The organism is Pseudomonas sp. AM8 (assembly GCF_036346475.1).
Classification (GTDB): domain Bacteria; phylum Pseudomonadota; class Gammaproteobacteria; order Pseudomonadales; family Pseudomonadaceae; genus Aquipseudomonas; species Aquipseudomonas marginalis.
On sequence record NZ_JAOTNX010000009.1, the window covers coordinates 57,672 to 173,014 of the forward strand.

The following is a 115,343-nucleotide window of genomic DNA, read 5'->3' on the forward strand; positions in this document are numbered from 1 at the left end:
TGAACGTTGGAACCACCGGTTTCAACGCCGATCTCACGCAATACCGCCAAAGAGGCGTTACGCATGATCTGGTATTCCTTGTCCGTCAGGGTCTGCGCCGGAGCAACGGTGATCGAGTCACCGGTGTGCACACCCATCGGGTCGAAGTTTTCGATGGAGCAGACGATGATGCAATTGTCCTTTTTGTCGCGGACAACCTCCATCTCATACTCTTTCCAGCCAATCAGGGATTCGTCGATCAGCAGCTCTTTGGTCGGAGACAGGTCCAGGCCACGGGCGCAGATTTCTTCGAACTCTTCACGGTTGTAGGCAATACCACCACCGGTGCCGCCCATGGTGAAGGACGGACGGATAATGCACGGGAAGCCCAGCTTTTCGAGAACTGCGTTGGCCTCCTCCATACTATGGGCGATACCGGAGCGCGGGCAGTCAAGGCCGATGGACTTCATGGCCTTGTCGAAGCGCGAACGGTCTTCAGCCTTGTCGATGGTGTCGGCGTTGGCGCCGATCATCTCTACGCCGAATTTTTCCAGGACGCCTTCGCGCTCCAGGTCCAGGGCGCAGTTCAATGCAGTCTGGCCGCCCATGGTCGGCAGCAGTGCGTCCGGACGCTCTTTCTCGATGATCTTGGCAACCGTCTGCCACTTGATCGGCTCGATGTAGGTAGCGTCGGCCATGTCCGGATCGGTCATGATGGTGGCCGGGTTGGAGTTCACCAGGATGACGCGGTAACCCTCTTCGCGCAGGGCTTTACAGGCCTGGGCGCCGGAGTAGTCGAATTCGCAGGCCTGGCCGATAACGATCGGGCCAGCGCCGAGAATCAGGATGCTTTTTATGTCTGTACGTTTTGGCATGGGTTTGTCACTCAAATCCGCAGGTCAGTCGGCAAGCCGTCTTGAACAATCTTCGAAGAGCCTGCAGGGGCCACCAAGGTAGGGGCCGCCCGCAGGCCGCTCAGTCAGCGTCGCTTGGCCATCTCATTGATGAAACGGTCGAACAGCGGTGCTACGTCGTTCGGGCCCGGGCTTGCTTCAGGGTGGCCCTGGAAGCTGAACGCGCTCTTGTCAGTACGCTCGATACCCTGCAGGGAACCGTCGAACAACGACTTGTGAATCGCGCGGACATTGCTCGGCAAGGTCGCTTCATCCACCGCAAAACCGTGGTTCTGGCTGGTGATCATCACAACGCCGGTGTCCAGGTCCTGCACAGGGTGGTTGGCGCCGTGATGACCATGACCCATTTTCAGGGTCTTGGCACCGGAGGCCAGCGCCAGCAGCTGGTGACCGAGGCAGATGCCAAATACCGGAATCTCGGTTTCCAACACTTCCTTGATGGCCTGGATGGCGTAGTCACAAGGCTCCGGATCACCCGGGCCGTTGGACAGGAACACGCCGTCAGGTTGCAGGGCCAGCACGTCGCTGGCAGGCGTTTGCGCCGGCACCACGGTCACGCGGCACCCACGCTCGACCAGCATACGCAGGATGTTGTACTTGACGCCGTAGTCGTATGCGACCACGTGATACGGCAGGTCAGCCGCTTCGATAGTCTCGTGGCTGTCGGTCTTCAAGTCCCAGACAGTGGAGCGCCACTCGTACTGCTCCTTGGTGCTGACGACTTTCGCCAGGTCCATGCCTTTCAGGCCTGGGAAGCCTTGCGCTGCAGCAATCGCCGCTGCTTCGGAAATATTGTCACCGACCATGATGCAGCCATTCTGCGAGCCCTTTTCACGCAGGATGCGCGTCAGGCGGCGCGTATCGATACCGGCGATCGCCACAACGTTGTTGGCTTTCAGGTAATCGGACAGCGACATCGTGTTACGCCAGTTGCTCGCAACCAGTGGCAGATCACGAATGACCAGACCCGCCGACCAGACACGATCAGACTCAACGTCTTCCGGCGTAGTACCGGTGTTGCCGATGTGCGGATAGGTCAGGGTAACGATCTGTTGGGCGTAGGAAGGATCGGTAAGGATTTCCTGATAGCCGGTCATGGCGGTGTTAAACACCACCTCTCCAACGGTTTGACCGTCGGCTCCAATGGCTTCGCCGCGAAAAATGCTGCCATCAGCAAGGGCGAGTATGGCTGGCTTAGTCAAGAAGACCTCCCGTAAATAAAGCCTGAAAGGGCGATCGCAGGTTGTAAAAAAGCGGAGTGACGTATGGACACGTCACCCCGCTTCTTCACTGAATTATTCTGCGCGCTTTTAGTGGACACACTAAAGCTGTAGCTTACAGAAAAAGGCTTTTTTGGTCCACCGCTAATGAGCCTTAAAGGCAGGAGAATGCGACGGGACGTCGCTTAGCGGGTAAAAACGGGGCCTTAGGATAATCCCGAGGCCCGGTTTTAGCTACTGCTTAGTGCAGATCCAACACATCGCGCATATCGTACAGACCAGCCTCGCGACCTTCCAACCAGAGCGCAGCACGCACCGCGCCCTTGGCGAATGTCATGCGGCTCGAAGCCTTGTGGGTAATTTCCAGGCGCTCACCCTCGGTAGCAAACAATACCGTGTGGTCGCCCACCACATCACCGCCACGGACGGTCGCAAAACCAATGGTGTCACGCGCACGCGCACCGGTATGCCCTTCGCGACCGTAAACCGCCACCTTGGACAGATCACGCCCCAGCGCATCAGCAATAGCCTCACCCATGCGCAGCGCGGTACCCGACGGCGCATCGATCTTGTGACGGTGATGCGTCTCGATAATCTCGATATCCGCCTCATCCCCCAACACCCGCGCCGCCATGTCCAGCAACTTGAGCGACAGGTTCACGCCGACACTGAAGTTGGCAGCGAAGACGACGGGAATATCCTTGCCCGCCTCCTCCAACAACTGCTTCTGCTGCGCAGTCAAACCCGTGGTACCAATCACCATCGCCTTGCCCGCCTTGCGGCAGAACGCGAGGTTTTTCAGCATCACCTCCGGCAGGGTGAAGTCGATCAGCACATCGAATTCGTCAGCCACCTGCTCCAGGCTGCCTGACAATGAGACACCGATACGCCCCAGCGAAGCCAACTCACCCGCATCCGCACCGATCAACGTGCTACCGGGACGAACAATCGCCGCGGTCAGCCCAGAGGCCGGGGAGCGCTGCTGCACCGCCTCGACCAGCGTCTTGCCCATGCGCCCGGCAGCGCCCATTACGGCTATACGTCGCATACTCACTTCCTTACAGGTCGCCGAAGAAGCGCTTCACGCCTTCGAAAAATCCAGTGGTTTTCGGCGAATGCGTGTCATCGCCCTCCAGCGAACTGCGGAATTCCTCAAGCAATTCACGCTGACGGCGCCCCAGGTTGACCGGAGTCTCCACGGCCACACGACACATCAAGTCGCCAGCACCACCACCGCGCACCGGCGCTACGCCCTTGCCACGAATACGGAACTGCTTGCCGGTCTGCGTACCTTCAGGGATCTTGAGCTTGACCCGACCGTCCAGGGTCGGAATCTCCAATTCGCCCCCCAGGGCTGCATCGACAAAACTGATCGGCACTTCACAGAACAGGTGCTTGCCGTCGCGTTGGAAGATCGAGTGCTCGCGCACATTGATCACCACGTACAGGTCGCCCGTCGGACCGCCCTGGGTACCGGCCTCACCCTCACCCGACAGACGAATACGGTCTCCGGTATCCACACCCGCCGGCACTTTTACCGCCAGGGTCTTGTACTCTTCGACGCGACCTTCGCCGTGGCAGGAATCGCACGGATCGGAAATGATCTTGCCCTGCCCATGGCAACGCGGACAGGTCTGCTGCACCGAGAAGAAACCCTGCTGCATACGCACCTGGCCGATACCGCCGCACGTCGGGCAAGTAATCGGCGCGGAGCCTTTCTTGGCACCCGAACCATCACACGGCTTGCAGTTAACCAGCGTCGGCACGCGGATATTAACGCTGGTGCCACGCACGGCTTCTTCCAGGTTCAACTCCAGGGTGTAGCGCAAGTCGCTGCCACGCTGGGCACCGCCACGCTGACCACCACGGCCACCGCCGAAGAAGTCACTGAATACATCGCCGAAAATATCGGAGAAGTTCTGACCGCCAAAACCGGCACCGCCGCCACCCATGCTCGGATCGACACCGGCATGTCCATACTGGTCGTAGGCAGCACGCTTGTTGGGATCAGACAAACATTCGTAGGCCTCGTTGGCCTCTTTGAACATATCTTCGGATTCTTTGCTATCCGGATTACGGTCCGGGTGGTGCTTCATTGCCAGGCGACGGTAAGCCTTTTTCAGGTCCGCCTCGCTGGAGCCGCGCTCCACACCCAATACTTCGTAATAGTCACGCTTTGCCATAAGTCTTTGCACTCTTAAGGACGTTCAGCCAGACCCTCCTGAGCCTGGCTAAACTCGTTGAGCCCCAATACAGGCCCGGACCCAACTCACGTCAATTCAACGATCCTGGTCATTACTACTTTTTAGCCAGGGACCCGGCCAAAAACGCGGTATTTATTGCTCGGAAAGCAGGAGCATCCCCGATCACACCGCCAACATCCGAACGCTGTCGCATGCTGTAAAAATTCACATACCCCAGACACGCCAACGCGGGAGCAAGCTCCCGCGCGGCGACATCCTACCAGTCACCGCTTGATAGCGGTCAACCGGGCGACCAACTTACTTCTTGTCTGTAACTTCTTCGAACTCGGCATCGACAACATCATCTTTAGCTTCAGGCTCTGCCTTTTGAGCAGCACCGTCAGCTGGCTGAGCCTGTTCGGCGTACATTTTTTGAGCCACTGGCGCGGAGACTTTCGACAATTCTTCAACCTTGGCTTCAATGGCAGCCTTGTCGTCGCCTTTGACAGCGGCTTCCAGGGCAACTACAGCAGCTTCGATCGCAGCCTTCTCTTCAGCGGTCACTTTCTCGCCAGCATCAGCGATCATTTTGCGTGTCGAGTGAACCAGTGCGTCGCCCTGGTTGCGGGCACCTGCCAGCTCTTCGAACTTCTTGTCAGCTTCAGCATTGGTTTCAGCATCACGGATCATCTGTTGAATTTCTTCATCAGAAAGACCGGAGTTGGCCTTGATGGTGATCTTCTGCTCTTTGCCGGTAGCCTTGTCTTTCGCACCTACGTGCAGAATGCCGTTGGCGTCGATATCAAAGGTCACTTCGATTTGTGGCACGCCACGTGGTGCTGGTGGAATCTCAGCCAGGTCGAACTTGCCCAGGGACTTGTTCTGAGCAGCCTGCTTACGCTCACCTTGCAGCACGTGAATGGTCACAGCACCCTGGTTATCATCAGCCGTCGAGAACACCTGGGATTTCTTGGTAGGAATCGTGGTGTTTTTCTCGATCAGCGCAGTCATCACGCCACCCATGGTTTCGATACCCAGGGTCAGCGGGCTTACGTCCAGCAGCAACACGTCTTTCACGTCACCGGCCAATACCGCGCCCTGGATGGCAGCACCCATGGCGACCGCTTCGTCCGGGTTCACATCTTTACGTGCTTCTTTGCCGAAGAACTCGGTAACCAACTTCTGAACCAGTGGCATACGGGTCTGACCGCCTACCAGGATCACGTCGTTGATCGCACCAACATCAATACCGGAGTCTTTCAGCGCAATGCGGCATGGCTCGATGGTGCGTTGAACCAGGTCTTCGACCAGCGCTTCCAACTTGGCGCGAGAGATCTTCACGTTCAAGTGCTTAGGACCGGTGGCGTCTGCAGTGATGTACGGCAGGTTAACGTCGGTCGACTGAGCGGAAGACAGCTCGATCTTGGCTTTCTCAGCAGCTTCTTTCAGGCGCTGCATCGCCAGAGGGTCACCCTTGAGGTTCATGCCGCTTTCTTTCTTGAATTCGTCAACGAGGTAGTCGATCAGACGAATGTCAAAGTCCTCACCACCCAGGAAGGTGTCGCCGTTGGTGGCCAACACTTCGAACTGGTGCTCGCCGTCTACTTCAGCGATCTCGATCACGGAAACGTCGAACGTACCGCCACCCAGGTCATAAACGATCACGGTATGATCGCCCTTGGCCTTGTCCATACCGTAAGCCAGAGCAGCTGCGGTCGGTTCGTTGATGATACGTTTTACATCCAGGCCCGCGATGCGGCCGGCGTCTTTGGTCGCCTGGCGCTGGCTGTCGTTGAAATAGGCTGGAACGGTGATCACCGCCTCAGTCACTGTCTCACCCAGGTAATCTTCGGCAGTCTTCTTCATCTTCTTCAAGATTTCAGCCGAGATTTGCGGTGGCGACATTTTCTGGCCATTTACTTCAACCCAGGCGTCACCGTTGTCAGCCTTGGCGATCTTGTAAGGGACCATTTTGATGTCTTTCTGTACGACTTCTTCGTCGAACTTACGACCGATCAGGCGCTTCACCGCGTACAGGGTGTTATGCGGGTTGGTCACAGCCTGGCGCTTGGCCGACTGGCCAACCAGGATTTCACCATCGTTGGCGTAAGCGATGATCGACGGCGTGGTACGCGCGCCTTCGGCGTTTTCGATTACTTTTGCAACGCCGTTTTCCAACACGGAGACGCAGGAGTTGGTGGTCCCCAGGTCAATACCGATAATTTTGCCCATGATTTACTCTCCCGAAACTTGAATTTGGTTGCCGCAGCAGTGGTGGCTAACTGCGGTAGCACTTAAACGCTTGACTTATAAATGGGGGCCTTGCGGCGGATTTCAAGCCTGCTCATCAATAGAAGGTGCAACAGGTGCAGGAGCCTTGCTCACTACCACCATTGCAGGGCGCAACAGGCGACCGTTGAGCTGATAGCCCTTCTGGAACACTTTCAACACACTGTTGGGTTCGAGGTCGTGGCTTTCTTGCATGGCCATGGCCTGGTGAAGCTCAGCGCTGAACGGTTCGCCGCCTTGCGGATCAATGGCTTCCAGCTGATAACGCTTCAGGGTGTCCTGAAACATTTTCAGGGTCAGTTCGATCCCTTCGCGCATCGGGCGGATGTTTTCGTCATCCGGGTTGGACAACTCGAGGCCACGCTCCAGGCTGTCAATAATTGGCAGCAGGTCGCCCGCGAACTTTTCCAGCCCGAACTTGTGAGCTTTTTCTACGTCCTGCTCGGCACGGCGGCGGACGTTCTGCAGATCGGCGGCAACACGCAAAGACTGATCCTGCGCAGCGGCCAACTGCTCTTCGAGCACTTGCACACGAGTTGCCAGTTCATCACCGACAGCCGAATTGGCGTCCGGAGTTTGCGTATCCTGCGTCTGTTCGTCAGCCATAGATTTCTCCTTTCAAAATCATGCGCGAACTCAACTCGCGCTTCTGTTCCGGTATATGGGGCCACAATTTCCAGGTTCAAGGGTGCAGGCTCTACCAAAAGTCTTTCGCCTGCCCCAGATCAACTTCAACCCGATCATTCTCCTTTGCACTATAAAACCCGGGCGACCGAGCAAATTGAGCTAAGCATCAGGATTGTCAGCCCAGAACAAAACACTGTATAAATAACCAGACCTAAAGCCTGGGAGCGGCCGTCATGCTCGTGCACCTGTCTGTACACAACTACGCCATCGTTGAACATCTGGATCTCGAACTGGATCGCGGGATGAGCGTAATCACAGGCGAAACCGGCGCCGGCAAGTCAATCATGCTCGACGCCCTGGGCCTGACCCTGGGCGACCGCGCCGACAGTGGCGTGGTGCGCCCCGGCGCGGATAAGGCCGACATTCTGGCCACCTTCGACCTCGCGGACATCCCCGAAGCCGAAGCCTGGCTGGTCGAGCGCGACCTTAATAACGACGGTCCGTGCATCCTGCGCCGAGTCATCACCGCCGAGGGCCGCTCGCGCGGCTATATCAATGGAACCCCCTGCCCCCTTGGCGACCTGAAGGCCCTGGGTGAACTGCTGATTGACATCCATAGCCAGCATGAACACCAATCCCTGCTCAAAACCGACACCCACCGCCGCCTGCTTGACGAGTACGCTGGCGCCACCGACCTTGCCCGACAGGTACAACTGGCCGCCCAGCGCTGGCGCCAGACCCGACAGGAGCTGGAGCGACTGTCCAATTCCGGTGACGAGCAACGCGCTCGCCATCAATTGCTCAGCTATCAGCTTGAAGAGCTGGAAAGCCTGGGTCTTGGCGAAACCGAGCTGGAACAACTGGAACAGGAACACAAGAACCTCACCAACGCCGAAACCCTGCTGTCTATCTGCCGCCAGGTGGTGGAGCAATGCAGCGAGAGCGATTCCGGCAATGTGCTCAATGCGCTCACGGCCAGCCTCAACCGACTGTCCAGTGTTAACAGCGCCTCAAGCTCACTGAATGAAGCCACCACCCTGCTGACCAGTGCGCAAATCCAGGTAGAAGAAGCCGTCGGCGAACTCAATCGCTTTCTTGATCATTTCGACGCCGACCCGGCGCGGCTGCAGGAAATAGAAGAGCGCCTGGACACCATCTATACGCTGGCGCGCAAACATCGAATCCAGCCCACCGAAGTGGCAACCATGCAGCAGAAGCTGCTGGATGAAATCGAGACCCTGAACGCGAATGACGAATCCATTGAGCGACTGGGCGAAGAGCTCGGCTCTTTTGCCCGCCACTATCAGGAGAAGGCCCGCGAACTGAGCGATCTGCGCCAACAGGCCGCCACCAGCCTGGCTGGCGCCGTCGAGCAGGAAATTCAGCGCCTGGGCATGCCGGGCGGGCGCTTTACCATCGAGTTGCGCACCAACGCCAGCAATGAACTGCAGCCCTACGGCCTGGAGCAGGTAGAACTACTGGTCAGCGCCAACCCGGGGCAACCGCTCAAGGCACTGGCAAAGGTGGCGTCTGGTGGTGAGCTGTCGCGAATCAGCCTGGCGATCCAAGTGATTACCGCGCAAACCTCACGGGTACCGACACTGGTGTTCGATGAAGTAGACGTAGGTATCGGTGGCCCCACGGCGGAAATTGTGGGTCAGTTACTGCGCCGCCTGGGGGATCGCGGCCAGGTGCTGACCGTTACTCACTTGCCACAAGTGGCGGCTCAAGGACATCAGCACTTGTTTGTGCACAAGGTGAGAGACAGCGAAGCGACACACACAGCGGTATCCAAGCTGAACAAGTCGGAGCGCGTGGAAGAAGTGGCGCGGATGCTCGGAGGGATCGACCTGACCAAAGAATCTTTGGCACACGCGAAGAAAATGGTCGTAGCCGCCAAGGCCTGAGCCGAGCTTTTCCTTATTATAGAAAGCACGAAGGCGACCCCAGGGTCGCCTTCGATCGTTTCGCAGAGCAATTCTGCGTCGCTTTTTACTTTTTCTTACGGATGTACAACACAAGATTGTGGTCGACCAAATCGAAACCATGCTCCTCAGCAATTTCGTGCTGGAGCTTTTCGATTGCCGGGCTGGTGAACTCGATAACCTCATTGGTATCCAGGTCAACCATGTGGTCGTGATGACCACCGTCAGCCAATTCGAACACTGCATGACCGCCGTCGAAATTATGACGAACCACCAGCCCTGCGGCTTCAAACTGGGTCAGTACACGGTAAACCGTGGCCAGGCCGACGTCCTCGTTAGACTCCATCAGCGCCTTGTAAACATCCTCGGCACTCATGTGGCGCTGCTCAGCAGAATCGAGCATTTGTAGAATCTTGACTCGTGGCAGAGTCACTTTAAGACCGGCTTTGCGTAGTTCGCTATTTTCAACCATGGTTAGCTTTCTCGCGGATGCTGCTTCGCAGCTTCTCTTAATACGGGTATGATCGGCGTTTACGTTGTCCCAGCCAAGATAGTGGAAGTCGCCCACCGATGCAAAACACCAAGCTCTTGCTAACCAGTTTCACCTTTGTGGGACTGCTCGCACTCGCCGGTTGTTCATTCCCCGGGGTTTACAAAATCGACATCCAGCAGGGCAATGTCGTCACGCAGGACATGATAGACCAGTTACGCCCGGGAATGACCCGACGGCAAGTACGGTTTATTATGGGCAACCCCCTGCTGACTGACACTTTCCACGCCGATCGCTGGGATTATCTCTATAGCCTGCAGCCTGGTGGCGGTGAACGCCAACAGGAGCGCGTCAGCGTCATTTTCAATGGCAATGACCAGCTTGTCAGCCTGTCGGGTGACTTCATGCCAGGCGTAAGCCGTGATCAAGCGCTGCTCGGCAACGATAACGGCACCAACGTGACTGCACCTGTGCAGGAAAGCGAGAAGCCGAAGTCCGAAGTACCAGCCAAGCCAGGCTCCTTGCTCGACAAGATCCAGAAAGACGTCGACGGGGTCGAAACGGTCCCTGTCCCGACGCCTCAGCCTCTGGACACCAGCCCGCAGTAACATTGCGGCGCATATAAAAAGCCCGGCATGCCGGGCTTTTTGTTGCCTGTCATTCAACCAGCTTATGGATGCTGCCGCTTCGCCAACGCCGCCCTGGCGGCACGCAGCCTGCGCACTTCTTTAGGGTCCACAAGCAAGGGCCGATAGATTTCAATGCGATCGCCCGATTGCACGGGACGCACCTCAGCATCCGTGACGACCTTACCGAATACCCCCAAGGGGCAAGCAGCCAGATCCAGTTCAGGAAACTGCATAGCCATCCCTGACAATTGCACTGCTGCACGCAGACTGGTTCCCGAAGCCACCGTCAGCGCCAGCAGAACCTGGCGATCCTCGGCGGCATAAACCACCTCGATCTCAACCATGCAATTGCTTGGCTCGCTGGCAGAATGCATCCACCAGGGTATTGGCCGCCTGATTGAACAACGGCCCCAATGTCGCCCGCACAATCGGCCCAGCGTAATCAAACGACAAATCCAGGCTGATCTTGCAGGCCTTGTCGGTAAGCGCCTTGAAAACCCATACACCATGTAGCTGGGTAAACGGCCCTTCCTGCAAATTCATTTCAATGGACTTGCCCGGCACCAGCGCATTCCGCGTAACAAAGTGCTGACTGAGCCCGCCTTTCGCCACCCCAACACTGGCAACCATATGTTCATCACTGCTTTCCAGCACCTCGGCAGTTGAGCACCAAGGCAGGAATTCCGGGTAACGCGCCACGTCGTTGACCAGGTCATAGAGCGCCTGCGCCGGATAGGGCAGCAGGGCCGAACGTTGAATATGCGTCGTCATGTGTGCGTGATTTCCACAGCTGAGCGGCAAACATCGCGAAACAACAGTCCGATCCGCGAAAGAAAAAAACCAAAGAACTGCCGGTATTGTCCGGGATTCGACCAACACGCTCAAGCACGCAGGTTGACCGTAGCCGACACGCTCGCAACTCCCTATAATGCCGCCCCTATGGCTAAACAAAAGAAACACCCCACAGGGACCATCGCGCAAAATAAAAAAGCGCGACACGATTACTTCATCGAACATCGGTTCGAGGCTGGTCTGGTCCTGGCCGGCTGGGAAGTAAAGAGTCTGCGTGCCAGCAAGTTGCAACTGGTCGACAGCTACGTATTGCTCAAGGATGGCGAGGCATGGCTGCTCGGCAGTCATATCACCCCGCTGACAACCGCGAGCACCCACGTGATTGCCGACCCGGTGCGCACGCGCAAACTATTGCTCAATGCCCGCGAACTGGAAAAGCTCGCCGCAGCCGTACAGCAGAAAGGCTATGCCTGTATCTGCCTGTCCTGGTATTGGAGCAAGCACCTGGTCAAGTGCGAGATCGCACTGGGCAAGGGCAAGAAGGAATACGATAAGCGTGATACTGAGCGCGAACGCGATTCCAACCGCGAACTGCATCGCGCCGTGCGCAACAAGGGCAAGGAAGAGTAACCCTTGTAACGATGTAGCCTCGGGACTTCCCCCCGGCTACATCCCCTTACGCCGCTCCGCACGCGCCACGCGCTGAACCTCCTGACGTACTTCCTCCAACACTTCCTGCACGTACTCCAGGTGACGCGTCGAGACTTCTCGCGCCTGCTCGGCCCGGCCCTCGATAATCGCCAGGTACAGTTCCCGGTGCTGACTGATCAGCATGTCGCGCGTCTCCGTACGTTGCTGATACATGCCGCCAATATTGGTCACCACGTTACGCTTGAGCAGGTCGAACAAGCCGCGAATAGTGTGCAGCAACACCGCGTTATGGCTGGCCTCCGCGATGGCCAGGTGGAACTGTGCATCCGCAGCCCCCTCCTCGACCCGACTCACTTCATCAACGCGGGCATAGCAATCCTGCAACGCCTCGAATGCAGCGGTCAGCCGCTCACGGTCGACCTCAGTAGCTCGCAATGCTGCGTAATAAGCACAGGACGCTTCAAGGGTCTGACGAAACTCCAGCAGGTCACGCTGGGCCTCGGGATTGTTTTCCAACAGGTGCAGCAACGGATCGCTGAACGTCGAGCCCAGTGACTCGGCAACATAATTGCCCCCACCCTGACGGCTCACCAACAAGCCCTTGGCCGCCAGCTTCTGAATCGCCTCCCTCAACGAAGGACGCGACACACCAAACTGTTCAGCCAAAGCGCGCTCGGCCGGCAAACGCTCACCCGACTTCAACGTGCCCTCAAGGATCATCCCCTCAAGCTGCTCGACTATATCGTCAGACAAACGGCGCTGACGCACCTGATCAAACCCCATAACTCACTCCCCACCATCCCGACCACTCGCCGGGGCCTCTATTCTGGCCTATCGCCGCCCTTCCAGCACCTATCAGAACCGCTTCGATTCACCCGATCAAACCACCTCGCCTGCCGGGCTACGACCAAAGTTTCGCGAGCGGCAAATTGACACATCCCGCGAAGACTTTTAACCTAGCCTCCAGCGATTGTAAATTGGTATTACCAATTATCCAAGTCGACTATGAAGTGCCTGACCAACAACAATTAGGGGCCACCCCATATGCAAACCTGGCAACAGCTCTACAGCCCGCTCGGCAGCCTCGGCCTGTCCGCACTGGCCGCCGTTATTCCGATCGTGTTTTTCTTCCTGGCTCTGGCCGTGTTTCGCCTCAAAGGCCACGTGGCCGGCAGCATCACGCTGGCGTTGTCGATACTGGTAGCGATCTTTGCCTTCCACATGCCAGTGGACATGGCGCTGGCCGCCGCTGGCTACGGTTTTGCCTATGGCCTGTGGCCTATTGCCTGGATCATTGTCGCGGCGGTGTTTCTCTACAAACTCACCGTCAAGAGCGGCCAGTTCGAGATCATCCGCAGCTCTGTCCTGTCGATCACCGATGACCAGCGCCTGCAGGTGCTGTTGATCGGCTTCTGCTTCGGCGCATTCCTGGAAGGTGCTGCCGGTTTCGGCGCCCCCGTGGCGATTACCGCCGCACTGCTGGTAGGCCTGGGCTTCAATCCGCTGTACGCGGCCGGCCTGTGCCTGATTGCCAACACCGCACCCGTCGCCTTCGGCGCCTTGGGAATTCCGATCATCGTTGCCGGGCAAGTGACCGGAATCGATGCATTCAAGATCGGCGCCATGACTGGCCGCCAACTGCCGCTGCTGTCGCTGTTCGTGCCGTTCTGGCTGGTCTTCATGATGGACGGCCTGCGCGGCGTTCGCGAAACCTGGCCAGCTGCGCTGGTCGCGGGCCTGAGCTTTGCCATCACCCAATACTTCACGTCCAACTTCATCGGCCCGGAACTGCCGGATATCACCTCGGCCCTGGCCAGCCTGATCTCTCTGACCCTGTTCCTGAAAGTATGGCAACCCAAACGCACTGCGGGCGCGCAGATTGCCGGCGCCACTTCCGACGCAGCGATTACCGCCAGCGCCGGCGGCTTCGGCCTGCCGCGCAGCACCGTCGCCTCACCTTACAGCCAGGGGCAGATCTTCAAGGCGTGGTCACCGTTCCTGATCCTCACCGTGCTGGTCACCATCTGGACCCTCAAACCGTTCAAGGCGATGTTCGCCGCAGGCGGCTCGATGTACAGCTGGGTATTCAACTTCGCGATCCCGCACCTGGATCAAATGGTGATCAAGGTTGCACCCATCGTGACCAACCCGACTGCGATCCCAGCGATATTCAAGCTGGACCCGATTTCAGCGACCGGTACCGCTATTTTCTTCTCGGCACTGATCTCGATGCTAGTCCTGAAGATCAATATCAAGATTGGTCTTACCACTTTAAAAGAGACCTTCTACGAGTTGCGGTGGCCGATCCTGTCTATCGGCATGGTGCTGGCATTCGCCTTTGTCACCAATTACTCCGGCATGTCTTCGACCATGGCGCTGGTATTGGCTGGCACTGGTGCAGCCTTCCCGTTCTTCTCGCCGTTCCTAGGCTGGCTGGGGGTTTTCCTGACAGGCTCCGACACATCGTCCAACGCCCTGTTCAGCTCGTTGCAAGCCACCACGGCGCACCAGATCGGCGTCAACGACACGCTTCTGGTCGTTGCAAACACCAGCGGCGGCGTGACCGGCAAAATGATTTCGCCGCAATCGATCGCCGTGGCTTGCGCCGCTACCGGACTGGTGGGTAAAGAATCCGACCTGTTCCGCTTCACCCTCAAGCACAGCCTGTTCTTCGCCACGATCGTCGGGCTGATCACCCTGGCCCAGGCTTACTGGTTTACCGGCATGCTGGTGCACTAAAGCCGTAGCAATAGGGTCATAACCGACGCCAGGCTATAACTTCGGCGTCGGCTTTGCGCAATCGTGTCAATACGGCGCCCGGGGGGTGCTGATCCTGGAGGACCAATGAGTCTGCCTGCCGCTTTCCTTGCTGACGTCGCACAGCTGATCCCACAAGATCGACGTTTCGACGATCCACTTTCCACCCTCGCATTCGGCACCGACGCCAGCTTTTACCGATTGGTCCCACAACTGGTGATCCGCGTCGAATCGGAAGACGAAGTGGTGGCGCTGCTGCAACTGGCCCAGCGTGAACGTGTGCCGGTAACCTTCCGCGCAGCCGGCACCAGCCTGTCCGGGCAAGCGATAAGCGACTCGGTACTGATCGTGCTGGGGGACAATTGGAACGGCCGTGAGATTCGCGGGCAAGGCACTCAGATCCGCCTGCAACCCGGCGTGATCGGCGCACAGGCCAACGCCTGGCTGGCGCCATTCGGGCGCAAGATCGGCCCAGACCCGGCGTCGATCAATGCCTGCAAGATCGGCGGAATCGTCGCCAACAACGCCAGTGGCATGTGCTGCGGTACGGCGCAGAACACCTACCACACCCTGGCCGGAATTCGTCTGGTCCTGGCCGATGGCAGCCGCCTCGATACAGAAGACGCAAGCAGCGTTACGGCGTTTCGTGAACAGCACGGCGCACTGCTCGAGCGCCTGGCCACACTCGGCCGTGAAACGCGGGCAAACGCTGAATTGGCAGCAAAAATCCGCCACAAATACCGTCTGAAAAATACCACCGGCCTGTCACTCAACGCCCTGGTGGATTTTGATGAACCACTGGATATCCTCAGCCATTTATTGGTGGGCTCCGAGGGAACCCTAGGGTTTATCAGCGCAGTCACCTACGACACCGTGATCGACCACCCGAACAAGGCGTCGGCGTTGATCGTGTTTCCGGATGTGGAGACCTGCTGCAACGCAGTCACCATCCTGAAAACCCAACCGGTGTCGGCTGTCGAGTTGCTGGACCGACGCAGCATGCGCTCGGTGCAGAACAAACCGGGCATGCCCGCATTCGTACAGCACTTGTCAGAAAGTGCCTGCGCCCTGCTGATTGAATCCCGCGCCGCATCGCCGTCATTGCTGCACGAACAATTGGCGCTGATCATGGCGTCGCTGGCCGTTTTCCCGGTGGAGAAACAGGTCGACTTCACCGAAGACCCCGTGGAAAACGCCCGCCTGTGGGCCATCCGCAAGGACACCTTCCCCGCCGTAGGTGCTGTACGCAAAACCGGCACCACGGTGATCATCGAAGACGTCACCTTCCCGGTCGAGCAACTGGCCATTGGCGTGAACCGCTTGATCGAACTGTTCGACAAACATCACTACGACGAAGCCATCCTTTTCGGACATGCCCTGGAAGGCAATCTGCACTTTGTGTTCACCCAAGGCTTCAACAGCGCGGATGAAGTCACACGCTATCAAGCGTTCATGGATGACGTCGCGCAATTGGTGGCCGTGGAGTTCGGCGGTTCGCTGAAAGCCGAACACGGCACCGGCCGCAATATGGCACCGTTCGTGGAGCTGGAATGGGGCAGCGACGCCTATCAATTGATGTGGCAACTCAAACGCCTGCTCGACCCCAACGGCATTCTCAATCCTGATGTGGTGCTCAGCGAAGATCCGCAGATTCACCTCAAGCACCTCAAGCCGCTGCCTGCGGCCGACGAGCTTGTGGATAAGTGCATTGAGTGCGGTTTCTGTGAACCGGTATGCCCATCGAAGGGCCTGACGTTGAGCCCGCGCCAGCGCATCGTGATCTGGCGAGATATACAGGCGAAAAAACGCGCCGGCGTCGACACTACCGAATTGGAAGCGGCCTACCACTACCAGGGCATCGACACGTGCGCCGCCACCGGCCTATGCGCCCAGCGCTGCCCGGTAGGAATCAATACCGGCGACCTGGTGAAAAAACTGCGAAGCCGTGACGCCGACCGTACGAAAACCGCCGAATGGCTGGCCACCCATTTCGCCACGGCACTGCAAGGTGCGCGCTTTACCCTGCATGTAGCCAATGGTGCACGCATGCTGCTGGGAGCGCCTCGCCTGGCGAAGCTGTCGGCCACCATGACCAAGTTGTCCAAGGGACAGATTCCGCAGTGGACCAACGCCATGCCACAACCGGAAAAAGCCATTCGCTTCAGCCCGGCGGTGACGGATGAGCGGCCACGGGTGGTCTACCTGGCGGCCTGCGTCTCACGCGCCATGGGCCCGGCGGCCGGTGATAAAGAGCAGATGTCGTTGTACGAAAAAACCCAGGGCCTGCTGGAAAAAGCCGGTTACCAGGTCGTGTTTCCCGACAACCAGGACAACCTGTGCTGCGGCCAGCCTTTCGCTTCCAAAGGCTACGCCGAACAGGCAGAACACAAACGCCAGGAACTGATCGGCGCCCTGCTCCATGCCAGCCGCGGCGGCCTGGACCCGATCTATTGCGACACCAGCCCCTGCACCCTGCGCCTGGTGCAAGACCTCGGCGAAACGCGCCTGGACCTTTACGACCCCGTACGTTTCATCCGCACGCACCTGATGGACCGTCTCGACTTCACACCGCAGGAGGCACCGATCGCCGTACACGTCACCTGCAGCACCCAACACCTGGGAGAAAGCCAGGCCCTGATCGACCTGGCCCGTCGCTGTGCCAAAACCGTGGTGATCCCGGAAGGCATCCACTGCTGCGGGTTTGCCGGCGACAAAGGTTTCACCACGCCGGAACTCAACGCCCACTCGCTGCGCTCCCTCAAGGATGCAGTGCAGCACTGCAGTGAAGGCATCTCCACCAGCCGCACCTGCGAGATCGGCCTGAGCCAGCATGGCGGCATCGACTATCACGGGTTGGTGTACCTCGTGGATCGCGTGACCCAGGCCCGCGCCCATTGATCCCGCAAAAAAAACAGAACCCCTGCGCGCTGGCGTAGTCATCTGCATAGGCCTCGACGCACGAGGCCCATCAGTGATGTCGCTGGCAGCCCATGAACGCCAGCAGCGTCGAGCCTTTTTTGCGCAAGGAGATACCCTATGAAGCGTTCCGCTCTTGCTGGCTTGTTCATTACCGCTGCGATGTTGGCCTCCCCTGCTTTCGCTGCTGGCGAGCCCGACCTGTGCAAGATCAACCTGGACAAAATCAACAACGGTAAAGCGCTGCTCGCCACCGACACCAGTGGCAAAAGCGGCGAAATCGACACAGCCGTCTCCCAGGCCAAGGCTGCCCACGCCGCCGGTGACGACAAGAAGTGCATCGAAATCACCTCCAAGGCCCTGCAAGACCTGCAGAACCTGGACAAAGGCGGTCAATAAGCGCAGGGCCAACCTTCGGGTTGGCCTTCCGTGACCGTTTGGCGTACACTGCACAGGCTTGTCACTCACTATGAAACAACGAGTTACAAGCACGGGGCCGTTTAGGATTCGACGCCGGTCGCGAAACTTTAGGTGCATGCCGAGTTGGTAACAGAACTCGTAAATCCACTGTTGCAACTACTTATAGTTGCCAATGACGAAAACTACGGCCAGGAATTCGCTATCGCTGCGTAAGCAGCCTTAGACCTGAGCTTCTGGTACCTTCGGGTCCAGCAATCACCAGGGGATGTCTGTAAACCCAAAGTGATTGTCATATAGAACAGAATCGCCGTGCAGTACGTTGTGGACGAAGCGGCTAAAACTTACACAACTCGCCCAAAGCACCCTGCCCTTCGGGTCGCTGAGGGTTAACTTAATAGAAACGGCTACGCATGTAGTACCGACAGCGGAGTACTGGCGGACGGGGGTTCAAATCCCCCCGGCTCCACCACTTCATCATCTAAAGACGTCCACGGACGTCTTTTTTTGTGCCTGAAATCCAGTAAATACGGGAATTTCAGCGCTTATGGGGGCTTTGCAGGGTTTCTGAGTTCCAGGCGCTTTGGTATCCCAGGTGGTATCCCGGACTGCCAAATGCTATTTTCAGGATACCAAAACGGTGCTGGAGGTAGCCCCCATGCCTACTAACGCAACCCGCCTCTCCGATCGCCAGCTCAAGGCAGTCAAGGCAACTGGTAAAGACTTCGTCCTCAGCGACGGCGATGGCTTACAGCTTCGAGTACGCGCGAGCGGCTCAATGATGTGGAATTTCAATTACCGCGAGCCCCTGACCAGAAGCCGTATCAATATGGCGCTTGGTCCATACCCCGACCTTTCGCTAGCCAACGCCCGAAAGAAAGCCGCAGAGGCGCGTGAGCTGCTCGCTTTAGGCACTGATCCCAAAACCCAGCGTGATGAGGTAAGGCAAGCCAAACTTGCTGAGCGTGAACACACTTTCGAGAAGGTGGCCACGGCCTGGTTCGAGTTGAAGAAAGACTCCGTAACCAAAGCCTACGCCGAAGACATTTGGAGATCGCTGACGCTTCATGTTTTCCCAAGCATGAAAACAACGCCGCTCTCTCAAATCACTGCTCCGATGGTTATCAAGATTCTTCGTCCAATCGAGGCCAAAGGGAGCCTCGAAACCGTGAAACGATTGAGCCAACGACTCAACGAGATCATGACCTACGGGGTCAACTCCGGGCTGATATTCGCGAACCCCCTCAATGGAATTCGGGCGGTGTTCAAGAGACCCAAGAAAGAGAACATGGCTGCGCTACCACCTGAGGAGCTTCCCGAGCTCATGATGGAAATCGCGAACGCCAGCATCAAGCGCACGACCCGCTGCCTGATCGAATGGCAACTGCACACGATGACCCGCCCTGCCGAAGCAGCCACCACACGATGGGCAGATATCGACTTCGACAAGCGCATTTGGACCATTCCGCCAGAGCGCATGAAAAAGCGTCGGCCGCACACAATCCCTCTTACCGATCAGGCACTTTCGTTACTGGAGACGCTCAAGCAACTCAGCGGTAACAGAGAGTACGTGTTCCCCTCAGATAGAAATCCCCGCACCCATGCCAATAGCCAGACCGCCAACATGGCGTTGAAGCGCATGGGCTTTCAGGACCGTCTAGTCAGCCACGGCTTGCGCTCGATGGCGAGCACCATCCTGAATGAGCATGGCTGGGATCCGGAGCTGATCGAGGTCGCACTGGCGCATGTAGACAAGGACGAAGTTCGTAGCGCCTACAACCGGACGGATTACATCGAACGCCGGCGTCCGATGATGGCTTGGTGGAGTGAACATATCCAGAAGGCGGCAACCGGCAGCCTGTCGGCATCGGCCATCAATCAAACCAGAGATCGCAACGTCGTACCGATTCGCTGAACCTCCAAAAGGTACGCGCCACCGGCTACGACCCGTGTCGTGTAGCAGAGCGAAAGGAGTGACGACAGTTGCCAGATCTCTGGTATGCCAGCGCTTTTTCAGCCAAGCCCCTGAGTATGGGAAGGCTCCGCATTCCCATACTCAGGGGCTCACGCTTAAAGGTCTATCAGGCAACCACGACTTTTGCCTTTCTACGGCGGATCAACCCTGCTGTTAACTCATAGTAGTAGATGGTAGCTGGAGCTGAGCATCGCAAATAGTGCTCCAGAAACCATCTCACGTGCTTTTCTCTCCAGGACCAGGGAGTCGCGCAACCCCAGCGCTCACGAATCACCTCGTGCATCCTTTCTGCTTGCCTGATGTGCCGCTGCTGCGTGGCATGTGCACCTTTGAGCACGGGACGCAAAAACAACGCTATGTCGAACTCGACCGTCATCGCCGACCTCCGATGTAGGCACTCACCACATCGATGCGGTTATGTCCCAGTTCGTGGCTGATCTGCTGTCGTGCACGCTGATCAAGCTCCCGATCTTCTCGATGAACACGACCGCCATTGACGGGTGCAGGGAAGCCCGTCAGTTGTTCATAGCGCTCACAGGCGTAAGCTGCCCGCAGTTCATGGAAGCCTTTCAAACCTCGTTCATGCAGGAGGTCGCGTGCCGGCCGCACGACCTTTTGTATGAAGTCTTTGTAGCTTTCATCGGGCGCCAACAAATTTCTACTGCCACTGGGTGACGCCTCGCAAGCTATATCCAGGGCGCCGCGGACTTGATCCGTGACCGTAATCCAGCGTGGTGCGGACGCGCCGGATCGGCCGCCCTTAGTGCCGTCTTGGATATTGATCTTCCCCAGTCGCTGAGCCTCTCGTTGCAGTCGGGGCAGATCGGCCAGGATCGCTTCGCGCAGTCGCATACCGGTCTCCCGGGCAAGGAGCACAATGGCACTCACCCTCTCCTGCTGACGTTCTGACAGCACTTGCGCAATCAGCCTGACCTGCACACGGTCTTGGCCTTGTGGAGGTTCACTACGAACGCCTGAGCGCTGCAAGCCCAGCGCCTTGCTTGGACTCGGGATTTTGACGTACTGATCACCGCGCAGCGCAGCCATTGTTCGGTTCACGCTGGACAGTCGGTTCTGCGCGGTGGCAATGCCGACGTTGCCCTGATCAACCTGCTCCCGCACGTGGACGGCGTACCGCATGAGGATCTCGCGGTCTATCTGGCGCGCGTCGTTGACCCTCGGTCCTTCATCGGATCGACACCAATGCACGAATGCCTGCCAGCGATCGCTATGGGCTTTGACGGTAGCAAAATGGCCGTCGCCAAACAGATCTTTCAAGGCTTGCGGTCCGGCATAGCTGAGCTGGCGACCAAAGCCGAAATTGCGCCCCGCTCGCTTACCGACCCTAGCCATTTTTCTGTTCCTGATCGACTGCCGCGATATCTTGCAAAAGGGCTCGCCAGTGCGCACTTACAATCGCGAACTGAGCCCAATCAGTCGGGCGAAAACACAGCGTGTTGTCGGTGACGTAAAGATGCGCACCCTCCTCTTTCAACCATTGAATAATGGCTGTCGTCGAGGTGATAGTTTTATGGGTGGTGGCGACACTGGCGACAGCGGCGACAACCCTTGTCCTGCCTAGGTTTGAGCGTGGCGACAAAGTGGCGACAGTAGCGACGACAAATCGCGCTTTGGGCTCCTTTTGACGCTGAGCCAGATGGTTACGCAGCGCTTCATCAAGATTAAACATGGCGCACCTCGAAGGTGTGGCCATCGGTGATCAACCACTGATGATCAATCAACTCGACCAGCAGCTTGGCGGCATAACGACTGCTCTTGCGGGCAAAGCGGGGACCGTTGCGATTCAATTCACGAATACTGAAACGCTTCCAATCTTTGACCTGTAGCCATCGCAGCAGGCGGTCCGCCTCCTCTTTTACTCGACACACTGGCTCCTGCTCAGTCAGGCGCTGGATCTCGGTGAGGTAGTAGCCGACTAGAGCCGAGGCCCGTTGGATATGGTCGACCTCCACGACGCTGCTCTCCTCCACAACTGCAAGAATGCCGGCGACGCGCAGGAGGTTATCGGCGGCCTTTGATCCGCTGGGCCGTACGCTGGCCAGCTCGCCAAACTCCCCTAGCTGAGCTTCGATAGCATCATGCAAATCAATCCAGCGACGACGTGCCAGCGGACTGAGGCTCAGCTCTGACAGCTGCAAGGCTCCGTCAGCGGATAGTAACCAAGGCTGATAAAACAGAGCCGAAAGGCGGTGATGATAGCGCTTGAGGGCGGCGTCTTTAGACAAGTCGACAGCCTGGTAGTTACGTTGCCCGGCTAGACTGGTGGGCCAGGTCATCAAGCAGCGCCCTAGAATGCCTTGCCCCTGCAGCAATGGGTCACTGATTAACTGCATGGCTAGATACGGTTGCAGCATCAGGTGCAGGCTTAAGCGTCGATCGTAAGCTCGCAAGCTTTCACCCGCCATAGACCGCGCGCGATCTATCGGACTGCCGTCCCAGAGTGACGACAAGGTCGTGACCGCTTTCAAACGGTTGTCCCGACTCATGGTGCTGCTGCCAAGGAATTGTCCGCCCTCGTCACAGAACAGCCCCATGCTCGGCAAGTCATGGCAGAGCCCCTTGACCAGGGCCTCGATCGTCGGGTCTGTGGTGATCAACCGAGGGGCCGAAGGCTCCGCCTCGAGCGGTACGCTGTTTTTGGGAGAGGGATCGGCAGGCTTGATACGCTGCGCCTGCCGCTGTGCGGCATGGTACAGGGCGAGTTGTTCGCGGTAGCGCTTCCACTGTTCACGCTCCCATTGCCGTGCCGGCAGCAATGCACATCGGTCTGCCGCGGTCTTGCGATCACCGGACGCAGCCACCGTGATCAGGTACAGCGACAGGGGATAATTTCTCCCGTCGAGCTGTAAGCCCGCATGACCTTGAGTGGCCAGCGCCGAGGTAGCCAACACTGATTGCGCGGCCAATGCCTGGGGCACGCCGATGACCTCGGCCATTCGCTCTACCGCAGGCCCAAGAATCCCACCCAGTGCCTGCACCGGATAAGGCGGGGCCACGGGATTCGACTCAATCAGCGGTCGAGGTGGTCGTGGCAGTTCAAGCTTCGGATCTAACTGCTGCATGGGCCCTCTCCTCGTTCATAGTTGGTTGTCCTCACGTAGTCCCGCCACGGCTGTTGAGTGTTATCAGGGATCAAGGCCCCTGCGGCCTGTGAGGTGTTCACTGACGTGAAACGAACGGCTCCTTACGACCGGGAGCAAGGGCATGACCCCATGAATCTGGCCTCCTTAGACGCATCCGAAGATGCGGGCGGGTGGAGGCTGTGCCGACTGACGAGTTCGGCACCTGGAGATCCTGAGTGAGAGAAGGCAACAACATCGACACCTGGGGCATGCCTGACTGTCAGTCAGGTGCAGCCTTTCCATAGGCTGCGGCACCGGTGCCTGTGTCGTTGCGGATGGCGACGAATCGGATTTTTCAGGCCGATTGTCACGAGGAGAGTTGCGGCAATGCCTTGTACGACGTGGCTTGCAGCAGTGGTATGAGCGCCCGTCTCTTTCCAGGAGAAAGAGACGGGCATGGATTGGCGCAGCGAATGCGTCGAGAGGTGAGGTTGCTGCAGCGCAGCGAGGAAGGTCCATCGTCTGCCGCAATGGACAGACAAGTCGAGTAGGCATCCATCACTCTAGAGGAGTGACCGTGCGAGCCGCCGGACGCTAATCGCACTTGGGGAAGAACCACCAACAAGTGGCGTAGCCTTGAAGGTTCTGACTACCTGGGCTGGTGCTGTCAACGACAGCGGTCCATGCGCCAATTTTTATACTCACTCGAAAAGACGGTCAAGCGGCACGGCCAAAGTGCTCAAAAAGTGGCGACTGTCGCCACTTTTGTCGCCACGCTGCAGAGCACGTCCGACAAGGGTTGTCGCCGCTGTCGCCGCTGTCGCCACCTCTCTAGCCCTAGCCCTACGACAAACTCGGCTCTGCCGCTGAATTGCATTGCGCTCGTTAGATATCGTGGGCAATCACTTGGGTAAAAGAAGGCGTGGCCCTAAAAACTTGAAATGGGAGGGCGGAACCAGGTGGCTTCGAGAAAAAGCGAGTGAACCGTCCGATCGGCGCGATCAAAGATCGCTGGATCGGAGGGTTTGGCGGCAAAAGCAAAGTCTCAAATGTCAATTAAAGACTCAGTCATCAAAGCTGGTCGATTGGGAAGGCACCGCCTCACGCCGCATGAGCAGCGTTTGCTGCAATCGAAGCAGAAAACCTGCTTCAAATGCTTCTTGGAGATCACCTGGACGATGGCGTTTTCGGTTCTAAGACAGCGCCCACCATAACGGTAATGATGAGCCTTCAAGCCAAGTCTCTGCGCAACGAACCCCCTCCTTTATTACCGGAGCGAACTCATCGCCCCACGGGGGGCTGGATCGCAGGTGAGCCTTCAGCGGATGGGACAGAGACATACTCATGGATCTGTTGATGAACGCTTGAGCTGGGATGCCAATCAAACTCCGGAACGCCTTGTCGTACAACACAGCGGCGTCATCCAACAGATCTACTGCCAACTCAACGTCTTGCGGAAAATGAAGCAGAATACTCTGAGCTCCATTAAATCGAAGAGTGGCAGCCTGCCGTAGTTTAATCGCGGCACCTTCAGGGCTAAGCGATTCAGTGTCGATAGTATTGGGTTGGGGGAGGCCGATTAGAAGCGACAGGTCAAACATCGCGGAATCCTCCGAGATAGTTCGCAGCGTGAACTATACGGCCGGGGTGGCGCACGAGCTTAAAAGGTGGGCATGCCATTCTCCTTATCTCCTCGGACAAGTAAAACTGCCAACAACCGTTGTCACGCGTTTGGGTGACAAACAGCGTCCGAGGGTACCGGCCAGGCGTAAGCCTGCCCCGCACGATCCGCCATAGAAAAGCAGCAGCTAAGCCTGTGTAAGCACTTCGGATTCCAGTGCCTCTAGAGCTTAAGGTGCCGTTGGACATTGATATATTGCAGGAAGCAGCGTCATCGCTGATGCCGAACCTCATCAACTGCGACGATGATTTCTTAGAAATGCAATCGACTGTGGGAACAGCTAGCCTACTCCCACTTTCGTTCTGCATTGGCTCCTACATGCGCATCCCGCCATCCATCTCCAGAATCCTACCGGTGTAGTAGTCGTTCTCGAAAATGTAAGCCGCCGAATGAGCAATTTCATCCGGCTTGCCCATGCGCTTCAGTGGGATTCCCGACGTCATTTTCTCTAGAGCGTCCGGCTTCATGCCTAGGGTCATCTCGGTTTCGATAAAGCCCGGCGCAATACCCGCCACTCGAATGCCGAAGCGCGCCAGTTCCTTGGCCCAGGTTACGGTCGCTGCGGCGACACCGGCCTTGGCGGCGGAGTAGTTGGTCTGGCCGACGTTGCCGGCACGGGAAATCGACGAGATATTGATGATTGCACCGCTGCTTTTCAGCTCGATCATTTTTGCCGCGACTTCCCGGGTGCACAGGAATACTCCGGTCAGGTTGACATCGATAACCGCCTGCCACTGGGCCAGACTCATCTTGGTCATTTCGCCATCCTTCACCTTGAGCAGCAATCCATCGCGCAGGATGCCGGCATTGTTGATCAAGCCATGGATCGCGCCGAAGTCTTCGGCCACCTGAGTGACCATGTCCGTCACTTGCTCTTCATTGGCGACGTTGCACAGATAAGCTCGAGCCTCGACACCTTTTGCCGCGCAAGCAGCGACAGCGTCGTCGAGCTTTTCCTTGTTGAGGTCGACAAGCGCCAGTTTCGCCCCCTTCTCGGCCAGATACTCGGCCATTGAGCGGCCCAATCCTTGGCAACCCCCGGTGATAATGATGACTTTGTCGTTGAGTTGCATTCGCATGCCCCGATAGCAGGTCAAAGTGAAGGATTTTTAGAGAATCTCTATATGCACCCACTGCACCCGGCTGCACAGGAGAACTACCACATGGAAAAGCGGATACTTTTCACGCACGCTGATCCGTCTTTCGACAGGTTCTGTTCACAGCGCCATAAATTGGATTTAAAAATGGTCTACAACGACCGAGTGCGTCGCCAAGGGATCCTTGGAGTGCTGGAAAAAACACTCCAAGGCGATACCTTTTTTCCGTCTGGCTGATCACTCCGCTATTACTGCGGCTGGAGTTCGACGTTAGGTATCGCAATCCTTGCTATACATTGACTGCCGGAATATTCGCCGCAGACTCTTCCAAGATCAGCTTGTCCAACGCACGGCGCGCGCGAACTGCCGCCGCATCCCCGGGCAACAGGACTGGCTTAAGCGACCAGAAATCTGCTTCGCCCATGTTGACTTGTTGCGCCTCGAGCATTGGTAGATCTTCTTTGCTGAACGGTTCGGTCAGCCCGTCTAGTTGTGCTTGTGCAAACACCTGTCCTTCTTCTCCCATTTCCAAGGGGGCTTGAGTGGAATACCAGTAGTGCGTAGTAGAGTCTGTCTCAGGTGTAAAAAACTGAGGGAAATATGACTCCCGACCCTCTGCTCGCGGTTGCCCCGTGGGCGTTGCGCCGACAAAAATCAGCATGTTAGCCGGTGCATTCCACCGCACATCGATCCAACGATCAACGACCGTGCCGTGCTTAACCCCCAGCGCTGTATAGACAAAATCAGGCAATATTTCCGCAGATGTCTGGCGAAAAGACCAGATGGTATTACCTTCCTCTTCGACACTGGTCGCCGCCTTGCTCACGCTTTCACTGCCGAGCGAACCTGGATGTAAGAACTCGATATGTGACAGATCCAGAATGTTATCCGACTCCAGGACATAGTTAGCTTGGGCGTACAAGTAACCCTTAGCAACAGCATAGCGGGATGGATCTTGACAGCTAAAATCAGGAATCAAGGCCTCGTCAGCTTTCGCTATATCGCCCATCCAAATCCAAATCATGCTGTATTTTTCGACGACCGGGTATCGTTTAACAACGGCGGCTCGAGGGATTTTACCGTCCCCGTGCGGATTGTGAGTACACCCACCAGTGCCATCGAATTTGAGTCCATGGTAAGCGCACTGTACTTCTGATCCGCTTAACTTACCTTTGGATAGTGGAACGAATCGATGCGGGCAGCGATCATAGATCGCCTGGATTTGACCGGTCTCGTCACGAAAAAAAAGAATTGGTTCATTCAAGAGCGTCCTGGTAAATAGCGCCCCTGAATTAATCTCAGTATTCCATGCTGCGACGTACCATGTATTTCTCAAATAATTCATATCCACTGTCCTTTTATATTTGTTAGTAGGAGCAGGCCATATCATGTGCTCAAGATACATTCCAAGCCAGCACAGGTGGCCTTATGACGCATGCAGCAGTTAAGCTCACAGGCTACAACCTGATAAATCTTAGAGATCTAAAACCAAAACTGGGCTTTTCGACCTAGAACAACAGGGAGTGAACTGATTGTTTTTCGCACGCTCTTCTTTTGTCAAAAACATATCTCTGTGATCGGGCTCGCCTTCAAGTACGCGGGTTAAGCACGTCCCGCAGACGCCCTGTTCGCACGAAAGAGGAATATTGATCCCTGCCTCAAGAAGCACCTCAGCCACTGTACTTTCCGCAGGTACAACGAAAGATTGACCGCTGCTGGCGAGGCGTATTTCGAATGTATTAGCTTGCGAAGGTTTTTGAAGGGGAGCCGCAAAGTATTCACGATGAAGACTTTCCTCTGGCCACCCGAGCGCCCTTGCCTCACTTAATACAAATTCTAGAAACCCCGTAGGCCCGCAGACATATAAATGATCTCCCACAACATAACGGCCTAATACTGACTTGGAGTTGAGTTTTTCACCTTCGTCGTCGTAATAGCACGTAACCGCCTCTGCAAAATCAGACGCCTGGATCCGATCTACGAATGCAGCTCGGGATCGCGAACGACTACAATAGTGCATCTCAAATGAAGACCCTAGCTTGTTTAACCGTTGCGCCATGCACAGAATAGGAGTGACGCCAATTCCGCCCGCAAAGAGCAAGGAGCGTTTAGCGTCAGGTGTGAGAGGAAATAAATTTCGGGGCTCGCTTATGATTACGCGCGTGCCCTCATGAAGGAGCTCGTGCATCGCGCGCGAACCTCCTCGAGAAGATGGATCCAGCAAGACAGCGATCTCATATTGAAGCGTGTCCTCTGGACTGCTGTGTATCGAATACTGCCTAACCAGGCCGTTAGGTAGCTGCACATCTATGTGCGCTCCAGCAGAAAATTCAGGTAGAGATGCTCCATCCGCTCGGATTAGGTGGAAGGAGAATATGTCATCAGCTGCAAGAATTTTTTTTGTGACGATAGCTTCAATCATGATCTTACAACCTCGTAACATTTCTTGTTTTTTTAGCCTACAAACATACATAGGTGAGCCGCCCCATACGTTCGCTCAGCTCTCGAATGGGCGCACCTCACTGAGCTGCAGTGGGTCGGAGTCAGTGGTGGATGTGCAACACGCGACGTCGATCCCAGCACGAACTCCTAGGCGACCACTCTGCCCGCTGCCCATGCTCTGCACGAGTTCATCTCATGAACCATAGGCGTCCGTTGAACAAACTTTTCATTTCCCGCCTCTCCTCCATGATTGGTTTCACAAAAACGCACCTCGATGAGGGCTAATAAAAGTTGGAGGATTCCATGTTCATTTATTCCGCACGTTCCGTCTCGTTTACCCTCCCGCCCCCCGTGGACGTCACGTCCAAAAGTTGGCCTGTCGGCGATTTTGCCTCGCTCTAGAGCTCATCCTTTTTCGACTCCGAAAAGGGCAGCACCCGGTTCACTAGACTAATGCTGAGGATTAAGCATGGCAATTGTTGGAATTGAATCTCTTGTTTACGGCGTTGATGACGTCGCTCTTTGCACGCAGTATTTGAAAGATTTTGGGCTATCGCTGAAGCAAGGCGATACAACAGAGTCAGTATTTGAGCTCAAAGAAGGCTCAAAGGTGGTAGTTAGACTAATGGATGACTATCGGATGCCCAATACGAGCCAAGTCGGCATCGGAGTTCGAGAAGTTATCTGGGGAGTTGATTCTGAATTAGCTCTTGATGTGCTGATCCAGAACCTGAAGCAGGATCGGGAGGTGCTCATCAGTGAAGATGGTGTAGCTCGTTTCCTTACAGATGGCGGACTCGCCTTTGGCCTTAGGCTCTTTACAAAAAAACCTGTAGTGAGCGCCCCGCCTCTTACCAACGCACCTGGATATGTTCAGCGCCTCAACACGCCCCGCCCTTGGCGCACGCATGCAGCTCCCAAAACTATTAATCATGTAGTTTTCGCGATGCCCAACTTTCTCCAAGAGACCGCTTTTTTTCAAGAGCGTCTTGGATTCAAGTTATCTGATTATCAGCACGACGTAGGCGTCTACCTGCGCGCAGACGGCACCAACAACCATCATTCATTGCTCGCAATAAATGCCTCTGGGCCTCTGCCTGGCATGGATGGAAAACTGCGCTTCCATCACGCTAACTTTGGGGTGTCTGACATTGATGAGTTGATGGTGGGGGTTAATAACATGGAACGCGCCGGGTGGCCTAAGTCGCATTTTGGACTTGGACGGCATCGCGTCGACTCTGCACTGTTCTATTACTTGCCGTGCCCCGCAGGCGGGGAAATCGAGTACGGGACAGACTCCGACTATGTTGACGACACTTGGGTGCCCCGAGAATGGCCAGTTCCACTTTTCGCTTATTCCCACTGGGTACAAGAAATCCCACCGTTCCTGGCGCAAGCACCAGAGTGGGATGTTCGTTACCTCACCGATGGGAAGATTCCGACGGCTCAGTAATTAGCTTCAGTAAATAATATTAGTTTCAGCAAACAATAATTCCAAAATATTGCAGGTGGCTAAAGTGGCAATTCGCAAGGTCTTGATTATTGGAGGTGGCATCGGAGGTCTAACCGCCGCTATCGCACTTCATCGAAAAGGGATTGAAGCCGATGTAATCGAGCGCGATCCAAGTTGGTCTGTTTACGGTGTCGGAATAATTCAACCTTCGAATGTTCTGCGTGCTCTATGCGATATCGGATTGGGCGATGCTTGCGTGCGAGATGGCCGTGGCTTTAAGGGATGGCGTTTCTGCGACGCCCAAGGCAATCAACTAGGTGAAGGTTGTGGGCATAACGTGCTCGGTTCCGATTACCCCCCAATCAACGGAATCCGTCGACCGGCACTGCATAACATTTTGACTGAGACCACCCTGGGGCAAGGAACCTCGGTTCGTTTGGGTGTCACGCTCTCCTCCTGGAAAGAAGATGCTGATGGTATCGATGCCGTATTCAGTGACGGTACTGAAGGGCGATACGACCTCATCGTCGGTGCGGACGGTGCCTTTTCGCAGCTGCGCCATCAGCTGTTCGGCGATGTTGTAAAGCCGCACTTCACAGGCCAAGGCGTGTGGCGCCATAACTTTGAGCGTCCTCGTGATCTGGACTGGGGAATGATTTTCTTTGGGGCTAAGAGCAAAGCCGGTCTTGTGCCACTTTCAGAAACGCTCATGTACCTATTCGTTGCCACGCCAGAACCAGGTAATCCAAGGCATCCAACAGATCAGTTGCATACCCTTCTTAAGGAGAGGCTCTCTGAATACGGCGGAATTGTGAAGCAGTTGAGCGAACAGATTGTGGACGCGAAGGATGTGGTCTATCGGCCAATGGAAGTGGTCATGCTCCCAGAACCTTGGCACAAGGGTCGAGTCGTCCTAATTGGTGATTCTGCTCACTCGAGTACCCCGCACCTTGCGGAGGGTGCAGGGATGGCCATCGAGGATTCAGTCCTACTCGCTGAGATGTTAGCCGCTAACACTGGCAGCCTAGGATCGGCATTAACTTCGTTCGAACAGCGCCGGATGCCCAGAGCAAAGCTCGTTTACGACGTAAGTGTACGGTTGGGTGAATGGGAAATGGCTCAGTGGGAAGGAAGGCCTCACGGTGATGCCGGTGCGTTAATGAACAGTACCTATACCACGTTGATGCAACCCATCTAACTGCGCAATTAGTTAACACTAATATTGGATAACGACAATGAGCAAGGTCATTATTACGTGTGCGATCACCGGTTCGGCTCACGTGCCGAGTATGTCTCGCTATCTACCTCTAACTCCTGACGACATTGCTGCCCAAGCGATTGAAGCTGCTGAAGCGGGCGCAGCAATCTTGCATCTGCACGCTCGTGACCCTCGAGATGGCCGGCCCACCTCAGCCCCCGAAGTCTTTGACCAGTTTGTGCCTCGCATAGCGCAGGCAACTGATGCAGTGATAAACATAACTACAGGTGGAAGTGTGCACATGTCGCTTGAAGAGCGACTTGCCTATGCTTTGCAGATCAAGCCGGAATTATGTTCCCTGAACATGGGGTCAATGAACTTCTCGCTTCATCCACTTGCGCGAAAGATCACGGACTATCGTTTCGAGTGGGAGAAACCCTATCTAGAGGCTTTCGAAGATACGATCTTCCGGAATACGTTCAAAGATATAAAAAACATTATGTTGAAGTTGGGTGAGGAATGCGGCACCCGGTTTGAATTCGAATGCTACGACATTGGCCACCTATACAGTCTCGCGTTTTTCGTTGAGGAAGGTCTCATTAAACCTCCGCTCTTCATCCAGTCAATTTATGGCGTACTCGGGGGCATGGGCCCTGACCCGGAAAATCTTTCGATGATGCGCACTACAGCTGACAGGTTATTCGGACGTGCGAATTATCAATTTTCAGTCCTTGGGGCAGGACGGCATCAGATGCCTCTTGCTGCCGTGTCAGCAGTCATGGGCGGTAATGTTCGCGTAGGTCTCGAAGACAGCGTGTATTTGGCCAAAGGCGAACTTGCAGTCAGCAATGCAGACCAGGTGCGCAAAGTACGCCGCATCCTTGATGAACTGTCTCTTGAGGTGGCAACACCCGACGAAGCACGGACGATTCTCAACCTGAAAGGCCGCGCCGCAGTCAATTTGTGAGGAACAGAAAATGATCGAATATTTCCCAACTAATTATGTATGGAACCTGTCCGTTAACCTTGCGTTAGCGACAGGTGGAAATTACGGTGAAATAGACGACGTTTGTCGTCCATTGGTTGAGCCGTCCCAACGTTCGGACGATAGTGGCGCCGAGGCTTTCTTCCACGCCTGGAGTAGCCTCGGTGATCGCCTGTACTCACTAGCAGAGGCTGACCTGGCTGCTGGGCGAAAACTTAGCGCCGGTGCGAAATTGGAGCGTGCTGCAGTTTATTACATGACTGCCGAGCGAGTGACACACCCGACTTTCGAGCCACGAAAGCCTGTCTACAAAAAGGGGCTGGCATGCTTTGTACAGCACACTGAGCTGTCCGAGGCCAACTGCCGGCGGGTAGATATTCCCTACAACGGTACCACGCTTGCCGGGCTGTTTGTGGCGGCAAAGGGTGGCAATGCGAAGGCACCCTGTATTGTTCTAGCCAACGGCCTGGATAGTTTCAAAGAGATGATCTATGGCAGTGGTATTCAAAGCGCACTCGCTGATCGCGGCATTTCAAGCATTTCTGTGGATCAACCGGGTACCGGAGAGGCCTTGCGCTTGAACAGCTTGACTGCCCTGATTGAGTCCGAAGTTTGGGCCGGTGCGGTGATCGACTATCTGGAACAGCGCGACGACGTGGACAGCGACAACATAGGCATGTGCGCCTGGTCGCTGGGCGGTTACTACGCACCGCGTGCGGTGGCAATGGAGAAACGATTCAAGCTATGTGTCGCTTGGGGCGCGAACTTCAATTGGGGTGAATTGCAGAAACGTCGCCTTGCTCGTGAGGGTGACATTCCTGTTCCACATTACTGGGATCATGTCCAGTGGGTATGGGGTACAAATGACGTCAGCGAATTCATCTCCTTTGCTGAGGGCATTACCTTGGCCCCAGTCATCGATAAGATTACGGTGCCCTTCCTGATCACTCATGGTGATGCTGATCGTCAGATTCCCCGCGAATATGCTCATCAGCAATATGATGGAGCGGTTAACAGCCCCAAGCGTGAGCTTAAATTTTTCACCCGTGATGAAGGGGGAATTGAACATGTAAGCGCAGACAACATGACGAATGTCCGCGACTTTATTGCCGACTGGATTGCTGAAACCTTCGCGGAGCTGGGTGTGAGCGGAGTTAGGACGTGAGCGCGCTCAAGAATCCACTGCAGGGTTGGATACTCGACAGATCGGACATCAGTTACGTTGGACACGATCTATGTCGCCCCGAATGCATTCTCGCCGAGCGTGACGGCACACTGTGGAGTGCGGACGCTCGGGGAGGTGTAATGCGCATCGGGCCCGACGGCGCCCAGCATTTGATCGTTCAGCACCAAAGTGCTCACTTCGACCTAGCCGCTGACGCTCGTTCTAGTCTTCTTACTGGAACGTTGCCCAACGGGCTCGCTTTCGCTAGGAACGGGGATTTTCTAATCGCCAATTTTGGGACTGACGCATTGGAGGTCATGACTCGAGATGGGCGTTCGCGATTGCTGCATGACAGTATTGACGGACGCCCAATTGGAAAAGTCAACTACGTGCTTAGAGACTCCAAAGATCGGATTTGGCTGACGATCTCCACTCGTACTAACCCTTGGAGCGACGCGATTCGCAATGATCTCGCAGATGGATACATTGCGTTAATAGATGACCGTGGATTGCGGATCGTTGCTGAAGGTTTTGCCTTTACCAACGAAATTCGCCTTGATGCGAATGAAGAGTATCTCTACGTCGCCGAGACTACCGCAAATCACGTCTCCCGGTTGAAAGTTGGAGCTGACGGAGAGCTTTCGGGTCGGGAGGTATTTGGCCCGAGTAATCTGGGACAAGGTGTCATTGACGGTATTGCTTTCGACTCACACGGGAATCTATGGGGAGCAATGTGCTTCTCCGACAGAATAATTGCAATTACTCCGGAAGGTGAACTAACGACTATCTTCGATGACGGTAAAGGGCCTGCGCTCGATAAATTTGAGCGCGAGTTTCACTCGGGAAAAGCTGTCTCCTTTGAAACTTTGGCTGCGTGCGGCGGAATCGTTTCTCCTTGGATGGCAAGTATCACATTCGGAGGCCCCGATCTAAAAACCGTTTACGTCGGCAGTCTGAAGGGCACGACCATACCTAGTTTTCAATCACCCGTAGCAGGCTTACCAATGATTCATTGGCGCTGATATGACCTAATGCACTGTATAGGTGTGGAATGCTGCGGCACTAGATGGAGCATTTAATTAAGTGCCCCATCTGCGGCAATCTTGACACGCACCCGTCCTCAGGTGTTAGACGGCCCTGAGCTCGCTTAATTGCTTGTAAACACAAATACAACCTCACACAAACATCAAAAATAAAAATAAAGGTGATTCCTATGGTTAAGCCAATTTTACCGTTTTGCTTTCCTGTAGCTTGTACGCTCATGATGCTTAGTCAAAATTTCGCATCCGCAACCGAAAATGGCCAGCAGCGATACCCGATAGGAATTAACACGGTTCTAAACGGGATTATGCCGGAGCCTGGGAAGACACAGTTCTATAACTATAGCCTCTACTACTCCGCTGATAAATTGGCGGATAAGAATGGCAACGAAGCACTCCCAAAATTCAGTGCAGACGTAGTCGTTGACGCCATGCGAGTGGTGCATACGTGGGATGTTGATGCGGGGCCATTTCAGTTGGCATCCGGATTAGTGGTTCCGCTGATCTACAATAAGGTCGAGCTTCCATTTGGTAGAGATTCAACCAGTGGCGTGGGCGACATAGTCCTTTCCGGTTTATACCTTGGTTACCGAAATATAGATGCAAGTTTTTACTCGTTCTTAGCGCTGGATTTTACTCTTCCAACTGGCAGATATTCCGATGAGCGCATCGCTAATGTTGGAGCAAATACATATGGATTTGCACCGAGTTTAAATGCGACTTGGTTTCCGACACCGAAAACAGAGCTTTCTGCCACTGTAGGGTACGAAATCAACTCTCCAAACCATGATACAAATTACCATTCAGGTAACATCGCTTTTGCAGAATGGATTGTAGGTTACTCAGTTTTACCGAACCTACAGCTTGGCGTGCAGGGCTACGCCTTGCAGCAGATCACTGATGACAAATCAGGATCAGTAGAGATTGATGACGGCTACCGTGGTAAGGCCTTCGCGATTGGCCCACAGGTTCGATACAATTTCACTGCCAATTCAGGGATCGCTGTCAAATGGCAACATGAATTCGATGTACGCAATCGACCTGAGGGCGACCGGCTTTGGGTTCAGTTTTCGTTTCCTTTATAGGAGCTCAGGGCCAATAAAGCACGCTACAGGCAAGCTGAATTGGCCCTGGCTGCCCTGCCTGCAGACCGCCTATACCGTCATGTTTTTGACAGGCGCGCTTTGAAGATCTCTTGCGTTACGTCCAGGTTGAAGTAAATTCAGGGAATAAACTGTCCTGAGGTCTGCTCCGTCAAATGCGCCTGAATAAATTCGATTTGAACAATATCGTCTGCCTTGACGCGTTGTTGGCTGAGAAAAGCATTACGCGTGCAGCTGATCGACTATTTTTAAGCCGCCCTGCAATGAGCAACGCATTAGCGCGTCTTCGTGAATATTTCAATGACGAGATTCTGACGCAGGTTGGGAAAACGATGGTTTTGACACCGTTTGCTCAATCGTTACAAGTCCCTGTACGAGATCTGCTTTTACGGATGCAGGCTATAACATCTGCGTCGCCCTCCAACATTGACCTTGCCACCGTTGATCGCCGTCTTTCAGTCACCTGCTCCGACTACGTTGCGTCGATATTCATCCCGCTGGTTCTCGCGCATATATACAAGCGTGCACCAGGTATCGCGTTCGATATCCGTCCATTTTCGGGTCGTTTTTTAGAGGAAATCGAAAGCGGAGAGGTTGATTTTCTGATCACATCCGACACTGTGATCAGCGATGAGCATCCCTCGGAGAGACTCTTCACTGACACTTTTTCTTGCGTCATCTGGGATGAAAATAAGAAATTTGGTGACTCTATTAGATTGGAGGAATATCTAGGCTTGGGCCATGTGGTGGCCCAATGGGGATTGGGACGTGTGAAGGCTTTAGACGAGCACTTCCTGAGAGAACATAACCTGAACCGACGCATCGAGACCTGGGTTTCAACCTTCACACAAATACCTCAGTGTGTTGTTGGTACAGACCGGGTTGGCACATTGCCTACCCGATTAGCACGTTGGGCAGCCCAACGCTGGCCGCTTCGTATCTTCGAATGTCCAGTCCCTATCCCTCCCCTTGTCGAAATGATGCAGTGGCACGCATATCAGCAGTCGGATCCAGTTCAAACTTGGGTTCGAGAGCAATTCAGGCATATAGGTAGCGTGCTTACCACTCAGGATGGTAATTGATATCGTCCTTTTGAATTGCGATCAAGATAGGCTATCGGGTGTGGCAGATTGTGGTTGCGGGTCAAACGCTTTGGCCAGTTCGACTGCAAGCTACGGGCCATGGCATTGCTATCTCGGGAGGTAGTCCAATTGGTATTCCAGTTAACATTCGTTACGAATATTTATGAAAATAATCAAAAGCATAAGAGACCGATTCAGATTACCCCGGCTCTAAAGACATCCACGGACGTCTTTTTTATGCCTGAAATCCAGCAAACACAAAGTTTTGATGACCGCTTTGCGCTTTCTCGCGCTTTTTGAGTTCCAGACGCTTTGGTATTCCAATGGTATTCCCGGCTGCCCAGCACCAGTCTTGGGAAAGCCCCCCTGCCCTTGTGAAGACGACGTTCTCCGAATTTATCTCCAGCAGAGGCGCAACCGGGATACAGCGCTAAACAAGGTACAGACGCAATTCACTCTGATGCAGGAGCTCTGCGCAACATCAACATTGCAATAAAAACCGCACCGACTACCCCCACCGAGATCATCAGCCCATGCTCGCTGACATAGGACACTGTGGCGCCCGTGGCAATGGGACCCAATACGCTACCCAAGGTGTAGAACATCGCAATCGCCGTCATGGCAGTGGACATTTGATGTTCGCCCACTCGGTCTCCCGCCTCGATCACTGCCAGGGTGTTCATGCCGCCAATGGCGCCGCCCCAGAGGAACACGGTAATCGTCGCCAACCAAGGGAGCGGCTGGCTGAACGGAATAGCCAGGGTGCCCAGCAACAGTATCAAGCCGCAGACTAATTGACCGACCTTGTAGGAACTGCGGTCGGCCATCCAGCCGATCGGCAGTTGCAGGACGGTGCCTCCAATGCCGAACACCGATATCAGCAGGGTGGCGGCGGTCAATAGATAACCGGTCGAGAGGCTGTAGCCGGCAAGGAATGATACGGATGAGGTTTCCGAAAAGCCTGCGATAAACGCGCCACACAGCGCCGTGGGGATGACGCTGAATAACTTGCCATGGCGTTTTTCCGCCGGTGTTTGCGGTCGCGTATCGTAGCCCTTGAGGGTTAAGGCCAGCGCGCCGGATAACAACACGATCACGGCACAGGCGTAGTAAGGCGCGGTACTCCCGACGCCGAATACCACCAACAGCAGCGGGCCAACAGCAATACCCAGGCCCATCAAGGTCTCATGTATGCCGATCGCCCGGCCGCGCTCGTCTTTCGAGGCGACCGCGAGGATCCACGTATCGCAGGCAATCCAGCGCAGGATCAAGCCAATACCGAGTACGAAGTTCAGCGAAAAAATCAGTACCAAATGGGTAGTCAAGGTCATACCGATCAGCGCGGCAATCGTCAGCGCTGCGCTGAGGATATTCGTCTTGACGAGCCCCAAATGGGCCAGCAAGCGCGGAACCCATTTGTAGAGCAGCAGGATCGCCAACCACGAGGCACTGACAATCACCCCGATCTTTGCCGGCTCGACCCCATGCTGATCCAGCGAAAGCGACAGCAGCGGAGTGACGGTACCTATCTGCACGATCTGTGACAGGGCCGAGAGCGTGTTTATCTTGGTGAGCGCAAACCAGCGTTGTTTGTCGGTGTACTCAATACCGGTATTTTCCATTCGTGACCGACCTTGGCTAGACAGCGCTAAAGTGTTCGAACAACCACGGGCAGAGCTCACCTTCGGGCTTGTGGAACAGCGCACTGATGGTGTCCAGAGGCGTCCAGTCGGCCTGGATGCCTTAGAGACTTTCGAGGAAGGGTAGAGCAATTTCCAGCACCCGACGATGATCCATCTGTTCCGGCTCGACTATCCCGCGGTGAAGCATGTATTACGCACCGCCCCCCCGAGCCCCTGCTGATTCAAGCAAGCGAAACCCTCGCCTCACTCAACGCCATGACCACCGACCTGGCCTTCGAGCTCGAAGGTGCCAACCGTCACAAGCTACTGGCCACCTAACAATTGATCGTGCCAGGTGAACTGATGGTCGAACGAGTGCTGGTACTCACCCAAGACGCGCGCGCATTCCAGTAACAAGAAAGGCCGAGTCGCATTCAGCGTCTCGGCCTTTTGTTGTCATACATCCACCCTGCTATTTTCCAATCTTAATCATTATCAACTCCCAATCCAGCAAGTTAGCCAACTAACTATTTTAAAACATCCGCCTGAATAGCTAATCATCCGCGCCGATATTGCTTTAACGATAAACCCGTCGATTATTTTTATTTCACATATATTTTACATTCCCCCACATATGCTAATGTCATTAAGACATCAACGCTGTTCCAACCAGAATCAAGGGGTGTGTATGGCAGGTGTAATGGCATCCGTTAACAGCCGTACACAACTGGTGGGTCAGAACAGGCTGGAATTATTGCTATTCCGCTTCAACGACCAACAGCTGTACGGAATCAACGTCTTTAAAGTTCGGGAAGTTATCCGCTGCCCCAAGTTATCTCTACTACCAAAGTCTAATAACAACATTTGTGGCGTTGCCAATATACGCGGCACTTGCATTCCCATTCTAGACCTCGCGATGGCAACGGGGCTGCCCGGGATCACGGATAAAGAAAGCGCCTTTATTATACTTACGGAGTACAACAACCGCGTTCAGGGTTTTCTGGTATATGCGGTTGAACACATCGTCAATTTGAACTGGGAAGACATTCATCCGCCCCCCAAGGGCAGCGGCGACAACAATTACCTGACGGCCGTTACCCGTGCCGATGATCGTCTGGTCGAAATCATCGACGTGGAAAAGGTGCTGACGGAAATCTCGCCCTCGTCCGAGGAAATATCCGTCGGCGTGGTGGATGACGCGGTCACCCAACAGGCCAGGCATCTGCGTGTGCTGACCGTGGACGACTCGATGGTGGCGCGTAAACAGGTGACCCGCTGTCTGGAGACGGTAGGCGTCGAGGTGGTCGCCTTGAACGATGGGCGCCAGGCGCTGGATTACCTTCGGGCCATGCTCGAGGAGGGGCGCAACCCGCACGAGGAGTTCCTGATGATGATTTCGGACATCGAAATGCCGGAAATGGACGGTTATACCCTGACCGCCGAAATCCGCAGCGACCCGCGCATGGCCAAGTTGCATATCGTACTGCACACCTCCCTGTCGGGCGGTTTCAACCAGGCCATGGTCAAGAAAGTCGGGGCCGATGATTTCCTGGCAAAGTTTCGCCCGGATGACCTGGCAGGCCGCGTAGTCGCGCGTATCAAGGCCGCGAGCCCGATCTGAAAGGCAAGACAACACTGCTCAAGCCAGGGAGGCTGATGAGACACGTATAAGAAGAACATCAACAGAGGGCATACCATGTTGAAGTGCAATGAACTCAATCTGCAGGCGCCTGACGGCGAGGCAAAGCCCTTCTGGCGGGACGGTGCACCCTCAGAGGGGCCGTGCGCCCTGGGCTGCGGCGCTCCGCCAGCCACCCAGCCCCCAACAGCTGCTCCGGTCATCGCCGTCGTCCCCACCTCCATGCAGGACGAGTTGGTCGCTGCACAGGAAATCTGTAGCCGCGCCAAGACCGCCGTTGTCGAAATGTTCGGCCATGCCCGCATGGGCCGGGCCCTGGAGCTTGAAGACGTCAGTGCACTGGTGGACGACATTTCGAGCTCGATCGCCCGCCATCCCAACGCCTTTATCAGCCTGGCACGCCTGAAAAGCATCGACGACTACACCTACATGCATTCGGTCGCCGTGTGTGCGTTGATGATTGCCCTGGGCAATCAATTGGGCCTGTCCTCCGCACTGATTCGTCGGGTCGGGATGGCCGGGTTGCTGCACGACATCGGCAAAATGGCCATACCAGGTGCCATCCTCAACAAGCCTGGCCGGTTGAGCAGTGACGAATTGCAGTTGGTGCGCACCCATCCACTGGAGGGGGAGAAAACCCTGCTGGCGGCCTCGCAGATGTGCGAAATGGTCGTGGATGTGTGCCTGCATCACCACGAAAAGTTCGACGGTACCGGCTACCCCCATCAATTGGCGGGTGACCAGATAAGCCTGATGGCCCGGATGGCGGCGGTATGCGATGTCTACGATGCAATCACCTCGGACCGTTCCTACAACCAGGGCTGGGACCCCGCCGTCGCCATCCAGCAAATGTCCACATGGGACGGACACTTTGATGACGAGGTATTTCGTGCGTTTTTGAAGTCCGTGGGTATTTACCCGATCGGTTCTATCGTTCAATTGAAAAGTGGCAGTATCGGCGTAGTCATAGAACAACATCCTGATTCTTTATTGACGCCAAAAATAAAAGTGTTTTTCCTGCCCGTTCTGAATATCCATGTAACGCCGAAAATAATAGACCTGAGTGATCCCGCACAACCCGACCGGATTGTCGCGAGGGTGCCGCACCAGCGTTACGGTTTTAAAAACACCGACCGTTTATGGCTCGATGAAGAGACGCCCAAAGAGCACTAAGCAACACCCAGCGCTGTACCGCATGTATATGCCTAAGCAGCCAATGATAAAACACTATGCCTTGTGCAAAGAAAGTACCGGAATGTCGACATTCGATGATGTTGGCGACTATTAGCCTGGGCAGGAAATATCATGAAATTCAACTCATTGCAGACTCGAATTTGCTTCACCGCCGGACTCTGCCTGTTTATCTCATGTGCGAGTTTGGTGTCATATGGCTTGTACTCCTCGAACGCCAATCAGGCCTATGTAGGCACGGAAGTTTCAACCCTGATTGAAAGCGCCACCGTCCGCGAAGTGCAAAACCTGGCTGAGTCGCGTGCCAATGCCATCCAGGCAAAACTGCAGAACGCCTTGGACTCGGCACGCACAATGGCCAATACCCTGGGAGCAAGTAAAAGTGCCCAGAGCCCGCTGAGCCTGGGCCGCGAGCAGATCAATACGATGCTGCTCAGCGTGCTCAAGGACAACCCCGACTTCAACGGCACGTATTCATGCTGGGAGCCGGACGCGCTGGACGGCCAGGACCAAGCCTTTCGTATCAATGAAGGCGGTAACAACCCGTTGACGGGCCGCTTCACGCCTTACTGGACACGCAGTTCAGACGGCCATATCGCCGTGCAACCGCTGGTTGAGTACGATTCCGATGCCCGCCACCCCAATGGTGTGCTGAAGGGCGGCTGGTATTCCGGCCCGCGGGACACCCAGAAAGAAAGCGTGCTGGACCCACTTCCCTACGTGGTGCAAGGCAAAAATGTGTGGTTGACCACGCTGTCGGTACCTATCACCGCCAATGGCAAGTTCTACGGCGTGGTCGGTGCAGACTTCGACATTTCGTTTATCCAGAAACTCAGCGAGCAAATGTCCGCCGACCTGTATGGCGGCAAAGGCTCCGTGTCGATCCTGAGCAATCAAGGGTTGGTGGTGGCCGACAGTAAACGCCCGGACCTCATTGGCCAGTCATTGAAAGCGTTGTTGCCCGGCTCTTGGGAGAACGTGTTGAGCAATGTACAGAAGGGTCAGGGAGACAGCCGGTTCAACCCGGATTCCCAGGAAATCGAAGTGCAGATGCCGATCAACCTGGGCCGCACCGGCAAGCCCTGGGCGATCGTGATCCATCTGCCCAAGGCGGTGGTCATGAGCCAGGCCATTGCCCTGGAGCAGGAACTGCAGTCACGCGGCGTCAAGAGCAGCATCTGGCAGGTCTCGGTCGGCGTGGGTATCTCCTTGCTGGCATTGCTGGCGCTGTGGTTCGCCACGGCGAAAATCGTCGGTCCGATTCGTGAAGCCGCCGCCCTGGCCGCCAACATCAGCCTGGGTGATTTCTCGCGTCGGCTGGTGCAAAAATCTGAAGATGAAGTGGGCCAGTTGTCCTTTGCCTTGAACGATATGTCGGAAAGCCTGCAACGCCAGGTGCGCGTGGCCGAGCGAATTTCCGAAGGGGACCTGGATCTGGAAGTGCGCCTGTCCTCGCCCAATGACACCCTGGGCAAGTCGTTGGAAAAAATGGTCGGCAACCTGAACACCTTGATTTCCCAGGTGCAGGCCAGCGCCACGCAAATCACCGGCAGTTCCGCGCAGGTCACCGAGTTGAGCCAGTCGCTGTCCGACGGCGCGTCCAATTCTGCCTCGTCCATCACTGAAATCAGTGCGGTGATGACCCAGATGGCAGCGCAAACCACCGACAACGCCGCCAATGCGAAAAAGGCCGACGAGCAATCCCAGGCTTCCCGCGCCGACGCCGGGGAAAGTGACAAGTTGATGAGTGAATTGATCGCCGCCATGGCGGAAATCGACAACTCGGGCAAAGACATCACGGCCATTATCACCACCATCGACAACATCGCCGCTCAAACCAATCTGCTGGCGCTGAACGCGGCCATCGAGGCCGCCCGTGCCGGCGAACTGGGCCGTGGCTTTGCGGTGGTCGCCGATGAGGTCAGGAGCCTCGCCGCCCGCAGCGCCGAAGCCGCCCAGCAAACCGCCGCGCTGATTGCCGATTCTTCGACCAAAACGCAACGCGGCATGGTCATCGCCGGCCGCACAGCCGACTCGTTGAGAAATATCGTCACCGGCACCAGCACGGTTTCCAGCCTGGTGTCGCTGATCTACCAAGCCTCCAGCGAACAGGCTTCCGGTCTGCAACAGGCGAGTATCGGCCTTGAGCAGATCGACGAAGTCACCCAGCAGAATCAGGCAAACTCCCAGCAATGCGCGGTGGCGGCCAAGAACCTGTCGGAACGGGCCAGCTCCATGCAACAGGGCTTGAGCCGGTTCAAAGTCAAAGCCTCGTAATGCCTCACGCGAAGCCAGGGGGACGTCAACCTCCTGGCCCAGCGACATAAAACCACTCCCATTCATGAAATATTAAGAATCGTCTCCCTATACTCACCGATTGCGAGCCGTTCCCCCGAACGGCCGCCTGCCTCGGTAGCCAGACTCCATGACGCGCCCCGCTCCCCTGCTGCTCCTGCTTGCTGCTCTGTTGTTCTTCTTTGCCCTGGGAAACCACGAACTGCAAGGCTCCACCGAGGCCCGCGTCGCGGGGATCGCCATGGCCATGCACCTGGACAATGACTGGGTCGTGCCGCAACTGTTTCGTGAACCCTTCCTGGAAAAACCGCCCCTGAGCCTGTGGCTGGACGCCGGAGCGATTCGCCTGTTCGGCGGCACGCCTGGGGCGGTCCGCCTGGCCTCGGCATTTGCCGGTCTGTTCAGCGTGATGCTGTTCTATGGAATGCTGCGCAGGTTCGGGCGCCCGAAAACATTGGCCTTCAGTGCGGCGCTGATCCTGGCGACCATGGCCAGCTACTGGAGCAATGTGCGTGGCGTGGGGGAAGACTCACTGCTCAGCCTCGGCGTGACCACCGCGCTGCTGGCGTTCTACCAGGCGATGCGGCCTGAGTCCGAGCGCCAAGGCTCGACGACCTGGGCCTGGGCGCTGTTTACCGCCGGCATGGTGATCGCCACCTTGAGCAAAGGCGTACTGGGCCTGGCGATGCCGGGCATCGTGATTTTCGTGTACCTGGCCAGCACCAGCCTGATGGACAAGCGCCTGCGCCTCGCCGACTGGCTCAAGCCGGCGCTGTTCACCCTGTTGGCATTGGTGCCGCTGATGATCTGGTTGTGCTTCCTGTTCCAGCGCGGCGGGATGCAGGCCGTGGGCGAAGTACTGTGGACCAACAGCGTCGGGCGCTTCAGCGGCTCGTTCGTAGAGGCCGGGCATTACGAGCCGTTCTACTACTACATCGCCAAGCTGCCCGAGGCCTTCCTGCCGTGGAACATCCTGGTGTACCTGGGCCTGTGGCATTTCCGTAAAAGCCTGGTGCGTAACCGCTATCGCCTGTTTTTCAGCATATGGCTGGTGGCGCAGTTCACCCTGCTGACGTTGGCCTCAAGCAAGCGCACGGTTTACTTGATGGCCCTGACACCGGCCGCCGCCGTACTGGCCGCCGAATACGCCCGGGTGTTGCTGGAATGGCTCAAGGACCACAAGCCGGCGCTGTACCGCTACCACCGGCATGTGATCGGCGGCGTCTTCAGCCTGCTCATCGCCTGCTATCTGGTGACCGCATTCTGGTTCGCGCCAAAAGCTGACGCGCGCCAGTCATTCGTACCGGTGATCAGTCAGGTCCAGGCACTGCAGGCGCAAGGCAAGGAAGTCGCGCTGTTCCAGCCCAACGAGCGGATCGCGGGGGCCGGCGTGTTCTATATGAAGAGTTACCTGAGGATCCTGCAGACGGAACCCGAACTGCACAGCTACCTTGCGGCCCAGCCCGGCAACGTTGCGCTGCTGGACCATACCAACGACTTGACCACCAAGGTCACGGTGATCAAGGAGATGGCCATCAACCGCCAGCCCTACTACTTCATCGAGCAGTAAGGCCAGCGCGGGGCATCAGTGCTTGGTGACCTTGTCCAGGTAACCCATGGCGAACGCCGAGATCACGAAGGTCATGTGAATGATCACGTACCACATCAGGTGTTGCGGATCGACGTTCTTGGCGTCCATGAAGATGCGCAGCAAGTGGATGGAGGAAATCGCCACGATGGAGGCCGCTACTTTCATCTTCAGCGACGAAGAGTCCATGGTGCCCAGCCAGTTGAGCTTTTCCTTGTTTTCATCGATGTCCAGCTGCGAGACGAAGTTCTCGTAGCCGGAAATCATCACCATCACCAGCAAGCCGCCGACCAGGGCCATGTCGATCAACGACAGCAGCACCAGGATCAGCTCGGACTCGGCCATCGAGAACACGCTCGGCAGCAGGTGAATCACTTCCTGGAAGAATTTCAGCGCCAGCGCCAGCAACCCGAGGGACAGGCCGAAATAGATAGGCGCCAGCAGCCAGCGCGAGGCGTACATAGCATTTTCGATAAAGCGTTCCATTGGATCTCACACAGCATGGCTAGAAATGGCGGCGAGTATACCAGCCGCTATAAGACACCTGTAACCACGAGAAAACTGACCTGGGCGGCATCTGTAAGAGAATTTTTCTGCTAGTGTCGAGCCCAATAACTCGGCTCGATGACGTCGGACAGGAAAAAACTCAGATGATGGATGTGCGATCCCCTTTGGCCAGCGTTGGCCTGTGCGCCGCCTTGTTGCTGGCCGGCGGCTGTTCCCCAAGCGATGAGCAGAAACAGGCCACCCTCGAAGAGAAAACCGCGAAGTTCGAGCAGTCCCTCGACAGCATCCAGGATCCGAAACTGCGCGACGCCATTGCCGACCTCGGCGGCTCGCTGCTGCTGCTGGAACGGGCGCGGGTCAAGCTCGCCACCAAGCCCATCGAGGCCGAATACGGCGAGGACAGCCTCGCGCTGCTCAAGCACTACCCCACGCCGCAAGGGCTGGTGGACACCTACATCAATGGCTTGTTCGTACTGCGCAAAGCCTCACATTCCGACTACCTGACCGATCTGCAGCCGGTCTTCCCGTTCAACTTCAATGTGCCGGACCAGTTCCCCTTCCCCCACGGCCTGGAATGGCAGTCCGTCACCTTGAGCAACAACAAGGTCGTGCCGTTCCAGCCGGAATGGTCCGAAACCGATCCCGGTATCCAGTTGAGCCCCAGCAGCTCCAACCTGACCAACCCGGATGACCTGACGGTCACCTACCCGTTTATCGATGGCATCGAGACGGAAAACAAAAGCCAGCCGCAACCCGTTCGCCTCAAAGGCGCAGTGGAAGTGATCGCACCGGGCAAAGTGCTGACCTTCGACTTGTCGAAAAAGGACGTGGGCCACAAACGCACCGAAGGCAATATCACCGTCAACCTGCTGCTCCTGGAGAAGAACTACGCCGAAATCGAACTGACCAACAGCCAACCACTGGCCCCCGAAGTGGGTGACGAATCGCCTAACCCCTTGCTGGTACAGGCGCGGGACGGCACCGGGCAATTCCTCACACGCTCGGGTTCGATCAACGAAAGCAGCGCGCAAGTCGAGTTCTACCAGAAGCAGTTGGCCGAGATGCAAAAACAGAAGGCCTGGTCCGATGGGTTTGAAAAGCAACTGGTCGATGAGCAGAAAGCCTTCGAACACAAGCAGAGCAGCCATTACGCCAAGGTCTATTTCAATGGCCTGATCGACACCCTGCAGATCAATGTGCTGGATTTCTCCACGGCCACGGTCACCCGCAAGGACCTCGACCTGCCGGTCCTGCGCTTCGACAAGAACAGCCTGGAAAAAACCGTACAAGCCTTGCCCATGCCGGTCACCGTGTACGACGACAGCGCCGCCAGCTGGCTCAAGGACGCCTCGTTGACCGAGGAACAACTGAAAAACAGCGTCACCATCAGCCAGTCCGTCGAAGACGCCAGCGCCGCCCATATCGTGTTCGACCACCCATTCACCTTCAATGACGACCTGGTGGGCAGCGAGCGCAACAGCAGCGAATCACCGGTGACGTTCTTCACTGCCGATGAGAAAGGTGAACGCGGCGAGCCCATCGAATTGCCGACCGAGGCGTATGAATTGAACCCGGCCCGCGGCACCCTCACCTACGACCTCAACCTGTTCCCGGAAAACCCGGCGTTTGTGGTGGGTTCGATCCCGCTGTTCCTGGCGACTATCGAGAAAGGCGACATCGATGCGGCCAAGCTGCCCAAGGGGTTGTCGCTCAAAGACAACGCACTGATCGTCGACCAAAAGGAGTTCCCGGCCGACAGCTGGCGCTTCTATGCCAAGGACGCCAGCGGCAACTACCTCAAGGAAATCCTCGGCGTCAGCCATCGCGCCGAGGAATACGGCACGGCCTTGTTTGACGTGCATTACTTCTACGGCCAGCCGACGGCACTGGAAAGCTACCAGCGCACCGACCTGAGTACCGTGCAATACGGCTTTGAGGTCAAGCTGGACAAACCCGAGAGCAAATAACCGCGCCTACAGCGCCAGTTGCTCATGGCTGCCATTGAGCTGCCGCAGATGGGCCTGCATGTGCAGGCACCAGATCTGCGGGTCACCCGCCAGCTCATAGCCGTGCAGGGTCAGGCTGTCGACGATCGATTGCAGCATGCTTTCTGCCACGAAGGGCCCATGAAACGGGCCCTGGGACTTGATTGTGGAAGGCTGCTCACCCGTCATTCCGGCGGCAAACAACAAGGTCCACATTCCGTTATCCCCCGCGAGCGGGCGAACGGAGCATTCGATTCGGGTAACCAGGCCGAAGCACTGGCGGGTAAGGCAAAGGTTGCGCGGCATGGCGGCGACCCTCGGTAGATCGGTGTTCAGCCTCAACCTATGGCGAGGCTGTTTCTATCCAGCGACTCCTGTGGATATCCCTACGCTCAGAATAGAATAAAACCACGACAAACCAAGGCTGTAGGGACCAACGGGCGTTGGCCCCTCAGAAGGACGTCAATTTAGTGACGCAACCAGATCCAAATGTGGGAGGGGGCTTGCTCCCGATGCAGTGTGCCAGTCGACATCTACATGACTGACCTATCGCAATCGGGAGCAAGCCCCCTCCCACATGTTTGATCCGGCCTGGCCTCAGAACTCAGGTGGGCTTGGCTTCGGCCAGCGCCTGCTGCGCCAGCTCCTTCTCCGCTTCCTTCAGGTCTTCCTCGCTGATCATCTCGGCAATCGCGCGCAAGCGCTCGACCACGCGGGCATTGACCGTGCCTTCCGGGAACTGCCCCTCGGCGTCCGGCTCACCGGCATCCTCGCCCACCAGCAGGCTCAATGCCTCGTCGGCCTGCCGCACCGCATAGATGTGGAATTGCCCGGCGCGCACGGCCTGCAACACCTTCTCATCCAGCATCAACGTGGCCACGTTGGCCTGGGGAATGATCGCCCCTTGCTCGCCGGTCAGACCGCGGGCTTCGCACAGGCGGAAGAAGCCTTCGATCTTCTCGTTGACCCCGCCCACGGCCTGCACTTCACCAAACTGGTTGATCGAACCGGTGATCGCAAAGCACTGCTTGAGCGGCGTCTTCGACAAGGCCGAGATCAACGTGCAGGCCTCGCCCAGGGACGCGCTGTCACCGTCCACGTAACCGTAGGACTGTTCCAGCGCGATACTCGCCGAGATCGCCAGCGGAAATTCCTGGGCATAGCGGCTGCCCAGGTAACCGGTGAGAATCATCACGCCTTTGGAGTGAATCGGCTGCCCGAGGTTAACTTCACGCTCGATGTCGACGATTCCGCTGCCGCCCGGGTACACCGTGGCGGAAATCCGCGCCGGCACACCGAACGCCGAGTCGCCGACCTCCAGCACCGTCAGCCCGTTGCACTTGCCGACCGCCGCGCCGGCGGTGTCGATCAGGATCACCCCGGCGAGCATATCGTCGAGAATCCGCGCCGACACACGCCCGGTGCGCGTGGCCTTGGCCTTCAGCGCGCGCTCGATATGGCCGGCATCGGTCATCTCATCGCCCGCCAGGTGCCGGATAAAGTCCGCTTCGCTGACCAGCTGGAACAAATCCCCAATACGCGCCGACAAACGGCCCTGGTGCTCCGCCAGCCGTGCGCTGTAGGTGGCCAGCCGCGCCACCGCGTCCGAAGTCAGCGGCGCCATGCCTTCTTCCGAAGTGCGGGTCTTGAGCAACTGGGCGAACTGCTCCAGGCTCTCGTCCACCATCGGAATATCTTCGTCGAAATCCACCAGCACCCGGAACATCTCCTGGAAGTCCGGATCGGCGTCCTGCAGCGCGTAATACAACTGGCGCGAACCGATGATGATGACCTTGACCTGCAATGGGATCATCTGCGGGTTAAGGGTCACGGTGGCCAGGCGGCCCAGTTCGCCCAGGGGCGATTCCATCTTCAGCTTGCGCGACTGCAAGGAACGCTTGAGGGCGTCCCACACAAACGGCTCGCTGAGCATCTTCTCGGCTTCAAGAATCAGGAACCCGCCGTTGGCACGGTGCAAAGCGCCCGGGCGCAACTGGCGATAGGTGGTGTACAGCGCGCCCTGGTCGGTGCTGTATTCGATACGGCCGAACAGGTTGTCGTAGGTCGGGTGCGGTTCAAACACCACCGGCGCGCCACCGTTGACCGGATGGCCCACCACCAGGCTCGGGCAGTATTGCTCTTCGAGCAGCTTGCGGGCCTGGGCGTCGGTCTTGGCGTCGTCCACCAGTTGCTCGACCACGGTTTTCAGCAGGTACACCTGCATGGCCTGCAGGTAACCGCAGACACCGGCGTTCTCCGCGTACTTTTCCGACAGCGGTGCGAGCAAAGGCTGCAAGGCCAGGGTGATGGTTTCTTCGTTGAACTGACGCAGTTGGTTATTGGACTCGCGCTTCCACTGGGGCAGGCTGGCCAACTCCTCGTTGAGGCGTTCTTCCAGCTCGGAAATATCCGTGTGGAAACGCTCGCGATCCACTTCCGGCAGCTGGGAGAACTCGGCCTCATCCAGGGCCTTGCCGTCGAGCATCGGGGTGAAGGCGATGTTGGAACTGTCGCGGTACAGCGCCACGTCCTTTTCCAGGGCCAGGCGCTCGATCACGTCCAGGGCCTTGTCATAGCGCTGGTTGAAAGCGCGGTCGATGGCACTCTTGCGCTGTTGATAAGTCGGGTGTTCGAACACCGCCGGGAAGGTCGCGACGAGGTTGTCGACCAGGCCATTGATATCGGCAATGAACGCCGCCGCACCGCCGCCTGGCAATTCCAGGGCGCGGGGTTCGCGAGGCTCGTCAAAATTATTCACATAGACCCAGTCCGCCGGGGTCTGCAGGCGCTTGCCCTCGGCTTTCAGGTAGCGTTTGACGAACGAAAAGCGGCCGGTACCCGGCTCGCCCATGACAAATACGTTGTAGCCGGGGCGCGGCATGGCCACGCCGAACTGCAACGCTTCAACCGCACGTTCCTGGCCAAGCACACCGCGAAAGGGCTCCAAATCATTGGTGGTCGAGAAGCTGAACTGTTCAGCGGAGAAAGGGCGAGTCAGCGCTTCGGGCGCTAGACGCAAGCTGGCAGCAACAGGATCAGGCATCGGGCTTCCTTACATCAGGCGGGGCAGATGACGGCATTCTGGCTCCCTGTTGCGCGCTCTGGCAAGGCGCGCCGTTGGGAAACCCTGGACACGGGAGGCGCCCTGCAAAAAAAATCGCGACATTGCTGATTGTTTTATAAAAACACACGGAACCCTTGGAACGTGCCTAAACTCCAAACTGCGCGGGTTGGACTAATAACCGATCCCGAGGGCGCTATGAAGTGCCTGAACCCTTGTCCATTGGTTTGCACACAAAGAGAACAAAGCTATGAAACGGATCCTTCTCGGTACTCTCTTCACCGTCGTCTCCCTCAATGCAATGGCTGAAGCACCAGGTGGCCCGAACTGCGGTTGGGGCAACATGTTGTTCGAAGGCCAGCGCGGTACTCCAGCTCACTTCCTGGCTTCCACCACCAACGGTACTTCGGGTAACGCCACCTTCGGCATGACCTCGGGCACCAACGGTTGCAGCACCAACAGCGCGCTGACCTACGGCGGCAAGTCCTGGATTGCCATGAATGGCATGATGAACGAGCTGTCCGAAGACATGGCCAAGGGTAATGGCGAAGCACTGACCACCTACGCCGTGGTACTGGGCGTTGCTCCGGAAGATCGCGAGCACTTCGCTGCCGTGGCTCACGAACACTTCCAGCAAATCTTCAGCAAGGCCGATGTGACCGCTGAAGACGTGCACAACAACACCCTGGCTGTACTGAAAGGCGATGCCCGTCTGGCGAAATACGCTACCCAGGCTTAAGCTCGTCCTGCCCGCGCCTACCCAGGCGCGGGTTTTATTTTTGGACCCGCCTCTCCTTGGGTCTCTCTAATTTCCGACTTAAGTTGCCCCTATGCTCAAACGCTTTGCCTGGATGGCACTCTTTGCCTGCGCCCCGCTGTACGCGGCACCGCATCTTGATGATCAACGTTTGCAGCAATTGGCCAATGATCCGTTCTGGCTTTCTCTGGGCCATTACGAAGCCGGCAAAATCAGTGGCTGGCGCAGCTATGTCAGTGAAAAGAAATTCTTCCTCGCCGCCGATGGCGCCCACCACCCGGATGCAGAACTCAAGGCCACCGTTGAAGTGCTTTACGCTCCGGCCAGCCTGGGTGAAAAACACGCCCAATGCGTTTACCCCGCACGTACCCGCTGGCTCAAGGATCAGTTGCACCTCACTGACCTGCCCGCCGTGGACTGCAAGGAATTCAAGCAATGGTTCAAGGACGTCGCCCCCCATAGCGCGGTGATGATCTTCCCGGCGGCCTACCTCAACAGTCCGTCGTCGATGTTCGGCCATACCCTGCTGCGTATCGACCAGGCCGACGTGCAGAGCAACAAGACTGCGCTGCTCAGCTACGCGATCAACTTCGGCGCCTATATCGAAGGCTCGGACAACAGCATCCTGTACGCCTGGAAAGGCCTGATGGGCGGCTACCCCGGCCTGTTCGCCCTGGTGCCCTACCAGGAAAAACTCTCCGAATACCGTAGTCTCGAAAACCGCGACTTGTGGGAATACCGCCTCAACCTCACCCAGGTCGAGACCGAGCGCATGGTCGAGCACGTGTGGGAGCTCAAGCAGATCCAGTTCGACTACTTTTTCTTCGATGAAAACTGCTCCTATCGCCTGCTGGAACTGCTGCAAGTGGCGCGCCCCGGCCTGCGCCTGACCGAGCAATTCCCGCTTACCGCGATCCCCACCGACACGGTCAAGGCCGTGAAGGATGCGGGACTGGTGGAAAAGATCGACTACCGCCCCTCCCGCGAGCGCGAGTTGCTGGAGCGTACCAAGCCGCTGAACAGCGACGAGCAACAATGGGTACTGAAGGTCAGCGACGACCAGCAACAACTGCAGGAACCGGCCTTTAAAGCGTTGCCTCGCGACCGCCAGGCCCTGATCATCGACGCCGCCTACCGCCTGGGCCGCTACCGTGCCAATGGCCTCGAGCGCGACACCGCGCGCTCCCAACGCAGCTTCGAACTGCTGCGCGCGATCAACCAGAACCCCGCGCCCGACCTGACGATCACGCCCCCCGGCCTGCCCGAAAACGGCCATGAGTCCCGCACCTGGCAAGCCGGCATCGGCACCCGTGGCGACAAGGCCTTCGGCGAATACGGCCTGCGCATGGCCTACCACGACCTCAACGACAACGCCGAAGGCTTCCCCCTCGGCGCCCAGATCGAAATCCTGCAGATGAAACTGCGCCAGTACGAAGGCAACCACTGGCAACTGCAGCAACTGGACCTGGCCACCATCCGCTCCCTGACCCCGCGCAACGCCTTGCTGCAGCCGTGGTCCTGGCAAGTCACCGGTGGCCTGGAGCGGGTGCCCGGTAAACACGACGACGAAACCCTGGTCGCCCACGTCAACGGCGGCGCCGGCGGCACCTGGCAACTGCGCGACGACATGCTCGGCTTCGCCCTCGGCACCGTGCGTGTGGAACACAACAACGACTTCAACGAAGCCATCTCCCCCGCTGCCGGGTTCAATACCGGCGTGCTGTGGAAAAACCCCCTGGGCAACTTGAGCCTGGAGGCTAAAGGAGACTTCTTCACCAATGGCGAGGTACGTCGCAGCCTCAGCCTGAACCAGCAGTGGGAACTGTCCCGCAACCTCGGCCTGCGCCTGAGTGCACAGCGCGAGTACAGCCACTTGTCGACGCCGGTGAATGAAGTGATGCTTGAGGTGAAGTGGTATCACTACTGACTAACACCTTTTGTCAGCATTGCCCGCACAATCAGGAGTTCACTCGACATGGCCGTTACCTGCACCACCCTTGAAGAAGTTCGAAACAACATCGACCGCCTCGACCAGCAAATCGTCACCCTGCTGGCCGAACGCGGCCGCTACGTCTCCCAGGCGGCACGCTTCAAAAAAGATACCGATGGCGTCAAGGCCCCGCAGCGGGTCGAGCAGGTGATCGCCAAGGTGCGGGATCTGGCGCAGACCGTGGGTGCCACCCCCGAGGTGACCGAGCAGGTCTATCGCGCAATGATCGCGGCGTTTATCCAGCAGGAATTGGCGGAACATGCGGCTCTGGCGACCAACCAGGCAACATAGGCCCTTGTGGTGAGGACGCCAACGGCTTCGGTGCCGACCGCTCGATCTCATCGTGCTCCACACCTTTCTCACACCCCTTTCACACCTCCCCGACAAATCCCTATCTAGACTTCTCCTATCAGCCGTGAAACGGCCAGGGAGCAAGCAATGTGGCGGTATGCAGTAATGCTGTGTGCGGTGGTGTGGCTATCGGGTTGCCAGTCAACCCATCAGGAATTGCTGGCTCGGGGCTATCCGCCCGCCTTTGCCGATGGTTTTGACGATGGGTGCAGCAGCGGCCGCCAGGCGGCGGGGGTGATCACCGGGGTGTTTCGCAAAAACGTGCCGCGTTACCTGAAAGACCGGGTCTACGCCGAAGGCTGGGAGGATGGTTTTCGCCAGTGCAAGGCCATGCGCGAGAACGAGGAGCTGCGCGACTACAAGGACAATCACTGGGATGACCGTGAACGCGCCTGGCAACAGGAGAAGAACCGGGATGCTGCGCGGGCCTATCGCTCGCAATAGGTCGCTTTCAGACATTCATCGAAACTAAAGCGCGGCGAACATGGCCCAAGCTCCATAGAGGGAGAACGTCATGAGCCGAGCTTTTGTAAATGAGGACAACGCCGCCGCCCAGGCAGATCAGCCGGTGGAGCGCCAGGTCAGTGAGCAGCCCAATCGCCTGACCGCGCAAGGGTTGGCGCAATTGCAGGCCAAGGTTACGCAGCTACAAGCCGCGCACAGCGCCGAGTCCGCCAAGGGCGAACAGGCCGATAAGCAGCGCCAGGCCGACCTTGAGCGGGATTTGCGCTACTTCAACCAGCGCGTGCAAAGCGCCCAGGTGGTGGCGCCCGCTACGTCTACCGACAAGGTGCAGATCGGCAACTGGGTGACGTTCGCCAATGAGCATGACGAGCAGCAGCGCATTCAATTGGTCGGGGAAGACCAGGCCGATGCCGGCGCCGGCCTGATCAACTGGGGCTCGCCCCTGGGCCGTGCCTTGCTGGGCGCCCAGGTGGGTGACGAGGTGCTGTGGAAGCGCCCCGTCGGCGACCAATTGATCGAGGTGCTGCGCATCGAGGCCGAGGCTTAGACGATGCCCTGGGCCAGCATCGCGTCGGCAACCTTGACAAAGCCCGCAATGTTCGCGCCCTTCACGTAGTTGATCCGACCGTTCTCTTCGCCGTAGTGCACACAGGCATGGTGGATCGACTGCATGATGTTGTGCAGCTTGCTGTCCACTTCACCGGCGGTCCACAGCAGGCGCATGGCGTTCTGCGACATCTCCAGGCCGCTCACGGCGACGCCGCCGGCATTCGATGCCTTGCCCGGCGCAAACAGGATGCCCGCCTCGATAAAGATATCCACAGCCTCAAGGGTGGTCGGCATGTTGGCGCCTTCGGCCACGCAGATGCAGCCGTTGCGCAGCAGCGTGCGGGCCGCTTCGGCGTCGAGTTCGTTCTGGGTAGCGCATGGCAGGGCAATGTCGCAGGCCAGCTCCCAAGGGGTTTTGCCGGCGCGGAACTCCAGGCCGTAACGGCCGGCCAGTTCGCTGATGCGCCCGCGCTGCACGTTTTTCAGCTCCAGCAGCGCCGACCATTGTTCCTCGGTCAAGCCGCTTTCGGCGTAGAGCGTGCCTTCGGAGTCAGACAGGGAAATCACCTTGCCGCCCAGGTCCATGACCTTGCGCGCCGCGTATTGGGCGACGTTGCCGGAGCCGGAGACCGCGACACGCTTGCCTTCCACTCGCAGGCCGTCGCGCTTGAGCATTTCTTCGGCGAAGTACACACACCCGAACCCGGTGGCTTCCGGGCGGATCAGGCTGCCGCCGTAGGTCATGCCCTTGCCGGTCAGCACCGAGGTGAATTGGTTGCTCAGGCGCTTGTACTGGCCAAACAGGAAGCCAATTTCACGGGCGCCCACGCCGATGTCGCCGGCCGGTACGTCCACGTCTGCGCCGATATGGCGGTACAGCTCGCTCATGAACGCCTGGCAGAAGCGCATGACTTCGGCATCGCTCTTGCCTTTGGGATCAAAATCCGAGCCGCCCTTGCCGCCGCCCATGGGCAGCGAAGTCAGGGAATTCTTGAAGGTCTGCTCGAAGGCGAGGAATTTCAGCACTCCCAGGTTTACCGACGGGTGGAAACGCAGGCCGCCCTTGTAGGGGCCGATGGCGCTGTTCATCTGGATACGAAAGCCGCGGTTGACCTGGACCTTGCCGTGATCATCCACCCACGACACCCGAAAGGTAATCGCGCGCTCCGGCTCGCAGATGCGCTCCAGGATGCCCGAGGCCAGGTAATGGGGATTGGCTTCAAGAAACGGCCACAGGCTGCGTAGGACTTCTTCTACGGCCTGGTGGAATTCCGGCTGGTCGGGGTCGCGTTTTTTCAGGCGGGCGAGGAAGGATTCGACGGATTCGATCATGAAAAGTCTCGGCAAATTGATTGTTTTTAAATGAGATTGAGCCGGACTTTATCAATTCATGTTGCACCGCGACAGGGCAAAATGTCGCTTTTGTGAATTTAAATGGTGCATTAGATATAAATAAACCCAGGAAATAGGGATTTATCGCACTTAAAAAGTGATTACCCACCCACGGCATGCACCAACAAGGAAACAGCTATCGGGAGCAAGCCCCCTCCCACATTTGAGTTGTGAACACATTCAAAAATGTGGGAGGGGGCTTGCTCCCGATAGGGCCGTCAAAAACACTGCAAAACCCCAGCCCCAAAAAAAACGGAGTCCGAGGACTCCGCTTTTTTCACACCAGCCGGATCAGGCCAGTTTTTTGTGCCGTACACGGTGCGGCTGGGCAGCCGCTTCGCCCAGGCGCTTTTTACGGTCCGCTTCGTACTCGGTGTAGTTGCCTTCGAAGAACACCGCTTGCGAGTCGTCTTCGTACGCCAGGATGTGGGTCGCGACGCGGTCAAGGAACCACCGATCGTGAGAGATCACAATGGCGGCGCCCGGGAAGTCCAGCAGGGCTTCTTCCAGGGAACGCAGGGTTTCAACGTCGAGGTCGTTGGACGGTTCGTCGAGCAGCAGGACGTTGCCGCCCTCTTTCAGGGTCAGGGCCAGGTGTAAGCGACCGCGCTCACCACCGGACAGGTCCTTGACGAACTTCTGCTGGTCGCCGCCCTTGAAGTTGAAACGGCCGACGTAGGTGCGCGACGGGATTTCATAGTTGCCGATGCGGATCTGGTCGGAACCGTCGGAAATTTGCTGGAACACAGTCTTGCTGCCATCCAGGTCTTCGCGGCTCTGGTCCACACAGGCCAGTTGCACGGTTTCGCCGATTTCGATGCTGCCCGAATCCGGCGTTTCCTTGCCCATCAGCATGCGGAACAGGGTGGATTTACCCGCACCGTTACCACCAATGACGCCGACGATCGCGCCTTTTGGCATGGAGAACGACAGGTTGTCGATCAGCACGCGGTCGCCATAGCCTTTGCACACGTTCTTGAACTCGATGACCTTGTCACCCAGGCGCGGGCCGGCCGGGATGTAGATCTCGTTGGTTTCGCTGCGCTTCTGGAATTCCTGCGACTGCATTTCTTCGAAGCGTTGCAGACGGGCCTTGGATTTGGACTGGCGGGCCTTGGCGCCTTTGCGCACCCACTCCAGTTCTTCCTTCATGGCTTTTTCGTGGGCCGATTGCTGCTTGGATTCGGCGGCCAGACGGTCGGACTTGGCTTCGAGCCAACCGGAGTAGTTGCCCTCGTAAGGGATACCGGCGCCACGGTCGAGCTCGAGGATCCAGCCGGCAACGTTGTCGAGGAAGTAGCGGTCGTGCGTGATCGCAACCACGGTGCCCGGGAAATCGTGCAGGAAGTGCTCCAGCCAGGCGACGGAGTCGGCGTCCAGGTGGTTGGTCGGTTCGTCGAGCAGCAGCATGTCGGGAGCGGACAGCAGCAGGCGGCACAGGGCCACGCGGCGTTTTTCACCACCGGACAGGAACTCGACCTTGGCGTCCCACGCCGGCAGGCGCAGCGCATCGGCGGCGACTTCCAGCTGGCGCTCCAGGTTGTGACCGTCGCCGGCCTGCAGGATGGCTTCGAGCTTGGCTTGTTCAGCGGCCAGCTTGTCGAAGTCGGCGTCCGGTTCAGCGTAGGCGGCGTAGACCTCGTCCAGGCGGGCCTGGGCGTCCTTGATCACGCTGACGGCCTCTTCGACCACTTCACGCACGGTCTTGGTCGGGTCCAGGATCGGCTCCTGGGGCAGGTAACCGATGTTCAGTTCCGGCATCGGGCGGGCTTCGCCTTCGAACTCGGTGTCGACGCCGGCCATGATTTTCAGCAGCGTGGACTTACCCGAACCGTTGAGGCCGAGCACGCCGATCTTGGCGCCGGGGAAGAAGGACAGCGAAATGTTTTTCAGGATTTCCCGCTTCGGAGGGACAACTTTTCCCAGCCGATGCATGGTGAAGACGTATTGAGCCATGGTGAACCTAGCGTCAGTGACTGATGAATTAAGCGGGCGAAGCCCGTGCCAGGCCATGCGCCGCGCGGGCCGTTGACTATCATCAATGCCAGCGAGCGGAAAAAGCCTGAATGTCTGGGGCTGGAACGCCCCCGCGTAACCGGCAAAGCTACCTGAATGCGCTTGGTCAGTCCAGCCAAGCGGGGCTGGCACTTTGCCACAAGTCAAGGCATGCTAGCCGCCCTTCGGGCGTCCGGCTTATAGTGCACGTCGCGCGCCAGTCCAGCCAAACCGCAGGATCACAGCTTGTCCAAAGTCACGCCGCCAACGCCCTTGCGCGCCGCTCATGTAGCGCCGGGAACGCCCCTGCACGGCACCCTCAAAGGCGCATTGGCGACGCTCGTCCTCCTGCTGCTCGCATTATTGTTCTGGCAACTGCTGGACCAGTTGCAGCAAAACCAGAAAAACCAACAGCAATACACCATCGACTACAGTGCCGACCTGGCTGAACAAATCAGCCTGAACATGGCCCTGAGCGCAAAAATTGCCCTGAACCTGCTACCGATGGTCGAGCCGCCGCGCGACATCGAACAGCAACAGGCCTTGACGCGCACGTTGCAGCGCTCGCTGCCGGAACTGCGCAGTATCGCCCTGCTCGCGCCCAGCGGCGCGATGATCAGCGACAGCGCCAATGACAGCCAGGACAGCGCCTGGCTGGAAGAGCTGGTGCAGCGCAGCCACGGCCAACCCTACTACCTGAGCAATAACAACGACGGCACCCTCATCTATCTGCTGCTGCACCAGCCCAGCGGCGGCTCAAGGATGTACTGGGCGCTGCGCCTGGCACCCGAGTACCTGGTCAACCTGACCCGCCAGGACAGCCAGGGCCAACGGCCGATGTGGGCCATCGAGAACCGCCTGAACCACCGTGTGGTCAGCCGTGACAGCGGCATGCCGGCGCAATGGGGCGACGCCCTGACCCCGGATGACCTGAATAAAAGCGTGCTGGTCACGCCCCTGAGCAAAAGCGACTGGCAGTTGCGCGGGATGTTCGACCGCGCAGCCGTGCTGGAACAACTGCTGCCGGCGTTTATCGGTAAATGCCTGCTGGGCCTGGCCTTCTCGCTGATCCCCGTGATCGTGTTGCTGAATATGCGTCGCCGCCAGCGCCAGGTGCATGAAGGCCGGCGTCGGTATCAGGATATTTTCGAAGGCACCGGCGTCGCCCTGTGCGTACTTGACCTGTCGGGCCTGAATGCATTCTTTGGCAAGGTGAACTTGCAGACCCGCGAGCAACTGCACGCCTGGCTGCAAAGCTCCCCCGAGGAATGCCGGCAGTTGCTCACCGAACTGCGCATCACCGAGATCAACCAGGTGGCGGTGAGCCTGCTCAGAGTGGGCTCCTGCGAGGAAGCGTGGGAGCGGCTGATCGATGATTGCCCGCGCAACACCACGTCCATCGGGCATCAGATACTCGAAGCGGTCCTGACCCAACAGAATCAGCTTGAGTTGGAAATCCAGCTCAAGGATGTAGCCGGCAACGAACAATACCTTTGGATGGTGATGCGCCTGCCGGAACAGCAGGACGACTTCAAGGCGGTGATCCTCAGCATCAGCGACATCACCAGCCGCAAGCTGATCGAACTGTCGTTGGTGGAACGTGAAAGCTTCTGGTCGGATGTGGTGCGTACCGTGCCCGACCACTTGTATGTGCAGGACGTGATCAGCCAGCGCATGATCTTCAGCAACCACCATCTGGGGCACACCCTCGGCTATACCAAGGCCGAACTGCAGCAAATGGGCGAGTATTTCTGGGAAATCCTGCTGCACCCCGAAGACGCCGAGCATTACCACGATTTGCGCCAGCAGCAACGCCAGGCCGGCTACGCGACGCAGTTGCACTGCCAGTTGCGCTTTCGCCATCGCAACAACCAATGGCGGCGCTTTGATATCCGCGAGCAGGCCCTGGCGCGGGACAAGTCGGCGCAAGTCACGCGCATCATCGGTGTGGCCAAGGACATCACCGACCAGATCGAAGCCAGCGAGTCCCTGCGCGACAGCGAAAAGCGCTACCGCATGCTGGCCGAAAGCATCAGCGACGTGATCTGCTCCACCGACAGCCAACTGGCCCTCAACTACATCAGCCCGTCGGTCAACGCCGTGCTGGGTTACGACGTGGACTGGGTATTCAAGAACGGCTGGCAGTCGATCATCGCCAACCCCCAGCAACTGACCGGCATCTATAGCTTGCTGGAACAGGTCAGCCGGGCGCTGGGCGATCCCGACGCGCTGAACAGACTCCGCGATCAAGTGCAGACCCAGTTGTTCCTGTTCGACTGCCTGCGCGCCGACGGCCGCAAGGTGCCGATCGAGCTGCGCCTGGTGCTGGTATGGGATGAGCACGGCGCCTTCGAAGGTGTCCTCGGCGTGGGCCGCGATATCAGCCAGCAACGCCGCGCGGAAAAAGACCTGCGCATGGCCGCCACCGTATTCGAACACTCCACGTCGGCGATCCTGATCACCGACCCGGCCGGTTATATCGTGCAGGCCAACGAGGCGTTCAGCCGGGTCAGCGGTTATGCGGTAAGCGATGTACTCGACCAGTTGCCGAACATGCTCACCGTCGACGAACAACAGGAAGCCCACCTGCGCTATGTGCTCAAGCAATTGCACCAGCACAGCACCTGGGAAGGCGAAGTGTGGCTCAAGCGCCGTAACGGCGAGCACTACCCGGCCTGGGTCGGCATTACGGCGGTGTTCGACGACGAAGGCGACCTGGCCAGTTATGTGTGTTTCTTCAGTGATATCAGCGAACGCAAGGCCAGCGAACAGCGCATCCACCGCCTGGCCTATTACGACGCCCTGACCCACCTGCCCAACCGCACGCTGTTCCAGGACCGCCTGCACACCGCGCTGCAATCAGCCGAACGGCAGAAGTCGTGGGTGGTGCTGATGTTCCTTGACCTTGACCGTTTCAAGCCGATCAACGACTCCCTGGGCCACGCGGCCGGCGACCGCATGCTCAAGGAAATGGCGACCCGCCTGCTCGGCTGCGTGGCCGAAGACGACACCGTGGCACGCATGGGCGGCGACGAGTTCACGTTGCTGCTGCAACCGCGGGTCAACCGCGAAATGGCGCTGAACCGCGCGATCCATGTGGCCGAGCAGATCCTCGCCAGCCTGGTGAAGCCCTTCGTGCTGGAGGGTCGCGAGTTCTTTGTAACCGCCAGTATCGGCATCGCACTCAGCCCCCAGGACGGCAACGAGCTGAGCCAGTTGATGAAAAACGCCGACACCGCGATGTATCACGCCAAGGAACGCGGCAAGAACAACTTCCAATTCTACCAGGCCGATATGAACGCCAGCGCCCTGGAACGCCTGGAACTGGAGAGCGACCTGCGCCACGCCCTGGAGCAGGACGAATTCGTGCTCTATTACCAGCCGCAGTTCAGCGGCGACGGCAAACGCCTGACCGGCGCCGAGGCGTTGCTGCGCTGGCGCCACCCACGCCGTGGCCTGGTGCCGCCGGGGGACTTCATTCCGGTGCTTGAAGAGTTGGGCCTGGTGGTGGACGTGGGCGACTGGGTGATCAGCGAAGCCTGTCGCCAGCTCAAGACCTGGCACCAGAACAAGGTGCGGGTGCCGAAAGTCTCGGTGAACATCTCCGCGCGGCAGTTCTCCGACGGCCAACTGGGTACGCGCATCGCCACCATCCTCAAGGACACCGGCCTGCCGCCGGCGTGCCTGGAGCTGGAGCTGACCGAAAGTATCCTGATGCGCGAAGTCAACGAAGCCATGCACATCCTCGACAGCCTGAAAAACCTGGGCCTGAGCATCGCGGTGGACGACTTCGGCACCGGTTATTCGTCCCTCAACTACCTCAAGCAATTCCCCATCGACGTGCTGAAAATCGACCGCACCTTCGTCGATGGCCTGCCCTCCGGCGAGCAGGATGCACAAATCGCCCGCGCCATTATCGCCATGGCCCACAGCCTCAACCTGGCGGTGATTGCCGAAGGTGTGGAAACCCATGAGCAGCTGGACTTCCTGCGCGAGCATGGTTGCGACGAGGTGCAGGGGTATCTGTTCGGGCGGCCGATGCCGGCACATCGGTTCGAGGCGCAGTTCAGCAATGATGCGCTGTTCATGTTCGATTGAGCAGTGTGATGAGGCCGGCACAGTCACCACCCATCCCGAGATGAGCCCCGCTTGTCCGCGACATGATGTCCTTTCATATGCCATCTAAAACCCATTGGGTTAGAATGCCCTCCTTTTCTGCCCCCGATCCTTGAGGACCGCCATGTTCAGCCGTGATTTGACTATTGCCAAGTACGACGCCGATCTCTTCGCCGCCATGGAGCAAGAAGCCGTGCGCCAGGAAGAGCACATTGAGCTGATCGCTTCGGAAAACTACACCAGCCCTGCGGTGATGGAGGCTCAAGGTTCGGTTCTGACCAACAAGTACGCCGAAGGCTACCCAGGCAAGCGCTACTACGGTGGCTGCGAGTACGTCGACGTGGTTGAGCAACTGGCCATCGACCGTGCAAAAGAACTGTTCGGCGCCGATTACGCAAACGTCCAGCCACACGCCGGCTCCCAAGCCAACAGCGCCGTGTACCTGGCCCTGCTGCAAGGCGGCGACACCATCCTGGGCATGAGCCTGGCCCACGGTGGTCACCTGACCCACGGCGCCAGCGTTTCCTCCTCCGGCAAGCTGTACAACGCCGTTCAGTACGGTATCGATGCCAACGGCCTGATCGACTACGACGAAGTCGAGCGCCTGGCGGTCGAGCACAAGCCAAAAATGATCGTGGCCGGGTTCTCTGCCTACTCGCAGATCCTCGACTTCCCACGCTTCCGCGCCATCGCCGACAAGGTGGGCGCCTACCTGTTCGTCGACATGGCTCACGTAGCCGGTCTGGTCGCCGCTGGCGTCTACCCGAACCCTGTGCCTTTCGCTGACGTGGTGACCACCACCACCCACAAGACCCTGCGCGGTCCACGTGGCGGCCTGATCCTGGCGCGCGCCAACGCCGAGATCGAGAAAAAGCTGAACTCCGCCGTATTCCCGGGCGCCCAGGGCGGCCCACTGGAGCACGTGATCGCTGCCAAGGCGATCTGCTTCAAGGAAGCCCTGCAGCCTGAGTTCAAGACCTACCAGCAACAAGTGGTGAAAAACGCCAAGGCCATGGCCGGCGTGTTCATCGAGCGCGGTTTTGACGTAGTGTCCGGCGGTACTGAAAACCACCTGTTCCTGCTGTCCCTGATCAAGCAGGACATTTCCGGTAAAGATGCTGACGCTGCCCTGGGCAAAGCCTTCATCACCGTGAACAAAAACTCCGTGCCGAACGACCCACGTTCGCCGTTCGTGACTTCCGGCCTGCGCTTCGGCACCCCGGCTGTGACCACTCGTGGCTTCAAGGAAGCAGAGTGCAAGGAACTGGCCGGCTGGATCTGCGACATCCTGGCGGACCTGAACAACGAAGCCGTGATCGACGCGGTGCGTGAGAAGGTCAAGGCCATCTGCAAAAAACTGCCGGTATACGGCGCGTAATACAAAGAAGCCCACTGTAGGAGCGAGCTTGCTCGCGAAAAACGTCAACGATAACGCGTGCATCTTGGGTGCACGCGTTGCCTGTGAGTTCTTCGCGAGCAAGCTCGCTCCTACAGGTGGGCTTTTTTATGCCTGATAGACCCGCTCAAAGCCTTCTCGGATCTTGTCCTCCGGCAACTCATCGGCAATAAACACGATCACACTCTCCCGCGCCTCACCCTCGGCCCACTCGGTATCCCAGTCGAAACCATAGAGCTTGAGCACGCCCTGGAACACCATGCGGCGGTCTTCGCCGGCAATATTGAGCACGCCCTTGTAGCGCAGCAGCTGCTTGCCATGGTCTTCCAGCAGTTCGTTCATGAACTCACTGAGCCGGTCGATATCCAGTGGCTGGTCGGTGCGCAGCACCAGGCTGGATATACGGTCGATGGACGGCGCCTTGCTCACCGGGCGCAGGCTCATGCCGGCGTTGAGATTGAAGCCGCGCACATCGAGCAGTTCGGCCAGATCAATCTTGCCGTGCTCGACCACGCGAATCGGCGCGCGGCGGTTGATGCGTGTGAGGCGTTCACTGAGTGCTTCGAAGGTAGCGTCATCCACCAGGTCTCGCTTGCTCACCAGCAGCCGGTCGGCAAAACCGATCTGCGCCTGGGCGATGGTCTGGGTCAGGTGATGCTCGGCGTGGGCGGCGTCCACCAGGGTGATGATGCCGTCGAGGATGTAGCGTTCGCGCAGCTCCTCATCGATGAAAAAGGTCTGGGCCACCGGCGCCGGGTCGGCCAGGCCGGTGCACTCGATCACCAGGCGGTCAAAGGCGATCTCACCGCTGTCCAGGCGCTCGAGCAGCAGATACAGGGCCTTGGTCAGGTCGGTGTGGATGGTGCAGCACACGCAGCCGTTGGACAGGGTCATGACTTGCACCGGTTCTTCGCCCAGCAATTGGGTGTCGATACCGGCGTCGCTGAATTCGTTTTCGATCACGGCAATTTTCAGCCCGTGCTCGGCCTTGAGCAGATGGCGCAGCAAGGTGGTCTTGCCCGCGCCGAGGAAGCCGCTGAGAACGGTGACTGGAATGGGAGAGGACAAAAGAAATTCTCCTTAAAGGAACACAGAAACAAATGTGGGAGGGGGCTTGCCCCCGATAGCAGTGTGTCAGGCACTGATCTGTCACTGACACACCGCTATCGGGGGCAAGCCCCCTCCCACAGGGAGTTGCGTTAAATCAACAGCACTTGGGCCCACCCTTGCCGCCGTAACGGGCCTCCTGGCGTTCCCGGAAGAACGCCTTGTAGTCCATCATCGGCTTGTCCGGGTGCTTGGTTTGCATATGCTCGACGTACGTGTCGTAGTCGGGCATGCCGACCATCAGGCGCGCGGCCTGACCGAGGTATTTACCGAGGCGACTGATGTCATTGAACATGTTTGCAATCCTCGGTTATGCGTCAGGTACGGCCTGGAACGGGGCTTCTTTATCCGTACGCTCTTTGTTGCCCCAGGCGGCGACGCCGACCTTGAGCGCATAGAACAGGATGCTGAACACCACGAACAGGAACAGCACCGTCAACGTTGCGTTGGTGTAGGCGTTCCAGATCACATGTTGCATCTGGTCCACGCTCTTGGCCGGGGCCAGGATCTGGCCGTTCGCCAGGGCATCGCTGTACTTCTTCGCCAGGGACAGGAAGCCGATCGCCGGGTTGGCGTCGAACAGCTTGATGAAGCCTGCGGTGGTGGTGCAGATCAGCAGCCAGACCGCCGGCAGCATGGTCACCCAGATGTAGCGCTGGCGCTTCATTTTGATCAGCACAACCGTAGCGAGCATCAGCGCGATACCGGCGAGCATCTGGTTGGAGATACCGAACAGCGGCCACAAGGTATTGATGCCGCCCAGCGGGTCGATCACGCCCTGGTACAGCAGGTAACCCCACATGGCCACGCAACCGGCGGTCGCGATCAGGTTGGCGGTCCAGGACTCGGTGCGCTTGAGCGCCGGTACGAAGGAGCCGAGCAAGTCCTGAAGCATGAAGCGACCGGCACGGGTGCCCGCGTCGACGGCAGTCAGGATAAACAGCGCTTCGAACAGGATCGCAAAGTGGTACCAGAACGCCATGGTGTTTTCACCCGGCAGCACACTGTGCAGAATCTGCGCGATACCCACCGCCAACGTCGGCGCACCACCGGCACGCGCGAGGATGGTGGTTTCACCGATGTCATGGGCCACGGCCGACAGCGCCTCGGGGGTAATTGCAAAACCCCAGCTGCTGACGGTTTGTGCCACGGTCACCACGTCAGTGCCGACGATTGCCGCCGGGCTGTTCATGGCGAAGTACACGCCTGGCTCAATCACCGAAGCGGCAACCATCGCCATGATCGCCACGAAGGACTCCATCAGCATGCCGCCGTAACCGATGTAACGGGCGTGGCTTTCACTGGCCAGCAGCTTGGGCGTGGTGCCCGAGGAAATCAGCGCGTGGAAGCCCGAGACCGCGCCACAGGCAATGGTGATGAACAGGAACGGGAACAGGCCGCCCTTCCATACCGGGCCGGTACCGTCGATGAACTGGGTCAGCGCCGGCATTTTCAGGTCGGGCATGGTCACCAGGATGCCGATCGCCAGGGCGATGATGGTGCCGATTTTCAAGAAGGTAGAAAGGTAGTCACGTGGCGCGAGGATCAGCCACACCGGCAGTACCGCCGCTACGAAACCGTAGCCGATCAGCATCCAGGTGATCTGGATCCCGGTGAAGGTGAAGGCCTTGGCCCAGACCGGATCAGCGGCGATCTGCCCGCCCAGCCAGATCGAACCGAGCAGCAACAGCACGCCGATGATGGAGATTTCACCAATGCGGCCCGGGCGGATGTAGCGCATGTAGATGCCCATGAACATCGCAATCGGGATGGTCGCCATCACCGTGAAGATGCCCCATGGGCTCTCGGCCAGGGCCTTGACCACGATCAGCGCCAGCACCGCGAGGATGATGATCATGATCAGGAAGCAGCCGAACAGCGCGATGGTCCCCGGGATACGCCCCATCTCTTCGCGCACCATGTCGCCCAGGGAACGGCCATTACGACGGGTGGACAGGAACAGGACCATGAAGTCCTGCACCGCACCGGCCAGCACCACGCCGGCAATCAGCCAGAGCGTGCCGGGCAGGTAGCCCATTTGCGCCGCCAGTACCGGGCCGACCAGGGGGCCTGCACCGGCAATCGCCGCAAAGTGGTGACCGAAAAGGATGTGTTTGTTGGTCGGCACATAGTCCAGACCGTCATTGTTGACCACTGCGGGGGTGGCCCGCCGTGGATCGAGTTGCATCACATTATTAGCGATGAACAAGCTGTAGTAACGATAAGCGACCAGATAGATGGCCACGGCAGCGACCACGATCCACAAGGCGTTGATCGCCTCGCCTCGGCGCAAGGCCACTACGCCCAGGGCGCACGCTCCTACGATTGCCAGCACCAGCCAGGGTAGGTGGCGTAGCAGGCTATTATTATTTTTCATTTTTATATTCCAGCCAGGGTGGACAGAAAGGACAGCCATCCGGAGTTTAGCGCTACTGGCCTTAAAGGCCACCCCCCTACGTTGGTCTAGAGCCTTGCAGAGGCAAAAAAAGCAGAAAAAACCACCCGATGATGGCGCAGGGCTACAATCCTTTTATCCACAGAGGGTTTCACCATGACCGAGCAAGCGTCTGATCGCCGTCGTTTTCGCCGGATCGCCTTTGATGCCAAGACCGAACTTCGGCAAAACGGCAACGAATGGCCGGTGCAATTGGTGGATTTGTCGCTCAAGGGCCTGTTGGCGCAACGGCCTGAAGGGTGGAAGGGAAATAAGGCGCTGCCGTTTGCGGTCGACATACGCCTGGATCCCAAGGCGCATATAAAGATGCAAGTACGGCTGACCCACGAAGCTGATGGCCAACTGGGATTTGTGTGCACAGACATCGACCTGGACTCGATCAGCCACTTTCGGCGGCTGATCGAGTTGAACTTGGGCGACCAGGAAGAGCTGGAGCGGGAGTTGGGCGCGTTGCTGGAGGTGTAACGGCTCAGGGAAACGCCGTACGTGCGGGAAACTCGCTTTCCATGTCCCAGTAGCCCTTCTTCTGACTTGAGGCGCCGTGCCACTGCCCGTCGACAAACCGATAAGTCTGATAACGGGTGGCAAAGTCATCCTCACCGTCGCTGTCCATAAATGACGACACCTGCAGCAGTTCATCCGCGCCGCCACTGGTTGGCGTCGCGATCGTCCACGCCGCCTTGCCCGTATGCGCCAGGGTCAGCGCCTGGACTTTGCCGTCGGCGCCCTGGTAACCCAGCGGGTTGAGTTGCTGCTTGCCAGGCAGCAACAGCTGCGTGGCAGGCCCGCTGTAGCTGCCCATGGGGGCGGTCTGGTCGATGGTCAAAAAATACACAGGTTCGGGCAGCCCTTTGATCGGGGCTTTCTCGACCTCGGCCAACGGGTAGCCGAGGTCTTCGTGGGCTATCACCTCGCCAGAGGCCGACACCCAGCGCACCTGGGCTTCGAGCAGTGGGTTGTCGACCAAGTCGCCGGGCTCGTCGAACGAGTCTTCATCCAGCCCGCTGCCCCAACTGTCCTTGTGCAGTTGGGGGCTGATGCGCTGGTCTTCGAGCACCTGCAGCACACTGCCATCTGGCGTCACCAGCGTTTGCGCCAGGCGATAGCCCGTTGGCAGCTCAGCCCAGACCATGGCGGGCAAGCCGGCCAAGGCGACAAACAGGGCGACTACACCCCAGCGATTCGATCGTTGCATGGCGTCCATCCCTGAGTTATTCGAAAAGTGCATCCAACGCCTGCTCCAGGCGCGTCACCCCAATCACCTGCAATCCTGGCGGCATTTCCTTCGGCGCATTGCCCTTGGGCACGATCGCGCGTTTGAAGCCATGCTTGGCCGCTTCCTTCAAGCGTTCCTGGCCGCTGGGCACCGGGCGCACTTCGCCCGACAGGCCCACCTCACCGAACACCAGCAGGTCGTGGGGCAATGGCCGGTTGCGCAGGCTGGACATCACTGCCGCCATCAACGCCAGGTCGGACGCGGTTTCCAGCACCTTGACCCCGCCGACCACGTTGAGGAACACGTCCTGGTCATGGGTCGGGATCCCCCCATGGCGGTGCAGCACCGCCAACAGCATCGCCAGGCGGTTTTGATCCAGGCCCAGCGTGACGCGGCGTGGGTTGGCCAGATGGCTGTCATCCACCAGCGCCTGGACTTCCACCAGCATCGGCCGGGTACCTTCCCACGTCGCCATGACCACGCTGCCTGGGACTTCTTCCTGGGCGCGGGTCAGGAAAATCGCCGAGGGGTTGGAGACTTCCTTCAGCCCCCGGTCAGTCATGGCGAACACACCCAGTTCGTTCACCGCGCCGAAGCGGTTCTTCACCGCCCGCAGCAAGCGCAAGCGGCCATCGGACTCGCCTTCGAAATACAGCACGGTATCGACCATATGCTCCAGCACCCGTGGCCCAGCCAGCGCGCCCTCTTTGGTGACGTGGCCGACCAGGAAGATCGCCGTGCCGCTCTGCTTGGCGTAGCGCACCAGCAACGCCGCACTTTCGCGCACCTGGGACACGCCGCCCGGCGCCGACTGCAATTGCTCGGTGAAAATCGTCTGGATCGAGTCGATCACCATGACCTTGGGTTTTTCGATCCGGGCTGTGGCGATGATGCTTTCGATGCAGGTTTCGGTCATGACCCGCAGTTGGTCCTGGGGCAAGCCGAGGCGGCGCGCGCGCATGGCCACCTGTTGCTGGGATTCTTCGCCGGTGACGTACAGCGCCGGCATGCGGCTGGCGATGCTGCACAGGGTTTGCAGCAGAATCGTCGATTTGCCGATGCCGGGGTCGCCGCCAATCAACACCACCGAGCCGTCCACCAGGCCGCCACCCAGAACCCGATCCAGCTCGCCGGAAGCCGTCGAGAAACGCGGGATCTCTTCGACGCTGACTTCGGCCAGGGTCTTGATCTGCGCCTGCTGCCCGGTCCAACCGGCACGCCCGGTAGGGGCAGCGGCGCCGCCGCTTTCGATCATGGTTTCAGTCAGGGTATTCCACGCACCACACTCGGTGCATTGGCCGGCCCACTTGGGAAAGGTCGCGCCGCACTCCGTGCAGCCGTACATGCGCTTGGCCTTTGCCATTTGAGAACCTCCAACCGAAAAACCGCGATGATAGCTCAGCGCGACGCCGGGGTCCGGATTTCACCGCTGGCCAATCGTGAAGCACTATTGCCGACCGGGTCTTCGGCGTTGAGATCGGCGCCCTTGGCCTTGAGTTCGTCGAGCAACTCGATGCGCTTGAACAGCCCGGCATACATGGCCGCCGTCTGACCGGCACCGTTACGCTGGTCGGGGTTGCAGTCGGTGGCCAGCAGGCGCTGGGCGATTTTCAATTCGCCCTTGAAGATCGCGCCCATCAACGCGGTGTTGCCGCGTTTGTCCTGCACACAGGCGTCGGCACCGGCGGCGAGCAAACGCTCCACATAAGCGCTTTCGCCGTGGTAGGCGGCGAGGATCAGCGCGGTGTAGCCCTTGTCGTCCTGGGTGTTGAGGGGGAAGCCGGCGTCGATAAAGGTGTTGAGCATGTCGAGGTCGCCACGGCGGGCGGCGTCGAAGTAATAGTCCTGGAGCTGCGCCTTGAGCGCGACCGGGTCGGGCGACTCGGCATGGGCGACAAAGGCCAGCATGGTCATCAGTAAACCGATAGAAATACGCATGGGTGCTCTCCTGCCAGAGGTCGACGCCCGGGAGGGGCGTCGACCGAAACCAACGTCAGTCAGTGAGTTTTTCGGCCAGCGCCTTCACGCGCGCCAGATCACCCTTGGCGACCTTGGCCACGCCGGTGCCGTACTCCGGATCAGCCTTGTAGAGGAACGACAGGATGATGTGCTTGCTCTCGTCATCGGTCGTGGCCAGGGAGCCGCCGAAGTTGTCGATCAAGTCCTGACGCTCTTTCTTGTTGTAGGAGCGATACAGATCGCCGGCCTGCTTGAAGTTCTGCTCACGCTGGATCTTCGCCTGCTGGGTGCTGCCCGACAGTGCCGTCTGGCTGTAGCGCGCGGTTTGCGGCTCTTCACGGTTTTCCAGGCGGCTTGGCTGGTAGTTCACGCCGCTGGTGGTCTTGCCGAAGTTCAGCGCGCCGTCCTGGTTACCGTTGTTGACGGTGACCCGAGGGGCGTTGATCGGCAGTTGCAGGGCATTGGCGCCCAGGCGATACATCTGCGTGTCGGCATACGAGAACACCCGGCCTTGCAGCAGGCGGTCTTCCGACGGCTCGATGCCCGGTACCAGGTTGGCCGGGGCCATGGCCACTTGCTCGGTTTCCTGGAAGACATTCGCCGGGTTGCGGTTCAGCACCATCTGCCCGACTTTGCGCTCGGGCACATTCGGCCAGATCTTGGTGGCGTCCAGCGGGTCGAAATCAAACTTGGCCAAGTCTTCCGGCTTGAGTACCTGCACATACAAGTCCCACTTGGGGAAGTCGCCCTTGTTGATATGGGTGACCAAGTCGTTGGTCATATGGCTGTAGTCACGCCCCTGCACTTCGCTAACTTGCTTGGGATCGAGGTTCTTGATGCCTTGCAGGCTCTTCCAGTGGAACTTGACGTAGTGCACTTCACCCTTGGCGTTGATCAACTTGTAGGCATGTACGCCATTGCCGTCCATTTCCCGATAACTGGCCGGAGTACCGGAGTCGGAATACAACTCGGTAAGTGTGCGAGTGGCCTCGGGAACATGGGAGAAGAAGTCGAAGCGACGGGAGTCATCGTCCAGGTTAGTGCGCGGGTCCGGCTTGAAGGCGTGGACCATGTCGGGGAACTTGATGGCATCGCGGATAAAGAACGTCGGGAAGTTATTCCCCACCAGGTCCCAGTTACCGTCAGCGGTGTAGAACTTGGTGGCGAAACCGCGCGGGTCACGCAACGTTTCCGGGGAGTGGTTGCCGTGCACCACGGCCGAGAAGCGCACGAAGACCGGGGTGGCTTCGCCTGCCGCAAAGACCTTGGCCTTGGTCAGGTCGCTGAGGTTGTCGGTAACCGTAAACGTGCCGTGGGCGCCGGTGCCACGGGCATGCACCACGCGCTCAGGGATGCGTTCACGGTCGAAGCGCTGCAGCTTCTGGATCAGTTGCACGTCCTGCAACAGCACCGGACCATTGGCACCCGCGGTTTGCGAGTTCTGGTTGTCGCCGACGGCAGCACCGTTATCGCGGGTCAGGTTGGCGGCTTGTACGGAGAGGGAAAGCAGGCTGGCGGTCGCCAGTACCAGCACATGACGCGCCAATACCGGGCCGCGATTGATTGGATTCTTCATCAAGGTTTCCTCTGGTTTTTTTAATGCACATTCAGTTGTGCTTGCCAGAGGCTAGTGACCCGCGAGTCAGAAGATAAATAGAAAAACACCACCAGGTCGATTGAGAAAATAATGTGGTAAGCCGCTGAAATAGCGGGTATTTCGCGCGCGATTGGTGGCACTTTGCAAACTATTTGCGATTTAATGTGTCGATAAAAACTGACAGTGTTAGCAGCTGTATCAGGCAAGCCGGTTACGACTGACTTACACTGAGCGGCACCCTTCTCATCTGTAACAAGGAATAACCTATGGGCGTGATCAGTGAGTTCAAGGCCTTCGCGGTCAAAGGTAATGTGGTCGACATGGCCGTCGGTATCATCATCGGCGCCGCCTTCGGCAAAATTGTTTCCTCGTTTGTAGGCGATGTGGTGATGCCGCCCATTGGTCTGTTGATCGGTGGCGTGGACTTTGGTGACCTGGCGATTACGCTCAAGGCGGCACAGGGCGATGTGCCTGCCGTGGTGCTGGCGTACGGCAAGTTCATCCAGAGCGTGATCGACTTTGTGATCGTCGCGTTCGCGATCTTCATGGGCGTCAAGGCCATCAACCGCCTCAAGCGTGAAGAAGCCGTGGCGCCTAGCCTGCCACCGACACCGAGCAAGGAAGAAGTGCTGCTGGGCGAGATTCGCGACCTGCTCAAGGCGCAGAACGACAAGCCGCTTTAACCCGGACCGGCTTGGAAAAAAGGCGCCTCCTTGAGGCGCCTTTTCATTACCAGTAGTTTTCCACTGCCACCTGCCCTGGCCGGCGGCTAAGGCTCAGTTGCATGTCGCGCTGCTTGAGCAACTGGCGAGTGTCATCCACCATCTGCGGGTTGCCGCAAATCAGCACGCGGGAATGTTCCGGGGTCAGCTCGACGCCGGCAGCACGCTCCAATTCTCCGTTTTCGATCGAGGTGGTAATACGCCCACTCAACGCGCCCGGATAATCCTCTCGGGTCACGATGGGGATGTAGGTCAGTTTGTGCGCATATTCTGCCAGGTACTCCCGCTCGCCCAACCCCTTGATCAGCGACTGGTACGCCAGCTCCCGGGCTTCCCGCGCGCTGTATACCAGGAGGATGCGCTCGAATTTCTCCCAGACTTCGAAGTCCTGCAGGATCGACAAAAACGGTGCCACCCCGGTGCCGGTGCCTAACATCCACAAGTCACGGCCATCGACGAAACGGTTCAGGGTCAGGAACCCGGTAGCCTGGCGCTCCACCATCAAGGTATCGCCCACCCGCAATCGGCTGAGCTCACTGGTGAATTCGCCGCCTGGGACAACAATCGAGAAGAAGTCCAAGTATTCATCAAACGGCGAGGACACCACGGAATACGCGCGCCACACCGTGCTGCCATCCGCCTTGCTGACCCCCAGGCGCACGAACTGGCCGGCGGTAAACCGGAACCCTGGGTCACGGGTGGTTCGCAGGGTAAACAGGCTGGGGGTCAGGGATTGCACATCGAGCAAGGTCTGGCGGGTAAATTTCTCAGCACTGGCCGTCATGGGGGACTCCGTTCTACAGGTGCCCTAGTGTCCCTCAAACTCGAGCCCGGAAACACCTCTGGTTGGTAGTGGCATTATATAGGCACAAAATAATGGCAACCTAATATCAACTCTGATCAATTTGCTATTAGCCCCTTTATCAGCGCTACAAGCGCGCTCTAAGTTGAGCTGCTACAGGTGCTTCAACTGACTAAAAAATCGAAAAAAACAACTAAGCCCCTAGCTAAGCCCGCCGCAACCTTAGAGAAAATTTCTTAAACGCTGCCCTGCAAGAGCGAAAATTTCATCTCGCGATGTAGCTCATGTCCTACACTAATTTCCGTGCAGTGGGAGTTCAGGACGTATCCCATGTCATGCGGAAACCCATGGAGAGTTACCAATGGTCAACTGGCGCAATACCCGACTTCCCAAACTGGAAGGCGAGAGCGAGGTTACGACTCTTTTCGAGATGGCTGTCAACCACACCTACGCACTTGGCTTCCAATACTGTTCTTTTACGATGAGTTCTCAACTACCTAACAACCAAACGAAGCCTATTCGCCTCAACAACTATCCCGATGAGTGGAACAAACTGTATAACCAGGCCCACTTCTTTGACGCTGATCCCGTGGTGGAACATTGCAAACGTTGTGTGCTGCCCCTTGTCTGGGAGGAAAAAACCTTTAAAGACTCACCCAACCTGTGGTCTTTAGCCCAATCCTTTGGTGTGCATTTGGGATGGACCCAAGCCGTGCATGATTTCCAGGGTGTGTTCAGCATGCTGACCCTTGGTCGCAGTGCAGGTGAAGTGACCCCGCAGGAGCTTTATGAAAAAGCCGGCCAGGTGCTGTGGCTGTGCCATGCGATGCATGCGGTCGTCGCGAAGACTTATGCACACAAGCCCAGCATTAACCCTGCAAGCAAATTAACCCCGCGCGAAACCGAAATCCTCAAGTGGTCAGCCATGGGCAAGACCGCCGCGGACATTGCCGCCATCCTGTGCCTGTCCGAACGTACGGTGGGCTTTCATATCTGCAGTTGCTTCAAAAAGCTGGGAGTCAACAACAAGATCGCCGCCGTGCTCTGCGCTTCGAAAGCGGGGTTGTTTTAATCAGCGTTGAAACACCGCATGTAATCCCTCAGGAAAAAAAGTAACATTTACGACCCATTCTGAGTGCTGGGCTGTCCCCACGGGGTGCCGCCCGCTGTTCACTCAGACGGTTCCGCAGCCGACTGCCGAACACCCATCGATGACCCAGAGCCTCCCTCGCCATGCCCCTGCTCGACAGCCCCTTCGCCCAGCTCGATCTGATCCGCCAGCCAGAGCAACATAACGATCCGCTGCAAGCCTTCGACGCCGCCGACGAGTACCTGCTCAGCTACCTGGCTGAACAGCAACCGAGCGCTGCGACCCGCGTGCTGGTGCTCAATGACAGCTTCGGCGCCCTGGCTGCGAGCCTGGAAGGCCGGGTGCAGGTGACCTCCAGCGGCGACTCGTTCCTGGCCGCCCTGGGCCTGGATAAAAACCTGGTGCGCAATGGCAAGGCCTTTGACGCCGTGCCGTTCATCCCCGCCAGCGAGGTGCCCAGCGGGCCGTTCGACCGGGTGCTGATCCGCGTCCCCAAGACCCTGGCATTGCTGGAAGAACAACTGATCCGCCTGCAAGGCCAACTGGCGCCGGGTGCCGAAGTGATCGCCGCAGCGATGGTCAAGCACCTGCCCCGGGCGGCCGGTGAGTTGCTGGAGCGCTATATCGGGCCGATGCACGCCTCCCTGGCGGTGAAGAAGGCGCGGTTGCTGATCGCGACACTGGCCGACCGCCCCACGGCGGTCTCGCCCTACCCGACGCGCTACACCCTGGACGCGCCGGCTATCGAACTGCTCAACCATGCCAACGTGTTCTGCCGTGAAGGCCTGGACATCGGCACCCGCGCCTTCCTGCCGCACCTGCCCGACAACCTGGGCAGTGCCCGCGTGGCGGACCTGGGTTGCGGCAACGGGGTATTGGCGATTGCCAGCGCCCTGCAAAACCCCGACGCCCAGTACACCTTGGTGGACGAGTCCTATATGGCCGTGCAATCGGCCCTTGAGAACTGGCACGCCGCCCTCGGCGATCGGGAGGTGACAGTACGCGCCGGCGACGGCCTGGCCGGCCAGGAGCCGGATTCCCTCGACGTGGTGCTGTGCAATCCGCCGTTCCACCAGCAGCAGGTGGTCGGCGACTTCCTCGCCTGGCGTATGTTCCAGCAGGCGCGGGAGGCGTTGGTGGTCGGCGGCGCCCTGTATATCGTCGGCAACCGTCACCTGGGTTATCACAGCAAGTTGGCGCGCTTGTTCCGTGGCGTAGAGCAGGTCGCTGCCACGCCCAAGTTCGTGATTCTCAAAGCGCGCAAATAAAAAAAGCCCTGCCCTTCCAAAAGAAGAGCAGGGCTTGCCCTCAAGTTAACAGGCAGCGGGCCGCGAAGCCCGGATCGGGATGTCAGTGGGTGGTCAGGCCGGCCGCATTCATGAACATGCGCATCAGGCTGGCCACCACGAACAGGGCCAGCACACTGCCGGTCCAGATCATCGCCAGCCAGCCAAGGCGCCGCCACAGCGGCTGTTTCTCGGCCTGTTCAATCTCGTGCAACGTAGGTTTGCCGGACATGCAACGACCCTCCTAGTGATAGCCGTCTTCGTGGGTGACCTTGCCGCGGAACACGTAGTAGCTCCAGAAGGTGTAGCCCAGGATGAACGGAATGATGAACAAGGTGCCCACCAGCATGAAGCCTTGGCTCTGCGGCGGCGCAGCGGCATCCCAGATCGACACGGATGGCGGGATGATGTTCGGCCACAGGCTGATCCCCAGGCCGCTGTAGCCGAGGAAGATCAGCACCAGCGTCAGCAGGAACGGCGTGTAGTGGGCATTCCGCGCCACGGCGCGGATCAACCCGTACATGGTCACCAGCACCAGGATCGGTACCGGCAGGAACCAGAACAGGTTCGGCAGGGTGAACCAGCGCGAGGCGATTTCCGGGTGCGACAGTGGCGTCCAGAGACTCACGATGCCGATCACGGCCAACACCACGAAGGCCAATGGCCGCGCCAGGTTGTGCATCTTCTCCTGCAACGGGCCTTCGGTTTTCATGATCAGCCAGGTGCAACCCAGCAAGGCATAGGCCACGATCAGCGCCACGCCGCAGAACATCGTGAACGGCGTGAGCCAGTCCAGCGAGCCGCCGGCAAACTGGCGATTGACCACCGGGATCCCGTCGATAAACGCCCCCAGCGCCACGCCCTGAAAGAACGTGGCCGCCAGCGAACCACCGATAAACGCCTTGTCCCACAGGTGACGCTTGTGGTCCTTGGCCTTGAAGCGGAACTCGAAGGCCACGCCACGAAAGATCAGCCCCACCAGCATCAGGATCAGCGGCAGGTACAGGGCCGACAACACCACCGAATAGGCCAGCGGGAACGCGCCGAACAACGCCGCGCCGCCCAGCACCAGCCAGGTTTCGTTACCGTCCCAGACCGGGGCCACGGTGTTCATCATCACGTCACGGTCGGTCTTGCCCGGGATAAACGGGAAGAGGATGCCGATGCCCAGGTCGAAGCCGTCCATGACCACGTACATCATGATGCCGAAGATGATGATCACGGCCCAGATCAGCGGAAGATCAATACCCATCTCAATTCCCCTTGTGCTGGATGTGGGCGTGGTCGTCATCGCTGCCATCATCGGCGGCGGACAACGGACGGGCCGGTGTGCGTTTCTGGCCAGGGCCACCGTGGGTCGGTTCCGTGCCTTCGTGGGTCACCGGGCCTTTGCGCACCAGGCGCATCATGTAGCCCAGGCCGGCGCCGAACAGCGCGAAGTACACCACCACGAACAACACCAGGGTGATCGTCATCTGCGCCAGGCTATGCCCGGAAGAAGCATCCGCCGTGCGCATCAACCCGTAGACCACCCACGGCTGGCGGCCGATTTCAGTGGTGAACCAACCGGCGAGAATCGCGATCAGGCCAGACGGCCCCATCCACAGCGCCAGGTACAGGAACGGCCTGGACGTGTACATCTTGTCGCCCCGGCGCAGCCAGAGGCTGAACAGGCCGGTGAAGATCATCAGGAACCCCAGGCCGACCATGACCCGGAACGACCAGAATACGATGGTCGAATTCGGCCGGTCTTCCGGCGGGAATTCCTTGAGCGCTGGCACCTGTTTGTCCAGGGAGTGGGTCAGGATCAGGCTGCCCAGGTACGGAATCTCCACCGCATACTTGGTTTTTTCGGCCTTCATGTCCGGCCAGCCAAACAGGATCAGCGGCGTTGGCTCATTGCCTTTGTTTTCCCAGTGGCCTTCAATCGCGGCAATTTTCGCCGGCTGGTGCTCGAGGGTGTTGAGGCCATGGAAGTCGCCGATCACCGCCTGGATAGGCGCCACGATCAGGGCCATCCACATCGCCATCGACAACATTTTGCGGATCGCCGGGTTGTCCTTGCCGCGCAGCAAGTGCCAGGCCGCCGAGGAGCCGACGAAGAACGCGGTGGCCACGAACGCCGCCGTCGCCATGTGCATCAGGCGGTAAGGGAACGACGGGTTGAAGATCACCGCCAGCCAATCGGTAGGAATCACGCGGCCGTCGATGATTTCAAAGCCTTGCGGCGTCTGCATCCAGCTGTTAGACGCCAGGATCCAGAAGGTCGAGATCAACGTACCGACGGCCACCATCACGGTGGAGAAGAAGTGCAGCTTGCGCCCCACCTTGTTCCAGCCGAACAGCATCACGCCGAGGAAACCGGCTTCCAGGAAGAAGGCCGTAAGCACTTCGTACGTCAGGAGCGGCCCGGTCACGGCGCCGGCGAAGTCCGAGAAGCGGCTCCAGTTGGTGCCGAACTGGTAGGCCATGACCAAACCGGAGACCACGCCCATGCCGAAGTTGACGGCAAAGATCTTCGACCAGAAATGGTAGAGGTCACGGTAAGTATCGTTGTGGGTCTTGAGCCACAAGCCTTCCAGCACCGCGAGGTAACTGGCCAGGCCGATGGTGATCGCCGGGAACAGGATGTGGAATGAGATGGTGAACGCGAACTGAATTCGGGCGAGATCTAGCGCCTCCAAACCGAACATAAGTCTTCCTCTGTCAGGTAATACCGGCTGCTGGCGGGAGCCTGCACCCACTGCCCCCACGGATATGGAGTCTGGCGAATTTCAATTCGTTTCTTTTTTTAACCAGCCACGTAGGGAATCGGGCCTTGCGGCCACCAGAACAAATTCTGAAATGACTTTGATCTGGGTCAATCACAGTGAAAAGAGTAGTCCCATTTTCACGGCTGGCCTGTGTGGTCTTTTGCCGCGTGACAGCTTGCCTCAGCCTTCTTCTCGCAACTAATTGTTACAGCTTGATGCTAATCTGCCCCTTCCCTCCGGCCTTGACCTGAATTTCCGATGCCCAGTGAACCCACGTTGCTGTTACGTCACCACCGCCCTTTCATTGCGTTCTGGCTGGCACGGATCTTCACCGCCAGCGGCTTCCAGATGCTTACCGTGGCCATTGGTTGGAACCTCTACCAACTCACCGGCAACGTGCTCGACCTGGGGCTGGTCGGTCTGGTGGAGTTCGTGCCGCGCGTGCTGTTCATGCTGCACACCGGGCATGTGGCCGACCGCTATGAGCGACGCAAAGTCGCGGCCATCTGCCAGACCGTGCAGGCGCTGATTGCCCTTTCCCTGGCCATCGGCGGCCTCACCGGCAACGTGACCCGCGAGATGATCTTTATCCTCGCCTTCCTGCTCGGCGCCGCGCGCTCGTTTGAAATGCCCACCACCCAGGCCCTGCTGCCGAGCATCGTGCCCAGTGCGCTGTTCCCGCGTGCGGTGGCCTCGTCGCAGTCGGCCCAGCAACTGGCAACCATTGTCGCCCCGGCCCTCGGTGGTTTGCTATACGCCTTCGGCAGCGTCTGGGTGTATGGGCCCACGGTGGCGCTGTACCTCATTGCCTGTGTGCTGACCCTCAACCTGCCCGCCCGCCAGACCCCGCTCAACAAAGGCAAGGCCACCCTCGATTCACTGCTGGCCGGCATCCGCTTTATCCGCAGTCGCCCGGACATCCTCGGGGCGATTTCCCTCGACCTGTTCGCCGTGCTGCTGGGCGGCGCCACCGCGTTGCTGCCGGTGTTCGCCAAGGACATCCTGCTGACCGGCGCCTGGGGCCTGGGCCTGTTGCGCTCGGCGCCGGCGGTGGGCGCGTTGTTGATGTCGTTGTGGCTGGCGCGCTTTTCGGTAGATCGGCAGGTGGGCCGGGTGATGTTCACCGCCGTCGGCGTATTCGGCGTGGCGACCATCGCCTTCGGCCTGTCCACCTCGTTCTGGTTTTCCCTGGCGGTGCTGGTGGTGCTGGGCGCGGCGGACATGATCAGCATGGTGATCCGTGCGTCCTTCGTGCAGCTGGAGACGCCGGATGAAATGCGCGGACGGGTCAGTGCGGTCAACGGTCTGTTTATCGGTGCCTCCAACCAATTGGGCGAGTTCGAATCGGGGATTACCGCCCATTGGTTCGGCACCGTGCCCGCCGTGGTCATGGGCGGCATCGGTACGCTGGTGGTGACCGGGGTGTGGATCAAACTGTTCCCGACCCTGGCGAATCGGGATCGTATGCATGTGCCGGTGGAAGAGAAAAGCACTTAGGCACGGATGCAGGCCGAAGATGGAACGCGTTCTTAAGTTGGGGTCACGTAAGGGTTACAACATTACTGGAATAATCCGGTGCTAACCAAATACCTTTCGACGGGCCCTCAGTTGATGAACAACGTGAATAATGCCAGCGTCCCCATCGGGATGACGACCCCCCACCTATTCCCGACTGCCTCCTGGAACACACCCAACGACAACTACATCCTGATGAACGCCAAGGATCGGTTCACGACAAGCGTCGCAAAGGATCTGAACAGCGGATACATGAGTCCAGAGGTCAGCCAAATAGCCGATGCCGTGATGTGGCCGGGTAAAAAAAACAGCCCTCAAGTGCAAGTCAAGACCTTTGCCGTGGATGGCATCCAAGCCAGGGACATCATATTTATTCAGCGTGTTCCGGCTGTGCCTGACGAGCCGAATATCGTGCTATTTGTTCCAGAAAAGGAAGGTCGTTCACTTCACTCATTCACAACCACCGAAGAAATGAACGCATGGGTGAAAACCCAGGCCAACGAGCCCAAGCGACTGGAGTCCTTCAGCCAGCATTTTGCGGGCGGTGAGTCATCCGAAAAAAAAACACGGATTATCGATACACTGATTCGGTTCAGAAACAATGATATCAACGCCATCGTCGGCCCCTATGCCAATGAAGGCGACAATATCTTCGGGCGTCTGGATAAAGGCCCCACTGCGCCGCCCACTGCGGTCAATGGCTTGACGAATATTAAAGAGGAAAGCTCTTCACCGAGCGGACGACTGCTTTATTCCGGGCAGCGACCCGACGGAGAAACAGTCTTGTTTACCTATGACGCCTACGGAAACCTTCTGGGCCAAGACAAACAGCACAACTTCTATTTTGTGAAAGATGGCTTGAACAGTCACAAGCCACTGGTGCCAATCACATTCGGCGAGTTCAAGTACAAAGTCCAGAACGAAGCGGCTGAAAATGTCGGAGCAAACGATCTCCGGGGATTCTACGAGGAGTTTCTCAAACACCTTGAGCACCCCTCTGCAGGTATCGCGGATGCCTTGCAAGTATTCGGTGTGAATAAAACCACCGCAGACACCGTAGAGCGCTACCTGGACAACCCATTCAGTGCTCTGTTGGTTGACTTGAATACAAACAATCAGCTTGGCAAGGTATTCGGTCTCGACAAGTCGACGCTGGACGCAGAGCTCAAAAACGTCGGTGATTTCGCACAGGGATTCATCCCTGCCTATGGCCAAGCCAGAATGCTGTCTTCGCTGCTGGCCAAAGCGCTTCGAAATGAGGCGCTGTCTGTTCAGGAGACAAGGGACCTGGCAGATGGGCTTGCGTTGAAACCGAACAGCCCCGCGAGGAAAAACCTGCCCGAGTCTAAACCGTCACTCAAGTCGAACAGCCCCACGTCAGCAACGCCTGCGACCCAGCCAATAAAAGAACCCGTCAGCGCCGTACCCGATCCGGGGCCCACTGCCGACGAAGTCAATCGTCTGCGCCCGTCACAGTGGCTCGATATCAGCAACCACGCCGTCGTGGAGGGAGAACAACTGATCTCGGGGGCTCATGCCAACGCCAAAGGCATGTATCAAGTAAAAGGAAGTGATGGTGCAGACAGGTGGTTTATCCGTTTGACCGATGCTGAAGACATCAGCCGTATCTATGAGATCGACGGTAGGTTCAAACTCAGTGACGGGTATGCCCGCATTATTGATCCCGAGACGAGAAAGCCTGTGATGACGGTGCACTCCACCCAGGACGGCGCCTGGGAGCCGATCAACGGACCGGGAGGAATAAGGTGGCCATGGTGGTCAAGAGGTTCGGCGGAGCAAAGTTTTGACCCCGCCGCGTACGACTACCCTGCACAGGGAGAAGCATCAACGTCGAGGACAAACGAGAAAATCGACAAGCGAATGAAGCAGGACGCTGACACCTTCCATAAAAAGGCCAAGACCAAGGAGCGCCCCGCTCACTCGGATATCCCGGGCAATGCGTCAATGTCAGAGGTCATCAATACCGTCTACCAGAAATCCCTCGGCATGATTATTGGCGAAGACCATTCCCAATCTGCCGGTCTGCGACTGCTGATCGATAATGCAGCCGAGTTTGAGAGAAACAATGTCTCCACACTGTACTCGGAAGGGTTCGAGCATTCGTTGCAGCCCGATCTGGACAGGTTTTACGAAACCGGTGAATTTTCACCCGCGCTAAGATCGAATTTGCGATTGATTGACCGCGCCCACAGTACACACGGGGCATACACCAATCGAGAGCTTCTGTTGACCATGCGAGCGCATGGTGTTCGAGTCAAAGCGATTGATGTGCCTTCAGTAGAACCGAAGTCCACACGTCTCAAAAACATGAACTACTACGCAACCAAACTGATCGAGCACGACCAAGCCGCAAACCCGCAGTCCAAATGGGTTGCAAGAGTCGGCAGCGACCATGTGTTCACCTATGACGGCGAACCTGCGATTCGAGGCATATCTCAGTTGACAGGCGCCACCGGGGTTAGTGTCGACGATGCAATCCCCGGCAAGGGCCCCTCGCTTATTCAATCCCGAGACAAGACAGAACTCTACATTGACCTGTAAACCGTTGGATAAGGTGCTCTAGAGCACCTTATCCAGGGTGATCGGAAACTCTCGCACCCGCTTGCCGGTGGCATGGTAGACCGCATTCGCCACCGCCGCCGCCACCCCGACAATGCCGATCTCTCCCACGCCCTTGGACCCAAGGGCGTTGACGATCTCGTCATGTTCCTCGACAAACACCACGTCAATCTCGCCGATATCGGCATTTACCGGAATGTGGTACTCGGCCAGGCTGTGGTTCATGTAGCGACCCAACTGATGGTCGATCTGGGTCTCTTCATGCAGGGCCATGCCGATGCCCCACACCACCCCGCCGAGGATCTGGCTGCGGGCCATCTTCGGGTTGACCACCCGCCCGGCCGCAATGGCGCTGACCACGCGGCTGACCTTGATCGTGCCCAAGTCTTCATCCACCCGCACTTCGACGAACACCGCCGAATGGGTCGCGGTGGCGTAGCCCTCGCGTTTCTTGTCCGGCTCGCTGTCGACCTGGACTTCCACGCTCTCTTCACCGCTGTCCTTGACCAGCTGTGCCAACGACACGCTCACGTCGCCGGTGTGCAGTTGGCCGTCTTCAAAACGCACGGACTCGGCATCCTTGAACACCGGGTAAGTCTGCCGGGCAATGGTCAGTAGCCTCGCGCTCAACGCTTCGCAGGCTTGCTGCACGGCGGTGCCGACGGACGACACGGTGAACGAGCCGCCTTGCAGCGGCGCCGTGGGCAATGAAGAGTCGCCGAGCAGGAACACCACGTCCTCAACCGCCACGCCACTGGCCTGCGCCGCGATCTGGGTCATCACCGTGTAGGTGCCGGTGCCGATGTCCGTGGTGGCGCTGCTGACGGTCAGCTTGCCCTCGGCGTCGATGCGCGCCTTGGCGCTGGCCTTCATCTGCATGGCCTCCCACACACCACCGGCCATGCCCCAGCCGATCAACTGGCAGCCGTCGCGCATGCTGCGCGGTTCCGGGTTGCGCTGGCTCCAGCCGAAGCGTTCGGCGCCTTCGCTGTAACACTCGCGCAGGGCCTTGCTCGACCAGGGCTTGTCTTCGTTCTGGTTGCGCTCGGCGTAGTTGACCAGCCGCAGTTGCACCGGGTCCATGCCCAAGGCGCTGGCCAATTCGTCCATGGCGCACTCCAGGCCGATCACGCCCAAGGCAGCGCCGGGCGCGCGCATGTCCAGGGGCGTGAATACATCCAGCGGCACCAGTTTGTAGGTCAGTTGCACGTTGTCGCAGTGATAGAGCATGCCGCTCCACTCCACCACGTGCTCGCTGAAGTCTTCGAAGCGCGAGGTCTGGCCAATCGCCGTATGCCCCAATGCCAGCAGGCGACCATTGGCGGCGGCGCCCATCTGCAAACGCTGCAAGGTGCGCGGGCGGTAGCCGAAGGTGAACATCTGCTGGCGGGTCAGGGTGACGCGCACCGAGCGCTTGAGCGCCAGGGACGCCATCACCGCCAGCGGCAATTGATACTGCGGGCGCAAACCCGAGCCGAACGCGCCGCCGACGAATGCGGCGAAGATCCGCACCTGGCTTTTATCCAGGCCGAACACGTCTTGCACATAGGCCTGGCAGTTCTGCGGGCCCTGGGTCTTGTCATGGATATGCAGGGTGCCGTCCGGCTGATACAGCACGGTGCTGGCGTGGGGTTCCATGGGGTTGTGGTGTTCGATGGGGGTGCTGTAGTGCAGGTCGAGGCTGACGGCGGCAGCGGCCCACTCGGCCTGGAAATTGCCGCGCGGCTGGGGCGGCGCCTGCGGTGAAGCATGGGCCTGTTTCTGCTGGGCGAGCAGGTCGGTCTCGAAGTCTTCCCGTGCGTAGTCGATCGCTACCAGCGAGCCGGCATGTCGCGCCAGTTCAAGGTTGTCGGCGATCACCAGGGCCAGGGGTTGGCCGCTGTACAGCACACGGTCGTTATACAGCGGGCGAAACGGTGAGCCGTCCGCCGCATCGTCATCCTGGAAGGCATCGTCGTAACGGGCGATTGTCGGCCGGTTGAGGTGATGGATAACCGCCACCACGCCCGGCAGGGCCAGTGCCCTGGACGCATCGATCGCCAGCACACGGCCCTTGGCGATGGTGCTGGACACCACACTGCCGTGGAGCAGGCCGTCCTCGGGAAACTCACCGGCATAACGCGCCTGGCCGGTGACCTTGAGCAGACCGTCGACACGGTCCAGGGGTTTGCCAATAGCGGTCATGGGCGATCTCCTGCGACGGCGGCGTCGCTCAGGGCACGGATGATTGCGCGGCGCGCCAGCTTGATCTTGAAGCCGTTGTGTTCCAGCGGCTCGGCATCTTGCAGCATCGCGTCGGCGGCATTGCTGAAGGTTTCGCGGCTGACCACTTGGCCGATCAACGAGGCTTCCACCGCACGGTCACGCCAGGGTTTATGGGCCACGCCGCCGAGGGCCAGGCGCGCGTCGACGATTCGATCGCCGTCCAACTCGAGAGCGGCGGCCACCGAAACCAAGGCAAACGCGTAAGACGCGCGGTCGCGGATTTTCAGGTAATGGCTGTGACGGGCCAGGTGGTCGGCGGGCAATTCGATGGCGGTGATCAACTCATCGTCGGCCAGTTGGTTGTCGCGTTGCGGCGCATCACCGGGCAAGCGATGGAAGTCGGCAAACTCGATAACCCGCGCGCCACCACGCCCTTGCACATGCACCCGCGCCTCCAGAGCCGCCAGGGCCACACACATGTCCGACGGGTGAGTTGCCACGCACTGTTCGCTGGCACCAAGGATCGCATGGATACGGTTCAAGCCTGTGCGCGCCGGGCAGCCGCTGCCGGGTTCACGCTTGTTGCAGGGCACGCTGGCGTCATAGAAGTAGTAGCAACGGGTGCGCTGCAACAGGTTGCCGCCGGTACTGGCCATATTGCGCAGTTGCGGCGAAGCACCGGCAAGGATCGCCTGGGACAGCAACGGGTAACGCTGTTCGATCAGCGGGTGCCAGGCCAGGTCGGCATTGCTCACCAGCGCGCCGATGCGCAGGCCACCCTCGGCGGTTTGTTCAATCTCATTGAGCGGCAGGCCGGTGATATCGATCAGGTGCTCGGGGCGGCTGATGTTTTCTTTCATCAAGTCCAGCAGGTTGGTGCCGCCGGCAATAAAGCGCGACGCGGCGCTGCTCAGGTGCACGGCTGCGTGGACATCCGCCGGTTTGCTGTACTGGAAGGGATTCATTGCTCACCTCCCTGGGCGCGGCACGCCGGCAAAGCCTCTTCGATGGCATCGCGGATATTGCTGTAGGCGCCGCAGCGGCACAGGTTGCCGCTCATCAGCTCCTGGATCTGTGCACTGTCGTGGGCACGGCCTTCATTGACCAGGCCGACGGCGGAGCAAATCTGCCCGGGCGTGCAGTAGCCGCACTGGAAGGCGTCGTGCTTGATGAAGGCTTGCTGCATCGGGTGCAGTTGGTCGCCGTCGGCCAGGCCTTCGATGGTGGTCAGCTCGGCACCGTCGCACATCACCGCCAGGGTCAGGCAGGCGTTGATGCGTTTGCCGTCGCGCAATACTGTGCACGCACCGCATTGGCCGTGGTCGCAGCCTTTTTTGCTGCCGACCAGGTCCAGTTGCTCGCGCAGCAAATCCAGCAACGTGGTCCAGGGCAATACCTCGAGTTGACGGTCCTGACCATTGAGGGTCAAGCATATGGAGTGGGCGACGAACGGTTGGGCCGCCGCGCCATTGGGGGTCGCGCTCATAAACACCTCACGGGTTGGTGTACGTCCGCGGCGTTCAGGAAAATCGCCGTCTCAGGGGTACGACTTCCCGGTTTTTTGAGCGTTCAAGCTGATTGATCAGCGGATATTGAGCAGGGTCTTCAAGGTATTCCGCGGGCCGTTGATCGACGAGTTGCTGTATTCGAACCAGCCTTGGGCCTGGACATTCAGGTCAAATACATAGATGTAGCCCATCAGCGTGCCCGTCCCGCTGCAGGCTTCGCTGATGCTGCCGACCTGGCACACGGGCGTACGTTGCCCGTTCAGTTCGGCACCATTGAAGCGACCCACCGGGTTGTTACCCAGGCCGACTTCCATCACCGACACTTGGGTGGGCCCACGGTGCGTGCACATCTGGGTGCTTTGCGCGCGCTCCGGGATGGTTTCCGTGCAGTGCGCCGATTCGACCTTGAACACGCGCACCTCGCTCAAGGGCGGTGCAGTCGCGCCCCACACCGGTGCCGCGCCCAACCACAGGCCGAGACAAGGGATCAGGGCTAGACTCCACGCGTTGGCTTTTTTCATGCTGTCGATGACCTGCTGTTGAACGTCGCCGCAGTATGCCTCAAGGCCATGCGCCACACAGCCTCGGCTGCTGGTATGATGCGCCGCTTTTTCCGATCCTCTCTGGAACCACAGGCGCTTGGCGCAGTTTGTGCTTTGACTTAGAGGTCAACAAATAACGACGCAACATAGCGTCACAGGGAGCAGGCATGCTGGAAAAGCTGTTTCAACTCAAGGCACACAACACCAACGTGCGCACCGAGATCCTCGCGGGCATCACGACATTCCTGGCCATGGCCTACATCCTGTTCGTGAACCCGAGCATCCTCGGCGAGACCGGCATGGACAAGGGCGCGGTATTTGTCGCGACCTGCCTGGCGGCGGCCATCGGTTCGACCGTGATGGGCCTGATCGCCAACTACCCGATCGCGCTGGCACCGGGCATGGGCCTCAACGCCTTCTTTACCTACACCGTGGTGTTGCACATGGGTCACACCTGGCAGGTTGCGCTGGGTGCGGTATTCATTTCGGCGGTGCTGTTCTTCCTGCTGTCGATCTTCCGTATCCGTGAGTGGATCATCAACAGCATTCCCCTGCCCCTGCGTTCGGCGATTGCCGCCGGTATCGGCCTGTTCCTGGCACTGATCGCCCTGCACAACGCCGGGATCGTGGTCGGCAACCCCAACACCCTGGTGGGCATGGGCGACCTGACCAAGCCGGCGCCTATCCTGGCCATCCTCGGCTTCATGCTGATCGTTGCGCTGGAAGCCCTGGCCGTACGCGGCGCGGTGCTGATCGGCATCCTGGCGGTGACCATCGTCTCCATTCTGCTGGGCGTCACCGCGTTCGGCGGCGTGATGTCCATGCCGCCGTCCCTGGCCCCGACTTTCCTGCAGCTGGATATCAAGGGCGCGCTGGACATCGGCCTGGTCAGCGTGATCTTCGCCTTCCTGTTCGTCGACCTGTTCGACAACTCCGGCACCCTGATCGGCGTGGCCAAGCGCGCCGGGCTGATGGGCAAGGACGGCCACATGCCGAAAATGGGCCGTGCGCTGATCGCCGACAGTACCGCCGCCATGGCCGGTTCCCTGCTGGGTACGTCGACCACCACCAGCTACATCGAATCCGCTGCGGGCGTAAGCGCCGGTGGCCGTACCGGCTTGACCGCCATCGTGGTGGCGATCCTGTTCCTGCTGGCGCTGTTCTTCTCGCCGCTGGCCGCCAGCGTACCGGCCTTTGCTACCGCGCCGGCGCTGCTGTTCGTCGCCGTATTGATGACCTCAGGCCTGGCCGAAATCGACTGGGATGACATTACCGTTGCAGCGCCGGTGGTGATCACCGCCCTGGCGATGCCCTTCACTTACTCCATCGCCAACGGCATTGCCTTCGGTTTCATCGCCTGGACCGCCATCAAGCTGCTTTCGGGCCGCTACCGTGAGCTCAACCCGGCACTGGTGATTCTGTCGATTCTGTTCGTGATCAAGCTGGGCTGGTTCAACGCATGACTTTTGACGCCACACGCTACACCGCTCAACTGCAAGACAAGGTCACGCGCTTGCGTGACCTGTTGGCACCGTTCGACGCACCCGAGCCGCAGGTCTTCGAGTCGCCTCTGCAGAACTTCCGCCTGCGGGCGGAGTTCCGCTTGTGGCGCGAAGGCGGTGAACGCCACTACGCGATGTTTTCCCAGGACGACAAGCGCACGCCGATCCTGATCGAAGAATTCCCCATCGCCAGCCAGCGCATCAACCAGTTGATGCCGCAGCTCAAGGCCGCCTGGCAAGCCAGCGCCGCCCTGAGCCACAAGCTGTTCCAGGTGGAGTTCCTCACCACCCTGGCCGGCGACGCGATGATCACCCTGTGTTATCACCGCCCGCTGGACGAGCACTGGCACACCGCGGCGAATAAGCTGGCGGCTGATTTGAATGTGAGCATCATCGGCCGCTCCAAGGGCAAGCGCGATGTGATCGGCCACGACTACGTGGTGGAAAAACTCGACGTCGGCGGCCGCACCTTCAGCTACCGTCAACCCGAAGGCGCGTTCACCCAGCCCAACGGCACGGTGAACCAGAAGATGCTCAACTGGGCATACGAAGCCTTGGGCGATCGCCCGGATGACTTGCTGGAGCTGTATTGCGGCAACGGCAACTTCACCCTGCCCCTGGCCACCCGTGTGCGTAAAGTGCTGGCTACCGAGATCAGCAAGACCTCGGTGAATGCGGCCCTGAGCAACCTCGATGAAAACGCGGTGAGTAACGTCACCCTGGTGCGCCTCTCCGCCGAAGAACTTACCGAAGCGCTGAACGAAGTGCGCCCATTCCGCCGCCTGCACGGCATCGACCTCAAAAGCTACGAATTCGGTAGCGTGTTCGTCGACCCGCCCCGCGCCGGCATGGACCCGGACACCTGCGAACTGACCCGGCGCTTCGACAACATCCTGTACATCTCCTGCAACCCGGAGACGCTGGCAGCGAATATTGCGCAACTGCATGACACCCACCGCATTACCCAGTGTGCGATGTTTGACCAGTTCCCGTGGACGCACCATATGGAATCCGGGGTGTTATTGACCCGGCGGTAATTCAGCGTCCTCAGGTTCCTTCTTGCGTGGCCGGCCGCCCTTCTTGCCATTGGCGCGGGCGGCGGCGGATTTGGCAGCGCTGCTCTTGCGACCGTTGCGTGATGCTACCAGGCTGGTAGCCAGGTCCATCAGCGGCTGGCTTGTGGCGATCAGGCCCGTGATCGAAACATCCAGATCCTGGGCCTCACAGCTAATGGCCTTGCCACCGAAACTGACTTCCAACTGCTGGAAATCTTCCTCTGAAAACCCTTCGAACTCCGGCAGGCCGGCCACCGGCAACATGACGCGGCTGCCGTCGCTGAAGCCGATGGAGATGCAATCGTTTTCGTAACGCACATTGCTGGCGTTGGCGTACAGGCGCTTTAGCCTGCGGCCGCGGGCGATTGCCTTGTCGACGTCGGCGTCAGTGAGAGGTACATAAGGTATGACTTTGGCTTTTACGATTTTCATAAATTAATCCCTACGCAATCTGGCGCTCTTACCAGATTCAAAATGGTCCGTTGCGCTAAGGCGTCGTGCCAGGCGCTTGCGATAACGTAGACACCACGTCGAATGACTAACCCTGGAACCAATTCACTGGTGTCCCAGTTCCAGGAATGGTTCTCCAGGCAAACCGTTTGCAGTTTTTCCCACCAAATCCTGCGCGCCCGTGCCAGATAATGTCGCTGCATGATTACCTCGCGTATTTCCTTCAGAACCGCAGTGGCTGGCCGCCTCCGTTCAGGCTCTACATCCCACAACTCAACGTCCCCATCCAAAAAACTGAAACGAAACCGCGCATCCCACCCCTTGCCCCTGACATGTACATGAGGCGGGCAATGCTCGTCCCTGATAAACACCGAGATGACATCCCCCTTGTAAGCACCTACTTTCATCGTAACCCATCCGTTAGGTTATTTTCCGCCAGGTAACAATTTCCCTCCTGCCACCCGACAACCGGCTCCATCGTCTCGAAGCTGTTTCACAGATTAGTAACCACAAAAAACCCGGCGAATGCCGGGTTGTAACCACTCATGCCGAAGGCTGGAAATACCCCGCCAACGCCCGCAAGTCCTGCTCACTCAGCAACCCCGCGTAATACTTCAACTGAATCCTGGCCAGCAGATACGCATGTCGCGCATTCGCCAGGTCGCGGCGGGCGGTGAACAGTTGTTGCTCGGCGTCGAGCACGTCGAGGTTGACCCGCTCACCGCCGCTGACGCTCTTTTTGGTCGCAGTGACCAGCGCGGTGGCGGAGCTGACAGCCATCTCGTAGGCACGCACTTTCGCCGCGCCACTGGTGTTGAGGTTGAACTGCTTGCGCAGCTCCACCAGCGTCGCCGAGGTATGTGCGTCCAGCTCGTATTGGGCCTGGGACAGTTGATTGGCCGCCTGGCGCGTAGAGGCCGATACCGACCCGCCGGCAAACAACGGCAGGCTGACCTGGATACCGACGCTGTTGGTGTCGTACTTCTGGTTGTAGCTGCTTTCCGAATCGGAGCTGGTCTGGCGGCTGCTGGCGTACAGGCTGACCTTGGGCATGTGCCCGGCGCGTTTGCGCTCGACTTCGTAAGAGGCCACGTCCAGCGCGTGGTGCTGGGACTTGAGTTCGGGGTTGTTGGCCATGGCCAGTTCACGCCAGGTTTCGAAGCGATTGGGCTCCAGCGGCGGGATGTCGAATGGACGGGTCAGGGGGGCCAACTCTTCGACCTGCAACGGCTGGCCGACAATCGCTTCCAGCTCGCGCAAGGCGCTGTCCTGGGCGTCCAGCGACTCGATTTCCTCTGCCTGGGCCAGGCTCAAGCGCGCCTGGGTTTCCAGTACATCGGTGCGCGTGCCTTCGCCGCCTTTGAGCAGACGATCATTGAGTTGCAGGCGTTCGGCAAACGCACGCTTCTGCGCACGGCTCAACTCGATGCGTTCCTGCGCCAGCAGCGCCTGGCTGTAGGCGCTGAGCACGCGCACGGCCAGTTCCTGGCTCTTGCCGCGAAAACGCTCATCGGCCATCAGCGCCTGAGCCGTGCCTTGACGAAAGCGCGCATAGGCTTCGTAGTCCAGCAACGGTTGCTGCAAAGTCAGGGTCGAGGCATAGCTGCGGTAATCACGGTCGCTGGTGACATCGCCGACGGCGGTGCTTTGGGTAACTTCGGATTCATTGCGCGAGTTGTTATAGCTCCAGGACAAGTTCGGCAATAACGCTGCACGGCCGATCACGCGGTTCTCTTCACCGGCCTCGCGCTCCTGGATGGCGGCCTGGAAGGTCGGGTCATTGCGCAGGGCGAGGTCGTAGGCGTCGAGCAAACCCAAGGCATGTGCCGCCGGTGTAACGCTCAGGCACAGGGTAAAAAACAGTGCCTTCATTCTTCCACCAGGGCCATGTGGGTACGGTCCAGCAAGGGTTTGAACAGGTAGTTGAGCATCGAACGCTCACCGGTCTTGATGAAGGTTTCCACCGGCATGCCCGGACGAATCCGCACGCCGTCCAGTTGTTGCATGCCCGCCGCACTGACCTGGGCGCGCACGGTGTAATAAGGCTCGTCGGTGCGCTCATCGACCTGGCGGTCGGCGGAGACCAGCGTCACCTCACCGGCCACCCGTGGGGTGGTGGCCTGGTTGAAGGCCGAGAACAGCAACTCCACCGGTAGGCCCGGATGCACTTTGTCGATCATTTGCACCGGCACCCGCGCTTCCACCCACAACGCTTCGCCCTGGGGCACGATGTCCATCAGCGCCTGGCCGGGCTTGATCACCCCGCCTTCGGTGTACACCTCCAACCCCACCACCACCCCCGAGGCCGGCGCCCGCACCAGGCTGTTGGCCAGTTCGAACTCGGCCGAGGCCAGGCGGTTGCGCAGGTCGTCGCTGCGGGTGCGGGTCTCGGCCAACTGACCGCGCAGGTCTTTCTGGAAGTCTTCGCCGAGCTGGCGGATGCGCAGGCGCAGTTCCAGAACCTGGCGCTGCAACTGGCCGATGCGTCCGTAGTCTTCGGCAATCGCGCCGTCGACCTGGGCGTACAGGCGCTCGCTGTCGAGCAGGCGATTGCGCGGGATATAGCCATCGCGCGCCAACTCGCGCAGCCCTTGCAGTTGCTCATTCAATGCCGCGCGTTGCTGCAGCTTGCTCGCCTGGGAATCCCGCGTGCCGCGCAACTGCGCCTCGGCGCCAGCGATGGTTTCGCGCAGGCCTTGCTGCTCGGTGGCCAGCGCCTGGGCGCGGCTGGTGAACAGTTGCCGTTGCAGATTCAGGGTGTTGGCGGCCTCCGGCTCGTTGAGCAATTCAGGACCGAAGGTGATGGCGGGCAGACCTTCGCTTTCCGCACTCAAGCGCGCCTCACTGGCCAGGGACGCCAGGTACTGGCTGCGCAGCGACTGCATCTGCCCGCGCAAGGGCGTCTCCTTCAAGCGCAACAGCACCTGGCCGGCGTTGACCACATCACCGTCACGCACCTCGATACGCTCGACGATGCCCCCGGCAGGATGCTGCACGGTCTTGCGATGGCCAGAGACCATGACCTTGCCCGACACCGCCACGCCCTTGTCCAGCGGCGCCAACGCGGCCCAGCCGATAAATCCGGCAAAGCCGCCGAGCACCAGCCACCAGCCCAGGCGCGAATAGTTTTTGTCATCCAGCGCCAACACCGTGTGAGGGCGGTCGCTGACCAGCACCGGCTTACTCATGCTCATGCCTGCTTTCCTTCACCGAGGCGGTAGCTCATGCTCAGGGTCGACACCGGTTTGGAGGCTGCCGGTTTCTGCCGCGCCTCCAGCACCCGCGCCGTCGGACCAAAGGCCTGCAACTGGCCGTCCTTGAGGATCAGCAACTGGTCGGTCAGGCTCAGTACATTGGCTTTGTGGGTAATCAGGATCACCGTGCGGCGCTGCTGCTTAAGCTGGGTGATGGCCTGGAGCAGCGCCTGCTCGCCCACTTCGTCAAGGTTGGCGTTGGGCTCATCCAGCACGATCAACGCCGGCAGGCCGTACAGCGCACGGGCCAGGGCCACGCGTTGCTTTTGCCCACCGGACAACCCCGCACCGCCCTCCCCCAATTGCGTGTCATAGCCTTGGGGCAGTTGCAGGATCAGGTCATGTACGCCGGCCATTTGCGCGGCGGCCAGGACGTTGTCGGTATCCAGTTCGGCAAACCGTGCGATGTTGTCGGCGATGCTGCCGGCGAACAATTGAATGTCCTGGGGCAGGTAGCCGATGTGCGGGCCGAGTTGCTGTTTGTCCCACTGGGCCAGGTCGGCGCCGTCCAGCCGCACCTTGCCGGCCAGCGGTGCCCAGGCGCCCACCAGCACCCGCGCCAGGGTGGATTTGCCGCAGCCGGAAGGTCCGATCACGCCGAGCACGTCCCCCGCTGGCAGGTTGAACCCCAGGTTCACCAGCGCCGGCCGACGGCTGCCGGGGGCGCAGGCGCTGATGTGCTCGACGCTCAACTGGCCCTTGGGCACCGGCAGGCTCATGCGCGGCGGTCGCGCCGGGTTGGCCGCCAGCAACTGCGACAAGCGCTCGTAGGCCAGGCGCGCCGAGCCCCATTGTTTCCAGACGCCGATCAATTGGTCGATGGGGCTCAGCACCCGCCCCATCAGGATCGAGCCGGCAATCATCATCCCTGGCGTGATATCGCCCTGCACCGCCAGCAACGCGCCCAGGCCGAGTACCAGCGATTGCAAGGCCAGGCGCACGCCCTTGGACCAGGCGGTGACGGCGGCGGTCTTTTCACTGGCCAGGTTTTGCTCGGCGAGGAACGCCTGGTGCTGGTGGAACCAACGCCCGCGCAAGGTGGCGAGCATGCCCATGGCTTCGATGCTGTCGGCATTGCGCAGGTTGGCCGTGGCCTGCTGGCTGGCGTGGATGGACAGTTGGCTGGCCTCGGCCATCGGCGCCTGGCTGACATGGTGGTTGATCCACGCCAACGCGATCAGCATCACCGCGCCGCCCAGCGCCAGCAGGCCAAGCCAGGGGTGGAACAGGAAGATCACCAGCAGGTACACCGGAAACCACGGCGCATCGAAAAACGCGAACAGCGCCTGGCCGGTGGCAAACTGGCGCAAGGTGGTCAGGTCATGCAACGCCTGGCCTGCCGCCTGGGTGCCGCCCTTGAGTTGCGCTTCGAACGCGGCGTCGTAGACCCGCTGGTTCAGGCGCATGTCCATCTGCGTGCCGAGGCGGATCACCACCTGGCTGCGCACCCACTCCAGCGCGCCCATCAGGCCGAACAGGCCGAGGATCATCAACGTCAGCATGAGCAGGGTCATCTGATTGCCCGAGGCCAGCACCCGGTCGTACACCTGCAGCATGTACAACGCCGGGGCCAGCATCAGCAGGTTGATCACCGCCGAAAACAGGCCGATGTTGAAGAAGCCACTTTTATAGGCCGTGAGGGCGGCCAGGGTTTCGTTGCCGGCGTGGCGCATCTGGGGATTCTCGTGGGGTTGAACGTGCAGCGTCGCCGCGTTGACAGCCGATACGACGCTGCGCAGAATTCGGCACCGCCGTCGCCGGAAGAGTTAGAAGGCTTGGGCGACGGCGGTGTAATGCAGCGAATGGGAGAGCGATCTTCCATTCGCTTTTTCATGCAGCAGCAGGTTCAGGCAGCGAGTGCGCAGTCCTGTGCCACGTCCTGCACGCCCACCAGGGCAACATCGGTGGACACTGCGCTGGCGTGTGCCGCCAGGCCCGCAGACACTTCGTCGAAGGTGCTGGCAGTGGACAGGCCGAAGTCGTCGAGCAGGTTGTTGAGCACGGTTTCCAGCGCGGCGGTGTTGCCCTGCATCAAACCGTAGATCACGCTCTGTACGTCGTTGCCAGCCCGGCCGGCGCCCTCGGCGGCGCTCAGGTCGAGGCCGTTGAACGCGACCTTGAAGTCGCTCAGGGAGAAGTCGCTGCCACTGCCGCCGCCCAGGCCTGTACCCAGTTGCACGTTATCCAGGTCGCCCCACAGGTAGTGGTTCAGGTTGCTGCTGGCGGGCAACGACGGGTTGAACACATAGTGCAGGCCATTGCTGGTGTCGCTGTCGGCGATGAACGCGTACTCGGAGTTGTTGGCGCCGTGGGTCGAATACTGGTCGCCGCTGAGGGTGCCGTTGCTGAAACCGCCGGTGTTGCTGGTGCCGTGCCCTGCAGTGTTGAACCCCACTGCCCAGGAGCTCAGGTAGTCCGATACCGACAGAGAACCCAGGCCCGAATCGTAGCTAACAGAAATAGTCATCGCTAAACCTCGTTAAACAACGTTGTTGATGAGCACGCCGGTGCGGCGCGCCTTTTTGCCCACCCATGGGCAAAACCGTTGATCAGGTGCCTGCGCACGCTGATCAGAATTTGTATTCCAACATGCCGCTCAGGGTTCGCCCGCGCGCCAGGCTGAGGTTGTTGGCGTCGCCCATGGCGACGAAATAGGCTTCATCGGTGGCGTTTTCCAACGCCAGTGCAATGTTCAGTTGATCCGTCATCCAGTAACTGGCGTACAGGTCATAGAGCGTGTACTTGGGCCACATCGCCTGATCCATCAGCTCGTAGCCCTGCTGATTGAGGTTTTCGCCGTTGCCCGAGCTGTAGCGCACACGCACACCCGTATCCAGGCGTTTTTCCAGGAAGCGCGTACCCAGGGTCAGCGAGCCGCGATCGGCCGGCATGTACGTGGCGTTACCCATGATTCGCCCGCAGCTTTCCTTGTTGTTGGCGACGTCGTCATCCAACACCTCATAGGTGGTGACCGGCCGTATGCCGATGCGCCCATCCGGCAGGGTGAAACGCTCCAGGCGAGTAGTCCTTGGCCCGGTGGTCTTGGCACCGCCCATGTAATAGTTCTTCGAGCAGAACTCATTGCTGCCGATCATGTGGGTGTAGCTGAGGTTGGCGTACGCGCGGCCCATGTCGTAATTGAGCTGGTATTCAACCCCGCGAAAACGTGTCGGGTTGGTGTTATTGACGTAAGCCATGGTCCCGAGGAATCCACCCACCTGGGTTTCCGGCAAGCTGACGCTGGTGTTGAGGAAAGAGAAGTTTTCGATCCGGGTATCGAAGTACGCCACCTTCATGCCGAGGCGATCGTCACTGAAAAACAAGTCTTCCTTGAAAACATTCATGCCCACTTCCCAATCCCGTGACTCTTCAGGCTTGAGGTAGGGGTTGGGAAATACGCGCTCTCCCGAACCGCCACCGTGGGGTCGGCCGGTCATGAAGGTTTCGGTCACCGCCGGTGGCCGCCAGCCCTTGCCCCACCGGGTATAGAGCTGCAGCCAGTCCACGCCCGGTTTCACCGCGAGACCGAAGGTGGGGGAAAACTGGCCTTCTTCACGGTCGACCTCCATCACTTCCGAGACACGCCTGGCGCCGACAAGGCTGTTGTAGAAGCGATCACGCCGGTACAGGGTCATGCCGGTTTCGCCTTCGAGCCGATAGCGGTCATAACGCAAGCCCGCATCCAGGGCCAGCCAGCCGCCATATTCGTACTGCGCGTTGTTGAACAGGCTGGCGATGGTGCGTTTGCCCCCTGGCGTGCTGCCCTCTGCGTAAGGCAACAAGCCCAGGTTGTTGGTGGCTTCAACTTTGTTGGTGCGGGGCTTGAACTCGTCCTGATACAGCTCCACCCCGTAGTTCCAGGTGACATGCCCCTGTTCGCCGAAATCAAACCGCGAGGTGTTGTCACCCTGCAGGCCCCAGGTGTCGGTCTGAAAGTGATCGGTGTAGGCGCCGACGTAGTTACCGGTACCTGGCGACGACAGGTTGGGGGCGTTGCTGCGATCCATCTGGGTGGTGACGTAATAGAGCTTGGCCTTGAGATCGATCAGCGGGTTGTCCGGGCTATAGCTGTAGTCCAGCGCGACGTTTTTGGCGTTGAGGTTGTTTTTGCTGGTGCGTACGTAGTAGGTGCTCTGAAGGTCGTTGGCGATATAGCCCCAGGCATCGTTACTGTCGGTGTCGGTTTCCAGGTAGCTCAACTGCACGCGCTGGTCGTTGGGCAGGTTCAGGCCGAACTTGACGATCTGCGAGCGGGTCACGCTGCCGGTGTCGCCGACTTCGCTGTTCAACCAGTCGTCGAAGGCCGCAGGGGCAGATGACCTGGCGCGCAGGTTGGTGCCCAGGTTGTCGTCGTTGTGCCTGCCGGCGCGGTAGTTACCGAAATGCCGCTCGCTGTAGCCCAGCACGACATCGCCGCGCTCATCACCAAAGGCAAACACGCCACTGCCGTTGAAGTCGGTGCCGTTACCCAGCTCACCGATGCCGCTGCCGGCGCGAAGGCGGCCGCCGTAGTCCTTGCCGTCCTTGAGGAACTCACTGGCATCCAGGGTCTTGAACGAAGCAATGCCGCCCAGCACGGCCGCACCGCCTTGCCCCGACTGGCTGCCCTTGTCGATCTCGATGCTGGAGATGAACTCCGGGTCGATCAGCATGGTGCCGTTGCGCTGCTGGTGGCCGTTGACGTTGAAGTTCTGGCGCATGCCGTCGATGTTCATGTTCACCCGGCCATAGTCCTGCACACCGCGAATATTCACCGACAGACCAGGGTCGCGCTGGTTGACGGCGGTGTAGACGCCGGCGGTTTCTTCGAGCATGTCGGCGGCATGACGGGGCGGACGTTTATCGATCATGTCGCGGCTGATCACCGCCACGGACTTTGGGGTCTGGTACACCCAGTCGCTGGCCTGGCCGTTGGTGTTGCCGGTGATGGTGGTGGTGCCCACGGTCATGGCGCCGTCGTGGTCGTCGCTGACACGGTTGAGGGTGACCTGGCGCTCACCGGTAAAGCGATATTCCACCGGCGTGGCACCGAGCAAACGGCCAAGCCCTTCCTGCACGCTGAAGCTGCCTTTGAGCGCGGTGCTGCTCAAGCCTTGCAGGCGCGGGCTGTCGAACAGCACCTGCAGACCGGCCTGGTCGGCAAAGGCCAATACGGCACTGCCCAAGGATTGCGCCGGGACATCGAACACCCGCACCGCCGACTGGGAAGCGTCCACCTGAGGCTGCACCGCATACACGGGAGCGGCCGCCGCGAACAGCCCCAAGTGGATGGCCAGGGCTAACCGGCTACCGGTGATACGCCCCTTGGTGAGTGCTGACATTTCTGGTTTCCCTGCGCTGATCGTATGTTTGTTTATGCGAATGCTTCTCACCTAGCAAGACGTACGAGGCGCAGGAAGTCAGTAAGGTTTTTTAAAAAGTTTTTGCGCAGGGGGTTTTAAGCGGGTGAGAGCAGGCCTCCCACCGGGTCATCAATAGATCAGGCTGAGGCCTGCCAGGTCCAAGCGTTGCACTTGGAGTTCCTGGGTGAGCGTTCCGAGGGCGCTGTCGAGCATGTCGAGACGGAAGACGCCGCTGACTTCGCGCTCGCCCAAATCGGAATGGGTCAACACCACCCGCCCCGGACGGTAGCGATTGAGCTGCTCAATAACCTTGGCCAGGGGCTGGCGATCAAAGATCAGCACGCCGCGTCGCCAACTGGTGGCACGGTATACATCGAATTGATCCAGGGGCACCACCCCCTCCTGGGCGTTGTAGCTAGCAGCCTGGCCCTCCTGGAGCACCCGATCGCTCGGGCCTTTTTTCGGCGAAGCGTGCAAAGACACCTCGACGCTGTGCTGCAACACGCCCACCCAAGCACGGCGGTCGGCCTCGCGCTCCACCACAAACCGCGTGCCCAGCGCCCGCGTCTGCCCGCCGGCGCTCTGTACCACGAACGGACGGGTCTCCTGACCCACCATCGGCGCCACATCAAAAATCGCCGAGCCCTGGATCAGGCTGATACGCCGCTGCACGCCGTCGTAATCCAGGCGGATGGCACTGGCGGAATCCAGCTCCACCGTGCTGCCATCGGCCAAGTGCACGGTGCGTACCTCGCCCTTTTGGGTGACATAGTCGGCCTGCATGCGCAGCCAGGTGTCCGGCCCGCGCAGCCAGCCGACGCCGGCCACCACCACGACCAGCGCGACCGCCGCCGCACGCTGCCAGGGCCTGCGCCGCAGGGAGCGACGCACAGGCAGCGCTGCGGTCGCGGGGCGCTGGCGGTGAACGGTCTCGTCCTTATGCACCTCGCCCAACGCCGCCCAGGTCTGTTCGGCAAAGCGCAGCGCCGCTTCGTGGCGGCTGTCGCAGGCGATCCACTGGCGCAGCTCGGCCTGCTCCTGGTCGGTCAGGGCACCGGCGTGCAGGCGCACCGCCCACTCGGCGGCCTCCTCGGTAATGCTGTGCTGTTGCGGACCCTGGCTATTCACGTGTGAATCTCGAATTTTTCGTTATATGACGCTGTGACGTCTGAGCTGAGGTTTTTCCGTAATTCATTCGTCGGCTGGCTCCACCTCGCCGTCCTGCAAGCGCTGCATCACATATGCCAGCGCCTTGGCCAGGTGCTTTTGCACGGAGCTGTCGGAGATATCCAAATGCCGGGCGACCTGGGCGTGGGTCATGCCCTCTATACGGTTCAGACGGAAGATCTGCTGGGTGCGTTCCGGCAATTCCGCCAACGCCTGCTTCAATGCCTGTCGCTGTTGCTGCGCCATTGCCTGAGCCTCCAACCCGGCCACTTCATCTTCAATCTCGGCCAGCGCCTCATGGGGCACGGAGTCTGTCTTGCGCCGCGCTTCCTGGCGAATATGGTCGATCAGCAGATTGCTCGCCGTTCGATAGAGATAGCCCTGGGAGTTGTCGATACGCTCGCCAGCGGGTTTTTCCGCCAGGCGCAGGAAGCTCTCCTGTACCAGGTCGGCCGCCAACAGCGGGTCCCGTACCTTGCGCGCCAGATACCCGCGCAGGGTATCGGCGTGCTTGAGAAACAGGCCTTTGAGATCCACGTCCGACAAACCGACTCCCTGGAATGTAAAGGAAACAGGCGGGCATCTTAAGCGTTGTCGAGAATGATTTTCAATTGATATCTAATCTGAGTCGAGCGCCGGACACGTCTGATTAACGGTTCGGTAATCGAACACATCTGCCGTCATCAATTGACCAAATTAACTAACCAGTACATTTTATCCCCACAACCAACAAGAACTGTGGAGATCCCCCGTATGCCGCCCATCGTGCTGGTGCTCAACGGCCCCAACCTCAACCTGCTCGGCACCCGCGAGCCTGCGACCTACGGCCACGAAACCCTGGCCGACGTCGCTGCCCTGTGCGGCCGCAGCGCTGAACAACTGGGGCTCAAAATCGAATTCCGCCAGACCAACCACGAAGGCGAACTGCTCGACTGGATCCACGGCGCCCGCGCTCGCTGCGCCGGTATCGTGATCAACCCGGCAGCCTGGACCCACACCTCGGTGGCCATTCGCGACGCCTTGGTGGCCAGTGAAGTGCCGGTGATCGAGGTGCACTTATCCAATGTGCATGCGCGCGAGGCGTTTCGGCATCACTCGTTTGTGTCGCCCATCGCCAAGGCGGTGCTCGCGGGCTTTGGCAGCCATGGCTACCACTTGGCCCTGGAACATTTCAGCCAGTTGTTGAAGGGGTCGGCCCGATGAAACCGCGCATCCTCGCCGGCCTGATCGGCGCCGGCATCCAGGCTTCCCGCACCCCTGCGCTGCATGAGCAGGAAGGCGACGCCCAAGGCTTGCGCTACCTGTATCGCCTGATTGACCTTGAGCCCCTGCACCTGGACATCAACGCCCTGCCCGACCTGCTGGAGGCTGCCGAGTTGATGCACTTCACCGGGTTGAACATTACCTACCCGTGCAAGCAGGCAATCCTGCCGTTGCTCGATGATTTGTCCGACGAGGCCCGAGGCATCGGCGCGGTCAACACCGTGGTGTTCAAGGACGGCAAGCGCATCGGCCATAACACCGACTGCCTGGGATTTGCCGAAGGCTTTCGCCGCAACCTCAACGATGTGCCGCGCCAACGCGTGGTGCAGATGGGCGCGGGCGGTGCCGGCGCAGCGGTGGCACATGCGCTATTGGCAGAAGGTGTGGAACACTTGAGTATTTTCGACGTGGACGCCAGCCGCGCCCGCGACCTTGTGGATAACCTCGCCCAGCGTTTCGGCGCCGGCCGCGCCCAGGTCGGCACCCACCTTGAAAACGCCATGGCCGAAGCCGATGGCTTGGTCAACACCACGCCCATGGGCATGGCCAAGCTGCCCGGCACACCGGTGCCCGCGGCCCTGCTGAGAGCCGAACTGTGGGTGGCTGAAATTGTGTACTTCCCGCTGGAAACCGAACTGCTGCGCGATGCCCGCGCCTTGGGCTGCCGCACCCTGGATGGCGGCAACATGGCGGTGTTCCAGGCGGTGAAGGCGTTTGAGTTGTTCAGTGGCGAGGTGCCGGATGCGCAGCGGATGCTCGCGCACTTCAAGAGCATGAACAGCTGAAATGTGGGAGGGGGGGTGCAAGCGCCCTCCCCCATTGGGTCAGGCGGTGTACTCAGGCCTGCAGGTAGCGCAGCACCGATTCGCAAATCATCTCGCGATGCCGTTGTTTAACCGCCTCATCCGACAGGTCGATCTGAAAGATCTCACTGAACGTATGGCGGTTGGACACCCGGTAAAAGCTGAATGAGTTGATCAGCAGGTGCACGTCCAACGGTTCCAGCCCTTCGCGAAACAGCCCCATCTCGGCGCCCCGGCGCAACGTCACCCCTAGCCCCTCGAGGATTTTGCTGTTCATCGCCTTGATGGTTTCGGTGCGTTTCACGTACTCGGCATTGTGGATATTTTCGATGCTGACGATTCGCACGAAATCGACGTTCTGATCGTGGTGATCGAAGGTGAACTCCACCAGCCGCCGGATCGCCTCACGCGGTTCCAGGGCGGTGAGGTTCATCCGCGTTTCGGTGTTGCGAATATCGCCGTAGAGCTTCTCCAGCACCTCGACGTACAACTGCTCCTTGCTGCCGAAGTAGTAATAGATCATGCGTTTGGAGGTATGGATGCGCTCGGCGATGGCATCCACGCGAGCGCCGGACAGGCCCTGCTGAACAAACTCGACGATGGCTTCCTGGAGAATGTTCTCGCGGGTCTTTTCCGGGTTGTTCTTACGACTCTTGCGCGGTGCGTCTGACACCGCGGGGAGTTCGGGACTTGAGGTCATGGTGCGCTCACGGCCATTTTTATTGTGCAGGCCGCGATTATGGGCCGAGGCGTCTTACGAAGGAAGCACCTGGCCCACCGTTATAAACGCGCCTGGCGCACCGCGCCGCTGCGGGATTTGGCCATCGCCGCCAGGCGCACCGCTACGTTGGCCGCGCCGTAGCCGGCGTAACCGTTCTTGCGTTGGATGATCTCGAAGAAAAACCGTCCTTCGAAGGGCTCGGTGTACACATGAAACAACTCACCGCCCTGGGCGTCACGGTCGTACAACACGTTGTAGTACGCCAGTTCGCTGAGGAACTCATCATCGAAATCAAAGCGCGCGGCCAGGTCATCGTAGTAGTTGAGCGGAATATCCAGCAGCGGCACCCCGGCCTCCTTGGCACGGCGCACTTCGGCAAAAATATCCGCGCAGTCAAAGGCAATGTGATGCACACCCGAGCCGCGATAGCTCGACAGCGCGTGGGAAATCGCGGTGTTGCGGTTCTCGGAAATATTCAGCGGCAAGCGAATCGAGCTGCAACGGCTGCGCAGCGCACGGCTCTTCACCAGGCCGTAAGGGTCGGGCAGCACCACTTCGTCATCGGCTTCGAAATCCAGCAGGCTCTTGTAGAACAGCACCCAGCTGTCGAGGCTGTCGGCCGGCAAGGCCATGGCCATATGGTCGATGCGCAGCAAACCACCGCCGGCAGCGCTGGACGCTTGCAGATTGAAGTCGGTGTCGTAGATCCCCCCCTCACTCTGATCCACCAGGTAAATCAGGCTACCGTCCGGCGCACGTACTGCCGCCAGCTCCAACTCGTTGGGCCCGACCAGGCCGCGATAGGGCTGGCCCTTGTAGGCCACCGCCCGTTCCAGGGCCTTGGCGCTGTCCTTGACCCGAATCGCCGTGGCGCACAACGACGGCCCATGGGCCTCGAAAAAGTTATGCGCGAAGGAATAGGGTTCGCAGTTGAGGATCAGGTTGATGTCGCCCTGGCGCAGCAGGCTCACGCTCTTGGAGCGGTGCTGGCCGGCCTTGACGAAACCCAGGCGTTCCAGCCAATGGGTGAGCTTGGCGCCGAGGTTTTCATCCACGGCGAACTCAAGGAACTCAATACCGTCGTATTCGCTGGCCGCCGGGGTATCAAACAGAATCTCGACAGGTTGCGCGGGGGCCTCCTGTTGCAGGCGCTCGCGGGTTTTCTCTTCCAGGTACAGCAGGGAGCGCAGGCCATCCGCCGCATTCGCGCGGGTTGGGGCGGCGCGAAAGCCATCGTTGAAAATTTCCAGGGACAACGGCCCGGTGTAGCCGCTCTTGATGATCGGCGCGAGGAACCCCGCCAAGTCGAATTCACCCTGGCCGGGGAAGCAGCGAAAATGCCGGCTCCACTCCAGCACATCCATGGCCAGGATCGGCGCGTCGGCCATTTGCACAAAGAAGATCTTGTCGCCGGGGATCTGCGCGATGGCACTCGGGTCGCCCTTGAGCGACAGCGTGTGGAAGCTGTCGAGCAACACCCCAAGGCTCGGGTGATCGACCTGGCGCACCAGGTTCCACACCTGCTGCCAGGTGTTCACATGCTTGCCCCAGGCCAACGCTTCATAACCAATGCGCAGGCCGCGACGGCCGGCGTGTTCGGCCAACAGGCCGAGGTCGTCGAGCAGGATGCGTTCATCCCCGACGCAATCGGCCGAAGCGTTACTGCACACCAGCACCAGGTCGGTGCCCAGTTCCTGCATCAGGTCGAACTTGCGCTCGGCGCGCTCCAGGTTGCGCGCCAAGCGATCGCGGCGGCAGCCTTCAAAGTCGCGAAACGGCTGGAACAAGGTGATGGCAATGCCGAGGTCGGCGCACATCTGCCTAACTTCCCGAGGGCTGCCGTCGTAATACAACAGGTCGTTCTCGAAGATCTCAACCCCATCGAACCCGGCGGCGGCAATGGCTTCGAGCTTCTCCGGCAGGGTACCGCTCAAAGACACGGTGGCGATGGAACGTTGCATGGGTGACTCCCGGCAATTGTTGTTTATGGCAAATTATTCGCCCCCAGACTACCCGCAGCAATTAAAATGTACGAACCGGTTAGTTTTTGGTGCGATTATCGAACACTAAGCCTCTTTGGCGAATTGACGATTTTTTAGCCACTGCGCACCATCAATCACGCAGCGACACCCAAAAGAAGACCCACAACACCTCATAAAAATTTCAAAAAACGGGTACAACCACATGCCTTCGCAAAATTCCGCCCTGGCCGCGCGCCCGGGCACCCCGCACGCCGGCATCGGCGACAAGATCCGCGGCGCCATGGCCGTGGGTAAAACCCGCTGGGGCATGCTGGCCCTGGTGTTCTTCGCCACCACCCTCAACTACATCGACCGCGCCGCCCTGGGCGTGATGCAACCGATCCTGGCCAAGGAAATGAGCTGGACGGCGATGGACTACGCCAACATCAACTTCTGGTTCCAGGTCGGCTACGCCATCGGCTTCGTGCTGCAAGGCCGACTCATCGACCGCGTGGGCGTCAAGCGCGTGTTCTTCTGCGCCGTACTGTTGTGGAGCCTGGCCACTGGCGCCCATGGCTTGGCCACTTCGGCGGTCGGTTTTATGGTCTGCCGCTTTATCCTCGGGCTGACCGAAGCCGCCAACTACCCGGCCTGCGTGAAGACCACCCGCCTGTGGTTCCCCGCCGGTGAGCGTGCGGTGGCCACCGGTATCTTCAACGCCGGTACCAACGTCGGCGCGATGATGACGCCGATGCTGCTGCCGCTGATCCTGCACGTGTGGGGCTGGCAGGCGGCGTTCCTGTGCATGGCGTCGCTGGGCGCGATCTGGCTGGTGTTCTGGGGCTTGAAGTACTACAACCCGGAAGACCACCCGAGCGTTAAACAATCCGAACTGGACTACGTGCAACGGGAAGTCGAACCGGAACAACCCGGCGTACCGTTCAGCCGCATCCTGCGCATGCGCGGCACCTGGGCCTTTGCCATCGCTTATGCACTCACCGCACCGGTGTTCTGGTTCTACCTGTATTGGCTGCCGCCGTTCCTGAACCAGCAATACAACCTGGGCATCAACGTGACCCAGATGGGTATCCCGCTGATCATCATCTATCTGACCGCCGACTTCGGCAGTGTGGGCGGGGGGATTCTGTCTTCGTTCCTGATCGGTCGGGGGATGAACTCGATCAAGGCGCGGTTGCTGTCAATGCTGCTGTTTGCCTGCTGCATCGTCGGCGTGATCATGGCGGCCGGTTCCAGCCAGCTGTGGGTCGCGGTGTTTGCCATTTCCCTGGCCATCGGTGCGCACCAGGCGTGGACCGCCAACATCTGGAGCCTGGTGATGGACTACACGCCCAAGCACATGATGAGCACGGTGTTCGGTTTCGGCGGCATGTGCGCGGCCATCGGCGGCATGTTCATGACCCAGATCGTCGGTCACATCCTCACCGTCACCAACAACAACTACACCGTGTTGTTCACCCTGATCCCGGCGATGTACTTCATTGCGCTGACCTGGATGTACTTCATGGCACCGCGCAAGATTCCGACCGTAGACGCCTGATCACCTGCGCCGCTGCTGCCAGGCAGCGGCCAGACCGCTCATGCAGATCACCCCGATGCCGACCACCGTGGTCACATCGGGGGTATGGTTGAACACCAGCCAGCCCAACAACCCCGCGAAGACGATCTGGCAATAGCCGAACGGCGCCAGCAAGGCCGGTGCCGCGAAGCGAAACGCCTGGGTCAGCATCAAGTGCGCGGTCATCCCACAGGTGCCCAGCGCCAGCATCAACACGCCATGCCACAGCGTGGGAACCTGCCAGAAGAACGGCACCATCGCACTCATCACCAAGGTATTGCACAGCCCGGCGAAGAAGTTGCTGGTGGTGGGCGTGTCGTATTGGCTGAGGATGCGCGTGAGCAGTTGGTAGAAGCAGAAGAACAGCGCCGAGCACAGCGGCAATAACACCGCGGGCGTGAACAACTCACCGCCTGGGTGAATGATCACCAGCACGCCGACGAAACCGCAGATCACCGCCAGCCATTGGCCGCGTGTCACGTGTTCGCCAAGCAGCGGCACCGACAGTGCCGTCACCAGGATCGGCGCGAGGAAGTTCACCGCCGTGGCTTCCGCCAACGGGATGTAATGCAGCGCCGTGGTGAAAAACAGGCTGGTGCCCAACAGGCACAAGGCCCGCACCACCTGCATCCCCGGGCGTTTACTGCGCAGCACGCGCAGCCCTGATTGCGGCAGGAAAATCCCGGCCATCAGCAAGGTGTGCACCACGTAGCGCACCCACACCACCATCACGATCGGGTAGAACCCGGCCAGGTATTTGGACAAGGCATCGTGGCTGGAGAACAGGAATGTCGCCAACACGATCAGCAAAATGCCTTTGAAAGGATGGTTGACGCCGGAAAGGGGGGTGCTGACAGTCATGGAATTCTCTTGCGTGGCGAGCGGAACGCTGAGCACTGAACGAAACAGCGCTCAACCCGGTAATCTAGCAGCCGGGCTGGCGCCTGCCCCAAGAGCATAACCAAACAGCGGGCGAACAGCGCACTAAATCACCGCATTCGAGTCCAACGCAGCACCTTAGCCTGCGCATTGCATACTTTTTAACCAAGGCCTTGCCGCTATGAAAAAAATCTTCTTTATTCTTTCTGCCCTTGCCCTGCTGACCGCCTGCGACCAGGCGTCCACGCCAGCGCCCAAACCTGCGCCGCCTTCCGTGCAGGCCACCCTGGTACCCGAAACCCCGCCCACGGATAAATGGGTCGGCAAATGGATCGGCGTCGAAGGCCTGCACCTGACCATCGCCAAGGACGACAGCGTCGGCCGTGGCCATTACCTCCTGACCATGCAATACGGCCTCGACGCCGACGACTCGGGCACCTTCAAGGGTGAAGCGGCCGAAGACGGCATCGCCTTCACCCGTCCGGACGGCCCCCAATTGCTGCGCGCCGGCGACGGAGAAGCGACCGGGCTGAAATGGCTGGCGGACAAAAAAGACTGCCTGATCGTCGCCACCGGCGAAGGCTATTGCCGTTAATACCGACCATACTCAGACACTAAAATTAGTGTAGGAGCGAGCTTGCTCGCGAAAATCGTTAACGATAAAGCGGGCAATCTGGTTAAACGCGGTGTTTGTGCGTTTTTCGCGTGCAAGGACTAGGCGTCCCCCTCGCTCCTACCGAAGGCTGATCAAGAGGATTGCCCCATGCTATGGAAAAAAGGCCGACGCAGCGACAACGTGGTGGATGCCCGCGATGACAGTGGCGGCGGCGGTGGCGGGATGCGCTTTGGCGGCGGCAAGGGCCTGAGCCTGACCGCGATTGTGCTGATCGTCGGCATCGGCTGGCTGACCGGCCAGGACCCGATGCAGATCCTCGGCCAGTTGACCGGCCAGATGGAACAGGCGCCCTCGGTGAGTACGCAGTCACGCCAGGCGCCGCCGGCCAACGATGAGCAAGCCGACTTCGTACGCGCGGTGCTGGGCGATACCGAAGACACCTGGGGCCAGGTGTTCAAGGAAAACGGCCTGGTCTACAAAAACCCGAAACTGATCCTGTTCCGTGGCCGGGTCAATTCCGCCTGTGGTGGCGCCACCTCGGCCAGCGGCCCGTTCTATTGCCCGGCGGATCAGCAGGTTTATCTGGACCTGGATTTCTTCCGGGAAATGTCCCAACGCTTCCAGGCGGCCGGCGATTTCGCCCAGGCCTATGTGATCGCCCACGAAGTCGGGCACCACGTACAAACGTTGCTGGGCATTTCGTCGAAGATCCAGGCCGCACGCCAGCAAGGCCGGCAGATGCAAGGCGACGGTGGCCTGCTGGTGCGCCAGGAGCTGCAAGCCGACTGCTTCGCCGGTGTGTGGGCCAACCGTGCGCAAAAGCGCCTGAACTGGCTGGAACCGGGCGATATTGAAGAAGCGCTGAATGCGGCCAACGCCATCGGCGATGACCGTTTGCAGCAGCAGGGCCAGGGACGCGTGGTGCCGGACTCGTTTACCCACGGCACCTCGGCACAGCGGGTGCGCTGGTTCAAGACCGGCTTCGCCCAGGGCCAGATCACTCAATGCGACACGTTCGCTGCCAAGAGCCTATAAATGAATCAACGATTGGGACTGCTGTTGGGCCTGTTGCTCATCTCATCATCCGCCTGGGCCGCCGAGCATGGCGTCAAGGTGCTCAGCCCCGAGCGTTTTCATCTGGAGGCCGGCGATCTCAGCCTCGGCCTGAGCCAGGACTGGCGCCAGCCACTGCCCGACGTCACCCGCGCGTTGATCATCGTGCACGGGCGCCTGCGTAATGCGCAGACCTACCTGCAAAGCGGAATGGATGCCGCCGAACACGCCGGCGTCGCCGCCAACACCCTGGTAATCGCGCCGCAGTTTCTGAACGGGTCCGACATGAAGCGCAACCACCTGGGCAACCAGGTGCTGCGCTGGAAGGGCAATGACTGGATGGCCGGCGACGCCTCGACCGGCCCGGGCCAGATCAGCTCTTTCGGCGCCCTCGACCAGATCATCAAGCACCTGGGCAACCGCACGCTGTTCCCGGCGCTGAAGGAAATCGTGGTCGCCGGCCATTCCGGCGGCGGCCAGGTGGTGCAGCGCTTCGCCCTCACCGGCCACGCGCACCCGACCCTGCAAACCGAGGGCATCCGCCTGCGTTATGTGGTGGCCAACCCCTCGTCCTATGCCTACTTCAGCCCACAGCGGCCGGTGAAGTTCGAGACCGCCAGTTGCCCGGGCTTCAACGCCTGGAAGTACGGCATGCAGCACCTGCCGGCCTACGCCAACGGCCAAAGCGCCGAGCAGCTGGAACAGGCCTACGTATCACGCACCATCACTTACCTGCTGGGCCAGCAGGACACCGACCCGAACCACCCGGCACTGGATAAAAGCTGCGAAGCCGAGACCCAGGGCGCGTATCGGCTGATTCGCGGGCACAACTACTTTGACTACCTCAAGCAGCGCCATCCGCAGTTGCGCCAGACGCTGGTGGAAGTGCCGGGGGTGGGGCATGACGGGGATAGGATGTTTACGTCGCCCGAGGGCCAGAAGGTACTGTTTTCCCAGCATTAACTGAAGAAACCGCACCTCCCACATTTGATCTCTATTGCCTGGCCTAAATCATCCGGCGCAGTACCGCGCAATCTGCAGCATGCCAATCCGCCAGCTCCGGCCACGGGTTCTCCGGCAGGTTGACCAACACCGTCCGCGCCCCTGCCGCCCGGCCGCAGTCCAGGTCAAAACGGTAATCGCCGACCATCACCATCTCGCTCGGCGATACATCCCACGCCGCCGCCAATTTCAACAACCCACCCGGATCGGGCTTGGGCGGCGCATCGTCGCGCCCCAGCACATCGTCCACGGCAAAGCAGTCCGCCAGGCCAATCGCCTCCAGGGTGATATGCGCCAACTCCTGCGCATTGCGGGTCAAAATGCCCAGGCGATAACCGCGCCCGGCCAGCTCGCGCACCAGTTCCACCGCACCGTCCGCCGCGACGGAGCCCAGCGCCAGCTCGCGCTCATGTTCCAGCAACCAGGCGTGCTTGGCCGCTGCGATGTCCGCCGGTAATGCGGCAAGGTGAGTGAGGATGTCGTCCTCGGGGGGAATGTCCAGGGCCACGCGAATCGCCGCAAAGTCATGCACCGCCACCGTCAGGGTGCCGTCCATGTCGAACACCCAGTGCTTAACGTCCGTCAGGCTCATGCCCAATCCTTGCGATGGCGGATCAAACCTTCCTGGGTCACCGACGCCACCAGTTGCCCGGCGCGGTTGTACACGCTGCCGCGGGAGAACCCACGGGAATTGCCGGCCCATGGGCTGTCCATGGCGTACAGCAACCAGTCATCGGCACGCAGGTCGGCGTGGAACCACAACGCGTGGTCGAGGCTGGCGACCTGCATGTCTTTCTGCCAAACAGTCTTGCCGTGGGGCAGCAACGAGGTGGTCAGCAGGCCGAAGTCGGAGGCGTAGGCCAGCAGGTATTTGTGCAGCGCCGGCGTATCCGCCAGGGCACCATCGGCGCGAAACCACACGTATTTGACCGGGTCGGACGGCTGCGGGTTGAACGGGTCTTTTTCGGTGACCGGGCGCACTTCGATGGGCTTGGGGCACAGCAGCTTGTCGCGCATATGCTCGGGGATCAGGTGCGCGCGCTGCTGGGTCAGCTCCAGCTCCGACGGCAGGTTTTCCGGGCCGACCACCACGGGCATGGTGGTCTGGTGCTCGAAGCCGGCCTCGTCGTACTGGAACGAAGCGCTGCAGGTGAAGATCGGGTGGCCCTTCTGGATCGCCGTCACGCGGCGGGTGCTGAAACTGCCGCCATCGCGTACACGGTCCACCGAGTACACCACCGGCAACTTCGCATCGCCGGGGCGCAGGAAATAGCCATGCAGGGAATGCACATGCCGCGCTTCTTCGACGGTCTGGCTGGCGGCCGACAGCGACTGGCCGAGCACCTGGCCACCGAACAGTTGGCGAAAACCCAGGTCCTGGCTGCGGCCGCGAAAGAGGTTTTCCTCGATCGGCTCCAGGGTCAGCAAGTCCACCAGATCTTCCAATACTTGGCTCATAGAGCAACTCCTACAACAATCGATAGGGCATTCCGGGCTGCTTATCCGTGCAGCGTGTCCAACCATTGGGCGCGGGTGATGCGGTACAAAACGTGGGGGCGCAGCGGGTCATCGGCTGCGACCTTGGGGTGTGCAAAATCTGCCTGGGGATCGTAATGCATACCGATGGCCTGCATGACTTTTTGTGATGGCAGATTGGCTTGAGTGGTGAAGGCGACGATTTCGTCCAACTGCAAACGGTCGAAACCACAGCGCAGCGCGGTCCAGGCCGCCTCACTGGCATAACCCAGGCCCCAATGCTCACGGGCCAGGCGCCAGCCGATTTCCACTGCGGGGGTAAAGCCCGCTTCGAAACTGACGTTCTGCAACCCGGTCAGGCCGATGAACTCACCCGTGTCCTTGCGTTGCAGGGCCCACAGGCCAAAACCGTATTCGGCGAAGTGGCCGCGAATCCGGCCGATCAGGGCGGCGCTTTCCAGGTGGCTCAATCTGGCCGGGAAATAGCGCATCACCTGCGGGTCGGCACACATGCGCGCGAATTCCGTCAGGTCTGCATCGCGCCACTGGCGCATGACCAGGCGCGCGCTTTCCAATTGCAATATCTCCTCCATGGGTCCCCTCCCCTTGCCATGTGCGTGAGTGTACAGCGCTGTTAAGATCCTTCGCAGATCCCCGTCAGAAAATCCCATGCCTTTGCCATTGATCTACCACGATGACTACAGCCCTGAGTTCCCGGCAGACCACCGGTTCCCCATGGACAAGTTCCGCCTGCTGCGTGACCACCTGGTGGCCAGCGGCCTGACCGAGGACAGCCAATTGCTGCGCCCATCGTTGTGCCCACCGGAGATTCTGGCCCTCGCCCATGAACCTGGGTATATCGAACGCTACATGAGCGGCGAGTTGTCCCGCGAAGACCAACGGCGCCTTGGCCTGCCCTGGAGCGAAGCCCTGGCCCGGCGCACCGTGCGCGCGGTCGGCGGCTCGATCCTGGCGGCGGAGCAGGCGCTGGAACATGGCCTGGCCTGCCACCTGGCGGGCGGTACCCACCACGCCCACTACGACTACCCGGCGGGCTTTTGCATCTTCAATGACCTGGCGGTGATCAGCCATTACCTGCTGGCCAGCGGCCGGGTCAACCGCGTGCTGATCTTCGACTGCGACGTGCACCAGGGCGACGGCACCGCGCGCATCCTCCACGACATGCCGGATGCAATCACCGTGTCCCTGCACTGCGAAAAGAACTTCCCTGCGCGCAAAGCCCAGAGCGATTGGGACATCCCGCTGCCCATGGGCATGGGCGATGCCGACTACCTCACGGTGGTGGACGACGCCCTCAACTACCTGCTGCCGCTCTACCAGCCGGACCTGGTGCTCTACGACGCCGGCGTCGATGTGCACAAGGATGACGCCCTCGGTTACCTCAAGCTGACAGACGCAGGCGTGGCCGCCCGCGATGAAAGCGTGATGCGCCATTGCCTGGGCCGCGACATCCCGGTGATGGGCGTGATCGGTGGCGGCTACAGCAAGGATCGCCCGGCCCTGGCCCGCCGCCACGGGATCCTGCACCACAGCGCGCAGCGGGTGTGGACGTCATCAGGGTGTCATTGAAGTGTGGGCGTTACCCACAATGCCTGTGGAACGGCCTGTGGATAACTTGAGCGTAAGCGTCTGAAAGCCTGCATCCGTATAGCCTGTAGGAAGCTGTACGTTTTTTGATCAGGCAGCGCCGCGCGCCTCGGGTAGAATGCTCGGCCTATTTCCGCGATCGTAGCCCTGCCCATGCCCGATATTTCCTCTCGACACGTCACCATCATCGGCGGTGGCCCTGCCGGGCTGATGGCCGCCGAAGTCTTGAGCCTGGCCGGGGTGCGAGTAGACCTGTACGACGGCATGCCCTCGGTGGGGCGCAAATTCCTGCTGGCGGGCGTGGGCGGCATGAACATCACCCACTCCGAAGCGTACCCCGCGTTCCTGTCGCGCTACGCCGAGCGTGCCGCGAATATGGCGCCGATGCTGCGCGGGTTTGGGGCCGAGGCGTTGTGCGAGTGGATTCATGGTCTGGGTATTCAAACCTTTGTCGGCACCTCCGGTCGTGTATTTCCTACCGATATGAAAGCCGCCCCGCTATTACGTGCCTGGCTCAAACGCCTGCGCGACCAGGGCGTGGTTATCCACACCCGGCACCGTTGGGTGGGCTGGAATGCCGAGGGTGATCTACTTATCCACAGCCCGGACGGCGAAAAAGTTGTTCACAGCGATGCTGTGCTGTTGGCCTTGGGCGGCGGCAGTTGGTCGCGCCTGGGTTCCGACGGCGCCTGGCTCAAGCTGCTGGAGGATAAAGGCGTGCCTTACGTGGCACTGCAACCCAGCAATTGCGGCTTCGAGGTGTCGGCCTGGAGTGAATTGATGGTCAGCAAATTCGCCGGCGCGCCGTTGAAAAACGTCGCCATTGGGCTGGGGGATGACAAGCCGCGACTCGGCGAATGCGTGGTCACCGCCACCGGTATCGAGGGCAGTTTGATCTACGCGCTGTCGGCGCCGATTCGTGAGGCGATCAACCGTAATGGCTCGGCGACGGTGCATATCGATTTGCTACCGAGCAAGCCATTGGACAAGGTCCAGGCCGCCTTGACCAAGCCGCGTGGCTCACGCTCGATGAGCAAGCATTTGCACAGTCAATTGGGCCTCGATGGGGTCAAGGCGGCGCTGCTGCGCGAGTTGGCACCCGCCGAACACTTCAACGACCCGGCGCAGTTGGCGGGGGCTATCAAGGCGTTGCCGCTGACAGTGGTGAAGACACGGCCGATGGATGAAGCCATCAGCACCGCAGGCGGTGTGCCCTTTGAGGCGTTGGATGAGCGGCTGATGCTCAAGCAATTGCCGGGGGTGTTTTGTGCGGGGGAGATGCTGGACTGGGAAGCGCCGACCGGGGGGTATTTGCTGACGGGGTGTTTTGCCAGTGGCAGAGCGGCTGGGCGGGGGATGTTGGAGTGGCTCAACCGCTGAGATCTGCGGTGGATTCAAAGCCGCCATCGGGGGCAAGCCCCCACAGTTTGATTTGTGAATACATTCAAAATGTGGGAGGGGCTTGCCCCCGATGAGGCCATCAGCCACCCCGCAAAATCACTTCTTCTTACGCGGCCCGGTATTAAACACCGGCACCTTACGCACTGGCTTGATCGAAGGCTCCGACGGCGCCACTTCACCACTGTCCACCCACTTGCCGAGGTTGCGTTTACCACCGCCACCACCGGACGCCTTGGGCTTCTTCGGTTTTTTCGGCTTCTTCACCACCTGACCGCTGGCATCGGTATCCGGCACGCGGTGTTCCGGCTCGAAGTCCTGTTCCATCTTGCGGGTCAAGGTCTGGCGGGTCAGCATCTCGATGGCCGACAGCATGTTGACTTCATCGGCGCACACCAGGGAAATCGCCTCACCGGTGTTACCCGCGCGACCGGTCCGGCCGATGCGGTGGATGTAGTCCTCCGCCACGATCGGCAGGTCGAAGTTGACCACCAGCGGCAGGTCTTCGATATCCAGGCCACGGGCCGCTACATCGGTGGCGACCAGGATCTGCACTTCACTCGATTTGAAACGGTCCAGCGCGCGCTGGCGCGTGGCTTGCGGCTTGTCGCCATGGATGCCATCGGCGTTGATGCCCAGGCCCTGCAACTTATCCACCAGCGCATCCACGCCGTTACGGGTCTTGGCAAACACCAGCACCTGCTTCCAGCGGCCTTTGCGCATCAGGTGCACAAACAGCTCCGCCTTGCGCTTCTTGTCCACCGGCACTACCCATTGCTTGACGGTGTTGGCGGCGACGTTACGCGGGCTGACTTCGATGGTCAGCGGGTCGTTGAGCATCTGCCCGGCCAGCAGGCGAATGTCATCGGAGAAGGTCGCGGAGAACAGTAACGTCTGGCGCTTTTTCGGCAGCATGCGGTAGATGTTCGCCAGTTCTTCGGAGAAGCCCAGGTCGAGCATGCGGTCGGCTTCGTCCAGCACCAGGGTTTGCAGCTGGTTGAGTTTCAGCGCGTTCTGGCGGAACAGGTCGATCAGGCGGCCCGGCGTGGCGACCAGTATGTCGACGCCCTTGCGCAGCTTCATCATCTGCGGGTTGATGCTCACGCCGCCGTACACCGCGTAGGTGGTGAGCGGCAGGTGCTGGGCGTATTCGGCAACGCTGGCGTGAACCTGCTCGGCCAGCTCACGGGTCGGGCACAGGATCAGCGCGCGCGCCGAGTTGGCGGCGACTTTCGGCCCTTCCATGGTCAGCAGTTGCAGCAGCGGCACGGCGAAACCGGCGGTCTTGCCGGTGCCGGTCTGGGCCGCGGCCATCAGGTCGCGACCGGCGAGCACCGCCGGAATGGCTTGCGCCTGCACCGGCGTCGGGGTCTGGTAGCCGAGCGTCTCAAGGGCGCGCAGCAAGGGTTCGATCAGGCCAAGTGTGGCGAAAGTCATGTAGTTACCGTAGGAAAAATTCAGCGCAAGGGCGTAATGCGCGGCAGTTTACCTTATTTCCGGCTTGGGCTTTCGCCACTGGGGCAGGCTGATCAACAGCACGGCGCTGATAATCACCAGCATGGCCAGGGCCTCTTCCAGACCGATGGTCTCGCCGATGAACACAATCCCCAGCAACACTGCGACGGCGGGGTTGACGTAGGCATAGCTGGTCGCGGCTGCCGGGCGTACGTGCTTGAGCAGGTACATATAGGCGTTGAAGGCGATGATCGAGCCGAACACGGCCAGGTAAGCCAGGGCCAGCCAGCCTTCCAGCGGCGGCATGGCTTGCAGGCGCTCACCGGTCAGCGCGCTGGCGATCAACAGTGTCGCCCCGGCCACCAGCATTTCTGCGGCACTGGCCATAGCGCCCGGCGGCAACGGCAGGCGCCGGCTCCACACCGAACCAAAC

98 protein-coding genes, 1 other RNA gene and 2 pseudogenes (2 of these 101 cut by a window edge) are annotated in these 115,343 nt (G+C 59.2%); 46 read left to right on the top strand and 55 right to left on the bottom strand.

The features are described from left to right. The 6 genes from carB to grpE form a co-directional block, all read right to left on the bottom strand. Window positions 1-854, bottom strand: partial view of a carbamoyl-phosphate synthase large subunit gene (gene carB / locus V3W40_RS21010; protein ID WP_027605362.1) — the beginning only. It extends 2,368 nt beyond the left edge of the window; 854 of the gene's 3,222 nt are visible here — the first part of the coding sequence; it begins with the start codon at window positions 852-854; its stop codon lies off the left edge, out of view. A 104-nt stretch (window positions 855-958) separates the two neighbouring features. Further along, on the bottom strand, window positions 959-2,095 hold the full coding sequence (carA, locus tag V3W40_RS21015) for a glutamine-hydrolyzing carbamoyl-phosphate synthase small subunit (RefSeq protein ID WP_027605361.1): 1,137 nt from the start codon (window positions 2,093-2,095) through the stop codon (window positions 959-961). A gap of 259 nt (window positions 2,096-2,354) precedes the next feature. Further along, on the bottom strand, window positions 2,355-3,161 hold the full coding sequence (gene dapB, locus V3W40_RS21020; RefSeq protein ID WP_027605360.1) for a 4-hydroxy-tetrahydrodipicolinate reductase: 807 nt from the start codon (window positions 3,159-3,161) through the stop codon (window positions 2,355-2,357). A 10-nt stretch (window positions 3,162-3,171) separates the two neighbouring features. Further along, window positions 3,172-4,296: a molecular chaperone DnaJ gene (gene dnaJ / locus V3W40_RS21025; RefSeq protein WP_065925314.1), complete on the bottom strand. Its 1,125-nt coding sequence runs from the start codon at window positions 4,294-4,296 to the stop codon at window positions 3,172-3,174. A gap of 318 nt (window positions 4,297-4,614) precedes the next feature. After that, window positions 4,615-6,528 carry a molecular chaperone DnaK gene (gene dnaK / locus V3W40_RS21030; RefSeq protein WP_053137821.1) on the bottom strand — a complete coding sequence of 638 codons (1,914 nt, stop codon included), beginning with the start codon at window positions 6,526-6,528 and terminating at the stop codon, window positions 4,615-4,617. 102 nt (window positions 6,529-6,630) lie between these two features. Next, window positions 6,631-7,191, bottom strand: coding sequence for a nucleotide exchange factor GrpE (gene grpE, locus V3W40_RS21035; protein ID WP_027605357.1), 561 nt, complete (start codon window positions 7,189-7,191; stop codon window positions 6,631-6,633). Window positions 7,192-7,445: 254 nt separating this feature from the next. Here grpE and recN point away from each other — a divergent pair, with 254 nt between their 5' ends. Continuing rightward, window positions 7,446-9,119, top strand: coding sequence for a DNA repair protein RecN (recN, locus tag V3W40_RS21040; RefSeq protein WP_330215580.1), 1,674 nt, complete (start codon window positions 7,446-7,448; stop codon window positions 9,117-9,119). Window positions 9,120-9,204: 85 nt separating this feature from the next. Here the strand turns inward: recN and fur are convergent, their stop codons facing one another. After that, a complete protein-coding gene (fur, locus tag V3W40_RS21045) occupies window positions 9,205-9,609 on the bottom strand; it encodes a ferric iron uptake transcriptional regulator (protein WP_010562662.1) in 405 nt (134 codons plus the stop codon). Between the two features lie 98 nt (window positions 9,610-9,707). Between fur and V3W40_RS21050 the strand changes: the two genes are divergently transcribed. Then, entirely contained in the window at window positions 9,708-10,235 is a 528-nt protein-coding gene (locus V3W40_RS21050) for an outer membrane protein assembly factor BamE (protein WP_027605355.1), read from the top strand. 62 nt (window positions 10,236-10,297) lie between these two features. On the opposite strand, the gene V3W40_RS21055 is transcribed toward V3W40_RS21050, so the two are convergent. Then, a complete protein-coding gene (locus V3W40_RS21055; RefSeq protein WP_065925317.1) occupies window positions 10,298-10,600 on the bottom strand; it encodes an RnfH family protein in 303 nt (100 codons plus the stop codon). Further along, window positions 10,593-11,027 (bottom strand): type II toxin-antitoxin system RatA family toxin, encoded by a 435-nt coding sequence (locus V3W40_RS21060; RefSeq protein WP_027605353.1) that lies wholly within the window; start codon window positions 11,025-11,027, stop codon window positions 10,593-10,595. Before V3W40_RS21060 ends, V3W40_RS21055 begins: the two co-directional genes overlap by 8 nt. A gap of 168 nt (window positions 11,028-11,195) precedes the next feature. On the opposite strand from V3W40_RS21060, the gene smpB reads away from it, so the two are divergent. Next, entirely contained in the window at window positions 11,196-11,678 is a 483-nt protein-coding gene (smpB, locus tag V3W40_RS21065) for an SsrA-binding protein SmpB (RefSeq protein WP_003176160.1), read from the top strand. A gap of 36 nt (window positions 11,679-11,714) precedes the next feature. On the opposite strand, the gene V3W40_RS21070 is transcribed toward smpB, so the two are convergent. Then, window positions 11,715-12,482: an FCD domain-containing protein gene (locus tag V3W40_RS21070; protein WP_065938286.1), complete on the bottom strand. Its 768-nt coding sequence runs from the start codon at window positions 12,480-12,482 to the stop codon at window positions 11,715-11,717. 261 nt (window positions 12,483-12,743) lie between these two features. Here V3W40_RS21070 and V3W40_RS21075 point away from each other — a divergent pair, with 261 nt between their 5' ends. The 5 genes from V3W40_RS21075 to V3W40_RS21095 all read left to right on the top strand — a co-directional run bounded on the left by V3W40_RS21075 (window position 12,744) and on the right by V3W40_RS21095 (window position 19,704). Beyond that, window positions 12,744-14,438, top strand: a complete 1,695-nt coding sequence (locus V3W40_RS21075; RefSeq protein ID WP_330215581.1) for a lactate permease LctP family transporter — start codon at window positions 12,744-12,746, stop codon at window positions 14,436-14,438. 105 nt (window positions 14,439-14,543) lie between these two features. Further along, a complete protein-coding gene (locus tag V3W40_RS21080) occupies window positions 14,544-17,354 on the top strand; it encodes an FAD-binding and (Fe-S)-binding domain-containing protein (RefSeq protein ID WP_330215582.1) in 2,811 nt (936 codons plus the stop codon). A gap of 138 nt (window positions 17,355-17,492) precedes the next feature. Beyond that, window positions 17,493-17,771 carry a hypothetical protein gene (locus V3W40_RS21085; protein WP_027605349.1) on the top strand — a complete coding sequence of 93 codons (279 nt, stop codon included), beginning with the start codon at window positions 17,493-17,495 and terminating at the stop codon, window positions 17,769-17,771. A gap of 93 nt (window positions 17,772-17,864) precedes the next feature. Further along, window positions 17,865-18,261, top strand: a transfer-messenger RNA (tmRNA) gene (ssrA, locus tag V3W40_RS21090). A 186-nt stretch (window positions 18,262-18,447) separates the two neighbouring features. Then, on the top strand, window positions 18,448-19,704 hold the full coding sequence (locus V3W40_RS21095) for an integrase domain-containing protein (RefSeq protein ID WP_330215583.1): 1,257 nt from the start codon (window positions 18,448-18,450) through the stop codon (window positions 19,702-19,704). Between the two features lie 166 nt (window positions 19,705-19,870). Here V3W40_RS21095 and V3W40_RS21100 read toward each other — a convergent pair whose 3' ends face one another. The 5 genes from V3W40_RS21100 to V3W40_RS21120 all read right to left on the bottom strand — a co-directional run bounded on the left by V3W40_RS21100 (window position 19,871) and on the right by V3W40_RS21120 (window position 25,601). Then, on the bottom strand, window positions 19,871-20,140 hold the full coding sequence (locus V3W40_RS21100; RefSeq protein ID WP_330215584.1) for a hypothetical protein: 270 nt from the start codon (window positions 20,138-20,140) through the stop codon (window positions 19,871-19,873). Beyond that, window positions 20,137-21,117, bottom strand: coding sequence for an integrase domain-containing protein (locus tag V3W40_RS21105; RefSeq protein ID WP_330215585.1), 981 nt, complete (start codon window positions 21,115-21,117; stop codon window positions 20,137-20,139). The genes V3W40_RS21100 and V3W40_RS21105 overlap by 4 nt, the downstream gene beginning before the upstream one ends. After that, a complete protein-coding gene (locus V3W40_RS21110) occupies window positions 21,110-21,454 on the bottom strand; it encodes a hypothetical protein (RefSeq protein ID WP_330215586.1) in 345 nt (114 codons plus the stop codon). Before V3W40_RS21110 ends, V3W40_RS21105 begins: the two co-directional genes overlap by 8 nt. Further along, a complete protein-coding gene (locus V3W40_RS21115; RefSeq protein ID WP_330215587.1) occupies window positions 21,447-22,847 on the bottom strand; it encodes a YfjI family protein in 1,401 nt (466 codons plus the stop codon). The genes V3W40_RS21110 and V3W40_RS21115 overlap by 8 nt, the downstream gene beginning before the upstream one ends. Window positions 22,848-24,842: 1,995 nt before the next feature. Then, window positions 24,843-25,601 (bottom strand): SDR family oxidoreductase, encoded by a 759-nt coding sequence (locus tag V3W40_RS21120; protein ID WP_330215588.1) that lies wholly within the window; start codon window positions 25,599-25,601, stop codon window positions 24,843-24,845. 90 nt (window positions 25,602-25,691) lie between these two features. Here V3W40_RS21120 and V3W40_RS21125 point away from each other — a divergent pair, with 90 nt between their 5' ends. Further along, window positions 25,692-25,862, top strand: a complete 171-nt coding sequence (locus tag V3W40_RS21125) for a hypothetical protein (protein ID WP_330215589.1) — start codon at window positions 25,692-25,694, stop codon at window positions 25,860-25,862. A gap of 52 nt (window positions 25,863-25,914) precedes the next feature. Here the strand turns inward: V3W40_RS21125 and V3W40_RS21130 are convergent, their stop codons facing one another. Both V3W40_RS21130 and V3W40_RS21135 read right to left on the bottom strand, forming a co-directional pair. Further along, window positions 25,915-26,970, bottom strand: a complete 1,056-nt coding sequence (locus V3W40_RS21130) for an aromatic ring-hydroxylating dioxygenase subunit alpha (RefSeq protein WP_330215590.1) — start codon at window positions 26,968-26,970, stop codon at window positions 25,915-25,917. 129 nt (window positions 26,971-27,099) lie between these two features. Then, on the bottom strand, window positions 27,100-28,047 hold the full coding sequence (locus V3W40_RS21135; protein ID WP_330215591.1) for a PDR/VanB family oxidoreductase: 948 nt from the start codon (window positions 28,045-28,047) through the stop codon (window positions 27,100-27,102). A 489-nt stretch (window positions 28,048-28,536) separates the two neighbouring features. Here V3W40_RS21135 and V3W40_RS21140 point away from each other — a divergent pair, with 489 nt between their 5' ends. The 7 genes from V3W40_RS21140 (at window position 28,537) to V3W40_RS21170 (ending at window position 36,093) form a co-directional block, all read left to right on the top strand. Then, entirely contained in the window at window positions 28,537-29,520 is a 984-nt protein-coding gene (locus V3W40_RS21140; RefSeq protein ID WP_330215592.1) for a glyoxalase, read from the top strand. Window positions 29,521-29,584: 64 nt separating this feature from the next. Further along, window positions 29,585-30,718 carry an FAD-dependent oxidoreductase gene (locus tag V3W40_RS21145; protein ID WP_330215593.1) on the top strand — a complete coding sequence of 378 codons (1,134 nt, stop codon included), beginning with the start codon at window positions 29,585-29,587 and terminating at the stop codon, window positions 30,716-30,718. Between the two features lie 37 nt (window positions 30,719-30,755). After that, on the top strand, window positions 30,756-31,685 hold the full coding sequence (locus V3W40_RS21150) for a 3-keto-5-aminohexanoate cleavage protein (protein ID WP_330215594.1): 930 nt from the start codon (window positions 30,756-30,758) through the stop codon (window positions 31,683-31,685). A gap of 10 nt (window positions 31,686-31,695) precedes the next feature. Then, entirely contained in the window at window positions 31,696-32,868 is a 1,173-nt protein-coding gene (locus tag V3W40_RS21155) for an alpha/beta hydrolase family protein (RefSeq protein WP_330215595.1), read from the top strand. After that, window positions 32,865-33,890, top strand: coding sequence for an SMP-30/gluconolactonase/LRE family protein (locus V3W40_RS21160; protein ID WP_330215596.1), 1,026 nt, complete (start codon window positions 32,865-32,867; stop codon window positions 33,888-33,890). The genes V3W40_RS21155 and V3W40_RS21160 overlap by 4 nt, the downstream gene beginning before the upstream one ends. Window positions 33,891-34,081: 191 nt before the next feature. Beyond that, entirely contained in the window at window positions 34,082-34,993 is a 912-nt protein-coding gene (locus tag V3W40_RS21165; RefSeq protein ID WP_330215597.1) for a SphA family protein, read from the top strand. Between the two features lie 173 nt (window positions 34,994-35,166). Then, window positions 35,167-36,093 (top strand): LysR family transcriptional regulator, encoded by a 927-nt coding sequence (locus tag V3W40_RS21170; protein ID WP_330215598.1) that lies wholly within the window; start codon window positions 35,167-35,169, stop codon window positions 36,091-36,093. A 452-nt stretch (window positions 36,094-36,545) separates the two neighbouring features. Here V3W40_RS21170 and V3W40_RS21175 read toward each other — a convergent pair whose 3' ends face one another. Then, window positions 36,546-37,775 (bottom strand): MFS transporter, encoded by a 1,230-nt coding sequence (locus tag V3W40_RS21175; RefSeq protein ID WP_330215599.1) that lies wholly within the window; start codon window positions 37,773-37,775, stop codon window positions 36,546-36,548. Window positions 37,776-37,925: 150 nt separating this feature from the next. On the opposite strand from V3W40_RS21175, the pseudogene V3W40_RS34855 reads away from it, so the two are divergent. The 6 genes and pseudogenes from V3W40_RS34855 to V3W40_RS21195 all read left to right on the top strand — a co-directional run. Further along, window positions 37,926-38,051 (top strand): annotated as a pseudogene (locus V3W40_RS34855) (DUF6124 family protein); the annotation flags it as partial. Window positions 38,052-38,403: 352 nt separating this feature from the next. After that, window positions 38,404-39,336, top strand: coding sequence for a chemotaxis protein CheV (locus V3W40_RS21180; protein WP_330215600.1), 933 nt, complete (start codon window positions 38,404-38,406; stop codon window positions 39,334-39,336). Between the two features lie 75 nt (window positions 39,337-39,411). Continuing rightward, complete coding sequence (locus tag V3W40_RS21185) at window positions 39,412-40,527, top strand: HD-GYP domain-containing protein (protein WP_330215601.1); 1,116 nt, start codon at window positions 39,412-39,414, stop codon at window positions 40,525-40,527. A gap of 444 nt (window positions 40,528-40,971) precedes the next feature. After that, window positions 40,972-41,922, top strand: a pseudogene (locus tag V3W40_RS34860) (PDC sensor domain-containing protein); the annotation flags it as partial. 111 nt (window positions 41,923-42,033) lie between these two features. Continuing rightward, window positions 42,034-42,822, top strand: coding sequence for a methyl-accepting chemotaxis protein (locus V3W40_RS34865; RefSeq protein ID WP_442962864.1), 789 nt, complete (start codon window positions 42,034-42,036; stop codon window positions 42,820-42,822). Window positions 42,823-42,970: 148 nt separating this feature from the next. After that, the gene (locus V3W40_RS21195) at window positions 42,971-44,410 is read left to right on the top strand and encodes an ArnT family glycosyltransferase (RefSeq protein ID WP_330215603.1); all 1,440 of its coding nucleotides are present in this window, start codon (window positions 42,971-42,973) and stop codon (window positions 44,408-44,410) included. Between the two features lie 15 nt (window positions 44,411-44,425). Here the strand turns inward: V3W40_RS21195 and V3W40_RS21200 are convergent, their stop codons facing one another. After that, window positions 44,426-44,914 carry a TIGR00645 family protein gene (locus V3W40_RS21200; protein WP_017253710.1) on the bottom strand — a complete coding sequence of 163 codons (489 nt, stop codon included), beginning with the start codon at window positions 44,912-44,914 and terminating at the stop codon, window positions 44,426-44,428. A gap of 164 nt (window positions 44,915-45,078) precedes the next feature. On the opposite strand from V3W40_RS21200, the gene V3W40_RS21205 reads away from it, so the two are divergent. Then, window positions 45,079-46,902 carry a hypothetical protein gene (locus V3W40_RS21205; RefSeq protein ID WP_330215604.1) on the top strand — a complete coding sequence of 608 codons (1,824 nt, stop codon included), beginning with the start codon at window positions 45,079-45,081 and terminating at the stop codon, window positions 46,900-46,902. Between the two features lie 6 nt (window positions 46,903-46,908). On the opposite strand, the gene V3W40_RS21210 is transcribed toward V3W40_RS21205, so the two are convergent. Beyond that, window positions 46,909-47,226 (bottom strand): PA4575 family protein, encoded by a 318-nt coding sequence (locus tag V3W40_RS21210; RefSeq protein ID WP_027605329.1) that lies wholly within the window; start codon window positions 47,224-47,226, stop codon window positions 46,909-46,911. A 298-nt stretch (window positions 47,227-47,524) separates the two neighbouring features. Further along, on the bottom strand, window positions 47,525-49,963 hold the full coding sequence (locus V3W40_RS21215; protein ID WP_065925342.1) for a Lon protease family protein: 2,439 nt from the start codon (window positions 49,961-49,963) through the stop codon (window positions 47,525-47,527). Between the two features lie 268 nt (window positions 49,964-50,231). On the opposite strand from V3W40_RS21215, the gene V3W40_RS21220 reads away from it, so the two are divergent. The 5 genes from V3W40_RS21220 (at window position 50,232) to V3W40_RS21240 (ending at window position 54,091) form a co-directional block, all read left to right on the top strand. Next, window positions 50,232-50,720 (top strand): DUF3015 domain-containing protein, encoded by a 489-nt coding sequence (locus tag V3W40_RS21220; RefSeq protein ID WP_027605327.1) that lies wholly within the window; start codon window positions 50,232-50,234, stop codon window positions 50,718-50,720. A 91-nt stretch (window positions 50,721-50,811) separates the two neighbouring features. Continuing rightward, window positions 50,812-52,665, top strand: coding sequence for an Lnb N-terminal periplasmic domain-containing protein (locus tag V3W40_RS21225; protein WP_330215605.1), 1,854 nt, complete (start codon window positions 50,812-50,814; stop codon window positions 52,663-52,665). A 48-nt stretch (window positions 52,666-52,713) separates the two neighbouring features. After that, the gene (locus V3W40_RS21230) at window positions 52,714-53,019 is read left to right on the top strand and encodes a chorismate mutase (RefSeq protein ID WP_330215606.1); all 306 of its coding nucleotides are present in this window, start codon (window positions 52,714-52,716) and stop codon (window positions 53,017-53,019) included. Between the two features lie 147 nt (window positions 53,020-53,166). Next, window positions 53,167-53,523, top strand: coding sequence for a hypothetical protein (locus V3W40_RS21235; protein WP_065938304.1), 357 nt, complete (start codon window positions 53,167-53,169; stop codon window positions 53,521-53,523). Window positions 53,524-53,593: 70 nt separating this feature from the next. Next, the gene (locus V3W40_RS21240; RefSeq protein WP_065925346.1) at window positions 53,594-54,091 is read left to right on the top strand and encodes a GreA/GreB family elongation factor; all 498 of its coding nucleotides are present in this window, start codon (window positions 53,594-53,596) and stop codon (window positions 54,089-54,091) included. Here V3W40_RS21240 and gdhA read toward each other — a convergent pair. After that, window positions 54,088-55,425, bottom strand: coding sequence for an NADP-specific glutamate dehydrogenase (gdhA, locus tag V3W40_RS21245; protein WP_065938305.1), 1,338 nt, complete (start codon window positions 55,423-55,425; stop codon window positions 54,088-54,090). The two genes, V3W40_RS21240 and gdhA, sit on opposite strands and share 4 nt — an antisense overlap. A gap of 351 nt (window positions 55,426-55,776) precedes the next feature. Beyond that, window positions 55,777-57,441, bottom strand: coding sequence for an energy-dependent translational throttle protein EttA (gene ettA / locus V3W40_RS21250; protein WP_065925348.1), 1,665 nt, complete (start codon window positions 57,439-57,441; stop codon window positions 55,777-55,779). Between the two features lie 285 nt (window positions 57,442-57,726). Between ettA and V3W40_RS21255 the strand changes: the two genes are divergently transcribed. Both V3W40_RS21255 and glyA read left to right on the top strand, forming a co-directional pair. Continuing rightward, window positions 57,727-61,578: a bifunctional diguanylate cyclase/phosphodiesterase gene (locus V3W40_RS21255; protein WP_330215607.1), complete on the top strand. Its 3,852-nt coding sequence runs from the start codon at window positions 57,727-57,729 to the stop codon at window positions 61,576-61,578. 142 nt (window positions 61,579-61,720) lie between these two features. Next, the gene (gene glyA / locus V3W40_RS21260) at window positions 61,721-62,974 is read left to right on the top strand and encodes a serine hydroxymethyltransferase (protein ID WP_017528864.1); all 1,254 of its coding nucleotides are present in this window, start codon (window positions 61,721-61,723) and stop codon (window positions 62,972-62,974) included. A gap of 126 nt (window positions 62,975-63,100) precedes the next feature. On the opposite strand, the gene yjiA is transcribed toward glyA, so the two are convergent. The 3 genes from yjiA to V3W40_RS21275 form a co-directional block, all read right to left on the bottom strand. Beyond that, a complete protein-coding gene (gene yjiA, locus V3W40_RS21265) occupies window positions 63,101-64,060 on the bottom strand; it encodes a GTPase (RefSeq protein ID WP_065924175.1) in 960 nt (319 codons plus the stop codon). A gap of 136 nt (window positions 64,061-64,196) precedes the next feature. Further along, the gene (locus tag V3W40_RS21270) at window positions 64,197-64,394 is read right to left on the bottom strand and encodes a YbdD/YjiX family protein (RefSeq protein ID WP_003176208.1); all 198 of its coding nucleotides are present in this window, start codon (window positions 64,392-64,394) and stop codon (window positions 64,197-64,199) included. Window positions 64,395-64,409: 15 nt separating this feature from the next. Further along, the gene (locus tag V3W40_RS21275; RefSeq protein ID WP_053137912.1) at window positions 64,410-66,476 is read right to left on the bottom strand and encodes a carbon starvation CstA family protein; all 2,067 of its coding nucleotides are present in this window, start codon (window positions 66,474-66,476) and stop codon (window positions 64,410-64,412) included. Between the two features lie 174 nt (window positions 66,477-66,650). Between V3W40_RS21275 and V3W40_RS21280 the strand changes: the two genes are divergently transcribed. Further along, entirely contained in the window at window positions 66,651-67,019 is a 369-nt protein-coding gene (locus V3W40_RS21280; RefSeq protein ID WP_330215608.1) for a PilZ domain-containing protein, read from the top strand. A gap of 4 nt (window positions 67,020-67,023) precedes the next feature. On the opposite strand, the gene V3W40_RS21285 is transcribed toward V3W40_RS21280, so the two are convergent. The 4 genes from V3W40_RS21285 to katB are packed head-to-tail and all read right to left on the bottom strand — an operon-like array spanning window position 67,024 to window position 71,305. Then, entirely contained in the window at window positions 67,024-67,749 is a 726-nt protein-coding gene (locus V3W40_RS21285; RefSeq protein ID WP_330215609.1) for a hypothetical protein, read from the bottom strand. A 16-nt stretch (window positions 67,750-67,765) separates the two neighbouring features. Then, a complete protein-coding gene (gene radA / locus V3W40_RS21290; RefSeq protein ID WP_053137919.1) occupies window positions 67,766-69,133 on the bottom strand; it encodes a DNA repair protein RadA in 1,368 nt (455 codons plus the stop codon). 35 nt (window positions 69,134-69,168) lie between these two features. Further along, window positions 69,169-69,708 carry an ankyrin repeat domain-containing protein gene (locus V3W40_RS21295; RefSeq protein WP_330215610.1) on the bottom strand — a complete coding sequence of 180 codons (540 nt, stop codon included), beginning with the start codon at window positions 69,706-69,708 and terminating at the stop codon, window positions 69,169-69,171. 55 nt (window positions 69,709-69,763) lie between these two features. Further along, window positions 69,764-71,305: a catalase KatB gene (gene katB / locus V3W40_RS21300; protein ID WP_330215611.1), complete on the bottom strand. Its 1,542-nt coding sequence runs from the start codon at window positions 71,303-71,305 to the stop codon at window positions 69,764-69,766. Between the two features lie 287 nt (window positions 71,306-71,592). Between katB and mscL the strand changes: the two genes are divergently transcribed. Continuing rightward, window positions 71,593-72,009, top strand: a complete 417-nt coding sequence (gene mscL / locus V3W40_RS21305) for a large-conductance mechanosensitive channel protein MscL (protein ID WP_053137928.1) — start codon at window positions 71,593-71,595, stop codon at window positions 72,007-72,009. A 46-nt stretch (window positions 72,010-72,055) separates the two neighbouring features. Here mscL and V3W40_RS21310 read toward each other — a convergent pair whose 3' ends face one another. After that, window positions 72,056-72,832, bottom strand: a complete 777-nt coding sequence (locus V3W40_RS21310) for a ferredoxin--NADP reductase (RefSeq protein WP_065924171.1) — start codon at window positions 72,830-72,832, stop codon at window positions 72,056-72,058. Between the two features lie 379 nt (window positions 72,833-73,211). Here V3W40_RS21310 and V3W40_RS21315 point away from each other — a divergent pair, with 379 nt between their 5' ends. Both V3W40_RS21315 and V3W40_RS21320 read left to right on the top strand, forming a co-directional pair. Beyond that, window positions 73,212-73,922 carry a helix-turn-helix transcriptional regulator gene (locus V3W40_RS21315; protein WP_330215612.1) on the top strand — a complete coding sequence of 237 codons (711 nt, stop codon included), beginning with the start codon at window positions 73,212-73,214 and terminating at the stop codon, window positions 73,920-73,922. 161 nt (window positions 73,923-74,083) lie between these two features. Then, window positions 74,084-75,208, top strand: coding sequence for a methyltransferase (locus V3W40_RS21320; RefSeq protein ID WP_065924169.1), 1,125 nt, complete (start codon window positions 74,084-74,086; stop codon window positions 75,206-75,208). Between the two features lie 82 nt (window positions 75,209-75,290). Here the strand turns inward: V3W40_RS21320 and V3W40_RS21325 are convergent, their stop codons facing one another. Genes V3W40_RS21325 through V3W40_RS21335 form a run of 3 tightly spaced genes read right to left on the bottom strand, consistent with a single transcriptional unit; the run spans window position 75,291 to window position 77,919 of the window. Continuing rightward, on the bottom strand, window positions 75,291-75,458 hold the full coding sequence (locus V3W40_RS21325) for a DUF2474 domain-containing protein (RefSeq protein ID WP_010562540.1): 168 nt from the start codon (window positions 75,456-75,458) through the stop codon (window positions 75,291-75,293). Window positions 75,459-75,470: 12 nt separating this feature from the next. Continuing rightward, window positions 75,471-76,478 carry a cytochrome d ubiquinol oxidase subunit II gene (cydB, locus tag V3W40_RS21330; protein ID WP_027605307.1) on the bottom strand — a complete coding sequence of 336 codons (1,008 nt, stop codon included), beginning with the start codon at window positions 76,476-76,478 and terminating at the stop codon, window positions 75,471-75,473. Window position 76,479: 1 nt separating this feature from the next. Beyond that, window positions 76,480-77,919, bottom strand: coding sequence for a cytochrome ubiquinol oxidase subunit I (locus tag V3W40_RS21335; RefSeq protein WP_027605306.1), 1,440 nt, complete (start codon window positions 77,917-77,919; stop codon window positions 76,480-76,482). Between the two features lie 318 nt (window positions 77,920-78,237). Here V3W40_RS21335 and V3W40_RS21340 point away from each other — a divergent pair, with 318 nt between their 5' ends. Together V3W40_RS21340 and V3W40_RS21345 are read left to right on the top strand one after the other, a co-directional pair. Continuing rightward, window positions 78,238-79,476 (top strand): MFS transporter, encoded by a 1,239-nt coding sequence (locus V3W40_RS21340; protein WP_065924168.1) that lies wholly within the window; start codon window positions 78,238-78,240, stop codon window positions 79,474-79,476. 114 nt (window positions 79,477-79,590) lie between these two features. Further along, window positions 79,591-82,056, top strand: coding sequence for a membrane-targeted effector domain-containing toxin (locus tag V3W40_RS21345; RefSeq protein WP_330215613.1), 2,466 nt, complete (start codon window positions 79,591-79,593; stop codon window positions 82,054-82,056). Window positions 82,057-82,074: 18 nt separating this feature from the next. Here V3W40_RS21345 and V3W40_RS21350 read toward each other — a convergent pair whose 3' ends face one another. The 4 genes from V3W40_RS21350 to V3W40_RS21365 all read right to left on the bottom strand — a co-directional run bounded on the left by V3W40_RS21350 (window position 82,075) and on the right by V3W40_RS21365 (window position 86,308). Continuing rightward, window positions 82,075-84,258 (bottom strand): xanthine dehydrogenase family protein molybdopterin-binding subunit, encoded by a 2,184-nt coding sequence (locus tag V3W40_RS21350; protein WP_330215614.1) that lies wholly within the window; start codon window positions 84,256-84,258, stop codon window positions 82,075-82,077. After that, window positions 84,255-85,244, bottom strand: a complete 990-nt coding sequence (locus V3W40_RS21355) for an FAD binding domain-containing protein (RefSeq protein WP_330215615.1) — start codon at window positions 85,242-85,244, stop codon at window positions 84,255-84,257. Before V3W40_RS21355 ends, V3W40_RS21350 begins: the two co-directional genes overlap by 4 nt. Further along, window positions 85,241-85,765, bottom strand: a complete 525-nt coding sequence (locus tag V3W40_RS21360; protein ID WP_330215616.1) for a (2Fe-2S)-binding protein — start codon at window positions 85,763-85,765, stop codon at window positions 85,241-85,243. The genes V3W40_RS21355 and V3W40_RS21360 overlap by 4 nt, the downstream gene beginning before the upstream one ends. A 96-nt stretch (window positions 85,766-85,861) precedes the next feature. Next, window positions 85,862-86,308, bottom strand: coding sequence for a DUF4879 domain-containing protein (locus tag V3W40_RS21365; protein WP_065924176.1), 447 nt, complete (start codon window positions 86,306-86,308; stop codon window positions 85,862-85,864). 188 nt (window positions 86,309-86,496) lie between these two features. Here V3W40_RS21365 and V3W40_RS21370 point away from each other — a divergent pair, with 188 nt between their 5' ends. Both V3W40_RS21370 and trmA read left to right on the top strand, forming a co-directional pair. Then, a complete protein-coding gene (locus V3W40_RS21370; protein WP_053137959.1) occupies window positions 86,497-87,792 on the top strand; it encodes an NCS2 family permease in 1,296 nt (431 codons plus the stop codon). Further along, window positions 87,789-88,868 (top strand): tRNA (uridine(54)-C5)-methyltransferase TrmA, encoded by a 1,080-nt coding sequence (trmA, locus tag V3W40_RS21375; RefSeq protein WP_330215617.1) that lies wholly within the window; start codon window positions 87,789-87,791, stop codon window positions 88,866-88,868. Before V3W40_RS21370 ends, trmA begins: the two co-directional genes overlap by 4 nt. Here trmA and V3W40_RS21380 read toward each other — a convergent pair. The 9 genes from V3W40_RS21380 to V3W40_RS21420 all read right to left on the bottom strand — a co-directional run bounded on the left by V3W40_RS21380 (window position 88,851) and on the right by V3W40_RS21420 (window position 99,645). Beyond that, on the bottom strand, window positions 88,851-89,318 hold the full coding sequence (locus tag V3W40_RS21380; RefSeq protein ID WP_065924162.1) for a DUF2442 domain-containing protein: 468 nt from the start codon (window positions 89,316-89,318) through the stop codon (window positions 88,851-88,853). The genes trmA and V3W40_RS21380 overlap by 18 nt on opposite strands. Further along, window positions 89,315-89,743 (bottom strand): DUF4160 domain-containing protein, encoded by a 429-nt coding sequence (locus V3W40_RS21385; RefSeq protein WP_330215618.1) that lies wholly within the window; start codon window positions 89,741-89,743, stop codon window positions 89,315-89,317. Before V3W40_RS21385 ends, V3W40_RS21380 begins: the two co-directional genes overlap by 4 nt. Before the next feature lie 136 nt (window positions 89,744-89,879). Then, the gene (locus V3W40_RS21390) at window positions 89,880-91,208 is read right to left on the bottom strand and encodes a TolC family outer membrane protein (RefSeq protein ID WP_330215619.1); all 1,329 of its coding nucleotides are present in this window, start codon (window positions 91,206-91,208) and stop codon (window positions 89,880-89,882) included. After that, entirely contained in the window at window positions 91,205-92,530 is a 1,326-nt protein-coding gene (locus tag V3W40_RS21395; RefSeq protein WP_315872642.1) for an HlyD family type I secretion periplasmic adaptor subunit, read from the bottom strand. The genes V3W40_RS21390 and V3W40_RS21395 overlap by 4 nt, the downstream gene beginning before the upstream one ends. After that, window positions 92,527-94,263, bottom strand: a complete 1,737-nt coding sequence (locus V3W40_RS21400) for a type I secretion system permease/ATPase (RefSeq protein ID WP_137212007.1) — start codon at window positions 94,261-94,263, stop codon at window positions 92,527-92,529. The genes V3W40_RS21395 and V3W40_RS21400 overlap by 4 nt, the downstream gene beginning before the upstream one ends. Window positions 94,264-94,436: 173 nt before the next feature. Beyond that, complete coding sequence (locus tag V3W40_RS21405; protein ID WP_330215620.1) at window positions 94,437-95,057, bottom strand: heme acquisition protein HasA; 621 nt, start codon at window positions 95,055-95,057, stop codon at window positions 94,437-94,439. A gap of 103 nt (window positions 95,058-95,160) precedes the next feature. Next, window positions 95,161-97,911: a TonB-dependent receptor gene (locus V3W40_RS21410; RefSeq protein ID WP_330215621.1), complete on the bottom strand. Its 2,751-nt coding sequence runs from the start codon at window positions 97,909-97,911 to the stop codon at window positions 95,161-95,163. Window positions 97,912-98,061: 150 nt separating this feature from the next. Next, on the bottom strand, window positions 98,062-99,060 hold the full coding sequence (locus tag V3W40_RS21415; protein ID WP_330215622.1) for a FecR family protein: 999 nt from the start codon (window positions 99,058-99,060) through the stop codon (window positions 98,062-98,064). 63 nt (window positions 99,061-99,123) lie between these two features. Beyond that, the gene (locus V3W40_RS21420) at window positions 99,124-99,645 is read right to left on the bottom strand and encodes an RNA polymerase sigma factor (protein WP_330215623.1); all 522 of its coding nucleotides are present in this window, start codon (window positions 99,643-99,645) and stop codon (window positions 99,124-99,126) included. A 207-nt stretch (window positions 99,646-99,852) separates the two neighbouring features. On the opposite strand from V3W40_RS21420, the gene aroQ reads away from it, so the two are divergent. Beyond that, window positions 99,853-100,302, top strand: a complete 450-nt coding sequence (gene aroQ, locus V3W40_RS21425) for a type II 3-dehydroquinate dehydratase (RefSeq protein WP_010206717.1) — start codon at window positions 99,853-99,855, stop codon at window positions 100,300-100,302. Beyond that, window positions 100,299-101,147 carry a shikimate dehydrogenase gene (locus tag V3W40_RS21430; RefSeq protein ID WP_065925005.1) on the top strand — a complete coding sequence of 283 codons (849 nt, stop codon included), beginning with the start codon at window positions 100,299-100,301 and terminating at the stop codon, window positions 101,145-101,147. The genes aroQ and V3W40_RS21430 overlap by 4 nt, the downstream gene beginning before the upstream one ends. Window positions 101,148-101,199: 52 nt before the next feature. Here V3W40_RS21430 and V3W40_RS21435 read toward each other — a convergent pair whose 3' ends face one another. Together V3W40_RS21435 and quiC are read right to left on the bottom strand one after the other, a co-directional pair. Then, window positions 101,200-101,865 carry a TetR/AcrR family transcriptional regulator gene (locus V3W40_RS21435; protein ID WP_027605289.1) on the bottom strand — a complete coding sequence of 222 codons (666 nt, stop codon included), beginning with the start codon at window positions 101,863-101,865 and terminating at the stop codon, window positions 101,200-101,202. An 80-nt stretch (window positions 101,866-101,945) separates the two neighbouring features. Continuing rightward, window positions 101,946-103,847: a 3-dehydroshikimate dehydratase QuiC gene (gene quiC / locus V3W40_RS21440; RefSeq protein WP_027605288.1), complete on the bottom strand. Its 1,902-nt coding sequence runs from the start codon at window positions 103,845-103,847 to the stop codon at window positions 101,946-101,948. A 223-nt stretch (window positions 103,848-104,070) separates the two neighbouring features. Here quiC and V3W40_RS21445 point away from each other — a divergent pair, with 223 nt between their 5' ends. Next, window positions 104,071-105,405 (top strand): MFS transporter, encoded by a 1,335-nt coding sequence (locus V3W40_RS21445; RefSeq protein WP_065925004.1) that lies wholly within the window; start codon window positions 104,071-104,073, stop codon window positions 105,403-105,405. Here V3W40_RS21445 and V3W40_RS21450 read toward each other — a convergent pair whose 3' ends face one another. Further along, a complete protein-coding gene (locus tag V3W40_RS21450) occupies window positions 105,406-106,284 on the bottom strand; it encodes a DMT family transporter (protein ID WP_065925003.1) in 879 nt (292 codons plus the stop codon). Window positions 106,285-106,483: 199 nt separating this feature from the next. On the opposite strand from V3W40_RS21450, the gene V3W40_RS21455 reads away from it, so the two are divergent. The 3 genes from V3W40_RS21455 (at window position 106,484) to V3W40_RS21465 (ending at window position 108,934) form a co-directional block, all read left to right on the top strand. Next, entirely contained in the window at window positions 106,484-106,897 is a 414-nt protein-coding gene (locus V3W40_RS21455; RefSeq protein WP_330215624.1) for a membrane lipoprotein lipid attachment site-containing protein, read from the top strand. Between the two features lie 168 nt (window positions 106,898-107,065). Continuing rightward, window positions 107,066-107,953, top strand: a complete 888-nt coding sequence (gene ypfJ / locus V3W40_RS21460) for a KPN_02809 family neutral zinc metallopeptidase (RefSeq protein ID WP_065925001.1) — start codon at window positions 107,066-107,068, stop codon at window positions 107,951-107,953. Continuing rightward, window positions 107,954-108,934 carry an alpha/beta hydrolase gene (locus V3W40_RS21465; protein ID WP_330215625.1) on the top strand — a complete coding sequence of 327 codons (981 nt, stop codon included), beginning with the start codon at window positions 107,954-107,956 and terminating at the stop codon, window positions 108,932-108,934. A 43-nt stretch (window positions 108,935-108,977) separates the two neighbouring features. Here V3W40_RS21465 and V3W40_RS21470 read toward each other — a convergent pair whose 3' ends face one another. From V3W40_RS21470 to V3W40_RS21480, 3 genes are read right to left on the bottom strand one after another with little or no spacing between them, the layout of a single operon-like run. After that, complete coding sequence (locus V3W40_RS21470) at window positions 108,978-109,565, bottom strand: HAD family hydrolase (protein ID WP_330215626.1); 588 nt, start codon at window positions 109,563-109,565, stop codon at window positions 108,978-108,980. Then, window positions 109,562-110,431, bottom strand: coding sequence for an acyl-CoA thioesterase II (tesB, locus tag V3W40_RS21475; RefSeq protein WP_027605282.1), 870 nt, complete (start codon window positions 110,429-110,431; stop codon window positions 109,562-109,564). The genes V3W40_RS21470 and tesB overlap by 4 nt, the downstream gene beginning before the upstream one ends. Window positions 110,432-110,472: 41 nt before the next feature. Continuing rightward, window positions 110,473-111,042 (bottom strand): GNAT family N-acetyltransferase, encoded by a 570-nt coding sequence (locus V3W40_RS21480; protein ID WP_065924998.1) that lies wholly within the window; start codon window positions 111,040-111,042, stop codon window positions 110,473-110,475. Window positions 111,043-111,118: 76 nt separating this feature from the next. Between V3W40_RS21480 and V3W40_RS21485 the strand changes: the two genes are divergently transcribed. Then, window positions 111,119-112,039: a histone deacetylase family protein gene (locus V3W40_RS21485; protein ID WP_065924997.1), complete on the top strand. Its 921-nt coding sequence runs from the start codon at window positions 111,119-111,121 to the stop codon at window positions 112,037-112,039. Window positions 112,040-112,210: 171 nt separating this feature from the next. Continuing rightward, the gene (locus tag V3W40_RS21490) at window positions 112,211-113,437 is read left to right on the top strand and encodes a TIGR03862 family flavoprotein (protein WP_330215627.1); all 1,227 of its coding nucleotides are present in this window, start codon (window positions 112,211-112,213) and stop codon (window positions 113,435-113,437) included. 117 nt (window positions 113,438-113,554) lie between these two features. Here V3W40_RS21490 and V3W40_RS21495 read toward each other — a convergent pair whose 3' ends face one another. Together V3W40_RS21495 and yedA are read right to left on the bottom strand one after the other, a co-directional pair. Next, window positions 113,555-114,892, bottom strand: a complete 1,338-nt coding sequence (locus tag V3W40_RS21495; RefSeq protein ID WP_065924995.1) for a DEAD/DEAH box helicase — start codon at window positions 114,890-114,892, stop codon at window positions 113,555-113,557. A 48-nt stretch (window positions 114,893-114,940) separates the two neighbouring features. After that, window positions 114,941-115,343 carry the 3' portion of a drug/metabolite exporter YedA gene (yedA, locus tag V3W40_RS21500; protein ID WP_330215628.1) on the bottom strand. The gene runs 494 nt beyond the window's last position, so only the last 403 of its 897 coding nucleotides appear in the window; the start codon falls outside the window, past its right edge; it ends in the stop codon at window positions 114,941-114,943.

Coding starts and splice junctions, on each gene's coding strand:
- V3W40_RS21220 (WP_027605327.1), top strand. CDS start 50,232: ATGAAACGGATCCTTCTCGGTACTCTCTTCACCGTCGTCTCCCTCAAT.
- V3W40_RS21085 (WP_027605349.1), top strand. CDS start 17,493: ATGAAGCGTTCCGCTCTTGCTGGCTTGTTCATTACCGCTGCGATGTTG.
- dapB (WP_027605360.1), bottom strand. CDS start 3,161: ATGCGACGTATAGCCGTAATGGGCGCTGCCGGGCGCATGGGCAAGACG.
- V3W40_RS21455 (WP_330215624.1), top strand. CDS start 106,484: ATGAAAAAAATCTTCTTTATTCTTTCTGCCCTTGCCCTGCTGACCGCC.
- mscL (WP_053137928.1), top strand. CDS start 71,593: ATGGGCGTGATCAGTGAGTTCAAGGCCTTCGCGGTCAAAGGTAATGTG.
- V3W40_RS21395 (WP_315872642.1), bottom strand. CDS start 92,530: ATGAGCATGAGTAAGCCGGTGCTGGTCAGCGACCGCCCTCACACGGTG.
- V3W40_RS21360 (WP_330215616.1), bottom strand. CDS start 85,765: ATGAGCGCGACCCCCAATGGCGCGGCGGCCCAACCGTTCGTCGCCCAC.
- V3W40_RS21340 (WP_065924168.1), top strand. CDS start 78,238: ATGCCCAGTGAACCCACGTTGCTGTTACGTCACCACCGCCCTTTCATT.
- aroQ (WP_010206717.1), top strand. CDS start 99,853: ATGCCGCCCATCGTGCTGGTGCTCAACGGCCCCAACCTCAACCTGCTC.
- V3W40_RS21345 (WP_330215613.1), top strand. CDS start 79,591: ATGAACAACGTGAATAATGCCAGCGTCCCCATCGGGATGACGACCCCC.
- V3W40_RS21385 (WP_330215618.1), bottom strand. CDS start 89,743: ATGAAAGTAGGTGCTTACAAGGGGGATGTCATCTCGGTGTTTATCAGG.
- radA (WP_053137919.1), bottom strand. CDS start 69,133: ATGGCAAAGGCCAAGCGCATGTACGGCTGCACGGAGTGCGGCGCGACC.
- V3W40_RS21140 (WP_330215592.1), top strand. CDS start 28,537: ATGGCAATTGTTGGAATTGAATCTCTTGTTTACGGCGTTGATGACGTC.
- V3W40_RS21410 (WP_330215621.1), bottom strand. CDS start 97,911: ATGTCAGCACTCACCAAGGGGCGTATCACCGGTAGCCGGTTAGCCCTG.
- glyA (WP_017528864.1), top strand. CDS start 61,721: ATGTTCAGCCGTGATTTGACTATTGCCAAGTACGACGCCGATCTCTTC.
- ettA (WP_065925348.1), bottom strand. CDS start 57,441: ATGGCTCAATACGTCTTCACCATGCATCGGCTGGGAAAAGTTGTCCCT.
- V3W40_RS21200 (WP_017253710.1), bottom strand. CDS start 44,914: ATGGAACGCTTTATCGAAAATGCTATGTACGCCTCGCGCTGGCTGCTG.
- V3W40_RS21270 (WP_003176208.1), bottom strand. CDS start 64,394: ATGTTCAATGACATCAGTCGCCTCGGTAAATACCTCGGTCAGGCCGCG.
- dnaJ (WP_065925314.1), bottom strand. CDS start 4,296: ATGGCAAAGCGTGACTATTACGAAGTATTGGGTGTGGAGCGCGGCTCC.
- V3W40_RS21180 (WP_330215600.1), top strand. CDS start 38,404: ATGGCAGGTGTAATGGCATCCGTTAACAGCCGTACACAACTGGTGGGT.
- V3W40_RS21380 (WP_065924162.1), bottom strand. CDS start 89,318: ATGAAAATCGTAAAAGCCAAAGTCATACCTTATGTACCTCTCACTGAC.
- cydB (WP_027605307.1), bottom strand. CDS start 76,478: ATGGGTATTGATCTTCCGCTGATCTGGGCCGTGATCATCATCTTCGGC.
- V3W40_RS21315 (WP_330215612.1), top strand. CDS start 73,212: ATGGTCAACTGGCGCAATACCCGACTTCCCAAACTGGAAGGCGAGAGC.
- V3W40_RS21240 (WP_065925346.1), top strand. CDS start 53,594: ATGAGCCGAGCTTTTGTAAATGAGGACAACGCCGCCGCCCAGGCAGAT.
- trmA (WP_330215617.1), top strand. CDS start 87,789: ATGACTTTTGACGCCACACGCTACACCGCTCAACTGCAAGACAAGGTC.
- V3W40_RS21115 (WP_330215587.1), bottom strand. CDS start 22,847: ATGCAGCAGTTAGATCCGAAGCTTGAACTGCCACGACCACCTCGACCG.
- V3W40_RS21210 (WP_027605329.1), bottom strand. CDS start 47,226: ATGCCGCGCAACCTTTGCCTTACCCGCCAGTGCTTCGGCCTGGTTACC.
- V3W40_RS21320 (WP_065924169.1), top strand. CDS start 74,084: ATGCCCCTGCTCGACAGCCCCTTCGCCCAGCTCGATCTGATCCGCCAG.
- recN (WP_330215580.1), top strand. CDS start 7,446: ATGCTCGTGCACCTGTCTGTACACAACTACGCCATCGTTGAACATCTG.
- V3W40_RS21060 (WP_027605353.1), bottom strand. CDS start 11,027: ATGACGACGCATATTCAACGTTCGGCCCTGCTGCCCTATCCGGCGCAG.
- V3W40_RS21355 (WP_330215615.1), bottom strand. CDS start 85,244: ATGAATCCCTTCCAGTACAGCAAACCGGCGGATGTCCACGCAGCCGTG.
- V3W40_RS21370 (WP_053137959.1), top strand. CDS start 86,497: ATGCTGGAAAAGCTGTTTCAACTCAAGGCACACAACACCAACGTGCGC.
- V3W40_RS21230 (WP_330215606.1), top strand. CDS start 52,714: ATGGCCGTTACCTGCACCACCCTTGAAGAAGTTCGAAACAACATCGAC.
- V3W40_RS21335 (WP_027605306.1), bottom strand. CDS start 77,919: ATGTTCGGTTTGGAGGCGCTAGATCTCGCCCGAATTCAGTTCGCGTTC.
- V3W40_RS21130 (WP_330215590.1), bottom strand. CDS start 26,970: ATGAATTATTTGAGAAATACATGGTACGTCGCAGCATGGAATACTGAG.
- V3W40_RS21430 (WP_065925005.1), top strand. CDS start 100,299: ATGAAACCGCGCATCCTCGCCGGCCTGATCGGCGCCGGCATCCAGGCT.
- V3W40_RS21185 (WP_330215601.1), top strand. CDS start 39,412: ATGTTGAAGTGCAATGAACTCAATCTGCAGGCGCCTGACGGCGAGGCA.
- V3W40_RS21055 (WP_065925317.1), bottom strand. CDS start 10,600: ATGGTTGAGATCGAGGTGGTTTATGCCGCCGAGGATCGCCAGGTTCTG.
- V3W40_RS21495 (WP_065924995.1), bottom strand. CDS start 114,892: ATGACTTTCGCCACACTTGGCCTGATCGAACCCTTGCTGCGCGCCCTT.
- fur (WP_010562662.1), bottom strand. CDS start 9,609: ATGGTTGAAAATAGCGAACTACGCAAAGCCGGTCTTAAAGTGACTCTG.
- V3W40_RS34865 (WP_442962864.1), top strand. CDS start 42,034: ATGGTCGGCAACCTGAACACCTTGATTTCCCAGGTGCAGGCCAGCGCC.
- V3W40_RS21050 (WP_027605355.1), top strand. CDS start 9,708: ATGCAAAACACCAAGCTCTTGCTAACCAGTTTCACCTTTGTGGGACTG.
- V3W40_RS21155 (WP_330215595.1), top strand. CDS start 31,696: ATGATCGAATATTTCCCAACTAATTATGTATGGAACCTGTCCGTTAAC.
- V3W40_RS21390 (WP_330215619.1), bottom strand. CDS start 91,208: ATGAAGGCACTGTTTTTTACCCTGTGCCTGAGCGTTACACCGGCGGCA.
- V3W40_RS21350 (WP_330215614.1), bottom strand. CDS start 84,258: ATGACCGCTATTGGCAAACCCCTGGACCGTGTCGACGGTCTGCTCAAG.
- V3W40_RS21110 (WP_330215586.1), bottom strand. CDS start 21,454: ATGTTTAATCTTGATGAAGCGCTGCGTAACCATCTGGCTCAGCGTCAA.
- V3W40_RS21280 (WP_330215608.1), top strand. CDS start 66,651: ATGACCGAGCAAGCGTCTGATCGCCGTCGTTTTCGCCGGATCGCCTTT.
- dnaK (WP_053137821.1), bottom strand. CDS start 6,528: ATGGGCAAAATTATCGGTATTGACCTGGGGACCACCAACTCCTGCGTC.
- ypfJ (WP_065925001.1), top strand. CDS start 107,066: ATGCTATGGAAAAAAGGCCGACGCAGCGACAACGTGGTGGATGCCCGC.
- V3W40_RS21285 (WP_330215609.1), bottom strand. CDS start 67,749: ATGCAACGATCGAATCGCTGGGGTGTAGTCGCCCTGTTTGTCGCCTTG.
- V3W40_RS21105 (WP_330215585.1), bottom strand. CDS start 21,117: ATGGCTAGGGTCGGTAAGCGAGCGGGGCGCAATTTCGGCTTTGGTCGC.
- V3W40_RS21310 (WP_065924171.1), bottom strand. CDS start 72,832: ATGACGGCCAGTGCTGAGAAATTTACCCGCCAGACCTTGCTCGATGTG.
- V3W40_RS21490 (WP_330215627.1), top strand. CDS start 112,211: ATGCCCGATATTTCCTCTCGACACGTCACCATCATCGGCGGTGGCCCT.
- V3W40_RS21365 (WP_065924176.1), bottom strand. CDS start 86,308: ATGAAAAAAGCCAACGCGTGGAGTCTAGCCCTGATCCCTTGTCTCGGC.
- V3W40_RS21120 (WP_330215588.1), bottom strand. CDS start 25,601: ATGCAACTCAACGACAAAGTCATCATTATCACCGGGGGTTGCCAAGGA.
- V3W40_RS21165 (WP_330215597.1), top strand. CDS start 34,082: ATGGTTAAGCCAATTTTACCGTTTTGCTTTCCTGTAGCTTGTACGCTC.
- V3W40_RS21435 (WP_027605289.1), bottom strand. CDS start 101,865: ATGACCTCAAGTCCCGAACTCCCCGCGGTGTCAGACGCACCGCGCAAG.
- V3W40_RS21215 (WP_065925342.1), bottom strand. CDS start 49,963: ATGCCTGATCCTGTTGCTGCCAGCTTGCGTCTAGCGCCCGAAGCGCTG.
- V3W40_RS21150 (WP_330215594.1), top strand. CDS start 30,756: ATGAGCAAGGTCATTATTACGTGTGCGATCACCGGTTCGGCTCACGTG.
- V3W40_RS21465 (WP_330215625.1), top strand. CDS start 107,954: ATGAATCAACGATTGGGACTGCTGTTGGGCCTGTTGCTCATCTCATCA.
- V3W40_RS21080 (WP_330215582.1), top strand. CDS start 14,544: ATGAGTCTGCCTGCCGCTTTCCTTGCTGACGTCGCACAGCTGATCCCA.
- quiC (WP_027605288.1), bottom strand. CDS start 103,847: ATGCAACGTTCCATCGCCACCGTGTCTTTGAGCGGTACCCTGCCGGAG.
- tesB (WP_027605282.1), bottom strand. CDS start 110,431: ATGAGCCAAGTATTGGAAGATCTGGTGGACTTGCTGACCCTGGAGCCG.
- V3W40_RS21450 (WP_065925003.1), bottom strand. CDS start 106,284: ATGACTGTCAGCACCCCCCTTTCCGGCGTCAACCATCCTTTCAAAGGC.
- V3W40_RS21275 (WP_053137912.1), bottom strand. CDS start 66,476: ATGAAAAATAATAATAGCCTGCTACGCCACCTACCCTGGCTGGTGCTG.
- V3W40_RS21095 (WP_330215583.1), top strand. CDS start 18,448: ATGCCTACTAACGCAACCCGCCTCTCCGATCGCCAGCTCAAGGCAGTC.
- V3W40_RS21170 (WP_330215598.1), top strand. CDS start 35,167: ATGCGCCTGAATAAATTCGATTTGAACAATATCGTCTGCCTTGACGCG.
- V3W40_RS21225 (WP_330215605.1), top strand. CDS start 50,812: ATGCTCAAACGCTTTGCCTGGATGGCACTCTTTGCCTGCGCCCCGCTG.
- V3W40_RS21480 (WP_065924998.1), bottom strand. CDS start 111,042: ATGGAGGAGATATTGCAATTGGAAAGCGCGCGCCTGGTCATGCGCCAG.
- grpE (WP_027605357.1), bottom strand. CDS start 7,191: ATGGCTGACGAACAGACGCAGGATACGCAAACTCCGGACGCCAATTCG.
- V3W40_RS21485 (WP_065924997.1), top strand. CDS start 111,119: ATGCCTTTGCCATTGATCTACCACGATGACTACAGCCCTGAGTTCCCG.
- V3W40_RS21125 (WP_330215589.1), top strand. CDS start 25,692: ATGGAAAAGCGGATACTTTTCACGCACGCTGATCCGTCTTTCGACAGG.
- V3W40_RS21075 (WP_330215581.1), top strand. CDS start 12,744: ATGCAAACCTGGCAACAGCTCTACAGCCCGCTCGGCAGCCTCGGCCTG.
- gdhA (WP_065938305.1), bottom strand. CDS start 55,425: ATGATCGAATCCGTCGAATCCTTCCTCGCCCGCCTGAAAAAACGCGAC.
- V3W40_RS21235 (WP_065938304.1), top strand. CDS start 53,167: ATGTGGCGGTATGCAGTAATGCTGTGTGCGGTGGTGTGGCTATCGGGT.
- V3W40_RS21470 (WP_330215626.1), bottom strand. CDS start 109,565: ATGAGCCTGACGGACGTTAAGCACTGGGTGTTCGACATGGACGGCACC.
- V3W40_RS21325 (WP_010562540.1), bottom strand. CDS start 75,458: ATGTCCGGCAAACCTACGTTGCACGAGATTGAACAGGCCGAGAAACAG.
- V3W40_RS21205 (WP_330215604.1), top strand. CDS start 45,079: ATGATGGATGTGCGATCCCCTTTGGCCAGCGTTGGCCTGTGCGCCGCC.
- smpB (WP_003176160.1), top strand. CDS start 11,196: ATGGCTAAACAAAAGAAACACCCCACAGGGACCATCGCGCAAAATAAA.
- V3W40_RS21070 (WP_065938286.1), bottom strand. CDS start 12,482: ATGGGGTTTGATCAGGTGCGTCAGCGCCGTTTGTCTGACGATATAGTC.
- katB (WP_330215611.1), bottom strand. CDS start 71,305: ATGAAGAATCCAATCAATCGCGGCCCGGTATTGGCGCGTCATGTGCTG.
- V3W40_RS21405 (WP_330215620.1), bottom strand. CDS start 95,057: ATGACTATTTCTGTTAGCTACGATTCGGGCCTGGGTTCTCTGTCGGTA.
- V3W40_RS21445 (WP_065925004.1), top strand. CDS start 104,071: ATGCCTTCGCAAAATTCCGCCCTGGCCGCGCGCCCGGGCACCCCGCAC.
- V3W40_RS21195 (WP_330215603.1), top strand. CDS start 42,971: ATGACGCGCCCCGCTCCCCTGCTGCTCCTGCTTGCTGCTCTGTTGTTC.
- V3W40_RS21295 (WP_330215610.1), bottom strand. CDS start 69,708: ATGCGTATTTCTATCGGTTTACTGATGACCATGCTGGCCTTTGTCGCC.
- V3W40_RS21135 (WP_330215591.1), bottom strand. CDS start 28,047: ATGATTGAAGCTATCGTCACAAAAAAAATTCTTGCAGCTGATGACATA.
- V3W40_RS21400 (WP_137212007.1), bottom strand. CDS start 94,263: ATGCGCCACGCCGGCAACGAAACCCTGGCCGCCCTCACGGCCTATAAA.
- V3W40_RS21100 (WP_330215584.1), bottom strand. CDS start 20,140: ATGACGGTCGAGTTCGACATAGCGTTGTTTTTGCGTCCCGTGCTCAAA.